Origin of the sequence: Spectribacter hydrogenoxidans, from assembly GCF_031846275.1 — a bacterium.
Lineage (GTDB): Bacteria > Pseudomonadota > Gammaproteobacteria > Nevskiales > Salinisphaeraceae > Spectribacter > Spectribacter hydrogenoxidans.
The window spans coordinates 1-112,737 of the sequence record NZ_JAVRIB010000001.1; the positions used below are offsets into that span (position 1 = coordinate 1).

The 112,737-nt window shown below is 65.9% G+C and carries 114 protein-coding genes and 3 pseudogenes (1 of these 117 only partly in view); 36 read left to right on the forward strand and 81 right to left on the reverse strand.

Features of this window, described 5'->3' with window-relative positions:
* A pseudogene (locus RM532_RS00005) lies at positions 1–695 on the forward strand (ATP-binding protein); the annotation flags it as partial.
* Complete coding sequence (locus RM532_RS00010; RefSeq protein WP_311651027.1) at positions 685–1,542, forward strand: HNH endonuclease; 858 nt, start codon at positions 685–687, stop codon at positions 1,540–1,542. The pseudogene RM532_RS00005 and the gene RM532_RS00010, both read left to right, overlap by 11 nt.
* Positions 1,543–1,898: 356 nt before the next feature.
* On the opposite strand, the gene dcm is transcribed toward RM532_RS00010, so the two are convergent.
* The gene (gene dcm, locus RM532_RS00015) at positions 1,899–3,146 is read right to left on the reverse strand and encodes a DNA (cytosine-5-)-methyltransferase (protein ID WP_311651028.1); all 1,248 of its coding nucleotides are present in this window, start codon (positions 3,144–3,146) and stop codon (positions 1,899–1,901) included.
* A gap of 130 nt (positions 3,147–3,276) precedes the next feature.
* Here dcm and RM532_RS00020 point away from each other — a divergent pair, with 130 nt between their 5' ends.
* Complete coding sequence (locus tag RM532_RS00020; RefSeq protein ID WP_311651029.1) at positions 3,277–4,491, forward strand: type II restriction endonuclease; 1,215 nt, start codon at positions 3,277–3,279, stop codon at positions 4,489–4,491.
* Positions 4,488–4,937 carry a very short patch repair endonuclease gene (locus RM532_RS00025; RefSeq protein WP_311651030.1) on the forward strand — a complete coding sequence of 150 codons (450 nt, stop codon included), beginning with the start codon at positions 4,488–4,490 and terminating at the stop codon, positions 4,935–4,937. Before RM532_RS00020 ends, RM532_RS00025 begins: the two co-directional genes overlap by 4 nt.
* A 216-nt stretch (positions 4,938–5,153) precedes the next feature.
* Here RM532_RS00025 and RM532_RS00030 read toward each other — a convergent pair whose 3' ends face one another.
* The 3 genes from RM532_RS00030 to RM532_RS00040 all read right to left on the reverse strand — a co-directional run bounded on the left by RM532_RS00030 (position 5,154) and on the right by RM532_RS00040 (position 6,335).
* Positions 5,154–5,543, reverse strand: coding sequence for a type II toxin-antitoxin system VapC family toxin (locus tag RM532_RS00030; protein ID WP_311651031.1), 390 nt, complete (start codon positions 5,541–5,543; stop codon positions 5,154–5,156).
* Entirely contained in the window at positions 5,540–5,803 is a 264-nt protein-coding gene (locus RM532_RS00035) for a hypothetical protein (RefSeq protein WP_311651032.1), read from the reverse strand. The genes RM532_RS00030 and RM532_RS00035 overlap by 4 nt, the downstream gene beginning before the upstream one ends.
* Positions 5,804–5,903: 100 nt before the next feature.
* Positions 5,904–6,335, reverse strand: a complete 432-nt coding sequence (locus tag RM532_RS00040; RefSeq protein ID WP_311651033.1) for a CBS domain-containing protein — start codon at positions 6,333–6,335, stop codon at positions 5,904–5,906.
* Between the two features lie 65 nt (positions 6,336–6,400).
* On the opposite strand from RM532_RS00040, the gene RM532_RS00045 reads away from it, so the two are divergent.
* Together RM532_RS00045 and RM532_RS00050 are read left to right on the forward strand one after the other, a co-directional pair.
* Positions 6,401–7,828 (forward strand): OmpA family protein, encoded by a 1,428-nt coding sequence (locus RM532_RS00045; RefSeq protein WP_311651034.1) that lies wholly within the window; start codon positions 6,401–6,403, stop codon positions 7,826–7,828.
* A gap of 350 nt (positions 7,829–8,178) precedes the next feature.
* Entirely contained in the window at positions 8,179–8,463 is a 285-nt protein-coding gene (locus tag RM532_RS00050) for an RNA recognition motif domain-containing protein (RefSeq protein WP_311651035.1), read from the forward strand.
* Between the two features lie 151 nt (positions 8,464–8,614).
* On the opposite strand, the gene RM532_RS00055 is transcribed toward RM532_RS00050, so the two are convergent.
* Positions 8,615–9,721: a histone deacetylase family protein gene (locus RM532_RS00055; protein ID WP_311651036.1), complete on the reverse strand. Its 1,107-nt coding sequence runs from the start codon at positions 9,719–9,721 to the stop codon at positions 8,615–8,617.
* 344 nt (positions 9,722–10,065) lie between these two features.
* Between RM532_RS00055 and folD the strand changes: the two genes are divergently transcribed.
* Together folD and RM532_RS00065 are read left to right on the forward strand one after the other, a co-directional pair.
* Complete coding sequence (gene folD / locus RM532_RS00060; protein WP_311651037.1) at positions 10,066–10,977, forward strand: bifunctional methylenetetrahydrofolate dehydrogenase/methenyltetrahydrofolate cyclohydrolase FolD; 912 nt, start codon at positions 10,066–10,068, stop codon at positions 10,975–10,977.
* A 115-nt stretch (positions 10,978–11,092) separates the two neighbouring features.
* A complete protein-coding gene (locus tag RM532_RS00065; protein ID WP_311651038.1) occupies positions 11,093–12,796 on the forward strand; it encodes a formate--tetrahydrofolate ligase in 1,704 nt (567 codons plus the stop codon).
* A gap of 12 nt (positions 12,797–12,808) precedes the next feature.
* On the opposite strand, the gene RM532_RS00070 is transcribed toward RM532_RS00065, so the two are convergent.
* Positions 12,809–13,639, reverse strand: a complete 831-nt coding sequence (locus RM532_RS00070) for an alpha/beta fold hydrolase (protein ID WP_311651040.1) — start codon at positions 13,637–13,639, stop codon at positions 12,809–12,811.
* A gap of 782 nt (positions 13,640–14,421) precedes the next feature.
* On the opposite strand from RM532_RS00070, the gene katG reads away from it, so the two are divergent.
* The 3 genes from katG to RM532_RS00085 all read left to right on the forward strand — a co-directional run bounded on the left by katG (position 14,422) and on the right by RM532_RS00085 (position 18,380).
* Positions 14,422–16,641 carry a catalase/peroxidase HPI gene (gene katG / locus RM532_RS00075; RefSeq protein WP_311651041.1) on the forward strand — a complete coding sequence of 740 codons (2,220 nt, stop codon included), beginning with the start codon at positions 14,422–14,424 and terminating at the stop codon, positions 16,639–16,641.
* Positions 16,642–16,809: 168 nt separating this feature from the next.
* A complete protein-coding gene (locus tag RM532_RS00080) occupies positions 16,810–17,223 on the forward strand; it encodes a cupin domain-containing protein (RefSeq protein WP_311651042.1) in 414 nt (137 codons plus the stop codon).
* A 170-nt stretch (positions 17,224–17,393) separates the two neighbouring features.
* A complete protein-coding gene (locus RM532_RS00085; protein ID WP_311651043.1) occupies positions 17,394–18,380 on the forward strand; it encodes a cyclase family protein in 987 nt (328 codons plus the stop codon).
* Between the two features lie 27 nt (positions 18,381–18,407).
* On the opposite strand, the gene RM532_RS00090 is transcribed toward RM532_RS00085, so the two are convergent.
* The 3 genes from RM532_RS00090 to RM532_RS00100 all read right to left on the reverse strand — a co-directional run bounded on the left by RM532_RS00090 (position 18,408) and on the right by RM532_RS00100 (position 20,752).
* Positions 18,408–19,301, reverse strand: a complete 894-nt coding sequence (locus RM532_RS00090) for a DMT family transporter (RefSeq protein WP_311651044.1) — start codon at positions 19,299–19,301, stop codon at positions 18,408–18,410.
* Positions 19,302–19,412: 111 nt separating this feature from the next.
* Positions 19,413–20,291 carry a glutathione-dependent disulfide-bond oxidoreductase gene (gene yghU / locus RM532_RS00095; protein ID WP_311651045.1) on the reverse strand — a complete coding sequence of 293 codons (879 nt, stop codon included), beginning with the start codon at positions 20,289–20,291 and terminating at the stop codon, positions 19,413–19,415.
* Positions 20,292–20,506: 215 nt separating this feature from the next.
* Positions 20,507–20,752 (reverse strand): plastocyanin/azurin family copper-binding protein, encoded by a 246-nt coding sequence (locus RM532_RS00100; protein WP_311651046.1) that lies wholly within the window; start codon positions 20,750–20,752, stop codon positions 20,507–20,509.
* A 104-nt stretch (positions 20,753–20,856) separates the two neighbouring features.
* Here RM532_RS00100 and RM532_RS00105 point away from each other — a divergent pair, with 104 nt between their 5' ends.
* Together RM532_RS00105 and RM532_RS00110 are read left to right on the forward strand one after the other, a co-directional pair.
* Complete coding sequence (locus tag RM532_RS00105) at positions 20,857–21,786, forward strand: alpha/beta fold hydrolase (RefSeq protein ID WP_311651047.1); 930 nt, start codon at positions 20,857–20,859, stop codon at positions 21,784–21,786.
* A 184-nt stretch (positions 21,787–21,970) separates the two neighbouring features.
* Positions 21,971–22,354: pseudogene (locus tag RM532_RS00110) on the forward strand (LexA family protein); the annotation flags it as partial.
* A 38-nt stretch (positions 22,355–22,392) separates the two neighbouring features.
* On the opposite strand, the gene RM532_RS00115 reads toward RM532_RS00110, so the two are convergent.
* The 57 genes from RM532_RS00115 to RM532_RS00395 form a co-directional block, all read right to left on the reverse strand.
* Positions 22,393–24,504, reverse strand: a complete 2,112-nt coding sequence (locus RM532_RS00115; protein WP_311651049.1) for an EAL domain-containing protein — start codon at positions 24,502–24,504, stop codon at positions 22,393–22,395.
* A 144-nt stretch (positions 24,505–24,648) separates the two neighbouring features.
* Positions 24,649–25,812 (reverse strand): methyl-accepting chemotaxis protein, encoded by a 1,164-nt coding sequence (locus RM532_RS00120; RefSeq protein ID WP_311651050.1) that lies wholly within the window; start codon positions 25,810–25,812, stop codon positions 24,649–24,651.
* Between the two features lie 26 nt (positions 25,813–25,838).
* Positions 25,839–26,921, reverse strand: coding sequence for a protein-glutamate methylesterase/protein-glutamine glutaminase (locus RM532_RS00125; protein WP_311651051.1), 1,083 nt, complete (start codon positions 26,919–26,921; stop codon positions 25,839–25,841).
* Between the two features lie 15 nt (positions 26,922–26,936).
* Complete coding sequence (gene cheD, locus RM532_RS00130; protein WP_311651052.1) at positions 26,937–27,551, reverse strand: chemoreceptor glutamine deamidase CheD; 615 nt, start codon at positions 27,549–27,551, stop codon at positions 26,937–26,939.
* Positions 27,548–28,408: a CheR family methyltransferase gene (locus RM532_RS00135; protein WP_311651053.1), complete on the reverse strand. Its 861-nt coding sequence runs from the start codon at positions 28,406–28,408 to the stop codon at positions 27,548–27,550. The genes cheD and RM532_RS00135 overlap by 4 nt, the downstream gene beginning before the upstream one ends.
* Positions 28,409–28,531: 123 nt before the next feature.
* On the reverse strand, positions 28,532–31,453 hold the full coding sequence (locus RM532_RS00140) for a methyl-accepting chemotaxis protein (protein WP_311651055.1): 2,922 nt from the start codon (positions 31,451–31,453) through the stop codon (positions 28,532–28,534).
* Between the two features lie 29 nt (positions 31,454–31,482).
* Positions 31,483–31,974 carry a chemotaxis protein CheW gene (locus RM532_RS00145; RefSeq protein ID WP_311651056.1) on the reverse strand — a complete coding sequence of 164 codons (492 nt, stop codon included), beginning with the start codon at positions 31,972–31,974 and terminating at the stop codon, positions 31,483–31,485.
* Positions 31,975–31,986: 12 nt separating this feature from the next.
* A complete protein-coding gene (locus tag RM532_RS00150; protein ID WP_311651057.1) occupies positions 31,987–33,939 on the reverse strand; it encodes a chemotaxis protein CheA in 1,953 nt (650 codons plus the stop codon).
* Between the two features lie 10 nt (positions 33,940–33,949).
* The gene (locus RM532_RS00155; protein WP_311651058.1) at positions 33,950–34,312 is read right to left on the reverse strand and encodes a response regulator; all 363 of its coding nucleotides are present in this window, start codon (positions 34,310–34,312) and stop codon (positions 33,950–33,952) included.
* Positions 34,313–34,328: 16 nt separating this feature from the next.
* Positions 34,329–34,634, reverse strand: coding sequence for an STAS domain-containing protein (locus RM532_RS00160; protein ID WP_311651059.1), 306 nt, complete (start codon positions 34,632–34,634; stop codon positions 34,329–34,331).
* A gap of 121 nt (positions 34,635–34,755) precedes the next feature.
* Complete coding sequence (locus RM532_RS00165; protein ID WP_311651060.1) at positions 34,756–35,271, reverse strand: chemotaxis protein CheW; 516 nt, start codon at positions 35,269–35,271, stop codon at positions 34,756–34,758.
* The gene (locus RM532_RS00170) at positions 35,268–36,047 is read right to left on the reverse strand and encodes a ParA family protein (RefSeq protein ID WP_311651061.1); all 780 of its coding nucleotides are present in this window, start codon (positions 36,045–36,047) and stop codon (positions 35,268–35,270) included. Before RM532_RS00170 ends, RM532_RS00165 begins: the two co-directional genes overlap by 4 nt.
* A 6-nt stretch (positions 36,048–36,053) precedes the next feature.
* On the reverse strand, positions 36,054–36,968 hold the full coding sequence (motD, locus tag RM532_RS00175) for a flagellar motor protein MotD (protein WP_311651062.1): 915 nt from the start codon (positions 36,966–36,968) through the stop codon (positions 36,054–36,056).
* Entirely contained in the window at positions 36,965–37,708 is a 744-nt protein-coding gene (locus tag RM532_RS00180) for a flagellar motor protein (protein ID WP_349255238.1), read from the reverse strand. The genes motD and RM532_RS00180 overlap by 4 nt, the downstream gene beginning before the upstream one ends.
* A gap of 2 nt (positions 37,709–37,710) precedes the next feature.
* Complete coding sequence (locus tag RM532_RS00185; RefSeq protein WP_311651064.1) at positions 37,711–39,624, reverse strand: chemotaxis protein CheA; 1,914 nt, start codon at positions 39,622–39,624, stop codon at positions 37,711–37,713.
* A complete protein-coding gene (locus tag RM532_RS00190) occupies positions 39,625–40,269 on the reverse strand; it encodes a protein phosphatase CheZ (protein ID WP_311651065.1) in 645 nt (214 codons plus the stop codon).
* Complete coding sequence (gene cheY / locus RM532_RS00195; RefSeq protein ID WP_311651066.1) at positions 40,266–40,658, reverse strand: chemotaxis response regulator CheY; 393 nt, start codon at positions 40,656–40,658, stop codon at positions 40,266–40,268. The genes RM532_RS00190 and cheY overlap by 4 nt, the downstream gene beginning before the upstream one ends.
* Positions 40,655–41,410 carry an RNA polymerase sigma factor FliA gene (locus RM532_RS00200; protein WP_311651067.1) on the reverse strand — a complete coding sequence of 252 codons (756 nt, stop codon included), beginning with the start codon at positions 41,408–41,410 and terminating at the stop codon, positions 40,655–40,657. Before RM532_RS00200 ends, cheY begins: the two co-directional genes overlap by 4 nt.
* A complete protein-coding gene (locus RM532_RS00205; protein WP_311651068.1) occupies positions 41,407–42,303 on the reverse strand; it encodes a MinD/ParA family protein in 897 nt (298 codons plus the stop codon). The genes RM532_RS00200 and RM532_RS00205 overlap by 4 nt, the downstream gene beginning before the upstream one ends.
* Entirely contained in the window at positions 42,290–43,531 is a 1,242-nt protein-coding gene (gene flhF, locus RM532_RS00210) for a flagellar biosynthesis GTPase FlhF (protein ID WP_311651069.1), read from the reverse strand. The genes RM532_RS00205 and flhF overlap by 14 nt, the downstream gene beginning before the upstream one ends.
* 31 nt (positions 43,532–43,562) lie before the next feature.
* The gene (flhA, locus tag RM532_RS00215) at positions 43,563–45,647 is read right to left on the reverse strand and encodes a flagellar biosynthesis protein FlhA (protein ID WP_311651070.1); all 2,085 of its coding nucleotides are present in this window, start codon (positions 45,645–45,647) and stop codon (positions 43,563–43,565) included.
* 3 nt (positions 45,648–45,650) lie between these two features.
* Positions 45,651–46,790 (reverse strand): flagellar biosynthesis protein FlhB, encoded by a 1,140-nt coding sequence (gene flhB, locus RM532_RS00220; protein ID WP_311651071.1) that lies wholly within the window; start codon positions 46,788–46,790, stop codon positions 45,651–45,653.
* Between the two features lie 4 nt (positions 46,791–46,794).
* Positions 46,795–47,568 (reverse strand): flagellar biosynthetic protein FliR, encoded by a 774-nt coding sequence (gene fliR / locus RM532_RS00225; RefSeq protein ID WP_311651072.1) that lies wholly within the window; start codon positions 47,566–47,568, stop codon positions 46,795–46,797.
* A complete protein-coding gene (gene fliQ / locus RM532_RS00230) occupies positions 47,565–47,834 on the reverse strand; it encodes a flagellar biosynthesis protein FliQ (RefSeq protein ID WP_311651073.1) in 270 nt (89 codons plus the stop codon). Before fliQ ends, fliR begins: the two co-directional genes overlap by 4 nt.
* A complete protein-coding gene (gene fliP, locus RM532_RS00235; protein WP_311651388.1) occupies positions 47,831–48,568 on the reverse strand; it encodes a flagellar type III secretion system pore protein FliP in 738 nt (245 codons plus the stop codon). Before fliP ends, fliQ begins: the two co-directional genes overlap by 4 nt.
* 5 nt (positions 48,569–48,573) lie before the next feature.
* Positions 48,574–48,936 carry a flagellar biosynthetic protein FliO gene (gene fliO, locus RM532_RS00240; protein ID WP_311651074.1) on the reverse strand — a complete coding sequence of 121 codons (363 nt, stop codon included), beginning with the start codon at positions 48,934–48,936 and terminating at the stop codon, positions 48,574–48,576.
* Between the two features lie 2 nt (positions 48,937–48,938).
* Entirely contained in the window at positions 48,939–49,319 is a 381-nt protein-coding gene (gene fliN, locus RM532_RS00245) for a flagellar motor switch protein FliN (protein WP_349255231.1), read from the reverse strand.
* A 13-nt stretch (positions 49,320–49,332) separates the two neighbouring features.
* The gene (gene fliM, locus RM532_RS00250; protein WP_311651076.1) at positions 49,333–50,337 is read right to left on the reverse strand and encodes a flagellar motor switch protein FliM; all 1,005 of its coding nucleotides are present in this window, start codon (positions 50,335–50,337) and stop codon (positions 49,333–49,335) included.
* Entirely contained in the window at positions 50,337–50,834 is a 498-nt protein-coding gene (locus tag RM532_RS00255) for a flagellar basal body-associated FliL family protein (protein ID WP_311651077.1), read from the reverse strand. Before RM532_RS00255 ends, fliM begins: the two co-directional genes overlap by 1 nt.
* A 159-nt stretch (positions 50,835–50,993) precedes the next feature.
* Positions 50,994–51,755 (reverse strand): flagellar hook-length control protein FliK, encoded by a 762-nt coding sequence (locus RM532_RS00260; protein WP_311651078.1) that lies wholly within the window; start codon positions 51,753–51,755, stop codon positions 50,994–50,996.
* 371 nt (positions 51,756–52,126) lie between these two features.
* A complete protein-coding gene (gene fliJ, locus RM532_RS00265) occupies positions 52,127–52,579 on the reverse strand; it encodes a flagellar export protein FliJ (protein ID WP_311651079.1) in 453 nt (150 codons plus the stop codon).
* Entirely contained in the window at positions 52,566–53,945 is a 1,380-nt protein-coding gene (locus tag RM532_RS00270; protein WP_311651080.1) for a FliI/YscN family ATPase, read from the reverse strand. The genes fliJ and RM532_RS00270 overlap by 14 nt, the downstream gene beginning before the upstream one ends.
* A gap of 14 nt (positions 53,946–53,959) precedes the next feature.
* Complete coding sequence (locus tag RM532_RS00275; RefSeq protein WP_311651081.1) at positions 53,960–54,529, reverse strand: FliH/SctL family protein; 570 nt, start codon at positions 54,527–54,529, stop codon at positions 53,960–53,962.
* Positions 54,522–55,532, reverse strand: coding sequence for a flagellar motor switch protein FliG (gene fliG, locus RM532_RS00280; protein WP_311651082.1), 1,011 nt, complete (start codon positions 55,530–55,532; stop codon positions 54,522–54,524). The genes RM532_RS00275 and fliG overlap by 8 nt, the downstream gene beginning before the upstream one ends.
* Complete coding sequence (gene fliF, locus RM532_RS00285; RefSeq protein WP_311651083.1) at positions 55,525–57,123, reverse strand: flagellar basal-body MS-ring/collar protein FliF; 1,599 nt, start codon at positions 57,121–57,123, stop codon at positions 55,525–55,527. The genes fliG and fliF overlap by 8 nt, the downstream gene beginning before the upstream one ends.
* 7 nt (positions 57,124–57,130) lie before the next feature.
* Positions 57,131–57,454 carry a flagellar hook-basal body complex protein FliE gene (gene fliE, locus RM532_RS00290; protein WP_311651084.1) on the reverse strand — a complete coding sequence of 108 codons (324 nt, stop codon included), beginning with the start codon at positions 57,452–57,454 and terminating at the stop codon, positions 57,131–57,133.
* Positions 57,455–57,562: 108 nt separating this feature from the next.
* Positions 57,563–58,921 (reverse strand): sigma-54 dependent transcriptional regulator, encoded by a 1,359-nt coding sequence (locus RM532_RS00295; RefSeq protein ID WP_311651085.1) that lies wholly within the window; start codon positions 58,919–58,921, stop codon positions 57,563–57,565.
* Between the two features lie 48 nt (positions 58,922–58,969).
* Positions 58,970–60,286: an RNA polymerase factor sigma-54 gene (rpoN, locus tag RM532_RS00300; RefSeq protein ID WP_311651086.1), complete on the reverse strand. Its 1,317-nt coding sequence runs from the start codon at positions 60,284–60,286 to the stop codon at positions 58,970–58,972.
* Between the two features lie 143 nt (positions 60,287–60,429).
* A complete protein-coding gene (locus tag RM532_RS00305) occupies positions 60,430–61,068 on the reverse strand; it encodes a LuxR C-terminal-related transcriptional regulator (protein WP_311651087.1) in 639 nt (212 codons plus the stop codon).
* Positions 61,069–61,122: 54 nt separating this feature from the next.
* Positions 61,123–61,668, reverse strand: coding sequence for a PilZ domain-containing protein (locus tag RM532_RS00310; RefSeq protein WP_311651088.1), 546 nt, complete (start codon positions 61,666–61,668; stop codon positions 61,123–61,125).
* Positions 61,665–61,985, reverse strand: a complete 321-nt coding sequence (locus RM532_RS00315; protein WP_311651089.1) for a hypothetical protein — start codon at positions 61,983–61,985, stop codon at positions 61,665–61,667. Before RM532_RS00315 ends, RM532_RS00310 begins: the two co-directional genes overlap by 4 nt.
* Positions 61,982–62,377: a flagellar export chaperone FliS gene (gene fliS / locus RM532_RS00320; RefSeq protein ID WP_311651090.1), complete on the reverse strand. Its 396-nt coding sequence runs from the start codon at positions 62,375–62,377 to the stop codon at positions 61,982–61,984. The genes RM532_RS00315 and fliS overlap by 4 nt, the downstream gene beginning before the upstream one ends.
* Positions 62,378–62,440: 63 nt before the next feature.
* A complete protein-coding gene (fliD, locus tag RM532_RS00325; protein ID WP_311651091.1) occupies positions 62,441–63,817 on the reverse strand; it encodes a flagellar filament capping protein FliD in 1,377 nt (458 codons plus the stop codon).
* A 34-nt stretch (positions 63,818–63,851) separates the two neighbouring features.
* Positions 63,852–64,193: a flagellar protein FlaG gene (locus RM532_RS00330; protein WP_311651092.1), complete on the reverse strand. Its 342-nt coding sequence runs from the start codon at positions 64,191–64,193 to the stop codon at positions 63,852–63,854.
* Between the two features lie 87 nt (positions 64,194–64,280).
* Positions 64,281–65,414, reverse strand: coding sequence for a flagellin (locus RM532_RS00335; protein ID WP_311651093.1), 1,134 nt, complete (start codon positions 65,412–65,414; stop codon positions 64,281–64,283).
* 151 nt (positions 65,415–65,565) lie between these two features.
* Complete coding sequence (flgL, locus tag RM532_RS00340; protein WP_311651094.1) at positions 65,566–66,750, reverse strand: flagellar hook-associated protein FlgL; 1,185 nt, start codon at positions 66,748–66,750, stop codon at positions 65,566–65,568.
* A 3-nt stretch (positions 66,751–66,753) separates the two neighbouring features.
* Positions 66,754–68,631, reverse strand: a complete 1,878-nt coding sequence (flgK, locus tag RM532_RS00345; protein ID WP_311651095.1) for a flagellar hook-associated protein FlgK — start codon at positions 68,629–68,631, stop codon at positions 66,754–66,756.
* A gap of 15 nt (positions 68,632–68,646) precedes the next feature.
* Positions 68,647–69,519: a flagellar assembly peptidoglycan hydrolase FlgJ gene (flgJ, locus tag RM532_RS00350; protein ID WP_311651096.1), complete on the reverse strand. Its 873-nt coding sequence runs from the start codon at positions 69,517–69,519 to the stop codon at positions 68,647–68,649.
* 2 nt (positions 69,520–69,521) lie between these two features.
* Positions 69,522–70,637, reverse strand: a complete 1,116-nt coding sequence (locus RM532_RS00355) for a flagellar basal body P-ring protein FlgI (RefSeq protein ID WP_311651097.1) — start codon at positions 70,635–70,637, stop codon at positions 69,522–69,524.
* Positions 70,638–70,649: 12 nt separating this feature from the next.
* Positions 70,650–71,324 (reverse strand): flagellar basal body L-ring protein FlgH, encoded by a 675-nt coding sequence (gene flgH / locus RM532_RS00360; protein WP_311651098.1) that lies wholly within the window; start codon positions 71,322–71,324, stop codon positions 70,650–70,652.
* Positions 71,321–72,106, reverse strand: coding sequence for a flagellar basal-body rod protein FlgG (flgG, locus tag RM532_RS00365; RefSeq protein ID WP_311651099.1), 786 nt, complete (start codon positions 72,104–72,106; stop codon positions 71,321–71,323). Before flgG ends, flgH begins: the two co-directional genes overlap by 4 nt.
* A 23-nt stretch (positions 72,107–72,129) precedes the next feature.
* Positions 72,130–72,870 carry a flagellar basal body rod protein FlgF gene (locus RM532_RS00370; protein WP_311651100.1) on the reverse strand — a complete coding sequence of 247 codons (741 nt, stop codon included), beginning with the start codon at positions 72,868–72,870 and terminating at the stop codon, positions 72,130–72,132.
* Positions 72,870–74,084: a flagellar hook protein FlgE gene (gene flgE, locus RM532_RS00375; RefSeq protein WP_311651101.1), complete on the reverse strand. Its 1,215-nt coding sequence runs from the start codon at positions 74,082–74,084 to the stop codon at positions 72,870–72,872. Before flgE ends, RM532_RS00370 begins: the two co-directional genes overlap by 1 nt.
* A gap of 19 nt (positions 74,085–74,103) precedes the next feature.
* Positions 74,104–74,757 (reverse strand): flagellar hook assembly protein FlgD, encoded by a 654-nt coding sequence (locus RM532_RS00380; protein WP_311651103.1) that lies wholly within the window; start codon positions 74,755–74,757, stop codon positions 74,104–74,106.
* A gap of 13 nt (positions 74,758–74,770) precedes the next feature.
* Positions 74,771–75,175, reverse strand: a complete 405-nt coding sequence (gene flgC, locus RM532_RS00385) for a flagellar basal body rod protein FlgC (RefSeq protein ID WP_311651104.1) — start codon at positions 75,173–75,175, stop codon at positions 74,771–74,773.
* A 2-nt stretch (positions 75,176–75,177) separates the two neighbouring features.
* Complete coding sequence (flgB, locus tag RM532_RS00390) at positions 75,178–75,582, reverse strand: flagellar basal body rod protein FlgB (protein WP_311651106.1); 405 nt, start codon at positions 75,580–75,582, stop codon at positions 75,178–75,180.
* Positions 75,583–75,735: 153 nt separating this feature from the next.
* Positions 75,736–76,674, reverse strand: coding sequence for a chemotaxis protein (locus RM532_RS00395; RefSeq protein WP_311651108.1), 939 nt, complete (start codon positions 76,672–76,674; stop codon positions 75,736–75,738).
* 82 nt (positions 76,675–76,756) lie between these two features.
* On the opposite strand from RM532_RS00395, the gene flgA reads away from it, so the two are divergent.
* The 3 genes from flgA to RM532_RS00410 are packed head-to-tail and all read left to right on the forward strand — an operon-like array spanning position 76,757 to position 78,293.
* Positions 76,757–77,440: a flagellar basal body P-ring formation chaperone FlgA gene (gene flgA / locus RM532_RS00400; protein WP_311651109.1), complete on the forward strand. Its 684-nt coding sequence runs from the start codon at positions 76,757–76,759 to the stop codon at positions 77,438–77,440.
* A 41-nt stretch (positions 77,441–77,481) separates the two neighbouring features.
* Positions 77,482–77,844, forward strand: a complete 363-nt coding sequence (gene flgM, locus RM532_RS00405) for a flagellar biosynthesis anti-sigma factor FlgM (RefSeq protein ID WP_311651110.1) — start codon at positions 77,482–77,484, stop codon at positions 77,842–77,844.
* Positions 77,841–78,293 (forward strand): hypothetical protein, encoded by a 453-nt coding sequence (locus tag RM532_RS00410; RefSeq protein ID WP_311651111.1) that lies wholly within the window; start codon positions 77,841–77,843, stop codon positions 78,291–78,293. The genes flgM and RM532_RS00410 overlap by 4 nt, the downstream gene beginning before the upstream one ends.
* Positions 78,294–78,300: 7 nt before the next feature.
* Here the strand turns inward: RM532_RS00410 and RM532_RS00415 are convergent, their stop codons facing one another.
* The 3 genes from RM532_RS00415 to RM532_RS00425 form a co-directional block, all read right to left on the reverse strand.
* Positions 78,301–78,732: a DUF4345 domain-containing protein gene (locus tag RM532_RS00415; protein WP_311651112.1), complete on the reverse strand. Its 432-nt coding sequence runs from the start codon at positions 78,730–78,732 to the stop codon at positions 78,301–78,303.
* Positions 78,733–78,845: 113 nt separating this feature from the next.
* Positions 78,846–79,640, reverse strand: coding sequence for an ABC transporter permease (locus RM532_RS00420; RefSeq protein WP_311651113.1), 795 nt, complete (start codon positions 79,638–79,640; stop codon positions 78,846–78,848).
* Positions 79,637–80,590 carry an ATP-binding cassette domain-containing protein gene (locus RM532_RS00425; RefSeq protein ID WP_311651114.1) on the reverse strand — a complete coding sequence of 318 codons (954 nt, stop codon included), beginning with the start codon at positions 80,588–80,590 and terminating at the stop codon, positions 79,637–79,639. The genes RM532_RS00420 and RM532_RS00425 overlap by 4 nt, the downstream gene beginning before the upstream one ends.
* A gap of 174 nt (positions 80,591–80,764) precedes the next feature.
* On the opposite strand from RM532_RS00425, the gene RM532_RS00430 reads away from it, so the two are divergent.
* From RM532_RS00430 to RM532_RS00445, 4 genes are all read left to right on the forward strand, one after another.
* Entirely contained in the window at positions 80,765–81,592 is an 828-nt protein-coding gene (locus RM532_RS00430) for an OmpW/AlkL family protein (RefSeq protein ID WP_311651115.1), read from the forward strand.
* Positions 81,593–81,731: 139 nt separating this feature from the next.
* The gene (locus RM532_RS00435; RefSeq protein WP_311651116.1) at positions 81,732–82,214 is read left to right on the forward strand and encodes a cupin domain-containing protein; all 483 of its coding nucleotides are present in this window, start codon (positions 81,732–81,734) and stop codon (positions 82,212–82,214) included.
* A gap of 97 nt (positions 82,215–82,311) precedes the next feature.
* Entirely contained in the window at positions 82,312–83,937 is a 1,626-nt protein-coding gene (locus RM532_RS00440; RefSeq protein WP_311651117.1) for a flavin-containing monooxygenase, read from the forward strand.
* Positions 83,938–84,038: 101 nt separating this feature from the next.
* Positions 84,039–85,586 (forward strand): fatty acyl-CoA synthetase, encoded by a 1,548-nt coding sequence (locus tag RM532_RS00445; RefSeq protein ID WP_311651118.1) that lies wholly within the window; start codon positions 84,039–84,041, stop codon positions 85,584–85,586.
* A gap of 21 nt (positions 85,587–85,607) precedes the next feature.
* On the opposite strand, the gene RM532_RS00450 is transcribed toward RM532_RS00445, so the two are convergent.
* From RM532_RS00450 to RM532_RS00470, 5 genes are all read right to left on the reverse strand, one after another.
* Positions 85,608–86,495 carry an AraC family transcriptional regulator gene (locus RM532_RS00450; protein ID WP_311651119.1) on the reverse strand — a complete coding sequence of 296 codons (888 nt, stop codon included), beginning with the start codon at positions 86,493–86,495 and terminating at the stop codon, positions 85,608–85,610.
* Between the two features lie 105 nt (positions 86,496–86,600).
* The gene (locus RM532_RS00455; RefSeq protein WP_311651120.1) at positions 86,601–86,897 is read right to left on the reverse strand and encodes a response regulator transcription factor; all 297 of its coding nucleotides are present in this window, start codon (positions 86,895–86,897) and stop codon (positions 86,601–86,603) included.
* Positions 86,898–87,128: 231 nt separating this feature from the next.
* Complete coding sequence (locus RM532_RS00460) at positions 87,129–87,695, reverse strand: DUF2452 domain-containing protein (RefSeq protein ID WP_311651121.1); 567 nt, start codon at positions 87,693–87,695, stop codon at positions 87,129–87,131.
* Between the two features lie 116 nt (positions 87,696–87,811).
* Positions 87,812–88,210 carry a hypothetical protein gene (locus tag RM532_RS00465; RefSeq protein WP_311651122.1) on the reverse strand — a complete coding sequence of 133 codons (399 nt, stop codon included), beginning with the start codon at positions 88,208–88,210 and terminating at the stop codon, positions 87,812–87,814.
* Complete coding sequence (locus tag RM532_RS00470; protein WP_311651123.1) at positions 88,210–88,572, reverse strand: hypothetical protein; 363 nt, start codon at positions 88,570–88,572, stop codon at positions 88,210–88,212. Before RM532_RS00470 ends, RM532_RS00465 begins: the two co-directional genes overlap by 1 nt.
* Before the next feature lie 157 nt (positions 88,573–88,729).
* On the opposite strand from RM532_RS00470, the gene RM532_RS00475 reads away from it, so the two are divergent.
* On the forward strand, positions 88,730–89,398 hold the full coding sequence (locus tag RM532_RS00475; protein WP_311651124.1) for a hypothetical protein: 669 nt from the start codon (positions 88,730–88,732) through the stop codon (positions 89,396–89,398).
* Between the two features lie 78 nt (positions 89,399–89,476).
* On the opposite strand, the gene RM532_RS00480 is transcribed toward RM532_RS00475, so the two are convergent.
* Positions 89,477–91,117 (reverse strand): flavin-containing monooxygenase, encoded by a 1,641-nt coding sequence (locus tag RM532_RS00480; protein ID WP_311651125.1) that lies wholly within the window; start codon positions 91,115–91,117, stop codon positions 89,477–89,479.
* Positions 91,118–91,397: 280 nt separating this feature from the next.
* On the opposite strand from RM532_RS00480, the gene RM532_RS00485 reads away from it, so the two are divergent.
* From RM532_RS00485 to RM532_RS00500, 4 genes are all read left to right on the forward strand, one after another.
* Positions 91,398–92,156, forward strand: coding sequence for a hypothetical protein (locus tag RM532_RS00485; RefSeq protein ID WP_311651126.1), 759 nt, complete (start codon positions 91,398–91,400; stop codon positions 92,154–92,156).
* Between the two features lie 127 nt (positions 92,157–92,283).
* Positions 92,284–92,553: a DksA/TraR family C4-type zinc finger protein gene (locus RM532_RS00490; protein ID WP_311651127.1), complete on the forward strand. Its 270-nt coding sequence runs from the start codon at positions 92,284–92,286 to the stop codon at positions 92,551–92,553.
* A gap of 98 nt (positions 92,554–92,651) precedes the next feature.
* Positions 92,652–95,723: a penicillin acylase family protein gene (locus RM532_RS00495; RefSeq protein WP_311651128.1), complete on the forward strand. Its 3,072-nt coding sequence runs from the start codon at positions 92,652–92,654 to the stop codon at positions 95,721–95,723.
* Positions 95,724–95,773: 50 nt separating this feature from the next.
* The gene (locus RM532_RS00500) at positions 95,774–96,760 is read left to right on the forward strand and encodes a hypothetical protein (protein WP_311651129.1); all 987 of its coding nucleotides are present in this window, start codon (positions 95,774–95,776) and stop codon (positions 96,758–96,760) included.
* Between the two features lie 25 nt (positions 96,761–96,785).
* Here the strand turns inward: RM532_RS00500 and RM532_RS00505 are convergent, their stop codons facing one another.
* Positions 96,786–97,694: an alpha/beta hydrolase gene (locus RM532_RS00505; RefSeq protein WP_311651131.1), complete on the reverse strand. Its 909-nt coding sequence runs from the start codon at positions 97,692–97,694 to the stop codon at positions 96,786–96,788.
* A gap of 103 nt (positions 97,695–97,797) precedes the next feature.
* Between RM532_RS00505 and RM532_RS15895 the strand changes: the two are divergent.
* The 9 genes and pseudogenes from RM532_RS15895 (at position 97,798) to RM532_RS00555 (ending at position 108,662) form a co-directional block, all read left to right on the forward strand.
* Positions 97,798–99,049, forward strand: a pseudogene (locus RM532_RS15895) (putative DNA modification/repair radical SAM protein).
* A 55-nt stretch (positions 99,050–99,104) separates the two neighbouring features.
* Entirely contained in the window at positions 99,105–100,517 is a 1,413-nt protein-coding gene (locus tag RM532_RS00520) for a UdgX family uracil-DNA binding protein (RefSeq protein WP_423246873.1), read from the forward strand.
* A gap of 64 nt (positions 100,518–100,581) precedes the next feature.
* Positions 100,582–101,064 carry a MarR family winged helix-turn-helix transcriptional regulator gene (locus tag RM532_RS00525; protein WP_311651136.1) on the forward strand — a complete coding sequence of 161 codons (483 nt, stop codon included), beginning with the start codon at positions 100,582–100,584 and terminating at the stop codon, positions 101,062–101,064.
* A gap of 48 nt (positions 101,065–101,112) precedes the next feature.
* The gene (locus tag RM532_RS00530) at positions 101,113–102,225 is read left to right on the forward strand and encodes a 2'-deoxycytidine 5'-triphosphate deaminase (RefSeq protein WP_311651137.1); all 1,113 of its coding nucleotides are present in this window, start codon (positions 101,113–101,115) and stop codon (positions 102,223–102,225) included.
* 294 nt (positions 102,226–102,519) lie between these two features.
* Entirely contained in the window at positions 102,520–104,757 is a 2,238-nt protein-coding gene (locus tag RM532_RS00535; protein WP_311651138.1) for a hypothetical protein, read from the forward strand.
* A gap of 122 nt (positions 104,758–104,879) precedes the next feature.
* Positions 104,880–105,353, forward strand: a complete 474-nt coding sequence (locus tag RM532_RS00540) for a hypothetical protein (protein WP_311651139.1) — start codon at positions 104,880–104,882, stop codon at positions 105,351–105,353.
* A gap of 86 nt (positions 105,354–105,439) precedes the next feature.
* A complete protein-coding gene (phaZ, locus tag RM532_RS00545; protein WP_311651140.1) occupies positions 105,440–106,681 on the forward strand; it encodes a polyhydroxyalkanoate depolymerase in 1,242 nt (413 codons plus the stop codon).
* 135 nt (positions 106,682–106,816) lie between these two features.
* Positions 106,817–107,605, forward strand: coding sequence for a glucose 1-dehydrogenase (locus RM532_RS00550; protein ID WP_311651141.1), 789 nt, complete (start codon positions 106,817–106,819; stop codon positions 107,603–107,605).
* A gap of 49 nt (positions 107,606–107,654) precedes the next feature.
* The gene (locus tag RM532_RS00555) at positions 107,655–108,662 is read left to right on the forward strand and encodes a zinc-dependent alcohol dehydrogenase family protein (RefSeq protein WP_311651142.1); all 1,008 of its coding nucleotides are present in this window, start codon (positions 107,655–107,657) and stop codon (positions 108,660–108,662) included.
* Between the two features lie 39 nt (positions 108,663–108,701).
* On the opposite strand, the gene RM532_RS00560 is transcribed toward RM532_RS00555, so the two are convergent.
* The 4 genes from RM532_RS00560 to RM532_RS00575 all read right to left on the reverse strand — a co-directional run bounded on the left by RM532_RS00560 (position 108,702) and on the right by RM532_RS00575 (position 110,812).
* Complete coding sequence (locus RM532_RS00560) at positions 108,702–109,331, reverse strand: rhomboid family intramembrane serine protease (protein WP_311651143.1); 630 nt, start codon at positions 109,329–109,331, stop codon at positions 108,702–108,704.
* A 7-nt stretch (positions 109,332–109,338) separates the two neighbouring features.
* Positions 109,339–109,959: a flavin reductase family protein gene (locus RM532_RS00565; RefSeq protein WP_311651144.1), complete on the reverse strand. Its 621-nt coding sequence runs from the start codon at positions 109,957–109,959 to the stop codon at positions 109,339–109,341.
* 85 nt (positions 109,960–110,044) lie between these two features.
* Positions 110,045–110,305 (reverse strand): hypothetical protein, encoded by a 261-nt coding sequence (locus RM532_RS00570; protein ID WP_311651145.1) that lies wholly within the window; start codon positions 110,303–110,305, stop codon positions 110,045–110,047.
* 24 nt (positions 110,306–110,329) lie between these two features.
* The gene (locus RM532_RS00575) at positions 110,330–110,812 is read right to left on the reverse strand and encodes a YajQ family cyclic di-GMP-binding protein (protein ID WP_311651146.1); all 483 of its coding nucleotides are present in this window, start codon (positions 110,810–110,812) and stop codon (positions 110,330–110,332) included.
* A gap of 69 nt (positions 110,813–110,881) precedes the next feature.
* Between RM532_RS00575 and RM532_RS00580 the strand changes: the two genes are divergently transcribed.
* A complete protein-coding gene (locus RM532_RS00580; RefSeq protein WP_311651147.1) occupies positions 110,882–111,553 on the forward strand; it encodes a thiol:disulfide interchange protein DsbA/DsbL in 672 nt (223 codons plus the stop codon).
* Here RM532_RS00580 and RM532_RS00585 read toward each other — a convergent pair.
* A complete protein-coding gene (locus RM532_RS00585) occupies positions 111,548–111,850 on the reverse strand; it encodes a DUF3301 domain-containing protein (RefSeq protein ID WP_311651148.1) in 303 nt (100 codons plus the stop codon). The two genes, RM532_RS00580 and RM532_RS00585, sit on opposite strands and share 6 nt — an antisense overlap.
* A 121-nt stretch (positions 111,851–111,971) precedes the next feature.
* On the opposite strand from RM532_RS00585, the gene pbpG reads away from it, so the two are divergent.
* Positions 111,972–112,737: the 5' portion of a D-alanyl-D-alanine endopeptidase gene (pbpG, locus tag RM532_RS00590; RefSeq protein WP_311651149.1), read on the forward strand. The gene runs 188 nt beyond the window's last position; only the first 766 of its 954 coding nucleotides appear in the window; the start codon lies at positions 111,972–111,974; its stop codon lies beyond the right edge, outside the window.

Here is a 112,737-nt window from a genome sequence, read left to right on the forward strand (position 1 = left end):
TTTACATCTATCGAGAGCAACGACTGATCCACGAGGCTGACTGGCTTGGCATGTTTCAGAAAGAGCCACACAGTACGCTCCTGCGGGTGGAATTCTCATTTGATCACAACTTAGATGACGCATTCCACCTCGACATCAAAAAATCTCAGATAATACTGAACGATGAGCTATGGATGTGGTTAAGGGATCAATTTCTGACGGCGCCGCGCCGGGAGGCTAATCGGAGGTATCGACAAGGCCAAAACAAAGATATTTCCAACAAGGCCAAGAACGCACACGATGCGTCTAATAACTCGATCCGTAATAAGGAAGCGGAATTAGGCGGAGCCGAAGTCAACGTCAGTGATCCAGATACTGGAGAAGTAACTGTAAAAAACGAACACGGCACTTTTAAGATGAAGCTCAAAGTAGGCTCTGCCGTGAAGCCTGGAGAGGTATTTGTTCAGCCGACCAACGACGTCGAGGACGGGCTCCTTTTCGAACCCGCGCTTATTGAGCAGCACAAGGCCGTGCGCATTAATACGCAGCACCCTTATTACCACAAAGTTTACGCACCAAATCTCAGTCGCAGTGTCACGGTTCAAGGTATGGATTCTCTGCTCTGGGCACTATGCTATGAAGTGACGCGCATCCTTCGCAAGCTTGTCGAGAGCTTGCCGGAACCGGATACGGGTGAGGACCCCGATGTGGCTTGAACCGCAAAAATTGCAGACGTTCATCACTAGAGAAACCGGTCTCGCCTTCAAGGCCACAACGGGCATTGATGGAGATGGTCAACGCTGGTACGCGCTCCATCCGGTGGGGCCGCATTTAGACCAGTCCTTTGCGATCCGCACTACGGTGGGCTGGCGGCGGTTCCACATTTCCTTTGAACCAGGCAAGTTCGCGGGTGATCTACTTTCCGCGATGGGGCGCGCAGACGAAACCGGACGCGCAGCCTTCCAGGCTGTTTTATCCGACTGCCGCGAGAGAGGTGCGCAGATCGAGACTAGCGTCAACGGGTACACCAAAACCTTTGACGGATCGAGTTTATGGAACGAGCGGTGGACCCGCTTCCATCTCAAAATCAACAAAGGACAAATTGAGCTGGGTGCAGAAGATGGGGAACCAGATGACGCAATCATCCGGAATTGGACGGGGCGCTTCGCAGCAGCGATCGTGGCAATTCTTCCGCTCGAAGAGGAGGTCAATGCCTTGATTCCAAGCGCCGAGAGTTATCCGGAAGGCGCGCTCACGTACGTCCAAGCCAATCGTTACGAGCGTGACCGCCGCAATCGAGCTGCGGCAATCTCTATCCATGGCACCTCATGTGCCGCGTGCGGCATGGATTTTGGGCAAACCTATGGGCCAATAGCCGTTGGTCACATTGAAGTACATCACACAACCCCCGTATCTGAACTCGGGCCCGGCTACGTTATAAATCCGGCGCGCGATCTAATACCCCTTTGCGCGAACTGTCATACTGTGGCGCACAAACGCAATCCGCCTTTTACGGCCGATGAAATTGCGGATTTCATGGAAATATACAAGCCCCAAACATAACTGGCCTGCACCCGCATCGTAGGGGTATTTGGTCGCACCATGACGCACGCTTAAATGGCAATTAACGCTGGGGGCGTATTGGGTGTACAAAAGGAAAAAACCTTCGCCGACATCTTTCACCTCGTGCTGCAGCCTATCGCCGCTTACATCTTGGCTACGGGCTCACTTGATGACCTCTGGGGGAGGTACAGTTCTGACCATTAGCGGCATGAGCGACGACCATATCGCGTCCAGCCCATCTCCGGCCTCAAGCGGACTTATGGATTGTTCTGCGGCTTCGCTGCAGTGTTAGTGTGTCAGACAAATACCTGCCCCATGATCAACCATGTTGGCCTGCGAGCGGATAAATCCCGCATTCACCTCATGGGCAAAATCATTTGCCCAGCGCGCTCGCTAACGAAATAATTCATAACTCGGGCGACTTCACTGACTACCGGCACAGCAACCGAATTTCCGAACTGCTTGTACGCCTGAGTATCCGACACCGGAATCCTAAACGAATCGGGAAAACCCATGAGGCGAGCACATTCTCGCGGGGTCAACCGCCTCGGATTACAGCCCTGGCCCTGGTCCACGAGAATTTCCGACCCGTCCTTGTAGTAACGAGCGGACAATGTGCGCGCAGTATCATCGGGACTGACCAGACCGAATCCGAATCCGTTACCTCTGGCGCGGTGCCCCTCGGCGTAGGATTGGAGGTAGGCCCACAGCTTGTCCGACAGCGTGTACTTCGGATTGACGCGCCCGTCGATAACGTAACCGGCCTCCACATCGTGCTCGCCCGCGTCGGAACAGTCCGGACGATGCAGTACGGTTGCGAGAGTTGTGGTTCCCTTTTCCGGATAGGACAGGAGATCCCATGACCACGGCACTGGGTCCCGGAATCCCACGATAATGACCCGCTCCCGGTGTTGCGGGAGATAGTGTTTCGCGTCAATGACCTTCCAGTAGATCTCGTAACCGAGCTCCTCCCGGAGGATCGTCGTGATCACCTTGAATGTGTTGCCCTTGTCATGTGACAGAAGGTTCTTGACGTTCTCCAGGAGAATGGCTTTCGGCCTCTTGGCCTTGATGATGCGTGCGACGTCGAAGAACAGCGTACCCTGGGCTTCGCAGAGAAAACCGTGCTTGCGCCCGAGCGAGTTTTTCTTGGAAACACCGGCAATCGAGAAGGGCTGACAGGGAAATCCGGCCAGCAGTACATCATGATCCGGGACCTCGCTCTCGTCGACATCCTTGATGTTGCCGTTGATCATGTGCCCATCAGCATGATTCTCGACGTAGGTCCGCTGGCAGAACCGATCCCATTCGCTTGTGAATACGCACCTGCCGCCCTGCGACTCGAATCCGAGCCGGATGCCGCCGATACCGGCAAACAGATCGACAAACGAGAATTTCGCCGCCTCCGGCACTGGTGACGACTCGGTCAGGAAGAGTGGCAGCTGCTTGAGGCGATCCAGCGCGTATTCCGGCGGCCTCGATTCGCCGATTTCCCACCGCCTCACCTGGCGGGGGCTGCACCGCATGTGCTCGGCGATCTCGTTCTGGGTCAGCTGGCGCCTTGCACGCGTTAGATAATCGGAAAAGGGCTCGGGACTCTCCATGATGACACCAGACGCGGGGACTAAATGCGGACATTATGGCCTTCGCTACGCCCAGCTGCAATAGTCGATGTTGTCGTATGCGCAATCACCGGTAGAGTGCTGTTGAAGACACACGCGCAGAAAGCATCCCATGCACAAGCTCGACCAGTCCTTCCTCGGTGTGATGGCCAAGCAACTGAGCGCCGTTGAGGCCAACCGGGCCTCCTCCAACCAGCATGAGTTCAATGGCACAACCCTGATGAAGCGGCACCTCGGGCTCGCTCGCCGCGAACTAGATGCCAGATTCATCTACATCGGCCGAAAGGAAGACGAGCAGTTGACCGTGGACGCGCAGGTAACGTGGTACGACGCGCGGGAAAACGACCCGAATAGAACGGAACATCGGCTCTACTTCCACGACAACCCGATCATGGATCAGGCAGGCGAGGGCGACGTGCTGATCATGGCGCTGCGACACGACGCATCTCTCGTTCTGCTGATCGTCGATCGCCAGAGCGAGCAGATGTCCGACGTGCTCTGGCTGTTCGGCATACCCGGGCACGACCTGCAGGGCAGTCTCGGTGATATATACCCTGAAGATGTGGATCAGGCATCCGAAGCCCTGTTCAATCACATCGCGGAGGAACTGGGCCTCGGCTTCGCACCGGCCGCCGGCGATCAGTGGCTTGATCTCCTTCTGGACCGGTTCGGACCTCACTTTCCCACGACACGCGAGCTTTCAGCCCTTGCGCTGGAAACTCTGCAAGGCGATATCGACGCGGTAACCGATCCGGACAGCGCCATCATCGCTCTGATCGATCGAGAAGAAGCCCTGTTCAGACAGCTGGAAAGACATATCGTCATCAGACATCTGGCCGAGCATGCAGCTGAATGGCAGGAGGATGTCGACGCCTTCGTGAGCTATTCACTCGGCATCCACAACCGACGGAAGTCGCGGGCAGGCCATGCACTTGAAAACCATATCGAATGGCTACTTCTTGAAAACACGATCCGGTTTGACCGCGGCGCAACCACGGAAGGACGCTCGAAGCCCGATTTCCTGTTTCCCGGCGAGAGCGAGTATCACGACCCCCATTTCGAGCCCGCCCGACTGTCGATGCTGGGCGTAAAGACCACCTGCAAGGATCGATGGCGGCAGGTACTGAATGAAGCAGCCCGCATTCCGGACAAGCATCTCCTGACTCTACAGCCCGGCATCTCCTCGCATCAGACAGACGAGATGCGGGACGCTCGCCTTTCGCTCGTGGTGCCGCAATCACTACATGCGAACTATGAAACCAGCCGGAGCGACTGGCTTCTCAGTGTCGATCAGTTCATCCATGTCGTGCGGGACCGGGAACCTTGACTGACGTTGTAGACCGCGCAACCCGATCCCGGATGATGTCGGGCATACGGGGCAGCAACACCAGACCTGAAATCCGGGTAAGACGATATCTGCATCGCTCAGGGCTCCGATTCCGGTTACACCGAGCCGGTCTTCCCGGCCGTCCCGACATCGTACTGCCACGATTCAGGGCAGCCCTGTTCGTTCACGGCTGCTTCTGGCACCGACACGATGGGTGCCGATATACCACCTCGCCGAAGACACGCCCGGCATTCTGGGAATCCAAGTTCAGACAGAACGTCGAACGGGACCGGAAAAACGTCAACGACCTTCTGGAGCTTGGATGGCGTGTGCTCGTCATATGGGAATGCGGGATACGGAACCATCCTGATCGGATGATGGAAATAGCTGACTGGATCAGAGGGCCAGAATCCTTCTCCGAATGGCCCGAAAAAAACCCACCATGAAAGCTGGCCTGACCCGGCCCCACCGGGAAGTAACCAGCGACAGTCAGCTAAAGAGCTAAGGGGGTCCGGGCCATTGAGCTCCTGAGCCCTTTAGCTCGATGCGTTCCCCGCGCATCGGGCCCCAGTTCCTGTCTTTCGCCTCGCTGAATCCTCGCACTCGGCCCGACATGCTAAGCGATATATTCAGCTTCATTGGGCTACTGCCAGTAGCGGTATTCACCACTGTCTGGTTGATACCCCCGTGACGACCTGAAAATGCCGATTCCGGGTCCAGAGTACGGCACTGTATTCCCGCGCATGGGCGGCAATCCAGGCGTCATTGCTTGGAATCTCATTGCCGCCGGCGCGCAGTTCGCTACTGATCAGGCCGTAATGGATTGATGTGTCGCGACTAATGGTCAGAAAGTCGACGTAACTCTCTGCAAGAAACTCGTCGAGTTGATGGCGATTCTGCTGGCAGCGAGTGCCGTGGCGAAAGCCGTACTCCAGCTCGCCGACCACGATCGAGGACATGAGTATATGGCTGGCCCTGCCAAGATTTTCGAGCAGAGGCTCGTCACCCCGGGCTGCGGCCGTGTAGGCATTCGTATCCGGAAGCGCGATCAATCGGGTCGCTCCATGTCCTCGAGGCGAGCCCGGTCGATGGCCTGATCGATACGCTCGGCTTCCGCGGCCGGCATGCGTCCGGCAAAGCGCTTGAGCCGGTCACCGATTGGTTGACCCGCTTCGGATGCGGCCTCAAGCCCCGCGCCGCGCCGCATCAGCTTCAGCGCGGCCTTGTTGAGCGAGAGGTGATCACGCGCCGCGAGTTCGCGCAGGCGCTTTTCCAGTTCCGGGTCGAAACCGCGTAGCGTGAGTTGCGTCATGACTGCCTGAAATCCGTGCCCGGAATGGTGTGACTCACCATGACTCATATAGGCATGTCATACAACGCTCGGGGCGTGTTCAGACAACGGAAACCGTACTTCAGCCGCTGATGTAGGTCTCAAGCTGCTTGATGACGTATTCCTGATCCGCAATCACCGACTTGACCAGGTCGCCAATGGACACCAGGCCGATCAACCTGTCGCCGTCCATCACCGGGAAGTGCCGGACGCGCTTGTCAGTGGCCAGGGCCATGCAGTCTTCGACGGTCTGGTCCGGTCCGACAATCAGCACGCGGGTGGTCATGACTTCGCGTACCGGGGTATCCCGGGAGGATCGGCCCTGCAGGATCAGCTTGCGGGCGTAGTCGCGCTCGCTAAGCAGGCCGACGATCCGCTCGTCGTCGATCACCACGAGCGCGCCGATGCCCTTGTCCGCCATGAGTTGCAGGGCGTCGTAGACCGAGGCGTCCGGCGCAATGGTCCAGACCTGGTCGCCCTTTTCCTTCAGCAGTTGCCGCACTTTCGTTTTCATGAGGTGCGCCCCGCTTCAGTCGTGTTGTGGGACCAGTCAATCTAGCAAAGCCGGAACGCCGGTGCTTGTTGGCGATCGCAGCCGCTGTTCTGACGTTCGTCGCCGACCGGGCATCGCTTTCCCGCGAGTCCCTGCCCGTGCTTGAATGCGGTGGTTCATTTCATACCGGCAAGCGTGCCCCCGTAGCCATGCCCGACAGGATGAATACCGCACCGGCTCACCGCGGGTTGCCGACGCGCTGGCTAGTCGGGCTGATGCTCGCCGGGCTTGCGCTGCCGGCATTTGCGGAAGGCGCCGATTACCCCGACGGGCATGGCGGCGAGGTGCACTTCCCGATGGGGGCGGTGTCGTTCGCCGATCAGGTCGAGTCGTTTGCCGCCGGGGACCCGGCCGCGGACGACGATCAGTATGCCGAGGCCGACCGGGTGCTGGGCATCCCGGGCTATGCCGAGGACGAGCATGATTTCGTCACCCTGGGTTGTGGCGGCGAGCTGGTGCTGCGCTTTACCGATAATGAGCTGATCGATGTGCCCGGCCCGGACCTGTATGTGTTCGAGATCGGGCCGGACACCGAGCCCACCGCGCTGGCGGTGTCCGAAGACGGGCAGGACTGGACGCGTGTGGGCACGATTGCCGGGGGCAAGGCGGAGATCGATCTGGCGCCCTACGTGGCGGCCGACGACACATTCCGCCTAGTGAAACTGGTGGACCTGAAACGCGCCTGCCGCAGCGGCACGCCGGGGGCCGATGTGGATGCGGTGGGGGCCATTGGTTCGGCCTCGACCATCGCGCTGGACAGTTCGGTGCTGTTCGATTCCGGGGCACACCAGCTCAAGCCGGGTGCCTACGCGGCCCTGGACGAGGTGCTGGCCCGCATCAACGACCCGGCGGCCAGCCAGGTGAACGTGGCGGGGCATACGGACAGCGTCGGTGATGAGCAGGACAACCTGCAGCTTTCCCGCCAGCGGGCCGAAGCGGTGGCGGGTTATCTGCGCGACAACGGCGGCTTTGCCGGGGAGGCCGTGACCACCACCGCCCACGGCGAAACCCAACCGGTGGCCGGCAACGATTCGGCCGAGGGCCGGGCCCGGAACCGTCGCGTCGAGTTGACCGTGCGCACCACGCCGGCCGCCGACGACGAAACGTCAGACATCGACATCCTCGGCGTCTGGGGCGGCGTTGGCGGGCGCAGTGCCGATCGTATCGTGGAGCTGCGGCGCGAGGCCGGCGAGGTCCGGGGCGACTACGACTTCGACGGCAGCCGGATCCGCGGCGAGTTCGTCGACGAGACCACCTTCGAGGGCTTCTGGATCAAGACAAAGTCCGGCCAGCGCTGCGACAGCAAAAAAGACGGCAGCCCCTTCTGGGGGCATCTGCGGCTGACGTTCGATTCCCCCGCCCGCGACCGTTTCGATGGCGAGTGGCGTTACTGCGGTAGCAGCGACGAGGACTGGAGCCCCAAGGGCTGGCAAGGCATCGAGCGGATGCTCTAGCCACCCTGCCGATTAGGGTGGTAATCACGCCTCGGTCGGGCCATGCCGGGCCGCACGAAAAAACCTACTATTCGCGCCAATAGCTGCTAAGCTCCGCCATCCTGTCTTTGCTTTGCCTGCACGGCCGTCCGGCGGCGGGCCATCCCACAAGCAATCACTGAGTGTTCGCCCCCAGGGCGAGGCGTGCCTGTGTGTCGTGTTCCCGCGTTGTGTCGCGGGCACCCGGCGGGCGAGGTCGCCGCCTGGGGTCGGTCATCGTCGCGGCGTCCGACGGCGGCCGGCGTTACCGATCACCGACGCGAATTTATCAGCCGATCCCACCGGGGACGGCGTTTCACATTGGAATGACTATGTCTCAGAACAAACTGTATGTTGGCAACTTCCCGTACGACGTGACCGAATCGCAGCTTCGCGATCTGTTCGAGCCGTACGGCGAAATCGAAGAGCTGGCGCTGATCATGGATCGCGACACCGGCCGTGCCAAGGGTTTCGGTTTCATTACCTTCGCCCAGCAGCAGGCTGCCGAAAAGGCCCTGGAGCTGGACGGCAACGACCTCGGCGGCCGTCCGCTGAAGGTGAACATCGCCACCGAAAAGGGTCGCGATGATCGCCGTGGTGGCCGCAGCCGCTGGTAAGCGACTGACCGGTTCGCCGGACTTCGCTTCGCTCGGGTGGATGGGGCCGGTTTCGGCCCCGTCCATCCCGGGCTTGATTGCGGTTCTCCGACTTCGATGGCCGGATTGAACCGAGATTGCCGCGGCCGCTTTGCGGCCTCGCAATGAGCTGCTAGTCAGGCGCGGCGAAGGCGTCGCGGTGGAATGCCTCGATCTCCTCGACCGCGTCCATCCCCGGTTCACGCGGGTTTGCCGGCTCCCCGCCGGCCATGACTTCCAGCACCCGGCGCGTGCAGCGGGCCAGGGTTTCCGGGTTGTAGCCCCCTTCCAGCATCATGGCCAGACGGCCCTGGCAGTGTTCGTCCGCCAGCCGCTGGACGATGCCGGCCAGCGCGCTGTAACCGTCAAATGAAAGATTCAGGCACAGCTCCGTGCGGTGGGCGTCCATGCCGGCGGATACCAGGATAAGTTCCGGCTGAAACCAGGCCGCGGCGGGCACGAGGATGTGCTCGAACGCATGGATCATGGCCAGGTCGCCGGCTTCCTCCGGCAGCGGGACATTGATGGTGGTGCCTTCGCCCAGGCCCTCGCCGACCTCTTCCATGGCGCCGGTGCCGGGATAGAACGGCGCCGCCCGATGGGTATCGAAGAACAGCACGCTGGGGTCGGCGGCGAAGATGTCCTGGGTGCCGTTGCCGTGATGGGCATCCCAGTCGATGATCAGGACGCGCTCCACGCCCCATTTGGCCTGGGCATGGGCGGCGGCCACCGCCACATTGTTGAACAGGCAGAAGCCGCGGGCCCGCACCGCGTTGGCGTGATGGCCGGGCGGGCGGCACAGGGCGAAGGCCGAATGGGCCTTGCCGTTGAACACGGCATCCACGGCGGCGACGGCCGAGCCGGCCGCCACCTCGGCCGCCTCCACACTGCCGGCGGATACCGCGGTGGTATCCACATCCAGCCAGGCCTGCTTGCCGCGCAGCTCGTACAACCCTTCGATGTACGACAGCGTGTGCACCCGGGCAAGCTGGTCCAGCTTGGCGACCCGGCCTTTCGTCAGCCGCACGCCCGGTACCGGCTCGGCCCGCAGCAGATCCGCAATCGCCGTGATGCGGCCGGGGTGTTCCGGGTAGCTCCACTTGGCTTCCAGGCCCAGGCCCTCCAGCACCCCGCGCACGCGGCTGTCGAGGCGGCCGGGGAGGAATGGCTCCCGCGCTTCCGGGCGATGCGCCAGCACCCGTTCGTCGTAAATTACCCGTACGTTGCGATCACCCAGCACGCGGTCGATCCCGTCAGATTACTGCCCCGCGATGATGCGTCATCGTCGGGCAACATGCGATAGCTGCGCGCTGCCCTTGAGCCCGACGTTGCACGTCGGGAAGATTGCCGGATGCTCTTGGCCGATTCACGCCAGACTCGGATGACGGCAGCCGTATGGCGCTTAGCAATCCCTCCGCGGCGAATAACCGCGAAACCATTCCCGCACAAGGCGAGGATTCGGAATTACCGGCATTAATCGGTATCCTTGCTCGCCTTTCGCGCGGCTCGCAATGGTCGGGCTATGCGAGGCGAGCCCTTGCCGCCCGGTCGATGCCACGCGACACACTTGAACCACGAGGCGCCATGACTACCACGACCGAAACCGCCGCCACCCGCATCGACGGCAAGGTGATTGGCGGTGAAATCCGCGAACGCATCGCCCGCGAAGTCGCCGCCCTGCAGGCCGACCACGGCGTGACCCCGGGACTGGCCGTGGTGCTGGTCGGTGGCGACGAGGCCAGCCAGGTCTACGTCAGCCACAAGCGCAAGGCCTCGCTGGCCGCGGGCATGGAATCCTTCGAGCATTATCTGGACGAGGACACCTCGGCGGACGAGTTGCTCGCCCTGATCGACAAGCTCAACCGGGACCCGGCCGTCAACGGCATTCTGGTGCAGCTGCCCCTGCCGGCTCAGATTTCCGAGGACGCCGTGCTGGCCGCCATCGACCCGGACAAGGACGTGGACGGCTTTCACGAGGTCAATACCGGTCGGCTGTGGAACGGCGGCAGCCCGCCCGTGCCCTGCACCGCGCTGGGCTGCGTGCTGTTGCTGCAGCACACGCTCGGCAATGATCTGGCCGGGCGGCACGCGGTGATCGTGGGCCGCTCCAACATCGTCGGCAAGCCGCTGGCCAACCTGCTGCTGCGGGAAAACTGCACCGTGACCGTGGCCCATTCGAAGACCCGCGACCTGCCCGGTCTGTGCCGCCAGGCCGACATTCTGGTGGCGGCCGTGGGCCGGCCGAAATTCGTGCAGGGCGACTGGATCAAGCCGGGGGCCACCGTCATCGACGTGGGCATCAACCGGCTCGAGGCCAACGCGGACGGCAAGCGCCGCCTGGTGGGGGACGTGGATTTCACCGCGGCGGCCGAGGTCGCGGGGGCCATCACCCCGGTGCCGGGTGGCGTCGGCCCCATGACCATCGCCTGCCTGCTGCACAACACGGTGCGGGCCACCTGTCAGCAGAAGGGCCTGCCACTACCGGCCGGCGACTGAACCAAAGTTGCCGACCCGGGAGCGGGGATTTCCAATCGAACGGGGTCACGCCAACGCGTGACGCGGGATGCGCCGGGCCCGCCCGGCGCCTTGACCGGACGAGGAGACACCGACGGTGAGCAAGAGCAAGGACGAGACATTCACGCGGCCGCCGAACGGCGATGCCGCCATTGCCCGGGCCGCCACCCTCAAGCCGATTGCCGAAATCGGCGAAAAGCTGGGTGTGCCGTGGTCGGCGATGGCCCCCTACGGCCATACCAAGGCCAAGATCGACCTGGACTACATCGCCTCGCTGGCGGACCGGCCCGACGGCAAGCTGATCCTGGTCACCGGCCTGACCCCGACCCCGCCGGGCGAGGGCAAGACCACCACCACGGTGGGTCTGACCGATGCCCTGTCCGCGGCTGGCGAAAGCGTGGCGGCCTGTCTGCGCGAGCCCAGCCTCGGCCCCTGCTTCGGCATGAAGGGCGGCGCCGCCGGCGGCGGATACGCCCAGGTCGTGCCGATGGACGATCTCAACCTGCACTTCACCGGCGACATGCACGCCATCGGCATGGCCCACAACCTGCTTGCGGCCATGATCGACAACCACATCAACTGGCGTAATGAACTCAACCTCGATCCGAGGCGGGTGAGCTGGCGCCGGGTGATGGACATGAACGAGCGCGCGCTGCGCGAAATCGTCATCGGCCTGGGTACCGGCAACGGCATGCCGCGCGAGGACGGGTTCGACATCACCGTGGCCTCGGAGATCATGGCCATTCTCTGCCTCGCCACCGACATGACCGATCTGCAGGCGCGGCTGGCGCGCATCGTGGTGGCCGAAACCCGCGACCGTCAGCCGGTCACCGCCGCCGACCTCGAAGCCGATGGCGCCATGGCGGTGCTGCTCAAGGATGCAATCAAGCCGAATCTGGTGCAGACGCTGGAGAACACGCCGGTGTTCGTGCACGGCGGCCCGTTCGCCAACATCGCGCACGGCTGCAACTCCGCCATCGCCACCCGGGCGGCCCTGAAGCTGGCCGATTACGTGGTCACCGAGGCCGGCTTCGGCGCCGACCTGGGCGCCGAGAAGTTCTTCGACATCAAGTGCCGCATGACCGGCCTGAAACCGGCCGCCGCGGTGATCGTGGCAACCGCCCGGGCGCTGAAGGTGCACGGCGGCAACGCGGTACAGCATCTCGAGGAAGAGGACGTGGAAGCCGTGCGCAAGGGCTGCGACAACCTCCGCCGGCACGTCCGCAACATCCGCTCCTATGGCGTTCCGGCGGTGGTGGCCATCAACCGCTTCCCGTCGGACACCGACGCGGAACTGGAAGCCATCGCCGACGAAATGCGCACGGAAGGGGTGGAAACCTCGCTGTGCACCCACTTCGCCGACGGCGGCGCCGGGGCGGCCGATCTGGCCCGCACGGTCACCGATGTGGTCGCCCGCGGCGAGGCGGACTTCAAGCCGCTATACCCGGATGACATGGAGCTGCTGGACAAGATCCGCACCGTGGCACAGAAGATCTACGGCGCCGAGGACATCAGCGCCGGGCACGCCATTCGCGCCCGGCTGAAGAACCTGGAAAAGGCCGGCTACGGCCATTTTCCCGTGTGCATCGCCAAGACCCAGTACAGCTTCACCACCGATCCCAACCTGCGTGGCGCACCCAGCGGCCACATCATCCCGGTGCGCGAGGTGCGGCTGTCCGCCGGCGCCGGCTTCATCGTGGTGATCTGCGGCGAGATCATGACCATGCCCGGTCTGCCGCGGCGCCCGGCCGCCGCCGACATCCGGATGCATGCGGATGGGTATATCGACGGGTTGTTCTAAGCGGCCGCCGGATCAGCCGTTGAGGAAACGACGCAACCGGGCACCCAGCCAGTTGGGGTGCTCCAGCGGTATCCAGTGACCGCCGTCGATGGTCTCGCATTGCCACTCGGCGTCGACATACTGCCGGGAATCGCGCATCTGTGCGGCCACCAGATAGGGGTCGCCCTTGCTCCAGATCCCCAGCGTCGGCGCTGTTACCGTCGGCTGGCGGCGAAACAGGATGGTGCCCATGCTGGCGCGGTAGATACGCAGCCCCGCCGTCAGGCGGCCGGGGGTCGACATCCGGGCCACCACCTCGTCCGGGTCCGGGTGCGAGCCGGACAGCATTCGCGCCAGGCCCAGCGGCCCGCGGCTGCCGAGCACATATTCGGTCAATCCCCCCATCAGGAAGAAGCCGATGTACCAGGCAGCGAGCTTCTGCGCGATACCGGCACGGGCGTAGGCGGTGGGATGGCCTACCGACAATACCGCCAGGCGATGCACGCGCGACGGATAAAGGCCGGCGATCAGCCAGGCCGCCCAGCCACCCCAGTCGTGACCGACAACATGGACCCTCTCGATACCCAGGTGATCGAGCAGCGCGACATGGTCGCCCGCAATCGCCACGATGTTGTAGTCACCCAGCTTCGGCGCCATGTCCGAGTCACCACAGCCCACAGTGTCGGGCGCAATACAGCGAAACCCGTCGGCGTGCAGGGTGTTGATCTGGGCGGTCCACATGGCACCCGAATCCGGGAAGCCGTGCAGCAGAAGCACCGCCGGACGCTGGTCGTCACCGGGCGCGGAATCCCGATAGGACAGGGTCAGCTCGCGATGGGTGAAACTGGCGAGTGACACGGTCATGAATGGACTCCGGGGCGCGAAAACGGCAATGGGTGCCACCGAATATACAGGCGACCGGATGTGCACCCAGCCGATAAGCGGGCGCAGCGTGGGTTTGTGGGCATTTGCGGGGGTACCTTGCCCGGCTTGGTCGATAGCTCTCCGGGCTGCCGGCAAGCGCTAACGGGAGGGAAGAAGCGACCCCACCCGGCTATGGCTGCTCTTGATTCCCGTCGGGACGAGCCGAGCACTGCAGGGCGGCGAGGTTCCCGGCCCGAAGGGGCACGCACAGGACGTGCGCACGGTTTTCGTCGGTACATGGAAGTACCGTCGAAAAACCCCCTCGCCGACCGAAGCGCACAGGGCATCCTGCCTCGAACCCCGTTCGAGGCAGGACTCGCCCGCCGGAAGCGTTCCTTTGGTGACTTTCTTGTCGCACAAGAAAGTTACCCGGCCCGCTTCAGCGGGGCGAAATCTTCTTCGTCGCCATCCTGAAAACACTGGAACGCGGGCTACGCTTGGCTTGTGCCGGTATGCCCAGTTGAAGAGGCGCCATGAATGGCGCCCCACGGACGGCGCAAACAGGCCCGATCAATTCCGCTGAACCCGCGCCGTGTAACGCCTGTCTCAGAACTGTCAACGAATACCGCGAGCCTGCAGTATTGGCGCAATTCGCACCCGCACGATTAATTCGCAAAAACTATCAATCTCTCAGAAAGAATTTATTTGTCATATAGATGCCGGGGCACTACCTTGTGCCCCGAGGCGGAGACCAAAGCCTAGATACGACAGGAGGAAACGTTATGGCGGATGGTGATAACACAGGCAGGTGCCCGGTCATGCACGGCAGCCGCACCCAGCTGCATGGTGGCGGCGGTGGCCCCAGGGACTGGTGGCCCAACCAGTTGAATCTGGGCATCCTGCATCAGCACACCCCGAAGTCGAACCCGCTCGGCGAGGATTTCGACTACGCGGAAGAATTCAGCAAGCTCGATCTGGCGGCGGTCAAGCAGGATCTGACCGCGCTGATGACCGATTCCAAGGAATGGTGGCCAGCCGACTACGGCCATTACGGCCCCTTCATGATCCGCATGGCCTGGCACGCGGCGGGCACCTACCGCACGGCCGACGGCCGCGGCGGTGCTGCTACCGGCAACCAGCGCTTCTCCCCGATCAACAGCTGGCCCGACAACGGCAACCTGGACAAGGCGCGCCGCCTGCTGTGGCCGATCAAGCAGAAGTACGGCAACAAGCTGTCCTGGGCCGATCTGTTCATCCTCACCGGCAATGTCGCGCTGGAGTCCATGGGCTTCAAGACCTTCGGCTTTGCCGGCGGGCGCGAGGACATCTACGCGCCGGAAGAGGACATCTACTGGGGTGCCGAGACCGAATGGCTGGCCACCAGTGACAAGCCCAACAGCCGTTATTCGGGCGAGCGCGAGCTGGAGAGCCCGCTGGCCGCGGTGCAGATGGGCCTGATCTACGTCAACCCGGAAGGCCCGGACGGCGAGCCGGACCCGCTGAAGTCGGCCCAAGACATCCGCGAGACCTTCGCCCGCATGGCCATGAACGACTACGAAACCGTCGCCCTGACCGCCGGCGGCCACACCTTCGGCAAGGTCCACGGCGCCGGCGATGCCGACAACGTGGGCGTGGAGCCGGAAGCCGCGCCAATGGAAGCCATGGGCTTCGGCTGGGCCAACAGCCACGGCAAGGGCAAGGGTCGCGACACCATCACCAGCGGCCTGGAAGGCCCCTGGACGCCCAACCCCACCAAGTGGGACATGGGTTACCTGGATGTGCTGTTCGGCTACGAATGGGAACTGACCAAGAGCCCGGCCGGCGCCAATCAGTGGCAGCCCAGGAACCTCAAGGACGAGGATCACGCGCCGGACGTGGAAGACCCCTCGCAGAAGGTCAACCTGATCATGACCACGGCGGACATGGCGATGCGCTATGACCCGGAATACAGCAAGATCGCCAAGCATTTCCACGAGAACCCGGACGAATTCGCCGATGCCTTCGCCCGTGCCTGGTTCAAGCTGACCCATCGTGACATGGGGCCGAAGGTGCGCTACCTCGGACCGGAAGTGCCGGCCGAGGACCTGATCTGGCAGGACCCGGTCCCGCCGGTGGACCACGTGCTGATCGACGAGCTCGACGCCGAACAGCTCAAGCAGCAAATTCTGGCCACCGGGCTGAGCGTGTCCGAGCTGGTGTTCACCGCCTGGGCCTCGGCCTCCACCTACCGCGGTTCGGACATGCGTGGCGGTGCCAATGGCGCCCGCATCCGTCTGGCGCCGATGAAGGACTGGGAAGCCAACCAGCCGCGCCAGCTGGCCAAGGTTCTCGACCAGCTGGAAGGCGTGCAGAAGGCCTTCAACGATGCCCAGTACGGCAACAAGAAGGTCTCCCTGGCCGATCTGATCGTGCTCGGCGGCGCCGCGGCCATCGAGAAGGCGGCGCTGGATGCCGGCAACCCGGTACACGTGCCGTTTGCCCCGGGCCGCACCGACGCCACCGACGAGCAGACCGACGTCGAGTCCTTCGAACCGCTGGAGCCGGAAGCCGACGGCTTCCGCAACTACCGGCGCACGAAGTTCACGGTTGCCGACGAGGAAATGCTCGTCGACCGTGCCCAGCTGCTGGGCCTGACAGCGCCGGAAATGACGGTGCTGGTGGGCGGCATGCGCGCGCTGAATGCCAATCACGAAGGCAGCCAGCACGGCGTGCTCACCGATCGGCCCGGGCAGCTGACCAACGACTTCTTCGTCAACCTGACCGACATGGCCACCGAATGGAAGGTCAGCGCCGACGACGAGGACGTGTTCGAGGGCCTGGACCGCGACACCGGCAAGAAGAAGTGGACCGGCACCCGCGTGGACCTGGTGTTCGGCTCCAACTCGCAGTTGCGGGCGCTGTCGGAGGTCTATGCCCAGGCCGATGCGAAGCAGAAGTTCGCACAGGACTTCGTCGCCGCCTGGAACAAGGTGATGAACGCGGACCGCTTCGACCTGGCCTGATTGCGGTGACACCGGTGCCGGGGGCACAGCCCGGCACCGGTACTAGGCCCGATCCGAAAGATGCGGCGCGTCGGGCAACCGGCGCGCCGTTTTTTGTCCCATCTGGCTGGCTTGTCAGCCCAGCCGGAACCGTCGGACAATCAGGGCCCGCGGTCTTGGCTGCGTTTCATGGGCGACTCGACCGTCATGGAATTCGATATCGAAACCCTGGTGTCAGGCAGCGTCACCCACGGTGCCATGGCGAGTTTCCGTGAACGCACGCCGGCCGGTGCCGGCCCGCCGCTGCATCGGCACCGCGATCAGATCGAGGTATTCCACGTCATTCGCGGCCGGTATCGATTCCTGCTGGAGGGCGACAGCATCGACGCAGGACCCGGGGACTGCATCACCGTGCCAGCCGGCGCAACCCACGCATTCCGCAATCTTCTTGACGAGACCTCCGAACTGCACTTTTCGCTACTGCCCGCCGGCGAGAGCGAGGCCTTCTTCCAGCGCCTGGTTGCCGGCGACTTCGATCCCGATGATATCGAGGCGTTTTTCAGCCGCCATGGGATCGACCTGCTGGGCCCGCCGATGGGTTGATGCGTGAGGCTGCGGCGGGCGGTGCGGCCCTGCGACTCAAGTCGCCGACCGCATGCACCAACCGGCCACCACCGCCCGACTAAGTTGAGGCGCCGGACACGTCCCACCACACCTGTCCCGCGAGCCTCGAACCAGTAAACTGGCAGGTATAACAAGGAGGAGAATCGGCTATGCGTTTGAAAACCGCCATGTGGCACGTCGCCCTGCTCGCCGGGCTGGCAATCGGCACCGCGACAGCGGCCGACAACGACAATGAGAAGTTGCCGGCACAGGCGCCGGATGCCCCCGAGTGGTGCCAGTCCGACTGGGGCCCCGCCGACGAGATAGGCGCCGCCAATCTGCTCACCGAGGAACGGGCCCTGGCCGCCGCCGAGCTGGTGACGCGCGGCAAGGTCTACGGGCTGGGCGGGGAAACCAGTGCCGACACCCCGGCCTATGGATCACGCTCCTGGTCGATGGTGATCACCCAGCCCGGCCAGGCCGGGGGCGCGAGCATCGGCCCCAGCGACACGGTATTCAACGACGACATCCACATGGGCTACGTGGGCACCGGCTCGCAGATCGACGGGCTCGGCCACATCGGCATCGACAACGTCTACTACAACTGTCACCACGCCAGCGATTTCGTGCAGGCCGACGGGCTGACCGCACTGGGCATCCACCAGTTGCCCAACTTTGTCACCCGCGGGGTGGTGCTGGACATGACCGAGTACTACGACGAGACCATCGTCCCGGAAGGCACCGCCTTCAACCGCGAGGAAATCGAAGCCCAGGCCGAGGCTCAGGGGGTGGAAATCCGCGAGGGCGATGTGGTGTTGTTCCACACCGGCTGGCTGGAGCTGGTGGGCGAGGACGACGAACGCTACATCACCGCCGAACCCGGTCTGGGGCTGGAGGGCGCCCGCTATCTGGCCGAGCGCAACGTGGTGGCAGTGGGCGCCGACACCTGGGGCCTGGAGGTGATCCCGTTCGAGGAGGGCGTCGGTGTGTTCGAGGTGCACCAGGAACTGCTGGCCCGCAACGGCATCTACATTCTGGAGAACATGGACAGCGCCGAACTGGTGGCGGACGGCGTGTCCGAGTTCATGTTCGTGCTGGGCGCGCCGCGCTTCACCGGCGGGGTGCAGGCGATCGTGAATCCCACCGCGATTCGCTGAGGCCGACGGTGCCGGCCGCCGGGGCGCTCAGGGAGCCGCGCCCCGGCTGCGTTCGGCCAGGGCGATCCCGCCCAGCACCAGCGCGAGTGCCGCGGCATGGAAGCCGTGGAAGGTCTCGCCCAGCAACAGCACGGAAAAACCGGTACCGAACAACGGCACCAGGTTGATGAACAGGCCGGCGCGGTTGGCCCCGATCATTTCCGTGCCACGGATGAAGGCTGCCTGGGCCAGCACTCCCGGCAGCAGGGCGGCGAATACCACCACCAGCCAGCCGCGCTGATCCGGCCAGGCCGCGGGATCGGCGGCGACCTGCCAGACCGCGATCGGCAGGGTGACCAGCCACGCGGCGGCGGCAATCACCACGATGAAGCTCAGCCAGTGCATGGCGGGCCGACGCCGCAACGCCACGGCGTAGGCGCTGTAGCAGACGATGGCCACCAGCATCAGCGCATCACCCCGGTTGAGGGACAATGCCAGCAGCCGGGCCGGCTCGCCGGCCGACACCACCACCGCCACACCGGCCACCGTCATCACGAAGCCTGCCAGCTGCCCGGCGCGCGGCCGCTGGCGCAGGAACAGAAAACTCAGCGCCAGGATCACGCCTGGCATGCCGGCCTGCTCGATCACCACATTGACCGCGCTGGTGTGGTTCAGGGCGCTGTACAGGGCCAGGTTGAAACCGGCAAAGCCGACCGCGCCATAGGCCGCCAGCAGCGGCAGGTGCCGCCGAATGACCGGCCAGTCGTGCCGCAGATGCGGCCAGGCGAAGGGCAGCGCCGCCAGACTGGCGACTCCCCAGCGCAGATGCGTGAGCACCAGCGGATCGACATGCCCCACCGCAAACTTGCCGGCCACCGCATTGGCGCCCCAGGTCATGGCGGTGCCAATCAGCAGGACATAGGCGAACCAGGCGTGGGGCATCGAACGGCAGCGGGTTGGACGGATTGCCGGATTACGACAACCGGACAGAGCGAAAGGCCTGATCCGGGCGACGGGCGGCGGCCCGACGCCGCGGCCCGCCGCCTATGGGGATCAGGCGCTGGCGGCGTCCAGCTTGTCCTTGGTGCGGTGTTCGAAGTCGCTGGCGTCGTGGCGTTCCGGCAGCTGCTCGGCCGGCTCCCCCCACACGCGGTTGACCATGCGGCCACGCTGCACCGCCGGCCGGGCTTCGATCTCGTCGGCCCAGCGCTGCACGTTCCGGTACTCCTGCACCTGCAGGAATTCCGCGGCATCGTAGAGGTGCCCCTTGGCGAGCACGCCGTACCAGGGCCAGTTGGCCATGTCGGCAATGCTGTACGACTCGCCCGCTAGGAAGGCGTGCTCCGCCAGGTGCCGGTCGAGCACGTCCAGCTGACGCTTCACTTCCATGGTGAAGCGGTTGATCGGGTATTCCATGGGCTCCGGCGCATAAGCATAGAAATGGCCGAAGCCGCCGCCCAGGAATGGCGCGCTGCCCATCTGCCAGAACAGCCAGTTCAATGCCTCGGTGCGCGCGCCCGGCTCGGTCGGCAGGAACGCACCGAACTTCTCGGCCAGATACAGCAGGATGGCACCGGACTCGAATACCCGTGTGGGGGTGTCGGTGCTGTGATCCATCAGCGCCGGGATCTTGGAATTGGGATTGACCTCGACGAAGCCGCTGGAGAACTGCTCGCCCTCGAAGATGTTGACCAGCCAGGCATCGTATTCGGCCCCGGCATGGCCCCGCGCCAGCAGTTCCTCGAGCATGACCGTGACCTTGACCCCGTTGGGTGTGGCCACGGAGTACAACTGCAACGGGTGCTTGCCCACCGACAGTGTCTGGTCATGGGTGGCCCCGGCGACGGGCCGGTTGATATTCGCGAACTTGCCGCCGCTCTCGGCGTCCCAGGTCCAGACGGCCGGGGGTGTGTAGCCGGTGTTATCGGTCATCAGTGCCTCTTCGGTTGGCGGCAACGCAGAGCGCGGTGCCCGCGGGAATGGCGGCCGCAAGCGTAGCCCCAAGGGCCGGGACAAAACAACTTGCCAACAGCAGACGACCGGCCCCGCGCAATCCCGCTGGCAACGAAGGGAGCGACCCGGAAGCCGTCCCTGGGGAGCCGACCGGCCCCGGGGCCGCCAGACCGCAGCCTGGGCGCCGGACATCGTCATTCCACCTGCGACAGATACCCGTTCAGCCGGTCCTTGTTGGTGGCAGAACCGGCGGCCATTTCCTCGGCCCTGGTCTTCGCCGCGTCCAGATTTCCGGGCTCGCCAACCTGGATCGCCCCGACCATTGCCAGGGCCATGTGTGGCTGGCACTTGTAGATGTACCTGCCGGGCTTGTCCAGTGTGACCGTCACCTCTTCGTTGATTTCGCCCTGCCACTCGGAACCACCATCAGGTACCAGCACCGATTGAGCCACTCCTCTTAATCCAAAAACCCCAATACAAATCGGGGCGTGAATCAGCGCATCAGACAGTTGCGGCAGATGGCACACTGAGCGTTCAATCCGGCATGGCATCACCCATCGTGGCCAATCCCTCCGACCGCACCACGCTCACCTTGTTCGGATCGACATTCGAGACCCGACGCGTAACCACCGATGCCGGCGAGATTCATCTGACCCATGGCGGCAACGGTCCCCCACTGCTTCTGCTGCACGGCTACCCGCAGACCCACCTGATGTGGCACGCCGTGGCGCCCCGGCTCGCGCAGCACTTCCATGTGATCTGCCCGGATCTGCGCGGCTACGGTCAAAGCAGCAAACCACCCGGCGGTGACGGCTACGCCGCCTACGCCAAGCGCAACATGGCCCGGGACATGATCGCGGTCATGGATGCACTCGGTTATGCAGCATTCGATGTGGCCGGCCACGACCGCGGTGCCCGGGTGACCCACCGCCTGGCTCTGGATTTTCCGGATCGCGTGGGCCGCGCCTGCGTCATGGACATCGCTCCCACCCTGCACATGTTCCGGCACACCGACCAGCATTTCGCCACCGGCTATTACCACTGGTTCTTCCTGATCCAGCCGGACGGGCTGCCGGAAACGATGATCGGCGCCGACCCCGGCTACTACCTGCGCGAAAAGCTGCGTCGCTGGGCGGCCCCCGGCGCCCGTTTCGATGCAGCCGCAGTAGCCGAGTACGAGCGTTGCTTCGCCGACCCGGCGGCCATTCATGCCAGCTGCGAGGATTATCGGGCGGCGGCCGGCATCGACCTGGTCCATGACGAGGCCGACCGTGACCGGCGCATCACCTGCCCGTTGCTGGTGCTCTGGGGCAACCGCGGTTTCGTCCATCGCACCTACGACGTGCTGAGCGTATGGCGGGACTACGCCGAACAGCCGGAAGGCCGGGCACTGGCCTGCGGCCACTTCCTGCCCGAGGAGGCGCCGGACGAGGTTCATGACGCGCTGTTACGCTTTTTCGCGGGCGGGGCCTGATCGCCCGCGAGCCGGGCCGGAACCGGCTATCGGGCCAGGCAATCCGAAATCGGTACTTGCTCCGATCGTCAAAGTGTATTTATATACACTTCCTATTCAGCGATTGCCGGTGCCTCCCATGCCCGTTTCCGCCCAGACGCAACCCGCCGATGTTCTGTCCGCCCCGCCGGCAGGCTGGCTGACACTGCCCGTGATCGGTCGAGTGGCCGCCGGCGCCCCGATTGCGGCGATCGAGAACACCGAAAAGGTGATCCACGTGCCTGCCGCCCGCTTCAAGTACCGGCCGGATTATCTCCTGCGGGTGCGCGGCGACTCGATGACCGGCGCTGGCATTGCCGACCGCGACCTGATTGCGGTGCGCAAGCAGTCCAGCGCCCGTCCCGGCGACATCGTGGTGGCCCGCCACGGCGAGGACGTGACGGTGAAGGAACTGCGTATCGACAACGGCGAGGTGGTGCTGGTGCCCGCCAACGAGGCCTATGCCGATATCCGCATCCCCGCCGATCAGGTGATCATCGAAGGCGTCTACGTGGGGCGTGTGGCCGACTCGGAAACCGTCGCCGCATAGCCCGAGAACATCCCGGCGGCAGAGATTCCTCGGGCCCGTCAGGTCGTCGGTCGCGCCAGGGCGGCGGCGGCAGACTCACCGCGGTGGAAGTAGAAACCCTGGAAACAGCCCAGACCAAGTCTGGTCAGAACTTCCAGGCTGCCCGCGTCCTCGACACCTTCGGCCACCACCTCGATAGCCAGTCGCCGGCCCACATCGGCAATGGCCGCCACCAGCACTGCATCGATGGGATCCTCGCGCAGCTCGCGGGTAAACAGGCCGTCAATCTTGATGCCGTCGACGGGCAACCGCTTGAGCAGTTCGAAAGTGTTGTAACCGCTGCCGAAGTCATCTAGCCAGACCCGGTACCCGGCCGCCCTCAGCGCCGCGATCAGGGCTTCGTAATCCCGGCCGCGAAGCTCGTCGGTCTCGGTGATCTCGAAGCGCAGCGCCCCCACCGGCGGCCCGCGTTGGCGCAGGCAGTCCAGCAGGCGGGCGCCGAAGAGCGGATCGCTTACGCTGCCCGCACTGAGGTTGATCGACAGATACCGCTGCGCCGGCCACTGGCCGGCGGTGGTGCGTGAACCGACCAGGTCCAGCGAGGCGTTGATCACCCACTCGTCGATGGCCGGCATCAGCCCCAGATGCTTAGCGGCAGGCAGAAACTCGCCCGGCGGCAGCATGTCCGGCCCATCCCGTAGACGAAGCAGCGCCTCGTAACCCAGCGGCTGGCCGGCGGCATCGACGATCGCCTGCAGATGCAGTTCGAAGCCGTCCTGTTCAAGGGCACGGTGGATCCGCTGTGCGGCGTCACGCGCTGCCAGGTTGAAGCGGATGGCCGGATCGTCGTCGCTGTGGAAATGCACCCGGTGCCGCCCCGACTGCCGCGCAACGTCCAGCGCGGCATCCGCGCGGACCAGTAGTTCGGACGGTTCGCGATCGTCAGGCATAAGCCGCGCGATGCCCACGCTCAGGCTCACGGTGTAGGGCCGATCCTCGTGAATCAGGTGATAGCGGTCCACGGTATCAATGAGCTCGCTGGCCAGCGCGGCCACCGCGTCCCGATCATCGGCGGTCACCAGCGCGGCGAATTCGTCGCCGCTCAGTCGGGCCAGCCTTGCCCGGGGCGCGAGCGCCGCCTGCAGGAGAGCAGCCAGATCTTCCAGCACCCGGTCCCCGACCGGCGTACCACAGATGTCGTTGACGGTGCGGAAGTGGTCGAGATTCATGTGCAGCAGATAGCGGGGCGGCGAGGCAACCGCGCCCATGGCGCTGCGCAGATGTTTTTCCAGGGCGCTGCGATTGAGCAACCCGGTCAACGCATCGTGGCTGGCCAGATAGATCAGCTCCTCGGTGGCGTTGTGAAGCTCGCCGACATCCTGCAGCACCAGGACCGCGCCGCCGATTTCTGCCTCGGCCAGCCGGATCGGCGAAGCCATGGCGGTGACGATCGGCGGTGTCGGACTCCCGTTGTTCAGACGGGCGAACCGGGCCAGTCGAACCACATCTCCCCGCGCCAGTACGGCCACCACCGGGTCCGCCAGCGGTTGCCCGTCATCGATGCCCTCCAGCAAAACGATTCGCGCCACCGGCTCTCCGACGATCGCATCCAGGCCGACATCGAGCATGGTCAGCGCGGCGGCATTGGCATCGGCGATTCGCCCGTCGGCATCACAGCGGATGACCCCCTCACCCAGCGCCGAAAGCGTGGCCTGGGCCACCGTTTCGACCTTGGCCAGGTCCAGGGCCTGCTGCTTGCGTGCGGTAATGTCCTGAATCTGCGACAGGAAATGGATGGGTCGGCCGTCCACGCCCCTTAGCAGGGAAACGTCAAGCTGGGCCTCGACGACGGCCCCGGATCGGGTGATATAGCGTTTTTCGATCCGGTAGTCGTCGGCCCGACCCTCCAGCAGCGCCTCGACATGGGCCAGATCCTTGGCCAGATCGTCAGGATGCGTGATGGACTGGAAATCTCGCTCAAGCAGTGTCGGGCGATCGTATTCGAGCATCACGCAGAGTTCGCGATTGACCGCCAGCAGGCGGCCATCCGGCGCCACCAGCGCGAACCCGATGGGGGCATGGTCGAATGCCTGCTGGAATCGCCGTTCGCTTTCGCGCAGCGCCAGCTCGGCAAACATGGGAATCACCTTGCCGGGCGGCGTGTCAGTCATCGCCGGCCCCGACGGGTATCCCGCAGCCGCTGGTGTGCCGCGCAAAAAAGGAATCACGCTCCATGCCGTGCTTAACGGCAGAAGCGTGATTTCTTTAGTAACGGGAACGCCGGCCGGGCGGGGATGGCCCGGCGCCGGGCGCAATCAGAAGAGCTCGACGTTACCTGGCGAGACCGATACCTGGGAAACCGGATTGTGCGGCGGCTGACGCCATTCGTCGGCCTGACCGACAATGCGCTCACGGGTAGCCAGGCGCTTTACCTCGGCGTCACGGCCCGGCCTAGTCTCACCCAGCGAGCGTAGTTCGCCCGCGTTATCGCCCAGCTGGCGGACCCGCTCCAGATGGCGTCTGGCCGCCCCCAGCGCCTGGGTCGCGATGTCCTCGAACTGCAGCGACCGCACTGCCACCTGCGCGGCCTGGTCGATGCGCTGGCTGCTCGCCGACACCTCACCCAGCGCCTGTGACAGGGTCTTGTTCAACCCCTCGATGTCACGGACCAGTCCGTCGGCCCGGCTCTGGGCCTGCTTGCTGGCTTCCTGGTTGCGGGACGCCATGTCACCCACGGTATCGCTGACGTTGGCGATGGCCTCGCGGGAACTGGTCACCAGCTTGCGAATCTGTTCATTGAACACCGCCGAGCGCTCGGAGAGACTGCGCACTTCCTCGGCCACCACCGCAAAGCCGCGGCCGGCCTCGCCGGCGCGAGCGGCCTCGATGGCGGCGTTCAGCGCCAGCAGGTTGGTCTGGTCGGCAATCGACTTGACGTCCTCCAGCAGCGCGAAGATGCCGTCCAGATGCTGGGCCATGGCGTCAATGCGGGTAACCGTATCGGAACTGCGCTGGCTGCCGTCGGCGAGCACTCCCACCATGTGGGTCATCAGATCACCCACGGAGCTGGCAAAGCCGCTGACGTTGGCCGAGCCGTTGTCGCCGGTCTGGACGATGCCGCGCACCTGGCCGCCCTGTTCGCGGACCAGTCCGTTGATGTCGTTGAAGCTGCTCGTGAGCTTGGCCACCGCGTCGTTGATGAGCGTGGCCACCCGTGCCACCTCGGCCTCGGCCAGGGACAGTTCCGAGCGGCCGGTTTCGGCCAGTTCGTCGAGCAGCGCAGCCTCGTCGGCGGTGGCCTCCGACGGGTGCATCAGACCCCGCTCCCGAATCCACACATAGTAACCCCAGCTGGCGAGCATGGCCGCCAGGACAGTCCAGCGTAGTGCCGCCGGCACTGTCTGGGTGACGGTTATCACGTGCGCCAGAGTGGCAAGTGCCGGTATGCCGACGCCAGTGACCAGATGCTTGTAACGCATTGCCTTCTCCAATGGACCCGTCTTTCTTAACGGACCGACAGATTGTTTGTTTTAACGCCGGTCACGGACCGCACCGGCTTGTCACCACCCACCAGCGCGGCCGGTACCTCGGCCAGCGGCAGCACCTTGTCTGCCGCGCCCAGGCGTACCGCCGAGCCGGGCATGCCCCAGACCACACTGGATGCCTCGTCCTGCGCCACGGTGGTTGCCCCGGCCTCGCGCATCGCCAGCAGGCCACGCGCACCGTCCTCACCCATGCCGGTGAGGATGGCAGCGATGGCATTCCGGCCACAGGCCACGGCCACCGAATCGAACAGCACGTCCACGCTCGGCTTGTGCCGATTGACCGGCGGTCCGTCGTCCAGGCGGGTCAGGAAATGCGCCCCACTGCACACCACCTGCAGATGCCGGTCTCCCGGCGCGACGTAGGCATGGCCGGCCATCAGCCGCTCGTTGCCACGGGATTCGCAAACCACCAATGCCGAGTGCTGGTCCAGACGCTCCGCGAACGAGGCACTGAACGCCGCCGGAATATGCTGGGCGATGACCACCGGGGGGCAGTCCGGCGGCAGTACCTGAAGCACGGCGCGGATGGCTTCGGTCCCCCCGGTGGAGGCGCCGATGGCAATCACCTGATCGGTGGTGCGCAGGCTGGTCATGCGAATCACCGGCCCGGCGTTGGCGGGCCCCCCGGCGCGGGCGGATACCCGCGCCACGGCGGCCTGACGTACCTTCGCGACCAGATCCTCGGCGTATTCCTGCAGTCCCTCGGTCAGGCCCAGGCGCGGCTTGGTGACGAAATCCACCGCCCCCAGTTCCAGCGCCTTGAGGGTGACCTCGGCCCCGCGCTCGGTCAGCGAGGACACCATGACCACCGGCATCGGCCGCAGCCGCATCAGGTTGGCGAGGAAGGTCAGCCCGTCCATGCGCGGCATTTCCACATCCAGCGTGAGAACGTCCGGCGCCAAAGTCTTGATCTTTTCCCGGGCCAGATAGGGATCGGCGGCCGTGCCCACCACCTCGATGGCCGGGTCCGCCGTAAGCAGTTCGGTAAGCACCTGTCGCACCAGGGCCGAATCGTCGACGATCAGCACACGTATCTTTTGCATGTCGATACCCGGGGCCTAGAACAGAGCAACGTCGCCGGCCACCGGTTCGGTGGACAGGCGGGCGCGGTAGGTTTTTTCCTGTACCGCTACCGAGCCGGCTTCGACCGCCGCCAGGTGCCGGACGCGCACCCGTCCCTGGGCGGCGTAAAGCAGCACCTTGCGTGGCTGCAACCCCTCGAGGTCCGCGGCCAGCACCGGAATCTTCTCGGCGGCCAGATAGGCCCGCACGAATTCGGCATTGCGTTCGCCCACTCGACTGCCGGCCAGACTGGCCAGCACCGCCGCGCCGCCGAATACCTTGGCGGTCAGGCGGGCGCGCTCGGCGCCGGCCTTGAGCATGTCGTTGATCAGCAGTTCCATGGCATGCGAGCCGTAGCGCCCCGATGCACTCACCGACCCGACACTGCGATCCTCCGGCAGCATGAAATGATTCATGCCACCAATGCGGGCCTGCGGGTCATACAGGCAGACCGCCACGCACGATCCCAGCACCGTCATCAGAACGATGTCCTCGGCGGTGGCAAAAAACGCGCCAGGCAGAATCTTCGCCACCGTGGCGCCCAGGCGGTTGTCGTGAAACCGCATCGGCATGCGGGTCTCGACCGGCACGGTTGCTGCCGCCCCGCTCATGCCGCCTGCACCCCGCTGATCCCGGCACGCCGGTAGATGGTGCGCCCGCAGGGCGTGAACAGCGACGGCACATTGAGATAGCTCTCCGAGTGACCGGCAACCAGATACCCCTCGGGCGCCAACCGCTGGTGCATGCGCTCGAGAATCCGGCGCTGGGTGGGCTTGTCGAAGTAGATCATCACGTTGCGGCAGAAGATCACGTCGAAGGTCCCGTCCAGCCGCCATTCCGGCGCCACCAGGTTGAGCGGCTGGAAACGGATCGTGCTCGCCATCTCCGGGCGCACCCGCACCTTGCCGGCGTTGGGTCCGGTGCCCCGCTGGAAGAAGCGCTTGCGCCGGTCGGCGGACAAGTCGTCGATGCGATCCACGTCGTAGACCCCGGCGCGGGCGCGTGCCAGCACCGCGGTGTCCACATCCGTGGCCACCTGCTCCAGCGTACCGACGCGCCGACCCAGTGTTTCCGCCGCCACCATGGCGATAGAAAAGGGCTCCTCCCCGGTGGAGGCCGCGGCACACCACACACGAGTCTTGCCACCCGCTAGCCGGGCGGCCAGGAATTCGGCCAGCCAGGTGAAGTGATGCGGCTCGCGGAAGAAGGCGGTCAGGTTGGTGGTCAGCGCATTGGTGAACGCCTCCCACTCCGGATCCGAGTGCCGGCTAAGCCGCTGGATATAGGTGTCGAACTCGGACAGTCCCAGGGCCCGCAGCCGGCGGCAAAGCCGGCTGTAGACCATGTCCTTCTTGCCCGGCGACAGCGCGATGCCGGCCCGGTCGTGGATGAGCTGGCAGACCTGACGGAAATGCCCGTCATCGAAGGCAAACTCGCGCTCGCCGCTGCCGCGGCTGGCTGCCGTCATGAGGGCGTGTCCGGCCCGAGCACGGCACCGGCAAAGCCGGTGCCCTGGCGGGCCAGCATCACTGCCCAGCTGCGCCAGGCCGGCACGGACACGACGCGCGGAAGGGCGGCCCCTCCCGCGAGATCAGAACTCGACCCAGTGATCACTATCGTGCCCCTGGCTGACGGCATGCCCGTTCGCGGTTTGGCCGCTGCCTTTGCGCGCAACCTCGGCGCGCGCGGGGGCCGACGGCCCACGCCGCTGGGTCGAAGCAGCCTTGCCGTTTCCAGCCTTGCGCGTCGCGTCGGCAGCCAGGGCCGGGGCCACGCGAATGGCACCGGTCTGATCGTCGAGCCGGAACACCCGCACCGACTCCACCAGCCCGGCCGCCTGCTCCTCCAGCGAGCGGGCCGATGCCGAGGCTTCCTCTACCAGGGCGGCGTTCTGCTGGGTAACCTCGTCCATCTGGGTGACGGTCTGGTTCACCTGTTCGATACCGGAACTCTGTTCGCGCGAAGCGGCGCTGATCTCGGCCATGATGTCGGTCACCCGCTTCACCGAATCGACGATCTCGGCCATCGTCTGGCCCGCCTGGCTGACCAGATCGGAGCCGTTCTCGACCTTCTCGACCGAATTGCCGATCAGGGTCTTGATTTCCTTGGCGGCCGCGGAGGAGCGTTGCGCCAGACTGCGCACCTCGCCGGCGACCACCGCGAAGCCGCGGCCCTGCTCGCCGGCCCGGGCGGCTTCCACCGCCGCGTTGAGCGCCAGGATGTTGGTCTGGAAGGCGATACCGTCGATCACGCCGATGATGTCGACGATCTTCTTCGAGCTTTCGTTGATGGCATCCATCGTGGTGACCACCTGGCCGACCACGTCGCCGCCACGCTTGGCCACGTCGCTGGCGCCAATGGCCAGCTGGTTGGCCTGGCTGGCGTTGTCGGCGTTCTGCTTCACGGTCGAGGTGAACTCCTCCATGCTGGAGGCGGTCTCCTCGAGGCTGGCGGCCTGCTGCTCGGTGCGCGACGACAGATCCGCGTTGCCGGCGGCAATCTCGCGGGCGGCCGTGTCGATGGTCTCGGCCGCCAGCTTGATGCCGGACACGATGGTCTTGAGCTGATCCACCGTGGCGTTGGCATCGGTCTTGAGTTGGCCGAACGTGCCCTTGTAGTCGGCCTCGATCGACTCGGTGAGGTCCCCCTTGGCCAGCGCGGCCAGCACCCGGGCGATGTCGTTGAGACCGGCTTCGCTGGTGCTAAGCAGATCGTTGATACCCCGGGCCAGCCGCTCGAAGAAGCCGTCCTTGTCGTCCAGCGCGATGCGGCGACTGAATTCGCCGTTGACCGCCGCCTCGACAATCTCGTTGACCTCGGACTCCACCGCCACTTCCGCGGTGCGATCCTGCCACTCCACCACCGTGCCCAGACGGGTACCGCCCTCGTCGATGATCGGGTTGACGGTCAGGTTGAAGGTGCGGCCGCCCACGCCGATCTCGGCCCGATGGGTGCCGGAGAGATTTTCCAGCATCCGCCGCTGGTGGTCCGGATTCTTGTGGAAAATGTCGATGGTGGATCCCATGACCTTGTCCATCGCGAACTGCGGCAGATCCTTGCGGATATCGCTCTCGGCCACGGTGAGCATGGCCATCAGGGAGTTGTTGCCGTAGATGATCCGCCGGTCGTTGTCGGCAATCATCACGTTGGTGGTGACGTTGTCCAGGGCGTTGCGAATACGGACATTTTCGGCCGCAATCTTCTGCTCGGCGTCGCGCCTTGCCGCAATGTCATCAAGCATCGCGTTGACGCCCTCGCACAGCTCGGCAATCAGCTCACTCTTGCCGTCCACCGGGATGCGCTTGGACAGGTCTCCGGCGCGGGCGGCAGTGACCACCGCGCCGGTCTCGGCGACCGCCTGCTCGGTGGTCCGACGGGCGAGCACCTGGTCGGTGACGTCGGTGGCGTACTTGACCACCTTGAACGGCTTGCCGTCGGCATCGAGGATCGGGTTGTAGCTGGCCTGAATCCAGATCTCGCGACCACCCTTGGTCAACCGTTTGTACTGGCCCGCGTCATACTCGCCACGGCCGAGCTTGTCCCAGAATTGACGATACTCGGCCGATTCACGTGTTGCCGGCTCCACGAAGATGCGATGGTGCTGACCCCGAACCTCGTCCAGCGTGTAGCCTACGGCGTTGAGGAAGTTGTCATTGGCAGTCCGGATAGTGCCGTCCAGATCGAACTCGATCACCGCCTGCGACTTGCCAATGGCGGCCAGCTGACCTCGGAAGTCCGCGTTCTGCTGAACCTGTTCGGTCACGTCAGTGGCGTACTTCACCACCTTGAAGGGCTTGCCGGTGGTGTCGAAGATGGGGTTGTAGGTCGCCTGGATCCAGATTTCCCGGCCGTCCCGGGCCAGCCGCTTGTACTGGCCCGCGTCGTACTCGCCGCGACCGAGCTTTTCCCAGAAGCGGCGGTACTCGGCCGATTCACGCTCCACCGGATCGACAAAGATACGGTGGTGCTGACCCTGGACCTGTTCGAGCGTATAGCCCAGTGCGCCCAGGAAGTTGTCGTTGGCCGTCCGGATGGTGCCGTCGAGATCGAATTCGATCACCGCCTGGGCCTTGGAGATGGCAGCCAGCTGACCCTGGTAATCCGCCGCCTGCATCACCTGATCGGTGACATCGGTGATGTATTGCACCACCTTGTAGGGCCGGCCGTCGGGCGCCAGCAGCGGGTTGTAGATCGCCTGGCCCCAGAACCGGCTGCCGTCGGCACGCCGGTAGGCGAAGCGGCCAGAGACGAACTCGCCCTGCTGCAGGCGTGTCCAGATCTCGGCATTGTCGTTGTCGGCCAGGAGATGGTCATGGGATTTGCCCGCCAGCGCCGCCGAGTCGAAGCCGGTCAGGCCACTGAAATTGGCGTTGACGTCGCGGATGGTGCCGTCGAGATCATAGGTAACGGCGCCACGCGAGCGATTCACCGCGTTGGTTAGGGCTTCCAGATCCGCCAACCGCGCCTGCATCGCGCGACGGGCGGACCCATTCGAAAAACTGAATCCGAACATGGTTTGGGTTCCTCCGGTGTGGGTCGCGATCAGGCAGCGGCCGCGGCGACCAGCGCCATCTCTTCGCTGAGCATGAGTCGCTCGATGTCGACAAGAATGAGCATTCGTTCCTCGACCACGCCGAGGCCAGTGATGTAGTCGGCGTCGAAACTGCCGCCGAACTCGGGCGCGGGGCGAATCTGGTCGGTGACCAGGTCAATGACGTCGGACACGCCGTCCACGATCATCCCGACCGTGCGCTCGGCCAGGTTCAGAATGATCATCACCGTGAACTCGTCATAGGCCACGGTTTCCAGGTTGAACTTCACTCGCATGTCCACCACCGGCACGATGGTGCCGCGCAGATTGATCACGCCCTTGATGAAGCGCGGCGCTTCGGGAATCCGGGTAACGGTGTCGTAACCGCGGATCTCCTGGACTTTCAGAATGTCCACGCCATACTCCTCGTCGCCGAGGGTGAAGGTCAGATATTCATTGGCCGGCTGATTGCCGGTGCGCTGGGTGTCGGGTGATTCGGACATGGCGTCCTCCGCTCAGGCGGCGGCCGGCCGGCGCGTCGCGCCGATCAGCTCGCCGATATCCAGGATGAGAGCGACGCGGCCGTCGCCCAGGATGGTGGCGCCGGCCACGCCGGCCACATGGCGGTAATTGGCTTCCAGGCTCTTGATGACCACCTGCTGCTGGCCCAGCAGGTCGTCCACCTGCAGGGCCAGGCGCTGGCCACCGGATTCCACCACCACGATGACCGCACCGTTGTCACCGGCGGCCCGCTCCACGCCGAAGAACGCCGCGGCCGACACCAGCGGCAGGAATTCCTCGCGGAACCGGACCACCTTGCTGCTGCCCGCCAGGCGGCGCACGTCGGCCCCTCCGGGCTGGAGCGATTCGACCACGCTGTGCAGCGGGATGATGTAGTTTTCCGCCCCGACCGCGACGGTCATGCCGTCGAGAATTGCCAGCGTCAGCGGCAGACGGATGGTGATATCGGTGCCGCGCCCCGTCTCCGAGGCGACTTCCACCTGGCCGCCAAGGTTGGTGATATTGCGCTTGACCACGTCCATCCCCACCCCGCGCCCGGACACATCGGTGACCGCCGCCGCGGTGGAGAAGCCGGGGGCAAAGATGAGCTGCCAGACCTCAATGTTGCTCATCGATTCCTGGCAGGGGATGCCACGCTCTGCGGCCTTGGCCAGCAGCCGGTCGCGATCCAGCCCGCGGCCGTCGTCGGAAACCCGGATCACGATGTGGCCGCCTTCATGGCTGGCCTCCAGCGTGACCGTGCCGGTCTCCGGCTTGCCGGCGGCACGCCGTTGCTCGGGGGTCTCGAGCCCGTGATCCAGGCTGTTTCGCACAATATGATTGAGCGGATCGGTGATGCGTTCGATCACCCCGCGGTCGAGTTCCGTGCTTTCCCCCAGCGTTTCCAGTTGAACCCGCTTGCCCAGCCGTCCGGCGAGGTCGCGCACCACCCGTGGGAAACGATTGAACACGAACGCCATGGGCACCATGCGAGTGGCCATGACCGCTTCCTGCAGCCGGCGGGTGTGCAGCTCCAGCTGCGACAGGCCCGACAACAGCATCTCGTTGTGTACGGGGTCGAGGTCCTGGGCCTGCTGTTGCAGCATGGCCTGGTTGATGACCAGCTCGCCGACCAGGTTGATCAGGGCATCGATCTTGTCCACCGACACCCGCAGTGAACTCTCGCCACCGGCGGCAGACTGTCGTCGGGCTGGCGGTTCGTCGCCGTCCGCCGTTGCAGCGCTCGGTCCCGGCGACGGGGCAGGCAGCGGTTCGATCTCCAGATCGCACTCGTCCTCGACCCAGGCGAATATTTCCTCGACCTGCGCCCGACTGGCATTGGTGGTCAGGGTCAACGTCCAGCCGAGGTAACAGGCCTCGGGATCGAGCGTGTCGAGGGGCGGCAGACGGGCCGGATCCGCTTCGACCTGCAGCGCCCCCAGGCCGGACAATTCGCGCAGCAGGCGCAACGGTTCGTTGCCGGATGCGAACAACGCTTCATGCGGCTGAAAACGTATCCGCCAGGTGATCTCGGTCGTCGGGGCCAATGACGCGGTCGCGTCGTCGCACACAATCGATGTCTGCGGTTGGTAGGCGGCCAGCGCCTGTTGGGTCGCGGTGATCGCATCGATTTCGACGTCGTCACCGGACTGGGCGGCATCCAGCAGCATGCCCATGACATCCGCCGCCCGAAGCAGGATGTCGATCAGATCACGGTCGGGCGTCAGCCGGCCTTCCCGCAACTGGTCGAGGGTGGACTCCACGCCGTGGGTGAAATCGGCAATTGCGGTGAACCCGAAGGTTCCCGCGCCGCCCTTGATCGAATGCGCGGCGCGGAATATCCGGTTGAGCGCGTCAGGGTCGGCGGCGCCCCGATCCAGGGCCAGCAGCCCGGCTTCCAGGATCTGGAGCCCCTCGCGGCTTTCCTCGAAGAAGGTTTCGTGGAAACGCTGAATGTCGATGCCCACGGCGACCGCCCTACCCGAGTACGCGGTTGACGGTGGCGACCAGCGTGTCTGGATCGAACGGCTTGGTCAGCCATCCGGTCGCGCCTGCCGCCTTGCCTTCCTGCTTCTTGTCAGCACCACTCTCGGTAGTGAGGATGAGCATGGGCGTGAACTTGTAGGCGGGCAGGTCGCGCAACGACCGGACCAGGGAAATCCCGTCCATGCGCGGCATGTTCACGTCCGCCAGCACCAGGTTGAATTCGCGCGTCCGGGCGGTTTCCAGTGCCGCCTGGCCATCCTCGGCTTCGGTGACATCGAACCCGGCCCCGGCCAGTGTGAAGCGGACCATCTCCCGCATCGAAGCGGAATCGTCCACGGCAAGAATGCTTGTCATGATCGGTTGTTCTCCGTTAACCCGTCGGGTCGGACAGACCCAGCGTTTCGGCAAGCCCGGCCAGCCGGGCTGCCTCGATGAGCGCAGCGCTCGGTGCCTGCCATGCCACCGCGCCGCCGGTCGCGGCCCGGTCGCGGCAGAAAGCCACGAGCAGCTGCAACCCGCCCGCGTCCGCCCGCGTCACCTCGGCGCCATCCAGGGTCACGGGGCCCACCACGGACAGCGAATGCAGCAACTGATCGCGCAGCCCCCCCGCCGTGCGAACGGACAGATCGGGCCCCAGCGAAAGCGGTTCTGCGTGTTGTGCGGATGTGGTCATCATTCACCCTCTTGCAACTGCCGTGCCTCGGCGCCGACTTCCGGCAAACTTCTGTTTATACGAATATTTTCTAGATGCATCGGTGTCGATCCCGTATCCGGGACGGCGAATCGTTGCCGGGGCGTCAAACTTCCGCCGCACCGGGGCGGTGCCGGAATTCCGCCGCCAGCGCCTCGCGGTCGAGCACCATGAGAATGTGGCCGTCGATATCGCAGACACCGGAAACAGGCACCTTGCCGGGGCCCATGCCGGCGGCCGGCGGTGGCTGGATGCCATTCCGGTCAAGCAGGCGCACACCGGCCACCCGATCCACGCGCAGCGCCACCGCCGTATCGTCGAGATCGAAAACCACCAGCCGGGTGGCCTCGGTATCCGGCTGTCGCGCCAGCCCGAGCAGCGGAGCCAGATCCACGACCGGTACGATGTGGCCGCGCACGTTGATCACGCCGATCACCGCTGGCGGCGTGCCCGGTACGGGGGTGACCGCCAGCATGCGCATGACCTCCTGCACCTCCAGCACCGCAATCAGGTACTGCTCATCGCCCATGGCGAACTGGATCCATCGGTCCCTGACCGGCACGGCCGTAGTCACTGCCAGCGACGAATCAGCCCGCGTATCCGCTTCGAGGGTCGCGCTCATGCCGCCACCTGCGACTGGCGCCCGGCAACCCGCAGCGCCAGCTGCATCCAGGCCTGTTGATACGAAGCCGCCGCCCGGCAGCTGCGGCAGAACATGCCGATTGGCTGACCGGCCTCGGCGGCCTCGCGAACCTTCGTATCCATGGGTATCACCGTGTCCAGCAGCGCACTCGGATGCGCCTGCGCCAGGGCATCAAGCCCCGCCTTGCCGGCGCGCGTACGCGGGTCGAAGAAAGTGGGCAGGATGGAGAACGCCAGCGGCTGCGGGCGGCTGCGATTGACCATGGCCACCGTGCGGACCATGGCTTCCACCCCATGGCGTGCCAGCGGATCGGTCTGCGTGGGAATGAGCAGATGGTCGGCCGCCGCCAGTGCGTTGATCATGAGCACGCCCAGCGCCGGCGGCACATCCAGCACGGTCCAGGCATAGTCCGCGGCAACACTGTCGAGTGCCTGCATCAACCGCAATCCCATACCCGCGGCACGCCCCTGTTCGCGTTCAAGCGACGCCAGCGCGGTGCCGGCGGGGACCAGATCCACACCCTCGCAAACAGCGGTCCGGATCTGGCTGGTCAGGTCTGCCTGGCCCGACAGTACCGGGTAAACACCCCGATCGGCACCGACCGGGGCAAGGCCGAAGTAGTGGGTCAGGGAACCCTGCGGGTCGAGATCGACGACCAGCACCCGCCCGTCACCGCGGGCGAGCCCTGCGAACGCGGCGGCGGTGCTGGTCTTGCCCACCCCGCCTTTCTGGTTGGCCACGGCGAGAATACGCATGGGCCGTTATCCCGCCGCGGGCCCGGGGCGGCCGGCCAGGCCACCGGGCAGACCCTGGATGTCCGGCAGCGTCCGGACCAGCACCACCACCCGCCGATTGGCGTTCCGCCCCTCGGCGGTGGTGTTGTCGGCCACCGGGCGATACTCGCCGTAGCCGTGCACGCTCATCAGTGCCGGCGCCAGACCCTGGGCCGCGAACAGCTCCACCACGCTGGCAGCTCGAGCTGCCGACAGCACCCAGTTGGAGGCATAGCGGGGCGTGCGGATCGGCACGTTGTCGGTGTGGCCCTCGATACGCAGCGGGTTCGGCAACCCCGACAGCGCCGCCGCCAGATTCGCCAGCACCGGTCGGGCCCGATCCTCGACCTCGGCCGAGCCGCTGACGAACAGGATGTCGGTGTTGATCTCCACTTCCACCCCGGCAGGCAGCTCCCGCACCGTGACCATGTCCGCAGCGATCAAGGGGGCCAGGGCCTCACGGATCCGCTCCGCCACGGCCTGGATCTGCGCCTGGGCGGCCGCCGTCCCGGACCCATCTGCCGACACCACGGCCGGCACGCCGGCCCGTAGCGGGATCGGCGGCGGAAAGATCGCGTCGTGGCGAAGGGCTCGGGCGGAGCCGCCGATGGACTGCTCGATCGTTTGTGGCTTGATGACGTTGACTTTCTGATCGCTGTCGTCGCCGCGCTGTCGAGCCTTGCCGAGCTGGATGGGATGGATGGTGCGTGCCGGACTGTTGAACGCCTTCATCATGGCGTCGGAAAGCACCCGGTACTTGCCTTCGTTGATCGAGGAGATGGAGTACATCACCACGAAGAACGCCAGCAGCAGCGTGATCAGGTCACCATAGGGAATGGCCCAGGCCTCGTGGTTGACGTGATCTTCCTGGTGCCCGCGTCGCCGGCGGCTGCCCCCACTCATATCTCGAGGAAGCCCTGAAGGCGCGATTCGATGTTGCGCGGATTCTCACCCAGGGCGATCGCCACCAGACCCTCGATGAGCATTTCGCGATGGCGGGACTGCGCGTTGACCGTGCCCTTCAGCTTGGCCGCGATCGGCAGAAAGATCAGGTTGGCCGAGCCGATGCCGTAGATAGTGGCCACGAAGGCGGTGGCGATGCCGTGGCCAAGCTTGTCCGGGTCGGACAGGTTCTGCATCACTGCCATGAGCCCCAGAACCGCCCCGAGAATGCCCAGCGTGGGGGCGTAAATGCCCAGCCCCTCGTACACCTTGGCGGCCTGCTGTTCGGTGTGTTCGCGGGTATTCAGCTCCACCTCCAGCACGCTGCGGATGGTGGCCGGCTCGGCCCCGTCGACCAGCATCTGGAGACCCTTGCGCACGAACGGATCGGACTGCGACTCCACCTCGGCTTCCAGCCCAAGAAGACCGCTCTTGCGGGCGATATTGGACCACTCGACGATCCGGCCCATGGTTTCGACCGGCGCCAGGGCGGGCGGGGAGAATACCCAGCGCAAGATGACCACCGCGCGGCGGAAGGTCGGAAACGGCGTCTGAATGAATACCGCCGCAAACGTCCCCACGAAAACGATCACGAACGCGGCGCTGCTCCACAACGCGCCCAGCCCACTGCCCTTGAGAATACTGCCGCCCAGAACCGCAACAACGGCCATCACCAGGCCGGCGAAACTCATCTTGTCCAGACTCACGCCACCGTCCCCGACCGCTCGGTCCCTGTCCTCTCGACTGTCCTGCTTGACGGCATGCGGGCCAGAACCTTGAGCAACCCGTTGACTTCCAGAATCAGTGCGATCGCGCCGTCGCCGGTCACCGCCGCGCCGGACAGTCCGCCGATATCCTCCAGCAGCGCACCCAGCGGCTTGATGACGACTTCCTCGCGGCCCTGGACGGCATCCACGATCAGGCCGCGACGCTCCCCACCGGCCCCGACGATGACCACGTGGCGAGTTGCCTCGTGGGGGCGACAGCCAAGCCAGTCCGCCAGATCATGGATCGGTAGTTCGGCGTCGGGGAGCATGAGCACGCGACGGTTTTCCGCCACGCGCACGCGGGCCGGGTCCAGCGCAATGACATCCCCCACGGTGGCCAGGGGAAAGCCGATGATCCGGGGCCCCACCGAAGCCATGAGCGTGGGCAGGATCGCCAGCGTCAGTGGCACGCGGATCTCCATGGTGGTGCCCCGGCCCGGCTCGGAAACGATCTCGACCTGGCCGGCCAGCGACTCGATCGCCGACTTGACCACGTCCATGCCCACGCCGCGGCCCGACACGTCGGACACCGCATCACGGGTGGAAAAACCCGGCATGAAGATGATGCGCAGGCATTCCGCGATGTCCATGCGGGCTGCCGTCTCACGATCGATGACCTGACGCTCCACCGCCTTGGCGCGCAGCACGTTGGCATCGATGCCCGCACCGTCGTCGGCGATGCTCACCAGGATGTGGTCCCCGGCCTGCACCGCGCTGATGGTCAGCCGGCCGGCCCGCGGCTTGCCCATCCGCTGACGGGTCGTCGGGTCCTCGATACCGTGATCGACGGCGTTGCGCACCAGATGCACCAGCGGGTCGGCCAGTGACTCCACCAGGTTCTTGTCCAGCTCGGTGTCCTCGCCGACCAGCTCGACCTCCACTTCCTTGCCCAGCTTGCGGGCCAGATCACGGACGATCTTGGGGAAGCGGGCGAAAACACGACCAACCGGCTGCATGCGGATCTGCATCACCGACAACTGCAGACTCGACGTCACCCCATCCAGCGCCGAGATCGCCTTGTCCAATTCGGAGGATGCGGCGTCGGTACGCCTGGCCTTGAGCCGGTTGCGTGCCAGGACCAGTTCGCCGACGAGGTTCATCACCCGATCCAGGCGTCGGGTCTCGACCCGCACACTGGTCTCGGCCGCCTTGAGCGGTGACTGCACCCGGGCCGGCGATGGCGCCGCCGCACCGGCGGAGGATTCAACCGCCGGGGGATCGGGGGGCGCGACGACCGCCTCAGGAGCCGGTGGCGCTCCCCCGTGCAACTGGTCGAGCAGGGCCTCGAATTCATCCTCGGTAATGGTGTCCTCGCCGGCTGCAGGTGATTCGGCCGCCGGCGGCGACATGCCCGCCAGCCAATCGGATACGGCGACCTCGGTGGGATCGACCGCCGAATCGGTGACGTGTTCTCCGTCAGCCGAAGACGGGGCAGCTACCGGTGCCGGGGCCGAAACCGGCTCCGGGGTGTGCCGGGCGCCAGGGGGTTTCAGGGCCGCCAGCAGGGCCGGATCAGCCAGTGGCGGCGACTCACCGGCCTGCACCGCATCGAGTTGCGACTGCAGGGTTTCCAGTGCTGCGGACAGGGCGTCAACCATTTCCGCGGTCACCGCATAGCTGCCGCTGCGCAGACCGTTGCAAAGCTCTTCCGCGCGGTGGCAGACGTCCACCACGGCGTCCAGCGCCATGAAGCCCGCCCCGCCCTTGACGGTATGAAATGCACGGAATACCGCGTTCAGGCGGGCCGGATCGGCATCGTGTTCCAGCCCGAGAACATCGGCCTCCAGACCATCAAGAAGCTCGCCGGCCTCGGCCAGGAAATCCGCCAGCAGTTCCGGATCGGCAGCCATCTAGAGACCCAGATCTTCCAGCAGCTTGTCCGCGTCGCCCTGGCTGGCACCGACGTCGATGCCCGCCAGCCGCGGGCCGTGGCCGCGGGTGACGCTGTCGACCACGGGTGCACCCACGACTCGTGCGGCGTCGATACCCGCGTGAGCCAGCAGCGCCGCAAGTGCGTTTTCCACTTCCCGCAGCAGACCGATCACCTTCTTGATGGTCTGCCCGCACAGGTCCTGATAGGCCTGAGCCTCGGCGATACCGTTGAGATGGCCACGCAGCCGCGCCGTGGCGGTACGCACGAGATCGGCGTTGGGCTGGATGGCCTCGATCAGCCGCAACTCGGCCTTGCCGGCCTCGGTCAGATCGAGCGTGCGCATGGCGGCGTCCTCGCTCATATGGATCACCGCCTCCAGCCGGCTGCACATATCCGGCAGATCCCGGTCCGCCGCCTTGGCCAGCGGGGCATCCAGCGCCAGCCGGCTGAGGCCCTCATGTAGCCCCCGGGTGATCTGGGCCACATCCACCAGCAGGCTCTTCTCCGCCGCGGGCTTTAGCGCCAGCAGCGCCGCCCGGATGTCGTCGTCGCTGCCGGCCTCGATCGCTGCCAGCAGATCACGAGCCCCGGTTGCCAGGGCCTCGCGGCCCGGCTGGCTCATGCCGCCGCTCCGATACGCTCGAAGATGCGGTCGATCTTCTCCTTGAGCGTGGCCGCCGTGAACGGCTTGATGATGTAGCCGTTCACGCCGGCCTGGGCGGCGGCCACGATCTGGCCCTTGCTCGCCTCGGCCGTCACCATCAGAACCGGCAGTCTGGCTGTGGCTGCCTCTCCACGAATGGTCTGCAACAGCTCCAGCCCGCTCATCTGCGGCATGTTCCAGTCCGTGACCAGGAATTCGTACTGGCCGGTGCGCAGCATCGGCAGGGCCTCCTGGCCGTCCTCGGCCTCGTTGATGTTGTGGTACCCCAGATCGCCCAGCAGGTTCTTGACGATGCGGCGCATGGTGGGAAAGTCGTCGACCACCAGGATCTTCATGGATTTGTTCATGTCATCACCTCATTGACACGGCGCGCCGGGCCCTCGGATACCTCGGCGATATGGCTGCGCAGACGCAGCAGCGCCTGACCCAGCAGTTGGGATACCCGCGAGTAGCTCACCCCGATGACCTCGCCGATTTCGGTCTGGTTGAGCTCTTCGTCGTAGTACAGGGAAATGATCAGCTGCTCGCGTTCGGGCAGCGCCGCAATGGCCTGCGCGATGTGCTCGCGCATGTCCCGATCAGCCATCTGATCAAGCGGGTCGGCATCCTCGGCGGCAAACTCCAGTGGCTGACCGTCGTCGTGATCGGTAGCGCCCAGTGTCAGGACGTTGGCGCTGGCCGCTTCCGCGGTCATGCGCGCGTATTCCAGGGCGTCGATGCCGAGCTCGGCGGCCACTTCGCTGTCGCGCGCGGCCCGTCCTTCCCGCTGTTCGATCTGGCGCATGGCGCGCGCGGCCTCCCGCATGCCCTTGCGTACCCGCCGCGGGGTCCAGTCGTTGCGGCGCATCTCGTCCACGATGGCGCCGCGGATGCGAATGCCGGCATAGGTCTCGAAGCAGGCGCCATGGCCTGCCTCGAAGCTGCGGGCGGCCTCCAGCAGGCCGAGCATGCCGATCTGGATCAGGTCATCCAGCTCGACGCATGCCGGCAGACGGGCGCGCATGTGCAGGGCGATTCGACGCACCAGGTCGCGGTGACGGGTGACCAGATCGCCGGCTTCGGCCTGGCTACAGGCCCGATATTCACTGACCGCGCTCATGCGCCCACCAGGGCCGGCGCCGCCGGGCTGCGTCCGAGCAGGCGCTCCACGAAGAACTCCACGTTTCCGCGCGGGCCACCCGGGGGCTGCCAACCGCTGACCTGTTCGCCGATCTTGTCGAAGGCGAGGCTGCTCGGCGCACCCGGGTAGGCCTCGACCACCGCCCGCTGCTGGCGCACCGCGCGGCGCACGGCTTCGTCGTGAGGCACGGTGCCGAGAAAGTGCAGGGTGACGTCCAGGAAACGGTCCGCCACACGGCACAGATGATCGAACACCTGGCGTCCGTCCGCCGCGCTTCTCACCGCATTGGCGACTACCTGGATACGGCCGATGCCGTAGTCGCGCGACAGCACCTTGATCAGCGCGTAGGCATCGGTGATCGAGGCCGGTTCGTTGCAGGCCACCACCACGACTTCCTGGGCAGCCTGAGCCAGGGTAACCACCGAGCCGGAAATGCCGGCGGCGGTATCCACCACCAGCGTATCCAGATCGTCGCTGAACTCACTGAATGCCTGGACCAGACCGACCAGTTGGGCGCGGTCCAGCTCGGCCATGCGCTGCCGGCCGGACGCCGCGGGCACCACCTTCAGGCCCATCGGCCCCTCGAGCAGAATATCCGCCAGGCCAACCCGGCCCTCCATCAGGTGGGCGAGGTTGTAGGTCGGCTGCAGACCCAGCAGCACATCGATGTTCGCCAGGCCCAGATCCGCATCCATGAGCATGACCCGCTGACCCTGTCGGATCAGGGCCAGGGCGAGATTGAGCGAGACGGTGGACTTGCCCACCCCGCCCTTGCCGCTGGCCACGGCAATGACCCGGACGGGCCGGTGGGGATGGAGACGGATCAGCCCGGCCGCCTGGCCGGCCACGGTATTGGAATCAGGCGCACGCATGCACGATTTCCTCGGTGACGAAACTCTGGGGTTCCGGGCATTCGCGGGCCGCGCGCAGCGCGCGCAGGATGAGATGATCGGGACGCTCCCGATGCAGGTCCTGAGGCACCTGCTGGCCGTCGGTGACATAGGCCACCGGCAACTGGCTGCGAACGACGGCGGACAGGGCGCCGCCAATGCGGGTGGCCTCGTCCATCTTGGTCAGCACGCAGCCGGACAGCGGCGTGGCACGGAATCGCTCGATTACCTGTTGCAGGTCGCGCCCGTGGGCATTGGCCGCCATCACCAGATAGGTGCGCAATCGATCACGGGCGCCTTCCAGCATCCCCAGCTGGGCGGCGAGGCGCGTATCGCGCGGACTCATGCCGGCGGTGTCCACCAGCACCAGGGTCCGTTCCGCCAGCCGCGACATCACGGCGGCCAGATCGGCCTTGTCGTCGGCGGCAAACACCGGAATGCCCAGCATCTGGCCATAGCTGAACAGCTGCTGCCGCCCGCCGACGCGCATGCTGTCGGTGGTCACCAGCGCCACATCCCGCAGGCCGTGTCGCTGGGTATAGCGCGCTGCGAGCTTGGCAATCGTGGTGGTCTTGCCCACCCCGGTCGGGCCCACCAGGGCGATCACGCCACCATCCTGCAACGGATCCCGGCGCGGCACTGGGATGCGCTGACGCAACAGGCTCAGTGCCTTGACCGGGCGGCGACCGTCACCGGGTTCCGGCAGGGCCTCGGCGATTTCCCGGGCCAGCGTCGAATCCACGCCGATACCAGCCAGTTCACGAACGGCTTCGGCCCGGTGCGGTTGACGCTGACACCAGTCGCGGGAAATCAGCGAACCAACCTGGCGCTCGAGCAGACTGCGGACATTGTCGAGATCACGTCGCACCTCGGCCAGATGCGGATCCTGGGCCCAGACGATGCGTTGTGCCGACGGATTTCCGTCGGTCGGCGCCGGCGCCTTGTCAGCCCGGTTGCCGGCATCGGCAGGCGGCGCCTCGCGCCGAGGTGCGGCCGATCGCGACGCAGCTGTGGGCGCGCCGTCACTGGCGGGCCGGTTCTGCTGCAGCGCCTGGTGCACCAGGGATTCGTCGTAATCCACCGCCGCCACGACCTCCACGTGATCGTCGACCCGGCGGCTGGAGAGGATGACCGCATCCGGCCCCTGTTCTTCCCGGACCCGGCGGATCGCCGCCCGCATGTCCGTTTCCACGAAACGTTTGATTTTCATCAACTTCTCCTCGACGACCCTCGCCCCGGCCCTAGCCGGTGACGGAGTCGGTCATGCGAATCTGCCGATCCGGCGGAATCTCGTTGTAGGCCAGCACATGCAGCCCCTTGACGCTGTTGCGGATGAAGCGGGCGAGCATGCCGCGCAAGCCGGCCGGTACCAGCAGTACCGCCGGCCTGCCGGCGGTTTCCTGGCGCTGGGTGAACTGCTTGAGCGCGTCGTGCATGCGTTCCGCGAGTCCCGGTTCGATGGCGTGCTGACTGTCCTGGAGTGACTGGTGCAACATGCGTTCCAGGGGCTCGGCCAGGGTCGCCACCGGCAATTCGGCTTCCATGCCGTTGATTTCCTGGACAATCTGCCGGCCAAGCGCGACGCGGACTGCCGCCGTGAGGGTGACGGGATCCTGACTGGCGCCACCCTGGGCTGCCAGCGCTTCGGCGATGCCGCGCATGTTGCGTACGGATACGCCCTCTTCCAGCAGACTGCCGAGCACCTTGACCACCACCGACAGCGGCAGGAGTTTGGGCACGAGGTCCTCGACCAGCCTGGGCGCGGCACGCGCGAGGTTGTCGAGCAGATGCTGCACTTCGTCATGGCCGAGCAGTTCGGCGGCATGGGTGCGCAGTGCCTGACTGAGATGGGTGGCAATCACCGTGGTCGGGTCCACCACGGTCCAGCCGTTCTCCTGTGCGCTGTCGCGCTGACCGGGCTCGATCCAGTAGGCGGGCAGACCAAAGGCCGGGTCCCGGGTCTCGATACCCTCAACCGGCCCGAATACCTGGCCCGGGTTGAGAGCCATCTCGCGGTCGACGCGGACCTCGCCAGCGGCCACCGGCACCCCGTGGATGGCGATGCGGTACCCCTCGGGCGGCAACGACAGGTCGTCGCGGATGTGGACCGGGTGCATCAGGAATCCGAGTTCCCGGGTGAGCTTCTTGCGCACGCCCTTGACCCGACCCATCAACTCACCACCCTGCCGGCTGTCGGCCAGCGGGATCAGCTTGTAGCCGACCTCCAGGCCGATGACATCGTCCGCCGCCACGTCGTCCCAGCCCAGTTCGCGCGGTGTCTGCGGACCGCTGTCGACCGGCTCGTTCTGGCGCAGGGTTTCGGCCTGCCGGCGGCGGTGGAGCAGATAGGCCGCGCCACCGGCTGCCGCAGCCAGCGTGAGAAACGCCAGATTGGGCATGCCGGGGATCAGCCCCAGCACCAGCAGTACGCCCGCCGTCACCAATAGCGTCCGCGGGGAACTGAAAAGCTGGCCCACCATCTGGGCACTCATGTCCTGAGGCTGGGACATGCGAGTGACCAGAATCGCAACCGAAGTGGACAGCAGCAGCGCCGGGACCTGGGCCACCAGCCCATCGCCGATGGTCAGCAGCGTATAGACCTGCAGAGCCTCGCCGGCCGGCAAACCGCGTTGCAGCATGCCGATGGCCAGACCACCGAAAATGTTGATGAACAGGATCAGCAGGCCGGCAATGGCATCGCCGCGCACGAACTTGCTGGCGCCATCCATGGAGCCGTAGAAATCGGCTTCCTGGCGGACTTCTTCGCGACGCGCGGCAGCCTCCTCGCGAGTGAGTGAACCGGCGTTGAGATCGGCGTCGATGGCCATCTGCTTGCCCGGCAGGGCATCCAGCGTGAAGCGGGCGCTGACTTCCGAGATGCGCTCGGCGCCCTTGGTCACCACCACGAAGTTGATCAGCGTGATGATGGCGAACACCACCAGACCCACGGCGTAATCACCGCCGATCACGAACTCGCCGAAGGCCTGGATGACCTGGCCGGCGGCATCCGGGCCGGTGTGACCCTCTAGCAGTACCACGCGGGTTGAGGCCACGTTCAGGGCCAGCCGCAACAACGTGACCATCAGCAGGACCGTGGGGAAGGCGGTGAAATCCAGCGGTCGCATGACATAGATCACTGCCAGCAGAATGGCGATGGCCAGCGCGATGTTGAAACTGAAGAAGGCGTCCAGCGCAATCGGCGGCAGCGGAACCACCATCATCGACAGCATCACCAGCAGCATGACCGGCACGCCCAGGCCGCGCGTGAGCCAACCCCGCAGGGCGAAAATGCGGGTCAATGGCGAAGAGGCGACGGCGTCGGCCATGGATTACTCCGGTGAGGGTGCGCCCGCCGGCGCATCAGGCAGATCGAATCGGGGCAGATCGGGTCCCGGCGTACCCGGCCGATGTGCCCGCAACTGGAAGACATAGGTCAGCAACTGTGCGACCGCGGTGTAGAGCGTCACCGGCACGTCCTGGCCCACGTCCGCCGAGGCATACAGGGCGCGGGCCAGCGGCGGTGCGGACACCATCGGCACCCGATGCTGGATCGCACGCTCGCGAATGCGGGCAGCCAGATGGTCGGCCCCGGTGGCAACCACCCGGGGAGCACTCATGGTGTCGGGGTCATACTTCAGCGCCACCGCGAAGTGGGTCGGGTTGGTCACCACCACATCCGCCGTGGGCACGTCCTCGAGCATGCGACGCCCGGCCGCCGCCTGCTGCAGCTGGCGCTGCCGTGACTTGACCTCCGGCTTGCCCTCGGTGTCCTTGAGTTCGTCACGGACCTCCTGCCGGGTCATGCGCAATTCCTTGGTGTGCTGATGGATCTGCACCGGCACATCCACCAGCGCAATCAGCGCCAGCCCGCCCAGCAGCCACAATCCGAGATAAAGGCATAGCTGCAGGCCGCGCACGATGCCGCTGGCAGCGGGGGCCACGGACAGCTGCAGGAGTTCGTCGCCGTAGACGGCGACATAGAGCACGGTGATCCCGCCGAGCACCGCGAACTTCAAAAACGCCTTGCCGAGTTCGGTCAGGCTGCGGGCGGAAAACATGCGCTTGATCCCCTGCAGGGGGTCGAGGCGACTGCCCTTGGGCGCGGTGGCCTTCCAGCTGAAGTTCCACCCGCCCAGCAGTAGCGGCGCGGCAATTGCCGCCACCCCGGTCATCACCAGCAGCGGCACCATCAGCCAGAGCCCCTGGGCCAGTCCGGCCGCGAGTCCCTCGGTCAGGGCATGACTGTCGAGTGCATCCGCACGATCCAGACGCAGGCCACCGGTCAGCAGGGCCAGGGCCTGATGCCCCGCCCAGCCGCTGAATCCCCCCATGCCGAGCATGCCGGCCGCCACCAGCGCCAGCGCGCCCAACTCGCGGGAGCGGGCAATCTGGCCTTCCTTGCGAGCGTCGCGGCGCCGCTTCGGCGTCGGCGCCTCGGTGCGTTCGGCGGCAGGTTTTTGTTGTGCCATCGGATCAGACGCCGATGAACGCAGCGATGAAGGCCCAGGCCTGCTCGAGACGACGCTCGAACACCACCGCCATCGCATCCAGCGTCATCGGCAGCACGGCCAGCGCGAACAGCAGGGCAGCAGGCAGGCCGATGGCAAACAGATTCAGACTCGGCGCCGAACGGCTGATGATGCCGAAGGACAGGTTGACCACCAGGATCGCCAGCGTCGCCGGCAGGGCAATCTGCATGGCCCCGGCAAACAGGTGCACGCCGTAGTCGGCCACCGCCCGGGCCACATCCGGGGTGAAGCCGATGGCGCCGACCGGCAGGGTATGAAAACTGGTGGCAACAAAGCTGATCAGCGCCAGGTGGCCGCCCAGGGCGAGAAACAGCAGCGTGGTCAGGATCACGAAATACTGGCTGACCACGGGAGTCTGCACGCCGCGCAGCGGATCCGCCAGCGTGGCAAATCCCAGGCCCGCGCCCATGGCAATGACCATGCCGCCCAGAACGATGCCCTCGAATACCAGCTGCAGGACAAACCCCATGGTCAGCCCGATGAGCATCTGTTGCAGTACCGCCGTCCACCAGGCGACCGAAAAGGTGGCCAGAACCGGTGGCGGCGGCAGTATCGCCATCAGCGCGATGGTCACCGCCACGGCCAGGGTCAGACGGGCACGCGCCGCGATCATCCGCGAACCGAACACCGGCGCGGCGATGGTCATGGCCCCAACCCGAAGAAAGGGCCAGAAGAACGCGTTGACCCAGGCGGCAAGCTGCTCGACGGTGAAGCTCACCCCAGCCGCTCCGGGATCATGAGAATCAGCTCACGGGTGTAGTCGACCAGCACCCGCAGCATCCACGGCCCGGTGGCCACCAGCACCGCCGCCATCGCAAGCAGCTTGGGGATGAACGACAGCGTCATCTCGTTGATCTGGGTAGCGGCCTGGAACACACCGATGATCAGGCCCACCACCAGGGCGGTAATCAGCAGCGGCGCGCCGATCAGCAGCGCCAGGGTCAGCGCGCCACGGCCGAACTCGATCACCTCATCCGGACTCATTGATAGAAGGTCCCGGCGAGGCTGCCCATTACCAGCGCCCAGCCGTCCACCAGCACGAACAGCATGATCTTGAACGGCAGGGATATGAGCATCGGCGAGAGCATCATCATGCCCATGGACATGAGCACGCTGGCCACCACCAGATCGATGACCACGAACGGGATGAACAGCATGAAACCGATCTGGAAGGCAGTGGTCAGCTCACTGGTGACAAATGCCGCCAGCAGCACCGGAAACGGCACGTCCTCGCGGCTGGCATAGCCCTCCGGCTGGCCGGCCAGGTCCGCAAAGGTGTTGAGGCTGGAGGTTCGGGTCTGATCGAGCATGAAGGCCCGCAGCGGCGTCACGCCCACCGATACCGCTTCCTCGGCGGGGAGGCTGCCATCCAGATACGGGGTGACCGCATCGTCGTAGATGGTCTGCAGCACCGGCGCCATGACGAACAGCGTCAGGAACAGGGCCAGGCCGACCAGAATCTGATTGGAGGGGGTCTGGCCGGTGCCCAGGGCGTGCCGCAGCAGACCCAGCACGATGACGATGCGGGTAAACGAGGTCATGGTCAGCAGAATTGCCGGCAACAGCGTGATCGCCGTCATCGCCAGCAGCACCTGCAGTGACAGGGAGTAGGTCTGCCCACCCTCGCCGTTGCCGGTAACCGTCACCGCCGGCAGCGCCTGGGCCGAGACCAGCGTCGGCAGTACCAGCAACGCCAGACCCAGCAGTCCGGGCAGCATCCGCCTCACAGGTTCTGACTCCGGCCGCGCAGCCGCGCCAGCAGATCGCCGAAGCTGGCCGCTTCCGGCACTGCCGCGGCGGGTGGTGCATCCAGTTCGGCCAGAGTGCGGACGCTGCCGGCAGCCACCCCCAGCAACAGGGTTCGCCCACCCGCTTCGACCACCACCACCCGCTCCTTGGCACCAACGGCCGCCGCGGCGTGGATCCGGATGCCGCCACTGCGCGCACCGATGCCGCCATGTACCCGGCGTAACAACCACAGCACCGTCAGCATTGCCGCCAGGACCAGCAACAGCGAGAGCAGGACCTGCCCCCAGCCAACCAGGGGCATGGCGACACTGCCGGCCGCCTCGGTTGCAGCTTCCATGATCAGCGCAGGTTGCGGATGCGTTCGGCAGGGCTGACCACATCGATCAGACGCACGCCGAACTTGTCATTTACCACCACCACTTCACCGTGGGCCACGAGAGTGCCGTTGACGTAGACGTCCAGCGGCTCACCGGCGGCGCGGTCGAGTTCCACGACCGACCCCTGGTTGAGTTGCAACAGGCTGCGGATCGGCAGCCGGGTACGACCCACCTCCATCGACAGCGTGATCGAGACGTCGAGGATGACGTCGAGATTCACATCGCCGTTCTCGGCAGCGGACGAGTTGGGGTGGCCATCCTGCTCGTGCAGTTCATCGAAATCGGCCCTGGCCACATCGCTGCGGGCCTTGCCGTTGGGCTGGTCGGTGACGGTGTTGTCCATGGAATTCATCGCTCTAGTGAGTGGTGCGTTGTGCCGGCGGATCACGCCGGATCACGCCTTTGATTTGCAGGGCGTTGTTGCCGCGGGAGTTACCGAACTGGCAGCGGAAGGTCGGAATGCCCTCTACCTGCAGCGCCACTTCGGGCGGGAGATCGATGGGCAGAATGTCGCCGGCCTTGAGGCGCACCAGCTCACCCAGCTTCATGCGCTTTTGCAGCAGAACGCTGGATACATCCACTTCCGCATCCTTGATCTGCTCGCGCAGCGCGGCCGCCCAGCCCTCGTCGCGCTCCTTGCGATCACTCTGGATGCCGGCATCGAGCAGTTCCCGAATGGGTTCCAGCATCGCGTAGGGCAGCGTCACGTGGACCTGGCCGCCGCCACCCTCCAGTTCGACATGGAAGCGACTGACCACGACTACCTCGGACGGGCTGACGATGGTGGCCAGATGGGGGTTCATTTCCGACTGGACATGCTCGAACTCGATATCCATAACCGGTGCCCAGGCCTCGATCAGGTCCGTGAAGGCCTTGTCGAGCAGCAGCCGCACGACCCGCATCTCGGTGGGCGTGAATTCGCGGCCTTCGATCTTGGTCTGGTACCGCCCGTCACCGCCGAAGAAGTTGTCGACCAGCGTGAACACCAGCCTGGGCTCGAACACGATCAGCGCAGTGCCGCGCAGGGGCCTTACGCGAACCATGTTGAGGTTGCTGGGCACGTAGAGGGTCTGCAGATATTCCGCATATTTCTGGTTTTCGACGCCCACCACGTTGAGTTCGGGCGAACGCCGAAGCATGTTGAACAGGGAGATGCGGAACGCCCGGGCAAAACGCTCGTTGATCATTTCCAGCGTGGGCAATCGGCCACGCACGATGCGATCCTGGGTGGCAAGGTCGAATTGCTGCACCTCGCCCGGCCGGGACGGCACCGGATCGGTGTCGACCGCACCGCTGTCCACGCCATGGAGCAGCGCGTCGATCTCGTCCTGGCTGAGAATTTCCTCGTCGCTAGAAGCCATTACTGCATCACCATGCTGGTGAAGTAGAGTGCTTCGACCGCGCCGGTTTCGCCGGCGTCAGCCAGTACCTTGCGAACCTCGTCGAGGGCAGCTGCCTGAAGCGCTTCCTTGTCGGCGCGGGTCGCCAGCTCCTCGAAGCGCCGGCTTCCCAGCAGCAGCAGGAGCCGATTGCGAATCACCGGGAGATGGGTTTCCAGAGCCGTCACCATCTCCTCGTGGCGCGTCATCACCTCGACATCGGTCTGCAGAAACCGCATGGCCTGGTCGTCGGCGAGATTGACCACGAACGCATCACCCAGTGACACGTAGTAGGGATTGGCGAGCGAGGGCGATGCCTCGGCCGTCTCGGCAGCGGCCTGATTGGCCAGCGCAAACCACCAGAAGGCGGCACCGGCCGCCGCCAGAGCCAGCAACGTGGCAAGACCGCTCAGAATCAGAATCAGACCGCCCTGCTGGCGAGATCGCGGGCGGAACGAGGGACGAACATGTCGGGACATCGGGCCAGGCAGTGAAGAAGTGTGGGATGACAAGGAGCAACCCCTGTGCCAGGCCTTGTGGGGGAATTTTCTTTTTGGAATTAAATGGTTACCCGGGAGAGAATTTCGAACGCCAATTACCCGTCCCGGTGGTCGGCAGCCGCCGCCAAAAAACCGGCGTCAGGCGTAGAGGTCGATCAGGCCGTGCGCCGTCGTCGTATCCGCATCAGCGGCGAAATCGCCCGAGCTCGGCGTCAATGCCGGATCGGAAACGGGGGTGCCATCGTGCCGCGGCGCTGCCGGTTCACCCGGTTGCCGCCGCGCCCCGTGTCCCTGATCACCGACCGCGGTCTCGCCCAGCTGCAGGCCCTGATCCGCCAGCATCTCCCGCAACCGCGGCAGGGCCGACTCGATCGCTTCGCGGGCCGCGGGGTTCGCCGACTGGAATTGCAGATTGACTTGGTCCCCATCCAGCTGCAGCTGGATCCGCAGCCGACCAAGGTCGGCGGGCTCCAGCATCAGTTCGATCTGCTGGTCACCCCGTTGGACCGCGACGAAGACCTGATCGGACAGGGCTTGCGGACTCGGCGGCGTTCCGCCCAGGGACGCCGACGATGCCGCGGCGGGCGCCGGAACCGATAGAGAGGTACTCGACAGGGAACCAACCATCAGGCCGGGCGTGTCAGCCGGCGATACGACAACGGCCTGACCGGGAAGATCACCGGCCGGCCGCCGGAGCAGAAGATCGGCGAATGCGGCCGGGGCAGGATTGCGAGCGGCCTGCGCCGGCGTGCCGAGCGCCGGATTCGCGAAAGAATCCAGCGCAGGTGCCGCGCGGAAGGCAACCTCGTTGCCGACCGGACGCTGCCGGGAGTCGGCCTGCCCGCGCCCTGATCCGGTCGGAGCCGTGGCATCGGTGGTCGTCGATGCCAGAGGCGGCATCGACGTCTCAGCAGCCCCGGTCCAACGCGCGGTTATACCGGGTTCCGATGACGGCATCGTGGACAGTGGCGATGCCTGGATTGACGCTTGATCATCCATGGGGGGACCGGTTACGCCGGAAACAGTTGGCAGGGCCACTGATGCGTCACCCTGTACAACGGCAAACTCGTCGGCGCCAGCGCCGCTAGCATCCGGGATCGGCTGAGCCGGGGTGCCCAGTTGTCGTAATGTCCCAGCGTCCGCGGGACCGGCTAACGCCGCAAACAGCGCACCGAACAGCCCACCGCCCGTATCGGACACCCGCGTGTCATCCCCGGGCGACGTCGTCCGGGTGCCTTGGGCGCCTGTCGGGAGTGACGGGTGGATCATGCTCAACCGCCGACCAGCGCGGGTTGCCCGAAGCGCTGCACGGCCTGATCGTCGGCCATCTTCTGCTCGAGACCCAGCCGGCGAATGCGGGCGGTGTCATGGGCCCTGTTTAGCAGCGTTTCCACCCGGCGGGCATCCTGGCGCTGCCCTTGCCAGCACCCATGGGCTTCGGACTCCCGGGCCCTGGCGGCATCCACGACCTGCATCTGCATCTCGACGGCCTGTTGCAGCCGCGCCATGAATGCACGCTGATTGGCCAGCAGCACGGGAGAGGCAGCACGGCCTTCGGCCGCGGCGCTGGCCCGATATTCATCGAGATACTGCTCCAGTTCCTGCAGCCGGCCGGCCTGTCGCGCGGCCTCGCCGCGACTGTGTCCCAGCTCCGTCACGGCCTGCCGGACACGCTCGCCGGCCAGTCGACCCAGTGTGGCGAGCTGTTGTTCACGTTGCTGCATGATGATCATCCCCTTCCTTGGTAATGAATGGCGTATCGGCCGACGGGCCGAATAACCCCCGCAGGTCGATCACGCTCTGGCGCATGTCCGCGGCTTCCTGCCGCGTTTGGGTGAGATAGGTCTCCAGCGCCGGCCAGGCGCGGATGGCGGCGTCGATCTCGGGATCGCTGCCGGCCTTGTAGGCACCCAGCTGGATGAGATCCCGGTTGGACTGATAGCGGCTGTAGAGCCGCCGGAAACTGGCGGCTGCCTGCTGCTGCTCGGGACGGGTAATATCGCTCGCCAGGCGGCTGACCGAAGCCTCGATATCAATGGCGGGGAAACGACCGCCTTCGGCGACGCGCCGCGACAGCATGATATGGCCATCCAGAATCGCCCGGGCGGTATCCGCGACGGGGTCATGCGGATCATCACCTTCGGTCAGGACGGTGTATATCCCGGTGATCGAGCCACCGCCGGGACCGGTTCCGGCCCGCTCGACCAGCATCGGCAAGCGTGCAAATACCGAGGGTGGATATCCCCGCGTGGTCGGCGGTTCACCCACCGCCAGTCCGATCTCCCGCTGCGCCTGGGCAAAGCGGGTCAAGGAATCCATCAGTAGCAGTACCTGCCGGCCCGTGCTGCGAAAGTACTCCGCGATGGCGGTAGCCAGCCACGCCCCGCGCAACCGCATCAGCGGCGTGCGGTCAGCGGGGGTGGCCACTACCACCGAACGCTGCATGTGATGGGCGCCCAGCACGCTGTGGACGAAATCGCCCACTTCACGGCCGCGCTCGCCGATCAGCCCGACTACGATCACGTCGGCCTCGGTCTGCCGCGTCATCATGCCCAGCAGTGTGCTTTTGCCAACCCCACTGCCGGCGAACAGACCCACGCGCTGCCCCCGGCCCAGTGTCAGCAGGCCGTTGATGGCGCGCACACCGACATCCAGCGGTTGCCGGATCGGCGGTCGCATCAACGGGTTGATGGGTTCGCCCATCAGCGGGACACGGTGTTCGGTCACGGGCATGGGTCGGCTGTCCAGGGGACGGCCCTCGCCATCGATCACCCGCCCCAGAAGGCCTTCGCCCACCGGCACCAGCGCGCCGCGCGGCATGGGCAACACCCGGGCATTCGGCACGACACCGCGCAATTCGCCCGTGGGCATGAGATAGGTACGATCGCCGGCGAAGCCGACCACTTCCGCCTCCACGCCCTCACCATCGCCCATGTGGATGCGGCACCGCCCGCCGATCTGCAAACGGCAACCGGTGGCCTCCAGTGTGAGGCCGACGACCCGCTGCAGCAGCCCTTCGGCGGTAAAGCCGGCCGACAGCGGCAGCTGCCCCCGGGCAGCCAGCCGGCCGGCCAGAGTGGTACCCGTCATGGAAACGGGCCCGGTCATGCCCCGGCCAGGAGTTGTTCGCGGATGCGGTCCAGCCGGGTCTTCAGGCTGCCGTCCACGACCGTGCTGTCGGTTTCCAGGCGATTCTCGCCCGGGCCCAGCGCCGAATCCGTCATCAGGCGCACGGGCGGCATCGCGGGATCGGCGTCCAGCGCCGTCCGGATGCCGTCAAAATCCGTGGCATTCACGTAGAGACGCACCTCGCGCTCGCCGTGACCCAGCGTGTCGAGCGCCAGCCGGGCCAGTCGGATCGGGGTGTCGGCATCGGTGGCAAGGGCATGACCGAACAGCGCGCCGCCGATCTCGCCGGCCAGCCAGACCAGCGCGGCCTCGACATCGGCATCCAGATCGGCCAGCGGTCGCTGCAGCCGCGTGAGTGCGGTCCGCAAGCGCGCCGCCTCCGCGGCCATCGCGGCGCGGCCGGCTTCACGGCCCTGGTCGAGGCCGGCCTGATAGCCCTCATCGCGGGCAGCATCGGCAATGGCATCGAGTTCCGCAGCACTGCGCGGCCGGCGGTTGCGATCTGCCAGCAGTGGCATATCCCAGCGAACGGCGGCGTCAGACATAGGTTTCGCCTCCACCGCCCAGCATGATTTCACCGTCGTCGGCCAGGCGGCGGGCGACGTTGAGAATCTCCTTCTGCGCACCCTCTACATCCGCCAGGCGCACCGGCCCCTTGGTTTCCATGTCCTCGCGCAGGATTTCGGCCGCACGCTGGGACATGTTGTTCATCAACTTCTCCGATACCGCCGGCTCGGCCCCCTTCAGGGCCAGCGCCAGCGTGTCACCACCGATCTCGCGCAGGAGCCGCTGAATGCCCCGGTCGTCGATTTCCACCAGGTTGTCGAACACGAACATCAGTTCCTGGATGGACTCACCCAGACGCTGGTCGAGTTCGGCAATACGGGCCATTAACCCCTGTTCCTCCGTCGAGTCGAGCAGATTCATGATGCTGGCGGCGACCTTGACACCCCCGACGCTCGAGGACTTGATGTTGTCGTGGCCGGCAAACTGCCGTTCCATCAGCTCGTCGAGTTCGCGCAGCGCATTGGGCTGGATGCCGTCCAGGGTTGCCACCCGCATCACGATCTCGGCACGCGAGCGCTCTGGCAGCAGGCTGAGGATGCTTGCCGCCTGATCGCTGTCCAGATAGCTGAGCACGATGGCAATGATCTGCGGATGCTCGTTGCGGATCAGTTCAGCGACCTGCCGCGTATCCATCCACTTGAGCGCATCCAGCCCCTTGCTGTTGCGTCCCAGCAGGATGCGGTCGATCAGGCTGCCGGCCTTGTCCTCGCCAAGCGCGTTGACCAGAACCGTGCGCACGTAGTCCTCGGCGCCCACACCCAGCGAGGTCTGTTCGTTGAGGGTGGCGCAGAACTCGCCAAGCACGCCGGCAGCACGTTCGCGGCTGACGTTGGAAAGCGTGGCCATGGCCGTTCCGACTTTCTGTACGTCCTTGGCACCCATGTGCTTGAGGACCTCGGCGGCCTCCGCCTCGCCCAGCGACATCAGTAGAATCGCCGCCCGCTCGGGCCCGGGGATTCTGGTTGCGGCGACTTCAGCCATCCTGTTTCACCCACGTTTGAACCACTTGCGCCACTCGCTTGGCGTCATTGCTCACGGCCTGTCTGGCCAGCATGAGCTGCTGCTCGTAAGGCCCGTCGGACACCGCCGCGGCAGCGGCCGCGCGCGGGCCCGACAGTGTCAGCCGGTCGTTGCCGAGTTCGTCTTCGACCGGCGTCACGTTGCGCATGGCATTGAAATTCGGCTGGGAAAGAATCTGCCGCAGCACCGGCCGTAACACCGCGAACAGCAGGATCAGCACCAGCAACCCGCCCATGATCTGCCGCCCCCAGTCACGCAGCGCCGGGCTCTGCCAGATGGGTGCGGCGGGCACATCGGAGATCTCCGGCGACACGAACGCCGCGTTCATCACGCTCACGGTATCGCCCCGCTCGGCGTTGAAGCCGACCGCGTCACGCACCAGGCTCTCCAGGCGCGTGATCTCGGCGTCGGTCAGCGGTACCGATTCGGTGACGCCCTGTGCATTGGTCCGCGGCACGTTGTCCACCAGCACCGCCACGGACAAGCGCTGTATATCACCGCTGGCATTCCGGGTATGGCTGATCGTGCGATCCAGCTCGAAGTTACGGGTGCTCTCGCGGCGGACGCTCTGCGTGCCGGCAGCCTCGCGACCTTCGGCGCCGGACTCCGGCGGCTGGTTGCTGGTCGCCCCCGGGATGCCGCCGGCAATACCGTTGGTACCGCCGTTATCACTGTTTTCGAGAATCTGCTCGCTGCGGATGGCCTCGGGCTTCGGCTCGAAGTTCTCGCTGGTACGCTCGGTCACCGAGAAATCCATGTCCACCGCCACCTCGGCGCGCACCCGACCCGCCCCGGTCACCGGGGTGAGCAGGGACTCGACCCGGTCGGCATAGCTGTCTTCCACCCGGCGCAGGTAATCGAACTGGGTGGCGGACATGGCAACGCGACTGTCGCGCTTGCCGCCATTGAGCAGGCGGCCCCGTTGATCCACTACGGTGACGTCGTCGGCGGCCATATCGGTTACGCCCGAGGCCACCAGATTGGCGATGGCTGCGATCTGGTTGTCGGTAAGACTGCGGCCCGGGTGAAGATCCAGGAACACGGAGGCGCTGGCCGCCTCGCGCTCGCGGGCGAAAGCAGTGCGCTTGGGCGTCGCCAGATGGATGCGTGCGCTGTTGACCGGCTGCATCGCACTGATCGTGCGAACCAGCTCTGTCTCCAGGGCATGCTGATAACGGGCGTTCTCCATGAACTGGCTGACACCGAAGCCCTGGCTCTCGGCCATCATTTCAAAGCCGCTGCCACTGCCGCTGGGCAATCCCTGCTCGGCGAGCTTGAGTCGGGCGGTGTGCAGCTCACCGGCCGGAACCGAGACAGTCCCGGCGGCGCTCAGGCGATGACTGATGCCGGCGGTATCCAGGCTCTGGGTGACGGCCGCAACGTCCTCGCTGCCCAGACCCCCGTAAAGAGTCACGAAAGCCGGCTTCTGTGCCCAGAAGAATATGAACAGCCCCACCGCGACCGCCGCAGCCAGCCCGGCCAGCAGCAGGGTTTGACGTACAGCGGGTTGAGCCGCGACATCCTGCAGGGTGTAATGCTTGAGGTCAGCCATGGCCACGCTATACCGGCATGTTCATGATGTCCTGGTACGCACTGACCAGGCGGTTGCGAACTTCGGTAGCGGCGCGAAACGCCACCTGGGATTTGCCGCTGGCCAGCATGACTTCGGACAGCGACACCGAGTCGTCCCCCATTTCAAACGCCGTCTTCAGCGTCGAGGACTCTGACTGCGTTCGGTTGACCTCGGCGAGGGCATTGCGAAGTACGTCGCCGAAGCCCGTATGTGCCGCGCCGGCAACGCCGGCGCCGGTTTCGGGACCGCCCGCGGCAGCACGCAGATTCCGCATCTGCGTGAGCACGCTATCAACATCGATTCGGGTCATCTCAAGGCTCTCGATCCGTTCCCCGGAGACTTGTTGCAAGCCCCGTGCCGCAGACTAGGTTGATTAGAATCAATTAGTTATATAAACGTCTCGGCTGGTGCGCCGGAATTACGTCGCGCCCGATGACTGCAGATCGTACTTGCGGACCTTTTCCGCCAGCGTGGTGCGCCGCAGGTGCAGCAGATCCGCGGCATGGGCGATCACGCCGTTGGTCTTGTCGAGCGCTGCCTGGATCAGCGATACCTCCACGCTGGCCATGTGCGCTTTCAGGTCGATGCCCTCCGGCGGCAGGGTGGCGGGCGCCTTCGGCGTTGTACCCGGCTCGGTGCGGCGCTGATAACGCGGCGGCAACCGGTCCTCGTCGACGTGTTCGTCGGGATACAGCACCGCAAGCCGTTCCAGCAGGTTCGACAGCTCCCGGATGTTGCCCGGCCATGCCCCCGTGCCCAGTGCTGCCAGCGCCGCCGGTGTCAGGGTGACCGAGGCCCGGCCATTGGCGCGGTGGCACCGGTTGATCTCGTCAATCAGGATGCCCAGATCCGCAAGCCGTTCGCGCAGCGGTGGCAGTTCGATGGGGAATACGTCCAGGCGGTAGTAAAGGTCCTCGCGGAAACTGCCCTGCTTGATCATGGCTTCCAGATCGCGATGCGTGGCGGCAATCAGCCGGACATCACAACTGCGTGGCTCGTTGCCACCCACACGCTCGTAGCTACGTTCCTGCAGCACCCGCAACACCTTCACCTGCATGGGCAGGCTCATGTCACCGATCTCGTCGAGGAACAGCGTGCCGCCTTCGGCCATTTCGAAGCGGCCCTCGCGACGGCTGATGGCACCCGAGAAGGCCCCTTTTTCGTGGCCGAACAGTTCCGATTCCAGCAACTCGGACGGAATCGCCGCACAGTTGACGGCCACGAACGGACGTTCGCGCCGCGGGGATTGCTCGTGCACGGCATGGGCCACCAGCTCCTTGCCGGTGCCCGATTCACCGCGAATCAGAACCGTGGCGTTGTGGCCGGCAACCTGGCTGACCAGTTCACGAACCCGGCGCATGGTCGGAACGTCCCCGGTGATGCCGCTGGGAACCCGATCGCGTTGGGCCTCGCGCCGCCGCCGGGCATCCACCCGGCACAGGATGTCGGCCAGTTCCTGATAACGGATAGGCGTGCCGATACGCCAGCATGCCTCGGGCTCCAGATCGAGATCGGCCCCCGTCTGTTCCGGCAGGAACAGCACCGGGGGATGCCGGGGGTCAGCCCGCAGCCATCCGGCCACGGTCGGCATCAAACGATCGTCGCCGGCACGACCCAGCACCACCGCAACCCAGTCGCGCGGTCGCGCCGCGCCTGACGGCAAATCGGCCAGCGTGTTGATGCGGACGGGTTGATAGTCGATGAATTCGAAGGCGCTCGCCAGGCTGGCGGCACGATCGGCATCGGCGTCGATGATCAGAATACGGGCGTGACTCATAAAGGATTCGGCCTGGTTATGTAATTTTTCTAGAGCAGAACGGCTGGCCTAACAGGCGGCAATGCGCTCGGCGGCAGGCGGTATGCCCAGCAGTCCGCGATACTTGGCGATGGTTCGCCGGGCCACCTTGATACCGCGCCGTGCCAGCGCGGCCGCGACATCGCCGTCGCACAGCGGGCGGGCTCGATCCTCGCCATCAATCATGTCCTGCACCATCGCCTTCACACCGTTGCCGCAGACGCCCTCACAGGCCTGACCGCCCACCTGGGCGGAAAAGAAGTACCGCAGGTCGAAGGTGCCGTGCGGGGTCTCGACGGTCTTGTTGCGGACCACCCGAGAGATCGACGACTCATGCATATCGATGGCCTCGGCGATCTCGCGCAGGGTCATGGGACGCAGTGCGGTTTCACCGCGATCCAGGAAATCCCGCTGGCGCGCGAAGATGGCCTCGGCCGTGCGCAACAGGGTGTCGCGTCGCATGGCCACGCTGCGCAGCAGCCAGCGGGCTTCCCGCAACTGGTCACGCATCGCGCTGGCGCCACGACTCTCGCCGCAGCCCTGCAGCCAGCCTTCGTAGGCGGCGTTGACCCGCAGTTGCGTGCGATCACTTTCCAGCAGCCGGACATGCCAGTCGTTGCCATCGCCTTCGACGCGCAGTTCCGGCACACGCAGTTCCGCGATGCTCGTTTCCGCTCCCGGCTTGGGGTCCAGACTGCGAACCAGAGCGAGCGCCGTGGCGATCTCGTCGGCCGTCACGCCGACCACTCGCGCCAGATCGGCATTGGTGGAAGTCGGGATCGTGGCCAGGTGATCGGCGACCAGAACAAGCGCAACAACCCGCCCCGGCTCATTTTGCGGAAGCGATTCCAGCTGGCAGGTCAGACATTCGGCGAGGGTGCGGGCCCCGATACCTGCCGGCTCCAGCCGCTGGACACGTGTGAGCACCGCTTCCAGCTCGGCCACGGACCAGCTCGGGTCATCGGCGGCGATATCCGCTAGGTCGGCCGCGAGATAACCGGCATCGTCAACCCGGTCGAGAATCGCTACGGCCATCGCCAGCTCACCGGGTGCGGGGAAGGCACCGGGCAGCTGGTCCATGAGCCGGGCCATCGGCATGACAGGCCTGTCCTCGATATCCGGTGCTTCACCATGCCCGGACTGGGGCCGCTCCCAGTTGTCATCGTCACCCGTCGCGGAGGCATCGTCCTCGGCGGTGTCCGCCTCGAGCATGACGTTGGTGTCCAGCGCCGCACGCAGCTGCTGCTCCAGTTCCAGACCCGACCACATCAGCATCTGGATGGACTGCACCAGTCTCGGGGTCATGGTGAGCTGCTGGCTCAGGCGAACTGCCATGGTCTGACGCATTGTCGTCTCCTGTTATCCCGCCGTGACGGGCGCCGCGACGGTTTTTTGGTCCCAACAGGGATATCGACGCCCGACCGGCAGGGACGTATCAGGAGAGTTCCGCGTTCTGTCAGGTTTTTCCTGACATCCGCGACGGATCGCCGTCAGCGGTCAGCGTCGAAATGGCGGATGGCGAACTGCAGGAGTTGGTGGCCACGACGAAATCCCAGCGCCCGCATCACCCGGGCGCGATGGGTCTCCACCGTCTTGACGCTGATACCCAGGTCCGCCGCGATCTCCTTGTTGGTGAGACCACGGCCCAGGCAACGCAGAATCTGGCGCTGGCGATTGGTGAAACGGGGTTCGCGGGGTTCCGTGCCGCCGTTGCGGCGGGTGAACTTGGAGACCATGCGGCCGGAAATATCCGGACTGACATACAGCTGACCGCGAGCCAGGGTATCCAGGGCGAGGCCGAGCTCTTCGGGCGCGGAGGCGCGCCCGAGGACACCGGCCACTCCGCGTTCGAACAACTGCCGCACTTCGGCACCGGGCCGGGCACCGCGCGCCACCAGCAGCGCGATGCCCGGATGATCACAACGCAACCGCTCGATCAGGTGCACCCCGGCATCAGCCGCAATACCGGTATTGAGCAACAGGATATCCGGGGCCTGGACCTCGGCCAGAGCGAGGGCTTCATCGACGGTTTCCGCCTCACCAACCACCACCACGGCCGGCAATGGTTCCAGCAGACAGCGCAGTCCGGCGCGGACCAGGCGCTCGTCGTCGATCAGACCAACCCGCATGTCCCCTCGGCCATTCCCGTTTGCCTTGTCCGTCAAATCACAATCCCGTTGCGGTTAATCAACCGGCGGCGCGGACCGCTCGCGGGCCACCGCACGACGATGCTGCCGAAAAATCCAGCGCTCCCAGGCCGCCAGCAGATCTCCCGTCCACTCGAACCGGGCATGCACTCGGAACTGGTCTGCCTCATCCTCGCATTCTTCGATACGGGCCGGCGCGCGGAGATCGTAGGCCAGATCGGGATGCAGGCGGATGATGATATCCAGGAGCTCACTCACGGCGGGCGGCGACGGTGTCGACCAGCTCGCCCCCGAACGGGTTAGCGTGAGCGGCACCCGGGGCGGCGGCGGCGAGCGATCGCTGATCAGCACACTGACCATTTCCATCAGCAGATCCAGCTTGTGGCTAAGCCGGTGGGTGACAGGATTACCGTCGTCACCGGCATCCTCCTGCGATGCCTCCAGGCTCGCCACCACTTCCAGCAAGCGCAGGTTGCGTCGATAGCAGGAGTCCGTCTGCATCGTGTCCGTGACCCCGGCGCGCGGCACCCACTGCATGGGCAACGCCATGGTGCACACCGGCCCTTCGGCAGCAGCGCTCATGAGCGGGCAGTGTCCGCTTCGACATCCCGATAACCACGTGCCGCACCGCGACTTCGCTGATGCTGACGGAGTTCCGCAGCCACCGCGTCGCGGCGGGCCAACAGGTCCGGCAGACCGGCGGCGTCATCTGCGCGAATCCTGCTTGCCAGCTTGATCGCGTCCGTCCGGGACACCGGACTGCCGGGCCGGAACATGGCATGCAGCGCGTGATCGCGAGCCGTCAGACAAGCCAGCGCCTGCTCATGATTGCCCGCAATCAGTGCCGCCTGCATGTCGCCATGGGCCCGGTTCGCTTCGACCAGCACTGCCGCGCTCATGAATCGGCCGGCACCGGCATGTCCTGCCAGGCCACGCGGATCTCGGCGAGAAGATCACCCACTTCTCCGAGTCCGGTCAGATCCGAGCGACTGCCGGCCAGCAGCACCCGCCGCGACAGATAGTCGTAGAGCGCCTCCAGCTGCCGGGCAATGTCGCCGCCGGACTCGAAGTCCAGGCTGGCCCGCAGCTCGCCGAGAATAGCCAGCACCCGGCTCAGCGCGGCACCGCGGCCGGCGATGTCGCCGCGCTCGATGCAGCCGCGGGCCTCGGCCAGCTTCTGGGCTGCTCCATTCAGCAGCAGGCCGATCAGCTTGCGGGGGCTGGCCTGCTCCACGCGGGCGTCCACGGCGACGGATTGATATTGACGGGCGGCGCCGGCAAAAGCATTCATGAGTGGTCTCCTTGGGTAACGGAATTATCGGCCGACCGGCGGGGGACAAGAGAGTCTTAGGCTCTAGCCGTCGCCCCGATTGACGCCGGGCAGTCCAGCCAGTTGCTGGGTAAGGAAGTTGCCGGTGGACTGCATCTGCGCCACCAGGCTGTCGAGGGCGGTGAACTGCGCCGTAAGGCGGGCGTTCAGACTCTGCATGCGGCGGTCCAGATCGCGCGAGCGATCCGCAATATCCTCGAGGCGCCCACTCAGCCCCTCGTTGCGGCCTTCGATCAGGCCGTCACTGCCGAGATAACTCTGCAGACCGGCGCTCATGGCGCCGGCCATGCCGGCGCTGCCTGTCAGGGCGGCACGCACGGCATCGGGATCGCTGTTCAGAGCACTGCCCAGTGCCGCCTTGTCGAGGCTCAGCGTGCCGTTCAGCGCGGTGGTGATGCCCAGATCCGCCAGGGTGCCAATGCCATCGACCCGGGTATCGCCGAGGATGCGGCGCATGCTCTGCGCGGCACCACGCAGCATGGCATCACCTACCAGCGCACCGCTACGATCACCACTGGGGTCCGCCCGTGTCACGGTGCTAATGGCCGCATTGAAGGTGTTGTAGCGGTTGACCAGCGCCGCCACGGCGTCGATCACAGCCTCGTCGTCAGCACGCACGGCAACGTCGATCAACTCGCCGGGCGCTGCCTTCGACAGCGACAGGGTCACCCCGTCGAGCGCGCCATCGATGTTGTTGTCACTGGCGGTATGGAGAATCCCGTCGACGCGTACCTGAGCGTCCGCAGCGGCACTTATCTCGCTCATGTCGCTGCCAGCACCGGGCGGGTAGGTCAGTGCGGCAAGTCCACCGTCACCGCCACTGGCAGTGACCGTCATCGTGTTACCGGTGCCGGCTGCCGCGGCGGTAAGCACGAGGTGCGCGCCATCGTCACCCTGGATCACCGAGGCGCGTACACCCGGATTGTCGGCCGCGTTGTTGATCGCATCCCTGATGCCGGCAAGGCTGGCATTGGTTTCATCGATGGCGACGGTGAAGTCCGTGGTGCCGGAGGCGATGGTCAATGAACCGGTGCCTACGAAAGCGCCGCCATCGGCGAAGCCGCCCGAGGCGAGTTTCTGAGTCGATGCCAGCGCCAGCACCTCGACCTGGTAACGGCCCGGGGCGGCGCCGTCGGCCGCCGAAACCGACAGGATTTCGTCATTGGCGGAAGTCGCCAGCCGGGCGCCAAAGGCGTCGCCGTCAACCAGACCGGCCAGCGCGTCATCCAGCCCCGACGCCACCGCCTTGAACGTGCCCAGCGCCGAAATCTGGGCGTCGATATCGGACTTTTGACGGGTGAGCCGCTGCTCCACCGGGGAGCGCTCGGCGGCGACCAGCTGCTGCACGATGCCGTTGATGTCCAGCCCGGATCCGATGCCCATCGAACTGATTCCCGCCATGCCGAATTCTCCTTGCGATTAGGTCTGTTTACGTTCAGGCCATCGCGTCCAGCAGACGGGCATCCCCCGCCGCCAGACGACGAGCCACGCTCAGTACTTCTTCCGGCGGCAGCTGCCGCAGGACGTCACCCGTTTGTTCATCGATCACCGACACGATCACCCGATTGAGGGTGTCATCCATCTGGAAGCGCAGCGCGGTATCCCGGCCGACCAGATCGGCGTTGATCATGGCCACGGCAGATCCCAGTGCCAGTTCGGACTCGGCCGGCCCGGCGCCAGCCTTGGGCGCTGCCAGCGGGCCGTTCTGTAGCGGGCGCGGGTCGCGCCATGGCCGATGCCAGTCGGTTGCGGCCAGCGGTTCGATCGAATCAGTCATGCGTCGTTACCTCAACGTGAACGGCCAAAGCCCCGGGGCACCAGACTTGTCGCCTGCCGCCCCGGGGCTGTCACCTCGACCCCCGCCTTACTGAAGCAGCGAGAGCACGTTCTGCGGTGCCGAGTTGGCCTGGGCCAGCATCGCGGTACCTGCCTGCTGCAGGATTTGTGCCCGGGTCAGGGCGGCCGTCTCCTTGGCGAAGTCCGCGTCCTGAATACGGCTGCGGGCCGCCGAGAGATTCTCCGAAGAGGTCTGCAGGTTGGAGACCACCGACTCGAAGCGGTTCTGGATGGCGCCCAGCGAAGCGCGGGCCGAGTTCACGGCCTGCAGGGCCGCGTCCATCGACTGCATGGCGGTGTCGGCACCACCGACGCTGGAGATATCCAGGCTCGCGAAGCCGGTCGAGGTTGCGGCAGTCGCCGTGGCCGCGGTCAGACCGGTGGTGGCCGCCGTGGAGGTGGCACCGGCATGGTTGATGACGATGTCATCGGCCGACACCAGGGTCACCGTAGTGGCGGTGTCATTGACCGCGTAGACGCCGGTCTGGTCGGACACCGAGTTGACGGCATCGCGGATGGAGCCGGCCCGCTCGGTGGCGCTGGAATCGGCGGCAATACCACCGACGCTGACGCCATTGATTTCCAGATCACCGGCGGTAATGGCACTGAAATCCGTGGCGGCGGCGCCGGTGACTTCGGCGCGGTCGTAGCTACCCAGCGCGGTGGCGTTGGCGTTGACGACCGAACTGATCGAAATGGTCTCGCCGGAATTGGCGCCGACCTGGAACTCCTGGTTGGCGAAGGAGCCGTCCAGCAGCTTGACGCCGTTGAAACTGGTCTGGGAAGCAACGCGGTTGATTTCGGCAACCAGCTGCTGGGCTTCCGTATTGAGGGCCTCCCGGTCGCTGGCGCTGTTGGTGGCGTTGCGGGACTGCACCGCCAGCTCGCGGACGCGCTGCAGGTTGTTGGAAATTTCCACCAGGGCGCCCTCGGCGGTCTGCGCCAGGGAAATGCCGTCGTTGGCGTTACGCGCGGCCTGGTCCAGGCCCCGGATCTGGGTGGTGAAACGCTCCGAAATCGCCAGACCGGCGGCGTCGTCCTTGGCGCTGTTGATGCGCAGACCCGACGACAACCGCTCGAGCGACGTGGCCAGATCCGAACCGGTGCTCGACAGGTTCCGCTGGGCGTTGAGCGACATCAGATTGGTGTTGATGACTTGCATGACAGGTTCTCCGTTGAATGCGTCTGACGTCGGCTAGTAGTGTCCCGGCGTCCTCGTTCAGGCGGCGGCTGGTACTTCGGTTGAGGTACTCAGGTCGCCTTGCGAATGGCATAACGGACGGTGCCGCCCCGCTTTTAGCGATTTCTTGAAATTATCGAAGGAAATTGAACAGAGAGAGCCCCTGCACCCGGACAAACGCATTCTGCGCGGCCTGCAGCGCCGTGCTCTGGATACTCAGGCGGGTGGCGGCTTCGGCGATGTCTACGTCACGCAGGTCTGACAGAGACGCCTCGAGTTCGAGCGCCATGCCCTCGCGTGCCGCGTCACTGCGATCCAGCGCCTGCAGGCGGACCCCGACGCCGGTACGCAGGTTTTGTATGTGATTCAGCGCGCCATCAAGGTCGGAAAGCGACCCGACCATAGCCGTACGGCGCGCCGCATCGGGCGTGCCGGTGGACAGGGCCTCCGCCAGATCACCGGCCATCGAGAACAGACTCGCGGATCGGCTGGCGGTGAGATTGAACGCATCACCGTCATCGGGGCTGCCATTGAACGTCAGGCTGAGCCCACGGAAGGAAATGGGTTGATCTGCGGTATAGGAGCCGGAAGCGATCGTCGCACCGGCACTGTCGGTGACGGTGTAACCGCCGTCGCTAAAGCCGATGGTGTAGTCACCGCCATCGTAGGCTGCCGCATCCGCCACCTGGGCGTTGCGCAGATAGCCACCACCAGTATTGGCGGTCTGCACGGCCACGCTGAATGTGCCGTTGCCGGCGGGCACGCGCAGGAAGACGTCACTGCCGGTATCGCCGTCGGCAACGGTACGGGCGGCATCGATCGGCACCTGTCGGGCCAGATCATCTCCGAAGTAGGTCACGCCGCCGCCGGGCGTCTTCGCGAACGGCGCGGCCGCATCCGCGCTGCCGGCAAACAGATAGCGGCCGCGCCCGTCGGCACTGTTGGCCAGACCCAGCAACTGATCCTGCAGCGAGCGAACTTCCGCCGCCACCGCCGCGCGATCGTCGTCAGCCAGCGTATCGTTGCTGCCACGCACAGCCAGTTCGCGCAGCCGCTGCAGCACGTCGGCGACATCGTTTAGCGCCGACTCCTCCATCTGCAGGCGCTGCCGGGCCAGGTTCGCGTTCTCCGCAAACTGGGCCATCCCGGCCAGCGTGGTGTCCAGGCGGGTCGCCCCGGCCACCGCCGCCGGGTCATCGGCCGCGCTGAGATGACGCTGGCCGGAGCCCACCTGCAATTGCGTGCGGGCCGTCTCGGTCTGCAGCCTCAGCATCTGGTTCAGGGCCTGCTGAAACTGGCCCATGGTGGATACACGCATGCGTTATCTCCCCACCGCGGCCAGCAGTGTCTGAAAGGTCTCGTCGGCCACGGCAATAATGCGGGCGGCGGCCTGATAGGCCTGCTGAAAACGCAGCAGATCCGCGGCCTCCTCATCCAGGTTCACGCCCGAGACGGCTTCCCGCTCGGCCACGTTCTGCTGGTTGACGGCCGCAGCCGCCTCGGTTTGACGACCGAGCTGGCGGGCCCGATTGCCGGCCGCACCGATCATCTCGGCATTCTCCGCGGACAGGGTCCGGGTGCCGCCCGCCAGCAACGGCGCGTTGCCCACGGCGGCCAGCGCCAGCGCATTGCGGTTGTCGCCGCTGTTGGCCCCGGTCGGACCCACGTTGAACACGTCACCGGCTTCGGGCGCGCCACCGAACATCACCCGCCAGCCGTTGGCCGTGATGCCGGTGGCTGCGTCATACGTGAAGGGCCCGGCGCCACCCACGGTGTACTCGGTGTCGCTGGTGAAGCTGATGGTGGTCGGGGTATCCAGCGCCGCATCCGCCGCGTCCAGCACGCTGACGCTCCCGGTGGCACTGCCGGGATTCCCCGTGTCAGCGGCCACGCGCAGGCGACCGGCGGCGGCGATGCCGGTGGTATCGGTCAGCGCCACGCCCATGTCGGCGGCCGCATCCTGGGTCGAACGGATCAGGAATCGGTCGCCCGCCGCCGGACTGCCGGAAATCGTCAGACTCAGGCCGTCCGCAACCAGTGGATCGCCGGGTGTGCCGGTGCCGGCAACCGCGACGCCGGCCCCGGTGACCGCATCCGCAAGCTGCCAGGCGCTGCCATCGAAGGACAGGACATAGCCACGGCCGGTCAGATCACCCACGTCGGCGTAGCCTACGGCCACATCGGCGCTGCCACCGTTGTCGGCGTGGCCGCGCACGTCCACGACCGGCACGGTGAAGATGTTGCCCCCGGGCTGGCCGGCCGCATCCACCCCACCGGCGTTGGCCGCATTGATCGAGAGGGAAATCGCCGCCGCCAGCCGGCCTAGGCGGCCCGCCTCGGCATCGAGCGTGGTGCGACTACCTAACAGCCCGGCAACCCGTCCACCACTGATCTGATCGCCCACGGGCAGCGCCTGACCACCGGCATCGAAAACGAGCCGTGAACGCTCTGCCTGGTAGGGGTCGGCCTGCAACGCCAGCCGGTTGGCCTCTGCCCCCAGTACCAACGGCTGGCCACCGGCGATGAACACGTTACGACTGCCGTCGTCGGCATCCACGGTCCGCACGTCGACCAGACCGGCCAGTTCATTGATCAGACGGTCGCGCTGATCGAGCAGATCATTGGGCGGCTGCCCACCGCTGCTGCCGCGGGCACGCACGATGCTGTCGTTGATATCGGCGATATCGCGGGCGAGCTGATTGATGTCGGCAACCGCCTGGGCGAGCCCCGCTTCCACCTCCTCGCCAAGCCGGGCCAGTTCCCCCCCGGCCCGGTTGAAGCCGGCAGCCAGCGACTCGGCGTACCCCAGAACCTCGCTGCGTACCGCGCCGGACGCGGGATCGCTGGCCAGCTGCGACAAGCTGTTGAAGAAGGCATCCAGGTCGCTGGCCAACCCGATCCCGCTGTCCGAATACAGTTGATCGATGCGCCGCGCGCTGGTTTCCAGCGTTTCCAGCCGCCCCAGAGTGGCGGCGTCGAAGGTCAGACGCTGATTGATCGCTTCGCTGAGCAGCCGCTCCACACCGGTGGAGCGGACCCCGCTACCGATCCCGGTACCCGCGGGCACCTGGGAGACGAAGCCGGTCTGCTGACGAGTGTAGCCGGGCGTCGTCGCATTGCTGATGTTGTGGCCGGTCGTGTCCAGCGCCCGCTTGTAGGCATTGAGCGCGGATGTACCGATACCGAGAAGGTCAGGCATGAATGTTCATCCTTGTCATAACGCAGCGGCACCATCGCCAGCACGCGCCATCGCCTGCTGGAACCGGTCGCTGTGCAGAATCCGCCGCACCTTGTCGGCATAGGCCGGATCCGTGGCATATCCGGCAGACTGGAGGCGCGACAGAAAGACGTCGGCATCGCCGCCATGGTCAAGTGCCGCGCCATAGCGCGGGTTTTGATTGAGAAACTCGACATAGTCGGCAAAACTCTCGCCGGCATCGTCATAGGCGCGGAACGCGGCCTCGATGGTGACCATACGTCCGTCCCGGAATTCGCGGGTCACGTGCGCACGACTGCCGCCCTGCCAGGCAGTATCCGCCTTGATCCCGAACAGGTTGTGACCACCGGTGGGCGCATTCCCCCATCCGCTTTCCAGGGCCGCCTGGGCAAGCAGGATGTCGGGAGACAATCCCAGTTCGGCCGCGGCGCGGCGGGCGTGCGGCAGCATTTGGGAAACAAAGGCTTCCGGCCCGTCGGCGAACGCGTCATCGGCCGGCCGGACCGACATGGCCCCGCCAATTGCGGCGGTGCCGTCGAAACGGGGCAGCGCCCCGCTCGGCCCGCGCGGGGACTCGGGGGGCAACGGATGATCGCCACCCAGCTGGCGCAGCATCATGTCGGCAATACCCAGCCCCTGGGCGCCGCCGACCTCGGCGGCGAACGTCTGGTCCAGCATGTCGCGATAGACGCCACCGCTATCGCCCATCAGGTCGTTGCCGAATTCCGTGGCCCGCATGCTCTTGAGCATCATCTGCATGAACAGACTCTCGAACTCGCGCGCCGCTTTCGCCAAAGCCTCACGCTGGGCTGCCGCACCCGAATCCGGACGCGGCGCCGCCGCAAGCGCATTCAGGCCATGGGTAGCCATGGTCAGATCACGACCAGCTCGGCCCGGAGCGCGCCGACCTGCTTCAGGGCTTCGAGGATCGCGATCAGATCACTGGGGGCGGCGCCTACGCGGTTGACCGCGCGCACGATGTCCTCAAGCGTGGCGCCGGGCTCGAACAGAAACATGTTGGAGCCTTCCTGGGCAATCTCGATACGGGAATCGGGTACGACGACGGTCTGGCCATCCGAAAACGGCGCCGGCTGGCTGACACCGAAATCTTCCTGGATGGTGACCGACAGCGAGCCGTGCGTGACTGCCGCCGGCGACACCTGCACATGCTGTCCGATCACGATAGTGCCGGTACGGGCGTTGACCACCACACGCGCCGCGCGCTCACCCGGATCGATGCGCATGTTCTCCAGCTCTGCCATGAATGCCACCCGCCGACCGGGCTCGCCGGGCGCGCGCACCGCCACGGTCACGGCGTCGAGTGCCCGCGCAACATCGGCACCCAGCGCTGCATTGATGGACTGGACCAGCCGGTTGGCGGTGGTGAAATCCGCGGTGTGCAGGTCCAGGCGGATATCCCCGCCCTCGCTCACGGTGTTCGGCAGGGCCCGCTCCACCGTGGCACCCCCGGGAATCCGGCCGGCGCTCGGGATGTTCACCGACACGCTGCTGCCGTCGTTGCCGCTGGCGCCCACGCCGCCAACTACCATGTTGCCCTGGGCCATGGCGTAGACCTGCCCATCGGCGCCGCGCAGCGGGGTCATCAGCAGGCTCCCGCCCCGCAGGCTGTCGGCATTGCCGATGGAACTCACGGTGATATCGATCTTCTGACCCGGCTTGGCGAAGGGGGGCAGATCCGCGTGAATAGCCACGGCCGCGATGTTGCGCAGCTGCGGGTTCACGTTGGGGGGGATCACCACGCCCAGCTGGCTGAGCATCGCACGCAGGCTCTGCAGGGTGAACGGTGCCTGGGTGGTCTGATCACCGGTCCCGTCCAGCCCCACCACGAGGCCATAGCCGATCAACGGGTTGCTGCGAACACCCTCGACGCTGGCGAGATCCTTGATGCGTTCGGCACCCGTGGCCGGCTGGACAACCAGCGCCAGGAAGGCGGCACACAGAACCCGGACGGGAATACGTATCGTCATGCTGGCCATCCTCTAGAAGGGAAACCAGGGCGAATTGAAGACCCGCAGCAGCCAGCCCTGGCTGTTGCTGTCGGCGAGCGCACCCTTGCCGCTGTAACTGATCTGCGCCTGCGCCACGCGCGCCGAGGGCACGGTGTTGTCCGGCAGAACATCATCGGGCCGGATCACGCCGGCCAGCCGGATGTACTCGCGACCCTGATTGATCGTGAGCCATTTCTCGCCGGCGATGACCAGATTGCCGTTGCCCAGCACTTCGGTGACGGTCACGGTGATGCGGCCATCCAGCTGATTGCTCTGACTGCTGGCGCCGCTGCCGTCAAAGCTGCGGCTGCCGTCCACCGACGCGTTGAGCAGCGGGCGCCCGTCGTCCATCACCTCGCGCCCGAAAAGCGTGGGATTGGCCAGGCTGATGCCGCCTTCCTTCGAGGTGGTGGTGGCGGCAGCCTTCTGCGCGCTGGTCTTTTCGGCCAGCAACACGGTCACGGTATCCCCGACCTGGCGGGCCCGGCGATCCTGGAACAGCGACAGACCCTGACCTGCCTGGTAGATCGCGCCCGGCGTGCTGGCGGCCGCCGGCGGTGGCGCAATCACGCCCGGCGGTTTCTCCGGGGGCGCGGTGGCACAACCGGCCGACACCGCGACCAGACCGATCAGCGCGATCCCGCGCCAGTGAAGCCGGATGGTCACAGGTTGTTGCTCAGATAGGCGAGCATGTCGTCCACGGTGGAAATCGCCCGGGAGTTCATTTCGTAGGCCCGCTGGGTCTCGATCATGTTGACCAGTTCCTCCACCACATTGACGTTGGAGGACTCCAGCGCGCCCTGGTTGAGCGAACCCAGGCCGTTGAGCCCCGGGGTGCCGGGCGTGGCGGGACCGCTGGCACCGGTCTCGATCAGCAGATTCTGCCCGCGCGCCTGCAACCCGGCCGGGTTGACGAAGTCCACCAGCTGCAGCGCGCCGATCTGCTGCGCTGCCGCCTGACCGGGCAGCTGTACGCTGACCGTGCCGTCCTGGCCGATGGAGATGCTTTGCGCGCCCTGCGGCACGGTGATACCCGGCTCCAGGGCCAGACCCGCGGCCGTGACCAGCTGCCCCTGGGAATCGACACGGAAGCTGCCGTCCCGGGTGAAGGCGGTGGTGCCGTCAGCCTGGAGCACCTGGAAGAAACCGCGCCCGTCGATCGCGACGTCGAGCGAATTCTCGGTCTGCACCACGTTGCCCTGGGCGTAGAGCTTTTCGGTGGCAAGCACCCGCACGCCGGTACCCAGCGACAGGCCGGTGGGGTCCTCGCTGTTCTGCGTGACCTGGGCACCCGCCTGGCGGATGTTCTGGTAGAGCAGATCCTCGAAGGCGGCGCGGCCTTTCTTGAACGCCGTGGTATTGACGTTGGCCAGGTTGTTGGAAATGACGGTCATGCGCGTCTGCTGCGCATCGAGGCCGGTCTTGGCGACCCAGAGGGATGAATCCATGGCTTGCGACTCCTTGCGAGGCGTCAGGTCTGGCGGAGCAGGCGCGCGCCGGCTTCCGCGTTGTTTTCCAGGGTGCGCATCATCCGCACCTGCATCTCGAACTTGCGCGACTGCTCGATCATGCTCACCAGGGCTTCGGTGGCATTCACGTTGCTCTGCTCCAACGCACCGGGGATCACGCTGTCGCCGGCCATGGGTAGGGCCGCCTCCCCTTCGCGCAGGCGGAACAGACCATCAGCACCGCGCATCAGGGTTTCCGGTCCGGCCTCGATCACCTGCAGCCTGGCCACCGCCGCCCGTGTATCCGGGCCGGCGCCAGTGGGTACGATCGACACGGTGCCGTCGTCACCGATGGCCAGGTCGTCGTGAGGCGGCACGGCAACCGGCCCGCCATCGCCTAGAACCGGGTGACCGGCGGCCGTGGCCAGTTGCCCGAGGGCATTGACCTGCAGATTTCCGGCCCGGGTATAACCGACAGTGCCGTCGTCCGCCTGTACCGCCAGCCAGCCGTCACCGCGCAGGGCAATATCCAGCGCCCGGCCCGTGTTCACGACACCGCCCGCCCGGGCGTCGAAGCCGCCGGCGCTGCCGACGGCATTCACCCGGGTGGCCCAGCCAGCGCCGGCGACAGGGGCACTGCCGGCCGCCGCCAGTTCCGCACGGAAGCCCGCGGTGGACACGTTGGCGAGATTGTTGGTGGTCACGCCCAGGGCCTGTCGCGTCTGGCTGGCCCCGGTCATGGCAATGAAGAGCGCGCGGTCCATCAGCGGAGGTTGATGATGGTCTGGGTAATGGTGTCGGCCGTGGAGATCATCTGCGAGTTCGCTTGGAAGTTGCGCTGGGCAGTAATCATCTCGACCAGTTGCTCGGTCAGGTCGACGTTGGAACCTTCCAGAGCACCCGACTGGATGAGGCCGAGATCGGAACTCCCCGCGCTGCCCCGCAGGGCCTCACCGGCGGCAAACGTCGAGCCCCAGGTGCTGTCACCCAGTTGTTCGAGACCCTGCGGATTGGCGAAGCGGGTCAGGGCAACCTGACCGAGTGCGTTGGACTGACCATTGGAATAACGCGCCTGGACAATACCTTCCTGGGTCACTTCAATGCCGGTGATACGGCCTGTCGCATAGCCGTCCTGGGTGAGACTGGCCACGCTGAAGGATTCGCCGTACTGCGTGGAGGCCCCCATTTCGAGGGTGATATCAAGCGGTGCCGCGCCATTGGCCAGGGTGTAGGTCGGAAGCACGATTTCACCGTTGGCCGGCGTGGTCAGTGCACCGCTGCTGTCATAGGTAATGGTGTTGGCGCCGCCGACCAGATTGCCGTCAATGGCGGTGTGCACGTCCCAGGTGTTGGGCGCTGCACCCTTGACGAAGTAGAGAGTGGCGGCATGGGCCGCACCGAGGGAGTCGTACACGGTCGCGGAAGTCGTGTGATTGAAAGTCTCCGGATCCGTTGCGTCAAACGCCAGTGCCGGAGCAGTTGCCGATGCCGGCAGATTGGCCTCCACGTCCAGACCGGTGGTCGCCGCCGGCGCGTTGTCGGCGGAGGACAGACGCAATGAGGTCAGCGAGCCGGTATCGAAACGTCCGCCAGCCAGCGCCGGGAAAACCTGCAGGGACTGCCCCAGGCTGTTCACCACCTCACCATCGCGGTTGACCTTGAACGCCCCGGCCCGGCTGTAGACCTGGCTGCCGTTATCGTCGAGCGTGAAGAAGCCGTCACCGCTGATCGCCAGATCCAGCGCGTTTTCGGTGAATTCGATGTTGCCCTGGCCGAACTGCTGCGCCACGTCGGATACCCGCACGCCGCTGCCGATCCGCGACGTCCCGAGACTCTGGGCACTGTTGGCAAAAACATCCGCGAACTCCGCGCGTGAAGCCTTGAAGCCGGTGGTGCCGACGTTGGCGATGTTGTTGGCGATGACGTTCAGATCGGACGATGCAGCATTGAGGCCGCTGAGGGCGATTCGGAAACTCATGACGTGCTCCTCGTGATTTCTAGAGAATGCGGCGTACGTCGCCTAGTGCGACGTTGCCGAGGGTGAGGGTATGAAGGTTCAGGTCGGGACCGGACAGGTCCACGCTGTCGACCCGGCCGACCGCGAGTACCGGCAGTGCGTGCTCGGATTCGCCGTCCCGGGCAGACGCCCGGACGCTGTAACTGCCGGCCGGCAATTCGGCACCGGCATTGTCGAGACCATCCCATTCGAACGAGACCAGACCCGCAGCACGGGTGCCCAGATCTAGGGTGCGCATGGTCTGGCCCGCGGCGTCGACGATATCGATGCGCACGGCGCCGGCCGCCGACAAGTCCAAGAAGCCGGCGGCACCGCCACCGTCATGGACAAGCGTATCGCTTGCCACCAGCACATCGCGGCCGATCAGATTGGCTGCCGTCAGCGCCTTGTCCACCGATAGCGATTCGGCCAGCCGGTCGAGACCCGTCTTGAGTTCGGACACGCCGGTGGCGGTGCTGAACTGAGCCAGCTGGGCGAGGAAATCGCCGTTTTCCATCGGTTTGAGCGGATCCTGATTCTTCATCTGGGCCAGCATCAGTTCGAGAAACTGATCCTGACCGATGTCCTTCTTGCTCCCGGCGGCACCGGTCGAGGCCGATCCGAGACCGAGAGACTGCAATGCGCTGACGTCCATGTCGGGATCCCTTCTACTTGCCGAGTTCGAGCGTGCGCAGCATCAGATCCTTGGTCGTGCTAAGCACTTCCACGCTGTTCTGATAGCTGCGAGAAGCCGAGATCATGTCCACCATCTGCTCGACCACGTCGACGTTGGGGGCATACACATAGCCTTCGGCATCCGCGGCCGGGTGGCCGGGCTGATACCGGCGCTGCGGCTCGGCGGTGCTTTCCACCACCCCCGCGATACTCACGCCGGCATTACCCGACGCATCGGGGCGAGACGCATGGAAAACCGGGTGCAGGGCACGATAGGTAGTGGCCGGATCGCCGGTTACCGCGTCGGCGTTGGCCATGTTGCTGGCAACGGTGTTGAGCCGCACCGACTGGGCGGCCATGGCCGAACCGGCAATATCGAAAATTCCGAAGCCGGCCATGATCACCGACCTCCGGTAATGGCCAGCATCAGCGACTGGATGCGCCCATTGGCGAAATCCAGGCTGGCGCGATAACGGGTCGCGGCTTCCGCAAAGCGGGCCTGCTCCTGGGAGGCGTCAACGGTATTGCCGTCGGCGCTGGGTTGCAGGGGCTGGCGATAGACAACACCCGCCGCCGCGGTCGCCGTGCCACTGAGGTGGCTGCCCGCGCTTCGGGCCATGGTCAGGCCGCCATTGGAGACGCCGGCCAGCACTTGGCGAAAATCGATATCCCGCGCCTTGTAATTGGGGGTGTCCGCATTGGCCAGATTCGCGGCCAGCACGGACAGCCGGTCACGGTTGACGCGCAACGCATCCGCATGGATGCCGTAGATGGCGTCGCTGGCAGATCCTATCGGTTGAGTCATCGCTCACAGGTCCCTGAATCGGTCACGGGAACCCTGGAGCAAGCCGCGTGCCACGGGGAGATACGCGGCATCGAAAACGGTCCGAAAAACCCGCAGGCAGGGCGGGGTGTCCCCGTGGCCAAGTCACCACCTGGAGCCCGGGGATTCTCGAAATTAAGCGATCTCGTTCAATGAGTTAAGTCGGTCCAGTATGCCCTGTGCGAGCTCATCGGAACTGAATTTCGGCACGAACTTGTCGGCTCCGACACGGGCCACCATCGCGTTGTTGAACACGCCGGACAGCGACGTATGCAGCAGAACGTAAAGGCCGGCAAAGCGCGGATCGCGACGGATTTCCGTCGTCAACGTATAGCCATCCATGTCGGGCATCTCCACGTCGGAGATCACCATCAACAGCTCGCTGTCGACCAACTGACCGCCGGCGACCATACTTTCCAGCATCTGCAGTGCCTCGCGGCCGCTGGTGACCAGAATCGCCTCCAGCCCCAGCTGCTGCAGGGTCCCGGCGATCTGCGTGCGCGCCACCCGCGAGTCGTCGGCGACGAGAACCCGTCGCGGTCCCCGCGTGGGCTTTTCCGCCGCCCGCGAAATCAGCTCGGCGGAGACCGTGGCCGGCGGCGACGAGAACTCCGCGAGCACCCGTTCGACGTCAATGATCTCGATGATGTCATCGCCAATGCGGGTCACCGCCGTCAGATAGCTGGCGGGATCATCCTCGCGCGGCGCCCGGACGTGGGCGACGTCCACGTTGACAATCCGCTCCACCCGCTCCACCTGAAATCCCTGCACGCAGCGATTGAACTCGGAGATCACCAGATGCCCGGCCGGGGCACGCGCGGGGGCCGGCAGTCCGATGGCGGCGGCGAGGTCCAGAACGCTCACCAGCCGACCGCGAGTGGAGGCCAGCCCACGAAATACAGCCGGCGCGCCGGGCATCCGCCGAATCGGCGGCATCGGCACGATTTCCTGCACCTTGAAGACATTGATACCGTAGAGCACCTCGGTGCCCAGCCGGAACAGCAGCAGTGCCAGCCGGTTGTAGCCCGCCAGCCGCGTGCGCTGATCGACCTGTGACAGCAGTTGTGAATCCATGGATGCCTCCTTGCGGCAGGTAACGGCCGCCCGGCAGCGGATTTGAGTCGCCCCGTGGCACGTCGATTGCTTTACATCAAGCATGACCATCCTTTTCCACATTCATGTCGGGCTGACCATCAGCCTTATGCTGCTGTCCGGCGCGTCGATGGCCGCACAATGGCACGACGTCGCCGACATCCGCGCGGCCGCCGAACAGGTCTTGGGCGGTAACGGTGTGCATGCCGAAGCCACCAGCCTGGATCAGCGTCTGCGGCTGGCGGTCTGTGCCGAACCACTGGTTGCCAACCCCGGCCGCGCGGCACCGGGGGCGACCCGGGTGACCGTGCGGGTGGCCTGCCCGGCGCCCAACTGGTCCCTTTATGTTCCGGTGCGCCTGTCGCGACAGCAGTCGGTGGTGGTGCTGACGCGGGCGGTGAATCGTGGTCACGTGATCACGGCCACGGATGTCGAAGTGATCACGCGGCCGGCCAGGTCCGGTTATCCGGTGTTGCGTGACGCCGCCCACGCGGTGGGCCAGCGACTTCGCCGCCCGGCGGCCGGCGGCACTGAACTGACGCCATCCTGGCTGGAAACGCCCGCCGTGATTCGACGCGGCCAGCGGGTGATTCTGGTCGCCCGATCCGGCGGACTGGAGATCAGGACCAACGGTGAAGCCATGAGTGACGGCGGTACCGGTCAGCAGATCCAGGTTCGCAATCTTTCCAGTGGCCGGGTGGTCAGCGCACGCGTACGTAACGGCGACATCGTGGATGTTGCGTTCTGAATCCAGGGCCGAGGATCTTTTTCCACCCGACCGCTAAAAATTTGACGCTGGCGACCGATACCCGTCACAAGCAAGCAGGCATGGAGACAACTTTGAGTCATCGAATCGACAATCCCGGACCCGCCCCCGGCGTCACCGGCAACCGCCTCCGGACCAGCCAGGCGTCGGCCGAGGCCAGCGGCAGCAACCGGCCGGACAGTGTGCCCGCGACCGATTCGGTCCGGCTCACGTGCGACGCACAGCAACTGCAGTCGCTGGCCGACAACCTGAAAACGGGAGACGACGTGGACACCGCCAAGGTCGCGCGGCTGCGCGAAGCCGTTCTCAGCGGCGACTATTCGATCAATCCTGCGCGGATTGCGGATCGTCTGCTCGCATTCGAGACCACCATCAACCGCGCATGAGCCATTCCAACCTCCATCGACGGCAACTGGCCGGGGTGCTGGCACTGACCCGCCACTGCCACCGGCAGCTGCGTGCCCAGCAACAGGCCCTGCAAATACCCGACTACAGTGGCTTGATGGAAAGCAGTCGGGAACTCGAGCGGATCAGCACTCGCCTGGGCCGCGAATACGAGACGTTTCTCGCCGGCACCGGTTACCGCGATCTGGCCGCCCTGACGGCAACCCCCGCGCCCGGCATCAGCCAGGCAGCCCTACACCGACTTCAACGCACGGCGACCCGCTGTGCGGAACTGAATCTGGCCAACGCGGCCCTGGTCAGCACACGCGCCGGCCGGTTATCACGCCTGACTCGCCAGTTGCACCAGGCCGACGGCGGCGGCCTGTATACCGGCGGCGGCCGCCCCGGCGCCGACGCCGTCATGGCCTGCCGCAGTCTGGGGCAGGCCTGAACGTCGATCAGGGCATAGCGGCACTACCCCGGGCACGGCGCAACTTCCGATGCCAGGCAATCAGGGCCGGCATCCCGACGATCTCGACGGCTATCGCCAGCACCACGAACCCGATGCTGAAAGCCGTGTCGGGGAAGCCCTGATCAACCAGCGCCAGAATCCGGCCGATGCCGCCGAGGAAAACCACCGCGAGCGCGCCGTCGAGCACCGGGCCGTATCGTTCCAGCCGGAACACGCACAGGCACAGCAGCAGACCCAGTCCCAGCCAGATGCTGGCGAGAAACCGGAACTGGCTGTTTAGCACGGCGTCATTCGCGGCCTCGGCCGACAGCTGCATGCCCAGCGCCGCCTGTCCCGGCACGCCCAGGAGCATGTCGGCGGTACCGGTGACAATCGCCAGCGCGGCAAACAGCAGCACGACGGTCTTGAATGCTTTCATCGGTGGAATCCCCTGCCCGGCATGACGGGCGGTGGTGTTTGTACGTTATCCCCGCTCATTCCCCTTGATCGTACTGTACCGCGTCATCACCGTCTGGCAACCGCCCCGGCCGCTCACCCACGGGTCAGCCGTCGACGCAGGGCCCACAGCGACAGCGGCGCGAACACCGCCGTAATCGCCAGCGACCAGGCGAGCACGCCCAGCGCCGGTGCCAGTACCTCGCCGCCCCCGAGCAGGCCGCGTACGGCGTCGGCCAGCAGGGACACCGGATTGAGATTGACCACCGTCTGCAACCAGACGGGCATGGTCTCGACCGGGACGAAGGCGTTGCTGACGAAGGTCACCGGAAACAGCGCGGTGAAGCCGAACAGTTGGACGTGTTCGGGATCGCGGGCGATTACCCCCACCAGCACCATCAGCCAGGACATGGCCAGGGCAAAGGTGAGCACCAGCACGATCATCCCGATCACCGCGACCGGTGAGGTGGTCACGCGAAACCCCAGCAGATACCCCACCGCCAGCAGCAGCAGGATGCACCAGCCCTGCTTGACCAGGTCGGCGATGATCCGCCCCGCCAGCGGGGTCCAGGGGGCGATGGGCAGGGCGCGCAGCCGGTCGAAGAACCCCTTGGTGAGATCGGTGTTGAGCCCGTGGCCGACATACACCGTGACGAACGTCATGTTCATCACGATCACCCCGGGCAGCATGTAGGCGAGATACTCGGCCGTGGTGCCGGCGATCGCGCCACCGAACACGAACAGGAACAGCAGCAGAAACAGTACCGGCTGGATGCTGAAATCCGCCAGTTCCCAGGGGTTGTGGCGAATCTGCAGGAGCGTACGCCAGGCCAGGGTGATGGTCTGCTGGGCAACCGCCGCCAGGCGAGAACGTGCGGGCGCCGCGCTCATGCCGATGCCTGGTCGAGGGGCGCCGCGTGGCGACCGGTCAGGGCCAGAAACACGTCATCCAGACTGGGCTGGCGCAGGGCCAGATCCGTGACCGGGATGGCCGCCGCGTCCAGCCGGCGAACCAGTTCCACCAGCACGCCGGGATCGGCAACCGGCGTGGTCAACCGGTCGCCGTCCCGCTGGGGCTCAACACCGACCAGGTCGGCCACGATGGGTCGCAGCCGATCGATGTCGGCGGGATCGCGCACCCGCACCACCAGGGCCCGGTCACCAACCCGGGCCTTGAGCGCTGCGGGCGTGCCGGTGGCGATCACCCGACCGGCGTCGATCACCACCAGGTCATCGGCCAGCTGGTCGGCCTCGTCGAGATACTGGGTGGTCAGCAACACGGTGGTGCCCTCGGCAACCAGCTGCCGGATCAGCGCCCAGAGTTGCAGGCGAGCACGGGGGTCCAGCCCGGTGGTGGGTTCGTCGAGAAACAGGATCGCCGGGCGTCCCACCAGACTGGCGGCCAGGTCCAGCCGCCGGCGCATGCCACCGGAATAGGTCTGGGCGGCACGATGGGCGGCCTCGGTCAGCGCGAACTGCCCCAGCAACTCGCCGGCGCGCTGGCGTGACGCCGCCCGCGACAGCCCCAGCAACCGGCCGATAAGCACCAGGTTCTCGCGGCCGGTGAGTTTGTCATCCACCGCCGCATACTGGCCGGTCAGACCGATCCGGCGGCGCACGGCCGCAGCCTGGCCGACCACGTCGAAACCGCCGACGCGGGCCTCGCCGGCATCCGGCGCCAGCAGCGTGGTGAGAATGCGCACCGCCGTGGTCTTGCCCGCCCCGTTGGGGCCGAGCACGCCCAGGACCGTGCCGGGCGGCGCCGTCAGGTCGACGCCGTCCAGCGCCCGGGTGGCACCGAAATTCTTGACCAGGCCGCGGGCCTGAATGGCGGGTGTCATGACTATTCAGTGAATCCGATCGCGCGAGTGGCGCGGGGGCGTCATCGTCCACCGAAGCGGGCATTCTGTCCACCGCAGACCACCCCGATCGGACCGCGGTTGTCGCCGTGGCTGCGGGCAGGCACCATCCGATGGCCAACCCAGCCTGGCTGCCGATGCCACCCGGGAGCTGTCTTGAAATCCTGTCTGACCGGCCTCGTCTGCCTGATCCTGTTGCTGCATGCCGAAACCGCGCCGGCCCAGAAGCAGGGCGATATCGTCGTGCTCACCGGTCTCGCCCACATCCGTCCGGACGAATCCAGCAGCACCGTGCGCACTCGCGTGCGGCCCGGGCTGGCCACCCTGCTGACCGGCGACAGCTTCAATTCTCCCGGCACCAGCTTGTCGGTGAGCAACTCCAGCACCCTCGCCATGGTGGTGAAGCTGTTCCTGACCGATCATCTGGCAATGGCGCTGGATGGCGGCATACCAGTGAAGTTCGACATCAGCGGCCAGGGCATGGTCGCCCCACCCGGGCTCACCGGCGAGCTGCTGAGCGTGAACTTGGGTGATCCTGACAGCAATCCGATCGGCGAAGCGCGGCAGTGGAGCCCGGTGTTCATGCTGCAGTACAATTTCGGGCAACCCGATGCCACCTTCCGTCCCTACATCGGGCTGGGTGCCACCTATACCTTCTTCACCGACGTGGGCCTCAGCGATGGCGTGCGCGCGGACATTCGCGACAACTTCGGCACGCCCCTGGCCCTGGCAGCCGGCAAGCCCGGGCCGACGTCAGTGTCGCCGGATGCCTCGTCGGATTTCGCCCCGGTCTACAGCCTGGGGATGAGCTACCAGCTGGACGGGCGCTGGAGCCTGTCGATGGCCGCAACGCATCTGGGCCTGGAATCCGATTCCACCATCCGCGTGAAGGCCAACGACGGTACGGAACTGGCCGAAAGCCGCAGCAGCCTGGACCTGGGTACCTTCGTGTTCAGCCTGCTGATCGGTTATAACTTCCAGTGAGCCGGCGGCCCTGCCAACCCATCCGGGTGGGGCCGCGATCCACCATTACCGTTAGTTTGAAAGCAATATCAGGTGTACGCGCGAATGTCAGCGCGACCCAAGGCCTTCATGGCCATAACCATCCGAGAGGAGACCTGCCATGGCAACCCCCGCCGCACAGAGCAATCAGACACTGCCGTTCGATGACCGCAACATCAACTGGCTGCAACTGGGCGAGATCGAACCGTTGCTCGAGGGTGTCGAAGCCTGGTTCTATGATGTCGATGAGAAGCAGGGCGCGGTGGACGCGCTGCTGCGCTTCCCGGCCCATGCCCGCATCGTGCTACACCGGCACCTGGCCCCCTACCGGACGCTGGTGCTGCAGGGCGAACTGCGGCTGTACGACCGCAACGACAAGCTCACCGAAATCCGTCCGGTCGGCAGCTACGTCTACAGCGACGGCAACGGCGACCCGCACAGTGAAGGCGGCGGCGATCAGGACGTGGTGGTGTTCTTCAGCAACCGCAACATCCGCGCCGACGGCGCGGTCTACGAATTGCTCGACGCCGACCTGAATCCCGTCAAACTGCTGGGCCTGAGTGATTTCAAGGCACTGCAGGGGATGCAGAATACTGGCGCCTAGCCGGGGCGGACCGACAATCACGCCTCGCGGCAACTAACCAAGGGCAATGCGGCATCGCGAAGAAGGGCCCGTGTCCAACGGCCCGATTGACAATCACATGCTTGACGCAGTCGTGGTAGGGGCCGGCTTCGCGGGCCTGTACATGGTGCACCTGCTGCGCAATCGCCTCGGCCTTTCGGTGCAGGGCATCGAGGCCGCCCAGGGCGTGGGCGGCACCTGGTACTGGAACCGCTACCCCGGGGCCCGCTGCGACATCGAGAGTCAGCTTTACTGCTATTCATTCTCGCCGGAACTCGAGCAGGAGTGGAACTGGTCCGAGCGCTTCCCGGCCCAGCCGGAAGTACTGGATTACCTCAACCACGTTGCCGAGCGCTTCGACCTCATGCGCAGTTTCACATTCGACACCCGCGTGGTCGGCGCCGACTTCGATGAAACCACCGATACCTGGCTGGTTTGCACCGATGGCGGCGCCCGGATCCGGGCGCGATTCTTCATTGCCGCCACCGGCAATCTGTCGGCGGGACGGATTCCGGATTTTCCCGGACGCGACGACTTCCGCGGCAATACCTATTTCACCGGCGACTGGCCGCACGAGACCGTCGACTTTTCCGGCCGGCGCGTGGCGCTGATCGGCACCGGCTCCACCGGCGTGCAGCTGGTACCCCATGTCGCACAACAGGCCGCCGCCCTGACCGTGTTCCAGCGAACCCCGGCCTATGCCTGCCCGCTTGGCAACCGTCCGCTCGATACCGAGGCCATGGCCCGCATCAAGGCCAACTACCCGGCCATCCGCCAGCGCGAATGGGACTTCCCGGGCGGCGTGATCTTCGACGACGTGCGGCCATCGGCACTGGCCGAGACCCCCGAGGCGCGCCAGCACTTCTATGAACAGAAGTGGCGGGCCGGCGGCATGAACCTGTGGCTGGGCAGCTACGAGGATATTCTCGTGGACGAGCGTGCCAACGAAACCGTGGCCGAATTCATCCGGGACAAGATCCGGACCCGGGTGGAAAATCCGGACACCGCCGAAAAGCTCACGCCCCGGGGCTACCCCTTCGGCGCCAAACGCCAGACCCTGGAGGATGGCTATTACGACGCGTTCAACCAGGACCATGTCGAGTTGGTGGATGTAAGAACCACGCCGATCGAGTGCATCACCCCCGACAGCATCCGCACGGCGGATCGGGACTACCTGGTGGACGACATCATCTTCGCCACCGGCTTCGATGCCTTTACCGGCTCTCTCTACCGGATGAACATACGCGGCCGGGGCGGCCGCCTGCTGTCCGACCACTGGGCGGCCGGGCCGCGCCCCTATCTGGGCCTGAACACCAGCGGCTTCCCCAATCTGTTCTTCATCACCGGGCCGTTGAGCCCGTCGGTGCTCTTCAACATGCCGCGGGCGATCGAACAGCACTGCAACTGGGTGGCGGACTGTATCGCCCACCTGCTCGAGCACGACTACCGTGCGATCGAAGCCGAACCCGAAGCCGAACAGGGCTGGGTCGAGCATGTCCGGGAGGTCGCCGACGCGACCCTGCTACCGAAAGCGGACTCCTGGTACCTGGGCGCCAACGTGCCCGGCAAACCAAGGGTGTTCATGGTGTACCTCGGCGGCTGCGCCAACTACAAGAAGATCTGCGACGACGTGACCGCGGCCGGCTACCAGGGATTTGCCCTGACCCCAACCACCTCGCCGGATACAGCCCCTACGCCTGGTTGACGGGTTATCGACACCGGCGACTTGCTACGCTGGCAGCGAACGGCGGTGCAAGGCGCTGGAGGTTCTGCATGACAAATCGAACCGGCTGACAAGGAGAAGACATGAGCAACGAAGCGATGGCCGCCATGGTCACCGGCAACACCATCGGTGAAGCGCTGACCCGTAGCGTGCGCCGCAACCCCGAGGCGACCGCCCTGATCTTCGGTGATCGCCAGTGGACGTTCGCGGAACTGGATGCCGCAGTGAACCGCGTCGCCAATGGTCTGATCGCGGCCGGACTCCAACCGGGCGAACGGGTGGCGGCCTACGCCCATAATTCCGATTCCTACGCCCTGCTGTGGCTGGCCTGCTGCCGGGCGGGCCTGGTGCATGTCCCGGTCAACTATTCGATGACCACCTCGGAACTGGCCTACATCCTGGAGCAGTGCGGCGCCTCGGCGCTGTTCATCGATGACCAGGCGCACGCCGACGTGGACACCGCCCAGCAGGGCAGCCAGGTCCGGCTGCTCGGGCACATGACGGGGGGCGGCGAGCCGGACGTGCTGGCCTGGGCACAGGGCGGCGCCAGCGATGCCGCGCCGGGAGTGCCGGTGGCGGAAACCGAGCTGGCGCAGCTGCTTTACACCTCCGGCACCACCTCCGCGCCCAAGGGTGCGATGATGACCCACCGGGCGCTCATGGCCCACTACACCAGCACCATCATCGCCCTGTCGATCGATCCGAATGACCTGTTCCTCGGCGCGCTGCCGCTGTATCACTCGGCGCCGACGCACGTGTTCCTGATGCCGCAACTGCTCATCGGCGGCGCCACGGCGCTGATCGACGGCCCCAAACCCGGCCCGGTGTTCGACTACATCGAAAAACACCGCGCCGCTGCCTTCTTCGCCCCGCCCACTGCCTGGATCGCCCTGCTGCGCGATCCGGATTTCGACAATCGCGATCTGTCCGCCCTGAATAAGGCCTACTACGGCGCCGCGATCATGCCGGAGCCGGTACTGCACGAACTGCGCGAGCGACTACCCGGGCTGCAGGTCTACAACTGCTACGGGCAGAGCGAGATCGGACCGCTGGCCACCGTCCTGCAACCGGCGGAACACGATGATCGTCCCACCTCGGCCGGGCGACCGGTGTTCAACGTGGACGTGCGCATCGTCGACGAGGACATGAACGATGTGCCCGTGGGCGAACTGGGCGAGATCGTCTATCGCTCCCCCCAGCTGCTCCAGGCCTACTGGGACAAGCCCGACCAGACCGAGGAATCCTTCGCCGGCGGCTGGTTCCACTCCGGGGATGTGGGCCGTTTCGACGAAGGTGGCTACCTGTACGTGGTAGACCGCATCAAGGACATCATCAACACTGGCGGCGTCACGCTGTCCAGTCGCGACGTGGAAGACTGCCTCTACACCCATCCGGCGGTGGCCGAAGTGGCGGTGATCGGCCTGCCGGACGACAAGTGGATCGAGAAAGTGGCCGCGGTGGTCTGCCTGAAGGCGGGCGAAAGCGCCGATGCGGCCGCGCTGGAAGCCCACGCCCGCGAGCACCTGTCAGCCTACAAGGTGCCCAAGGTGTTTCATTTCGTGGACGACCTGCCCCGCAATACCGCAGGCAAGCTGCTCAAGCGCGAACTGCGCGACCGGTTCAGCGAGTAAGGCGCCGCGCCGGCGTCGGGATCAGTGCCGGGCGGCCCGGCACTGGCCCGGCGTGCGGTCGAACCGCCGCCGGAAACTGCGGGTCATGTGGCTCTGGTCGGAAAATCCGCAGCGCCCGGCGATGCACTTGAGCGGCAGGTCGCTTTCCTCCAGCAGCCGCCGGGCGGCATCGATGCGCTGGTCCAGCACGAAGGCATGGGGCGGGGCGCCGAACGCCGCGCGAAAACGCCGCGCGAAGGCGTAGACACTCAGCCCGGCCACCCCGGCCAGTTCCGCCAGCGCCATGTTGCGATGCAGGTTGGCGTGAATGTATTCCAGCAACGCCCGGCGCTGGCGCTGCGACAGCCCGCCGGCAACGCCATCCGGTTCGCGGAAGGACACATCCGCGTAATGGCGCAGGATGTGCACGCAGGCCTGGTTGAGCACGGCGTCGGCAAACAGGCGACCGCCCAGGCCGGGGCCGCGGGCCTCGTCGGCCAGTTGCTGCACCAGCCCGCACAGATAGCCGTCCTCGGCCTTGAGCAGATCGTGCAGTTGCACATCGCTGACATCGCGATCAAACACGTCCGCCGCCACCCGGGTGAGTTGATCCGGCGAGAGATAGAGGTGGGTGACCTCGACGTCCTGACTCCAGCGCCAGTGCGCCTGCATGCAATGGGTCAGCAGGGATATGTTGCCCGGGGCGACACACTCGTTTCGCCAGCGGCTGACGCACTGCCGCGCCATGGGCGACACGCCCCGGCCATAGGCCACGATCATGTAGTCCCGCATGCCGGGCACGAAGACATCCGACGGGGCGTAGTGCCAGCCGCGCAGGCGCATGCCGCCCCAGTCGAGGTCGTCAGTGTCAAAGGTCAGCCTGCCCGGCACCCAGGCCGGAAGCTGATCCGGTGTGATCGGCTCGGTCATGAAAGGTCCTGGAACCTGATCACGCCGAATATACGACGCCATCCGACCACATGCCAGGGCACGGCCGCATGAATCGCCGGTACGCTGATAGTCAGTCCACGGTTGTCAGGCCGAGGCGAACCGCAACTCCCGCGGCTGCACGTCGTCGCCATCCGGCTCGTCGGTGTCGACCAGCCCGATTCGCGTGCCCACCCAGACCGCCTCGGTGCGCTTGTGCACATCGAGCTTCAGGTAGATGTTCTTAAGATGGTATTTCACCGTATTGATGCTGATGAACTGCGCCTGCGCGATGCGCTGGTTCGACCAGCCGCGGGCAACCAGCTGGAGCACCCGCTTTTCCCGCCGGGTAAGCGGCTCCACCAGCAGCACGTCAGGATCCGCGGGACGATTGAGACACAGCATGAAAACGCACCTCCTCCGGGGCACGCCGGATTGCGGCGGAGCCGATGAGGCGCGTGCCGGATGCCCCGGCGGTAACACCCGCGTCGACGACCGCCTGCGCGGCGCACCGTCCGATATTGTTGGAATTCCGGTCAGTGCCGGCCCGAAGCCGGCTTACCGAGTGTGCCCCGATCCGCAGCCGGTGTATTGAACGCAACAACCGGCCTTGTTGAATGTTCTTGCCGCGCGCGGCTACTCGCCATCGTGCTTGAGACGGCCCTGCGCCTCGGCGTAGGACAGTTCCAGAATGCCGGACTGCTGCATCGAGCGACCCAGCGAGTGGGCCAGGGCGAATGCCGATGCCCGGCGATAGAAGCCCAGCCGCTTTTCATGCACCGGCAATACCTCGTCCATGCTGTCGGCACCGTCCAGTCGCTGCTCGAAAGCATCGCGCTTGCGCTGAAGCTCGTCCATGAAGGCCGGATCGTCGGCCATGTCGTCGGCCAGCGCCAGTGTCCAGGTCATGTCCGGCTGCAGTTCGCATTCGCCAATGAAACGACCGGCGATGTCCTCGCTCCACATCGAGGGCGGATTGATCGACAGCCGGTAAACGCCCACCTTGCAATACAGGTAGTAGGGCTTGCCCGGCACCGGCTGGAACCGGAACTCGCTTTCCAGCACGAACAGGGAAGTGAACAGCTCGGTCGAGACCTGTTCGACATGCTTGGCCGGCACCGCGGCCAGCCTCGCGCGCTGCTCGCTGAGGGTATTCAATACCAGCGAACCGCCCTTGCCCTGCGGATTCGGGTTCTTGCCCATGGATTGCTCTAGTGGTCGAATTTCCGCGGCAGATAACCGTTGCCGCCGACACCTCATGCATGAACGTGGGGCAGGCTCGTACGGATGCAAGCCCATCGGCGGATGATCGAGCCGATTCAATCGTCACGATCATCCCGCGCGGGCGACTTCAGCAATCCGGACATCAGTTTGCCGATGCCCCGATTGGTGCCGCGAATCTGCCGGTAGACCAGGCCGCTGGTGTGATCGTGCACCTCGCGGACCGGTCGGCTGCCCGACCCGCACAGGTCGAAGGAAAGATCGGCGATGGCCCGGTGGATACGCTCGACCGAGGCAGTCGCGAAATCCACCGTTTCCTCGACCAACTGACGGTTGGCTTCCAGATCATGACGCGCCTGCACTTCCCGCCGGGCGTCGGCCAGTCGGCTCTGCCACCAGGCCACCGCTTGCTCGCCGGCCAGTACCTGGTGATGGCAACGCCAAAGCAGGCTGGCCGCCAGCGCCTCGATCAGCAGTATCAGCAGGCACGTCACCATCAATCACTGCCCCGATGGATACCGATCCGGGCATCGATGCCGCGCTCCCGAAGCTGTTCGTCAAGCTCGCGACGCAGTTGTTCATACACCCGGCGCCGGACCAGTCCCGGCGCCACACCGCTGACCGGGCCGGCCATGCGGGAATGCACCGCCGCCACCGCCAGCGGATCGGCCACTTCCACAATCAGGCACATGCCCTCGCGACTTGCAATGGCCTGCCGCACCTCGGCATCGGCCGCCGAAACATCACGCCCCAGTGCATCAACACGGCCACGCAGCCCACACGCCTGACGCCAGATCAGTCCAGCAGCGACAAGCGCCAGCAGCGCGCCCGCCAACACGACCCACCAACCCGCATTCATGCACCTGCTCCCGACCAATCCGGTGGCTATCCTAACCTGCACCCCACGCCACTGACAGTCAGGGATGGCGGATGGCAACCGGTTTCGGCTAGCCTGAAATCCGACACCACACCTGCACACCACAATCGCCCGAGGGGCGTCTCCAGGGAGAATTTCGATGCCCAGCAAAAAGATTCTGGCCGGCTGCTGTCTGGCCCTGCTGCCGGCCTGGGTGCAGGCTCAGGATTCCAGCCTCGCCGCCGGCGTGACCGCCGGGACCATGGGCCTCGGCCTGACCGCAACCACCCGTGTGAGCGAGCACGTCAATATCCGCGCCATCGTGGCCGGCATTTCGGTCGACACCAGCGGCGAGACCGACGAGGTGGATTACGAGGCCGACGCCGACCTGCTGTTCGCCGGCGGCATGGTTGACCTGCACCCGGCCGGGGGCGTATTCCGGCTGAGCCTCGGGCTGTTCCACAACGGATCGGACATCCGGGCCAACGGGCGCTGCACCCGGACCGACTGCCAACTCGGCAGCGGCCTCGGGCTGATCGGTAACGGTGACCGTATCGAGGGGGATATCGACTTCAACAGCGCGGCGCCCTACCTGGGCCTCGGTTGGGGCAATTCAGTGGGCACCGCCGGACGGTGGCACTTCTCTTTCGATCTCGGCGCCATGTACATCGGAGAAGGCGAGGCATCACTGCGTTGTGCGCAGGCAAACACGATCAATCAGGCCGCCTGCACCGCCGGCATCCGGGAAGAGGAACGCCAGCTGCAGGAAGACCTGGCGGACTTCAAGATCTACCCGGTTGTCATGCTGGGTGCGGCCTTCCGTTTCTGACGCGGCACGACCACCGGCGCATGAAAAACGGGGCCGCAATGCGGCCCCGTTTTTCGTCACGGCAGATGTCGGGCGGGGTCAGCTGATGGCGAAACCCGGGTAGCCCTTTTCCTTCAGTTCGTCGCACATCTGGTGGTAGGCATTGGCGCCCCCGATGTACGACAACAGCCGCCGCGGCTTGCCGTCGATGTTGGCACCCATGTACCAGGAGTCGGTCTTGACCACGAGGGTCTGGTTGGCCACCTCGTCATGGTGCTCGACCCACTCGGCCTCCTTTTCCTCGGTCGGCTCGATCACGTGCCGCCCCTGGTCGCGCAGGTAGCCGATGGTGTCAGCCACCCAGCCGCCCTGCTGGATCAGGCAGGTGGCCATGTTGCAGAAGGCGGTGGAGGGCGCCAGCGGACCCGCCACCGTGAACAGGTTGGGGAAGCCATGCACCTGCAGACCGAGGGTGGAACGGATGTCCTTGTCCCACTTGTCCTTGAGTGACTGGTTGCCGCGGCCGCGGATATCGATGCGGGTCAGAGCGCCGGTGCCGGCGTCGAAGCCGGTGGCCATCACCAGAATGTCCAGCTCGTACTCGGCACCGCTTTCCAGCCTGACGCCCGTTTCCGTGATCTCGGCGATCGCATCTTCCTTGACGTCCACGAGATGCACGTTGTCGCGGTTATAGGCCTCGTAGTAGCCGGTTTCCAACGGTACACGGCGGGTGCCGAAACCGTGACACTTGGGCACCAGCTTTTCAGCCGTTTCCGGATCGTCGACTCGCTCCCGGATGCGCTCGCGCGCGAACTCGGAAATGTACTCGTTGATTTCTTCGTCGGTGAATACCTCCGCAAAGCCCAGCCAGAAGTGCAGGCTCCCGTCGTTCCAAAGGTCCCAGAGCCGCTGCTCGCGTTCCTCGGGAGTCATATCGTTAAACGGGGTTTCGCTCAAGTCGTAATCGAAGCCAGCGAAAGTGTTGAAAACCGTCTTCTCGATTTCCGGGTACTCCTCGCGCAGCGCGTCGCGATCCGCGTCGTCGTACTGCGGATTGCGCATCGGGATGGTGTAGTTGGGCGTGCGCTGGAACACGAACATCTCGCCCACTTCCCGGGCGATGGTCTGGATCACCTGGATGCCGGTGGCACCGGTACCGACCACGCCGACGCGCTTGCCGGCCATCTCGACCTTCTCGTGCGGCCAGCGGGCCGTATGGCAGATCTGGCCGCGGAACTTCTCGTGCCCGGGGAACGGAATCTGCGGCGCCGACAGCATGCCCGTGCAGCTGATGAAGAAGCGCGTTTTCAGCGTGTCACCCTTGTCGGTGGTTATCGTCCACAGCTGATTGGCCTCATCGTAACTCGCCGACTCCACCCGGGTGTTGAAACGGAATTCCTTGCGCAGGTCGAACTTCTCGGTGACGTAGTTCAGATAGCGCTCGGTCTCGGGCTGGGCGGGAAAGCGCTCGCTCCAGTCCCACTCGTCCAGCAACTCCTGAGAGAACCAGTACTGGTAGATGTGCGACTGTGAATCCACCCGCGCGCCGGGGTAGCGATTCCAGTACCAGGTGCCGCCGACATCGCTGCCGGCCTCGAACCCGATCACGGATACACCCATCTCGCGCAGTCGATAGACTTCGTGAAGCCCGGCGATGCCGGCGCCCACCACAACCGCCTCGTAATCAAGGGCGGCGCCGTTGGTGGTGCCCTCCTTAACGCTCTGCACTGCTTCGCCCATAACACTCTCCTCCACAATCTCTGGAACGTCATTCGCCCGGTCACCGGGCCTTTATTTGGTAACTTGGCTGACGTTAGCACGACACGGCAACACCACGGTCACCCCTTTGGGTAGGCCGCAACCACGCCGTACGAGTCGCAGCATAACGCGTCCGCCACCGGCATTGATCCCCATCATCAGGTAATTCAGGTCGCGTTCAGGAAGGCGCTCTAGAATGCTGCACAGCAACAGGCCGCTTTGGCCGGGTTGCCGACCGTCACTTCAATCAGAGGAACGCACCATGCGCCATGCCAACCTTCATCTCGCGGCCGCCGCGGCCCTGCTCTGCGCGGGTACCGCACAGGCAGTGGACCTGGGCCTGAACACCAAGATCAACATCGGCGTGAATGCCGAGACCTCGCTGACCGAACAGTTCCGCGCGCTGGACGCCAACGATGACGGCGTGATCACCGAGAGCGAAGCGGAAGCCAATACCTCGCTTGCCTCCATGTTCGAGACCTATGACAAGGACAACAGCGGCACGCTGACCAGCGCCGAATACAAGGCCAGTCTCCGGGCCGAGGCCGATCAGAGCCTGACCGAAAAGGCCACGGCAGGCGCCAAGGCCGGTTACAACGAAACCAAGGAAGCGGCCGGCAAGGCGGCCGGCGCGGTCAAGTCCGGCGCCAAGGCCGGCTATGAAGCCAGCAAGGATGCGGCCGGCGCCGTCGCCGACAAGACCAAGGCCGGCATCAGCGCCACGGCCGACGCCGCCGCGGGGCTGGCCAACGATTCACGCAAGGCCGCCGCCGCCAGCGCCAACGTCGGCGTGGAACTGAGCAGCAAGCTCGCCGCCCAGTTCCGGAACCTGGATGGCAACGAGGACGGCGTACTGAGCCGGAGCGAGGCCAGTGCCGATGCCGACATCGAAAGCAACTTCGACATGGCTGATGACAACGATGATGGCCTGCTCAACAAGGCCGAGTTCAAGGTCGCCGCCAAGGCCCGGGCCGAGTCCGGCCTGCTTAACGGCGTGTTCGGCGGTCTGTTCGGCAGCTGATAGCCGACCCCCGTACAGTCCGACGACTGCATCGACGCCCCGCCCCCGTGCGGGGCGTTCTTGCATGCGGCCGGCGGGCGACCCATTCTTGCTATCTACAGCAGACCAGAAAGACGCGGAGTGCAACATGGCAACCGGCTGGGCAAAGGAAGGCGCGGTTCAGGAACAGATCGACGCCACCGTCGACGACGCGGTCGCGCAGGCCCGCCGCCGGCTGGGCGGCGCCGGCCAGTCGCTGACCCATTGCGAGGAATGCGGTGACGCCATTCCGGAGAAGCGGCGCGAGGCCGTGCCCGGCGTGCGGCTGTGCGTCACCTGCCAGAGCCAGGCCGATCAGGCCGAGGCAAACGCCGGCGGTTTCAACCGCCGCGGCAGCAAGGACAGCCAGTTGCGCTGACGCACCCGTCAATAGCGCTTGGGCGCCTGTCAAGGGCCGGTTACACTCCCTTTGAAATAAATCTGAAAAGCGATCTGATCGCTTTGGGAGAGGCCTGTATGCGTGCACTGTTCCCGAGTCTGCCGGCTGTGCTGCTGGCATTGAGCGCCTGCGGCGGCGGTTCGGGTGGCGGGGGGATCAACCTCGGCGGCGGCGACAATGGCGGGGACGACCCCGGCCCGGTCTCGCCGGGCGTGCCGCTGACCAACGCCCCGGCGGTCACCGCACCGTTTGCCGACAACGGCACCGTGCTCAACATCCTGCCGCCCGGCCAGGACGACACGGGCGGCCTGGCCAATGCCAGCGTGCCCGGTCCGCTGCCGGTCAGCGAACTTGGCCCGGTCGTCGAGGAGGTTTCCGAGCGGACCGGTCTGGTGCCGGCGCTGGCCGCCGAGACCCACTTCATGGATCAGCTGGGCGCCTACGACGCGCTGGCCCACAGCCCACCCGGGCTGACCAACGATGAGCTGGTACCAACCTATTTCAAGACCGCCGAGATGCGCGGCCCGGACGACTTTCCTGCGGGAAGCGGGCAGACCGTGACCGGCGCCGGTTACGAGGTCGCCATCAAGCGCGGCAACGACCGCGGCGTTCCCCACATCTTCGGTGACACCCGGGCGGACGCGCTGTTCGGCACCGGCTATGTTACCGCCGCCGACCGACTGTTCCTGCTGGACGTGCTGCGCCGCGCCGGCCGGGGCGAACTGTCGAAATTCCTGGGCCCGGCCGATTTCTCGTTCGATCGCGACATTGCCTTCGCCGCGCCCTATCGCGAGGCCGATCGCACCCGCCAGATCACCGAAACCGCCGAGAAGTTCGGGGCCGCCGGCGAGCAGGTGCTCGCCGATGTGCAGGCGTTTGTCGACGGGCTGAACACCTACGTCGCCGAGGTCCGTACCTCCGCCCAGCTGCAGGCGGCGGGCACTTCCAAGCTGCCGATCGAATACCTGGCCCTGGGCGTCGAGTTGCAGGACTTCACCCCCGAGGACGTCCACGCCATCGCCACGCTGATCCAGTCGATCTTCGCCGGCGGCGGCGGTGGTGAGGCGGACAACGTCCGCCTGCTGCACGCGCTGGCCGACCAGACCGCCGATGCCGCCACCGCCTGCCGCCTGTGGCGGGACATCCGCCATGCGCTGGACCCGGCGTCCTCGGTCACCACCACCAAATCCTTCCCCACCCAGTCGCCGGCCGACTACGACGACAACATCTGCCCGCTGCAGGGGGATTTCGCCGCCGCCTATCCGGGCAACGCATTCTTCGACGCCGGCAGCTACGAGCCGCACGACTTCTTCACCACCGAGCCCTGCGGGCTGCAGCAGCAGACCGCCTGCCCGGATCCGGTGGTGACCGGCAACCTGCCGCAGCTTCCCGGCACCGCGCCGGTGATCGATATCCTGGACGGACTGCTCGGGGGCCTGCTGGGCGGGCTCACCAGCAACCAGACCACCGTTCAGCCGCCGCTGCGCCGCCAGGCAACAGCGGCGGCCTCACCCGAACAGCTCGCCCGGGCACGGCAGCGCGTCGCCAGCCTCGCCCGGTCCCTGTCGGGTCTGGCCGACGGCCTGCCCCGGCAGATTTCCAACGCTCTGCTGGTCGGCGGCAGCCACACCGCCAGCGGCAACCCAATTGCCGTGTTCGGCCCGCAGACCAGTTACTTCACCCCGCAGCTGCTGGTGGAAATGGCCGTGCACGGCGGCGACATCCACACCCGCGGCATGACCTTCGCGGGCCTGCCCTACGTAGTAATCGGCCGCGGCGTGGATTTCGCCTGGAGCGCCACCTCGGGCAGTTCCGACCTCACCGACATACGGGCCGTGCGCCTGTGCGCGGCCGAGGCCGGGGAACCCCGCTCCGGCTATCGCGTGAATGGCCAGTGCAAGGCCTTCGACCATTTCACCGAATCGTGGCCGGCGCGCTGGAATCTGGCCGTACCCATGGACGACCCGGCCAGCGTGGGCCAGAACTTCGCGGTCACCCGCGACATCATCCGCACGGACGAATACGGGCCGGTATTCGCCTTCGCCACCGTCGACGGCCAGCCGGTGGCACTGACCCGCCAGCGCAGCACCTACCGGGCCGAGCTCGACACCGTGGTGCCCTTCTTCCTCGCTACCCGCAACGATGTATTCGATGCGGAGAGCTTCCTGCAGGTGTTCAACACCACCACCGGCAGCTTCAACTGGTTCTTCGCCGACCGCGACGACATTGCCTTCATCCACTCGGGCCTGTATCCGCGCCGGGCCGAGGGCGTGCATCCGGACCTGCCGGTCTGGGGTGACGGCACCCGCGACTGGCAGGGCTTTCTGAATCTGGCCGAACACCCGCAGGCGATCAATCCGTCGCGCGGTTATCTGGCCAGCTGGAACAACCGGCCGGCCCGCGACTGGTGGGCGGCCGACGCCAACGCCAGCTACGGCCCCAACCACCGCAACGACTCCCTGGACCGCCGGCTGACAGCCCTGGTCGACCAGGGCAATGTGACCCGCGCCAACGTGGTCGAGGCGATGGGCGATGCCGCTACCGTGGACCTGCGCGGGCAGGAAATGCTCCCGTCGGCCCTGGATGTGCTCGAGCAGGGCACGCTGACGAACGAGGAACAGGCCGCCGTGGACCTGATGCGCGACTGGGTCGCGGGCGGCGCCCTGCGCCGCGACCGCGACAACAACGGCGAGTACGACGACGACGCGGCTGTCGCCCTGATGGACGCCTGGTACAACCCCATGATCGAGCAGGTGCTGCCGCAGCTCACCGCGCTGGAAAACGTGAACGGCGGCAACCGCATGATCATGGGCCGCGACAACCCGCCGGGCCCGATGGGCTCGGCCTACCAGTCCGGCTATTTCCAGTACCTGGAGCGCGTGTTCGACATGGCGCTCAACACCGACCCGCGGCCCTACCGCGAACTCGAGTGCGGCGGGCCCGACGGCAACTGCCGGGCGGCGCTGCGCACCAGCCTGGCCACGGCGCTGGACAGCCTCGGCGGCATCGCCAACCGGGCGAACTGGGACGCCGACGAGGCAGGCGATCGCATCGTCCACCGTCCGCTGGGCCTGTCGGCGGTACCGGCCATCGACTGGCAGAACCGGCCGACCTTCCAGCAGGTGGTGGAATTCGAACGGCGGCGGTAGCCCCGCTGCTCTCGCTTACAATGTCACGTGTATTGCCAATGGAGCCCCGCTTGAAATCCGCCCTTGCCGTTTCCGCCCTCTGCCTGGCCGGCACCGCGCTGGCCGACGACGCCGTGATCGACCGTGAACTGCACGTGGTGATCGACGTGTCGGCCTCGCAATCCTGGGAAAGCCATACCGAGGAATACGGCCATCAGCACTGGGAAGCCGACACCACCCAGCGCTACGAGCTGCGCACCACGCTGCGGTCGGATACCGGGCTGCACACGCGCAATATCCTGAATCCGGACCAGCAGAAGCGGCTGCGGGCCAAGACCATCCATCTCGCGCGGCAGGCACGGCGCCGCATCGAGGCCGCCGGCAACGAGTTCACCATTCCCCGCACGCCCGAGGAAAAGGCCGACCTCAACCGCCAGCTGCAGGAGGAACAGGCAGCCTGCGGCGCCGACATGGCCTGCCGCGATGCGGTAATACAGCGTTACGTGGCGATCTTCGCCGTACTCGACAATCCGGAAGTGCTGGACCCTGCGACCGACGAGGGCACGCCGCGCTACCGCTATTTCGAACCCTATTCAGGCTGCGACTCGCAGTGGCAGGTCGAGATGCAGATGACCATGACCGGCACCCGCTACAGTGAGGGGCAGGACGAGGTGGTGCCGTTCACCGAAAAACGCACCGCCGACCAGGGCAATATCGCCCAGGACGTGCCGCTGTGCCAGCGGTTTCTGGCGGTGATGGACACCGACGCCGAGGCCGAGTCGTTCTATCTGGAGAACGTCTACGTGCCCTCGGCTGAAGGCGAAACCGTGATCACCGAGGGCGGCTACACCCGTCGCAAGACGGAAAGCCAGCCCATGGTCCCCGGCGTGCTGGGCTGGGCCACCCAGCAGCTGCGCCATGCCGAACCCAGCGGCGAAATCAGCGCGGAAATTCCGCTGAAGTTCGCACTCAACAATATTTCCGAGGATTCGGGGTCGTCGAAGGGCACCGCCGACGTTACCCTGCGCTGGTCATTCGCGCCGGTCGACGAGGACTGATACCGGTCCGGACCGGTTACCCGCTTCAAGCCGCCAGCGTGGTCCGCCAGAACGCCAGCTGATCGGCCACGGCCCGCTCGAAATCGGCACCGACATAGATGTCGAAGTGGCCGATGTCGTACTCGTGCGTCGTGACCGGCCCGCCCAGCCGGGCGGCGGTCCGGCGCGCCGCCTCGGCCGGGGCGACGCTGTCGCGGGTACATATCTGGATCAGCGCCGGACATCGCACCCGGCGCGCCCGGGCCACCGGCCGATAGGCCGCCAGCGTCAGCGCCATGCGCGCGGTCATCTCGTTGCGCCAGTTGTCGGGAGTGATGGCGCTGTAGCCTGACAGTGCATCATGGCTGCTCATCGCGGCGAACTCCCCCGGCGGGGCGATCACCGGCACCATGACCGGCGAACGGCCGGCCAGCCCGCGCAGTTGATCGACCAGCCCGTTGCCCGCCAGCCGCGCCACGTGCCCGATTCCCGCATACCGGGCCATCGCCAGGGTGGCGGCCAGCCCGTCCATCATCGGCCCCTGGGCGGCGATCGCCGCAATCCCGGCGTCCTCCGCGGCCAGGCTGATCACATGCCCACCGGAGAACGAGCTTCCCCACAGGGCCACACGCTCGCCATCCACCCCGGCCAGCGAACGCGCAAAGGCGATGGCCGCGCGCCAGTCGTCGAGCTGACGGCCGACCTGTAGCAGCTGCCGCGGCTCGCCGTCGCTGGCGCCGAAATGCCGGTAGTCGAACAACAGCACGTTGAAGCCGGCGGCGGCAAAGCGTTCGGCATAGGGCGTCAGACCGGCATCGCGGGTGCCCGCCAGGCCGTGCGCCATCACGATCACCGGCGCGCGGGCGGCCGCCGCGGGTCGGTAATGCCAGGCCCGACAGGTCACGCCGTGGCTGGTAAAGGCAACGTCGTCGCGGTCGAAGGCTGTCTCGGTCATGGGCAATGCCTGGTCATGGGCGGGAATTTCGCGATGCATCCTAACCGAGCCGGCCATGCGCATACCGGTTGCCCGCGACATATAGGTATACGAACATACAGTCATGAAGCTTCTGCAAAAACTCGAAATCCTGGCGGATGCCGCCAAGTACGACGCTTCCTGCGCATCCAGCGGGACCACCACCCGCCACTCCGCCCACGGGCGCGGCGTGGGATCGTCGGAAGGCTCGGGCATCTGCCACGCCTACGCCCCGGACGGCCGTTGCATCTCGCTGCTGAAAATCTTGCTGACCAACTTCTGCGTCTACGAATGCCATTACTGCATCAATCGCAATTCCTCGAACGTGCAGCGCGCGCGTTTCACGGTGGCAGAAGTGGTAGGTCTGACGCTGGACTTCTACAAGCGCAACTATATCGAGGGGCTGTTCCTGAGCTCCGGGGTGATCCGCACCCCCGACTACACCATGGCGCAGCTGGTCGAGGTGGCCCGCTGCCTGCGCGAGGATCATGACTTCCGCGGCTACATCCACCTCAAGACCATTCCCGACGCCGATGGCGACCTGCTGGCCGACGCCGGGCGCTTCGCCGACCGACTGAGCATCAACGTCGAGTTGCCCACGCAGCAGGCGCTGGCCGATCTGGCGCCGGAAAAGGACCACCGCACCATCAAGCTGTCGATGGCCCGCATTCGCGAGCGGCGCGAGGCCGACGCCGAGGCCCGGCGCACCGCGGCCCGCGCCAGCAACCGCCCACGCGGGGCCCGCCGGCCAGTCCACCCAGATGATCGTGGGCGCCGACCCCTCCACCGACGCCGACGTCCTGGCCACCACCGATCAGCTTTACCGCTCCTACCGCCTGAAACGGGTGTATTTCTCGGCCTTCAGTCCGATTCCCGACGCCTCGGCCCGGCTGCCCGCGCGGCGTACCTCGCTGGTGCGCGAGCACCGCCTGTATCAGTCCGACTGGCTAATCCGCTTCTATGGGTATCGCCACGACGAGATCACCGCCGGCACCGACGATACCCCCGGCAACGGCATGCTCGACCTGGACATCGACCCCAAGCTGGCCTGGGCGCTGCGCAATCGCGCCGAGTTCCCGGTCAGCCTGGACCGGGATGATCGCGAGCGACTTCTGCGGGTGCCCGGCCTGGGCGTGCGATCGGTCAACCGGATCCTGCAGCTGCGCCGCTGGCAGCCGGTGCGGCTGGAGGATCTGGTGGCGATGAAGGCGAATGTGCGCAAGGCTATGCCCTTCATTGTCTGCGCCAACCATCATCCCGGCCTCGGTGACATCACCAGCCGGCAGCTGCGCGCCCGTTTCGCCCCGCCGGCCGAACAGCTGACCCTGGACGTCTGAACCGGTGGACCAGCCGTCGTTGTTCGACCACACGCCGCCGGCCGCGGATCAGCGGCTGGTGACATTCCATCCCGATCTTGCCGGCTGGCAGGCCGCCGCCCGGCAACAGCTGGCCGCCGGGTGGCCGCCGGAATCGTTGTGGTGGACGCCCCAGCCGACGGCGCCAGCGTCCGCCGATACGGATCAGACGACACCGGTGCCCCGCCGCTTCATGGAACTGGCCCGCCCGGCCAGCTGCCATCGAGCATCGGACCGCTGGGCACTGCTTTACGCCGTGCTGTGGCGCCTCACCCACGGCGAGCGCCATCTGCTGCAGCTGGCCGGCGACCCGCAGACCGCCCGATTGCACACCTACGCGAAGGCGGTGCGCCGCGACGTGCACAAGATGAAGGCCTTCGTGCGCTTTCGCGAAGTCGCCGAGCCCGGGCACGACGAACCCCGCTACGTGGCCTGGTTCGAGCCGGATCACCACATCGTGGCCTACGCCAGCGGCTTCTTCCGCCGCCGGTTCGCCAACATGCGCGGGTCGATCCTGACCCCCGACCGCTGCGCCCACTGGGACGGCCACGGCGAGGTCTGGTTCACCCCCGGCACCATCCGATCCGCCGCTCCCGACGCGGACGAGATGGAAACCGCCTGGCAGACCTATTACCGGCACATCTTCAATCCGGCGCGGGTGAAGCTGGCAGCGATGCGGGCGGAGATGCCGCAGAAATACTGGAAAAACCTGCCCGAGGCCCGGCTGATTCCCGAACTGGTCCGACAGGCCGATCGCCAGGTGGCGACCATGACCGGTGCGCCCCGCGCCGAGCAGGCGCCGCGCTGCGGACCGCGACCGCCGACACCGGATGCCGCGCGGCACCGGGCAATCGAGGCCGCCCCGGCCGATTCGCTGGCCCGGCTGTCGCTGCAGGCCGCGGGCTGCCGCGATTGTGCGCTCGCGGGCCCGGCCACCCGGACCGTGTTCGGTGAAGGCCCGTCCGACGCCCGCCTGATGATCGTGGGGGAACAGCCCGGCGACCGCGAGGACCTCGCCGGCCGTCCGTTCGTCGGGCCCGCGGGACAACTGCTGGACCGGGTACTGGCCGAGGCCGGCATCGACCGCAGCGGCACGTACGTCACCAACGCGGTCAAACATTTCAAGTATCGCCCGGTCGGCAAGACCCGTCTGCACGCGCGACCGGACGCCGCCGAAATTCGCGCCTGCTGGCCGTGGCTGGACGCCGAGATCCGGCTGGTCGACCCGGAATTCATCGTCTGCCTGGGTGCCACCGCTACGGGCGCCCTGCTCGGCGGGAAAGCCGGCGTTCACCAGAACCGCGGGCGGTGGCTTACCCGCGCCGGGCGGCAGGTGCTGGTCACGGTGCATCCGGCCTGGCTGCTGCGCCTGCCGGACAGCCACGCCGCCAGGGAGCGAGCCGCGTTCGCGGCGGATCTGTCCCGGGTGGCCAACGCGCTGGCAGCCTGACCACCGTGGCCGCATACCCGCCCGGGGATTCAACCCGCGCCGGATTCGCGGTAGATTCACGGGTATGAAACAAGACACCGCCTCCGATGGCCGGTTTCCCAACCTCGCCATCGACGAACAGCTCTGCTTCGCCCTGTGCCGGGCTGCCCGGGCGATAACCCGGGCGTATGCCCAGCGCCTGGCACCGCTCGGCCTGACCTATCCGCAGTATCTGGTGATGCTTGCGCTCTGGGAGGAACAGCCGATGGCCGCGGGCAAGATCGCCGAGCGCATCTGCCTGGATCCGTCGAGCCTGACGCCGCTGCTAAAGCGCCTGGAGAGCAATGGTTTGGTCACCCGACACCGCCCGGCCGACAACCAGCGCAAGCTGCTGGTGGGCCTCACCCAGGCCGGCCGCGACCTGCAGGCCCGGACCGCCGACGTGCAGCATTCGGTGGCCGCGGTCACCGGCCTCGACGTTGGCGAACTCGCGGCGATGCGCGACGACCTGCACGCGCTGGCCGATCAACTGCTCGACGCCGACCGCCAGGATTCGGCCGCCGCCTGATCGGCGCCGGGCATGCAGTCGGCCCGCGGCGCTGGTATAAGACCGCCCATGCAAGAGCCTGCCCGACCCGCCGCCGACACCCTGGACGCCACCACCGGCATCCTGCCGTCCCAGCATCTTGCTCAGTTGCTGGCGCTGGGCGAAATCCGCACCGGCCAGTCACTCGACGAGGACCAGATACAGCCCGCCAGCCTCGATCTGCGGCTGGGGCCGGTTGCCTATCGGGTGCGCGCCAGCTTCCTGCCGGGCGCGGATTTCAAAGTGGCCGACAAGCTGGATCACTTCGCCATGCACCGCATGGATATCAGCGCGGGCGCAGTACTGGAGCGGGGCTGCGTCTATATCGTGCCGCTGCAGGAAGCGCTGGCGCTGGCGCCGGAGCGCAGCGCGATTGGCAACCCCAAGAGCTCCACCGGCCGGCTGGATGTGTTCACCCGGCTGATCACCGACCACGGCGCCGAATTCGACCGCGTGCGCCCCAGCTATACCGGCCCGCTGTACGCCGAGATCGCGCCGCGTACGTTCAGCGTGCTGGTACGGGAAGGCTCACGGCTGTCACAGCTACGCATCCGCCACGGCGGGACCTCCGGCGACGATGGCCAGCTCAGCCGGCTGACCGGCGAGGCCCACCCCGCCAGCCGCATCCAGCCGGTCAGCGTCGATGTGCGGGGCGAGGAACCCGAGGGCCTGATCGGCTACCGCGCCAAGGCCCACGCTGGGCTGATCGACATCGACCGGCGCAACCATTACGCCATCCGCGACTTCTGGGAGCCGGTACATGCCCGTCACGACCAGGGGCTGGTGCTTGACCCCGGCGAGTTCTACATCCTGGCCTCGAAGGAAGCGGTCGACATCCCGCCCGACCAGGCCGCGGAAATGGTGGCCTACGACACCCTCGTCGGCGAATTCCGCGTCCACTACGCCGGCTTCTTCGACCCCGGCTTCGGCCACGCCGAGGCCGGCGGCAGCGGCGCGCGGGCGGTGCTGGAGGTGCGCTCCTACGAAGTGCCGTTCGTGCTGGAACACGGCCAGACCGTGGGCAGGCTGATCTACGAGCCGCTCACCGAACGCCCGGACCAGCTCTACGGCGTCGGCCGGCTGCAGTCCTCCTATCAACGGCAGGGGCTGTCACTGAGCAAGCACTTTCTCAAGCCGAACTAAGCAGGCTAGGATGCCCCCGGGGTCAGCGAATCCTGGGGATGGGAGGACAACAACGAGAGGCGTCGCCACAGACGACGGTCAATAACAAAGATAGCGGGCTGCGGCCCGCTTATTTTTGGTTACCGCCCGCCATCGGCTGTCATCAGCCGTCAATCGCGCCCCGCCAGACTCACCCACACGATATTTCAAACCGCATCGGCCGTTCTTCGGATGGCGGCCACCGCGGCTCGGGTCGCTTCGGCATACGCCGGTACCGACCGCAACAACCATCCGCTAACGAGGGAGACAAGCCGAATGCATCATCGAATCCTGCACCGCCTGGCCATCGCGGCCGCGCCGGCCCTGTTCGCCGCCGGCACCGCCATGGCGCAGGGCGACGACCAGCCGGTCGTGGCCGCCGACATCGAACTGCCACCGGAACTGAACTGGCTCGCCGACCTGATCGAGGTCGCCAATCTGGACGAGGTGATGCCGGCGCTGCCCACGGATGCCGACTCCATCGAGGACCTGCCGGCGGAAACGCAGGCCGAACTGGATGCGCTGCAACTACGCCTGCAGAGCAACAGCCTCACCAATGGCGAGGTCGCCGAGCAGGTCACCGACCTGCTGCAGGCGGTCGACGTCCAGCAGCTTTACGACGAGCTGCCGCTGGATTCGCTGCCGGGCAGCCGCCCCCTGGTGGAACAGCTCGGCCTTGATGGCCTGATCGCGGACAGCCAGCAGGGCCTGAACACGCTGGGCTTTCTGGTCGACGTCATCACCTTCCGCTTCGAGACCGTCAGCGACGGCGTCACCCGTCAGCACTTCGGCCTGCTGAACACACCCATGCGCCTGAACGTCGACCGCAACTTCGGTGCCGACGTGGTCGCCACCTTCAGCCTGCGCCCGGACGGGGACGGCGGCCTGGGCCTGACGTTCGACGTCAAGCGCACGGAGAACCTGATCCGCGGCCTGTTCGGCGTGGTGCTGGGCAGCCGGCCGCAACCGCCGCTGCCGCTGGATATCCGTGCCGTGGTCGACATCCCGGTCGACGCGCTGGTCGGCGGCACCGAACCGCCGCTGCGGGTGAGCTTCGGCTTCGACAGCGACACCGGCATTCCCGAGCGCGCCACTCTCGACGCCGCGGTGCAGAACGCCACCAGCGGCGGCGCGCTCAATGCCCAGGCGAATCTGACCACCGACAGCCCCAACGATGATCTCGCCCTGGTGGGCTCGGTCAGCCGCGAGCAGGCGGAAACGCGGGAGTTCGTCGAACTGGTCCGCTTTGGCGTCGATCTGTCGCCGGTGCCGGCAAGCTTCGGGCTGGCCGCCGATCTGGCCGACGACCTGAACGTCAGCCTGACGTCGTCGACCCCCACGACCCCGACCGTCACCTTCGATGCCGCTGATCAGGCCAGCGGTGAAATCGTGGTGGATGCCCTGCCGACTTCGCTGGACCTGTTCCTGGGCGCCGATGACGGCAACCAGGTGGTGCAGTACAGCGCGGGTGGGCCGATCGGCGCCATTCTCGCCAGTCTGAACCTGGAGGATGGCCTCGACATCACCGCCTCCCTGCAGGACCTGCCCGACGCCGCCACCCTCGACTTCGGTGACGGTAGTGCCATCGACATCGACCTCGGCGGCGCCGAGATCGGGGAGATCGCCTTCACGCTGACCGACGGCCCCGAACCGCGCAACGTCGCCACCGGCAACAACGGCGCGGTGCTGGACACCACCGAGGGCCAGGTCGCCGGCGCCCGCTTCCAGGGATTCCGCGGCCTGACCTTCGCCACCGACCCGGCACTGGGCCTGACCGCCATGATCGACACCCCCACCCCGGTGGTATTCGACGTGGACATGGCCGATGGCGGCTACGCGGATGTCGAATTCAGCAACTTCCCGTCCGAGGTGTCGCTGTCGCTGGCCGACGCCGAGCTGCTGGACGTGTCGTATGCCGCCAATGAGCCCGTGGACAACCTCAGCGTGCTGACCAACCTCGGGCTCGACATGATCACCGCCGAGTTCGAGAACCTGCCGACGCTGCTCGAACTGTGCGTCGCGCAGGGCACCGCAAGCTGCACCGGCGCCACCGGTGGCAACGTGGTCGACGCCAGCCTCGAGGCCGACGGCGAACTCACCATCCGCGACGCCTTCTTCTGCCTGGCGGGTGACTGCGCCAACCCGAGCGAGTTCGTGCAGCTGTCGCCCCTGACCTTCACCCGGCTGGCGCTGTCCGGCAACACCGAGGAATCCTGCATCGACGTCATTTTCATTGGCGAGCAGTGCCTGGGCAACGGCTCGGCCGGCCAGTTCTTCATCGACACCGGCAACGCCCCGGTGACCGGAGACATCGACGCCGATCTCGGCGATACCGAGGTATATATCGATGGGCAGTTCCGGGCGCAGAACCGGCGACTGGACTACAGCGTGCTCGAGGGCGACTTCGACCGCAGCGGCAGCATGATCTGCAACCCGCTGAATGTCGACGTGATCACCGGCGGTACCAATATCGGCGACTTCATCGACCCCGCCGATCTGCTCTGCAGCAACTGACGTGGTCACCGGCCGCACCGGGGGCGGGTAGCCGCCCGTCCCCGGTGTGTCACCGGGTTTCACCCCGGACCGGTCCGCCGGTTATGCTCGGCGGCATCGCCTGACCTGTCACGGGACTTTCAATGACGCGGATTACCCATGCCGGCCTTGCAGCGCTGGCACTGATGCTGGCCACCGCCGGCCATGCGCAGACCGAAGCCGGCAAGACCGATAACACCCTCGGCGCCGAAATGCTGGCCGAATGCGCCCAGCGCGTGCAGAACCTGCGCGAGGAGTCCGCGCGGCTCAACCGGGCGGCCGACGAGTTCGAGCAACGCCGTCAGGCGCTGGCCGAGCAACATGAGTCGGTCGACGGCGGCGACGGGGTGGAAGCCTCGGGGCGCCTGCTGGAATACAACAAGCAGGCCGAGGCCTTCAACGACGATATTGCCGATTTCCGCGACGAGGTGATTGCGGTCAACGACACCAAGCAGTGGTACCACGATAACTGCGCGAACCGTGCCTACCGGCGCAGCGATCTCGAAGCGCTGCCGGCCGATCAGGCGGCCGCCATGCGGGCCGGGCTGGCGGACGTGGAAGTGCCCTATATCGAATGAGCCAGCCGGGGGTAATCTGGCCTTTTACGGTGCCGATCTGCTAGTTTCACGGTCGATTTTGCCCCGCCACAAGGGAAAACATGCCCATGCGCTACGCTCTTTTCGATCTGCAACGCGAGTGCCTGAAGCCCGCCACGGCCGTGCTGTCGATGGCGGAACGCGCCGCCCGCTCGCGGGCCTATCCGCTGGCCCGGACGCCGGTCGGCCGGCTGCAGGCGGCGACGTTCGAGTCGACCCGGCGCCTGTTGCAGAGCTATCCCAAGCAGCCGTGGGCCTATGACGATGTCGAGGTGGACGGCGAGCGCCACACCGTTCGCGAGACCGTGGTCGCGCGCAAACCCTTCGCCAATCTGCTGCGCTTCCGGCGCGACGGTCTGCCCGACGATGCGCCCAAGGTGCTGTTCGTGGCGGCGGTCTCCGGCCACCACGCCACGCTGTCGCGGGAAACCTACGAAGCCTTCCTGCCGGATCACGACGTCTACGTCACCGACTGGCTGGATGCCAAGCACGTGCCCGCCAGCGAGGGCCGGTTCGGGCTGGAGGAATACACCGATTACCTGATCGAGTTTCTCGAGGGCCTGGGCCCCGAGACGCACCTGTTCGCCATCTGCCAGGCCGCGGTGCCGGCGATGGTGGCCACCGCCGCCATGTGCCGCGACCGCAATCCCTGCCGGCCGCGCAGCCTGCTGATGATGGCCGGGCCGATCGACATCCGCGTGAATCCCAACGACATGCTCAAGAAGTGCGAGCAGGTCAACATGCCGCTGCTCAAGGCTTCGCTGATTCACCGCGTGCCGGCGCGCTTTGCCGGCGCCGGCCGGCGGGTGTATCCCGGGGCCCTGCAGCTAACCGGCTTCATGTCGATGAATCCGAAACTGCATCTGACCAAGCACTGGGAATTCTTCCGCAACTTGGCCTCCGGCAACGAGGCGGCGGCGGCCAAGCACCGCGAGTTCTACGACGAGTACTTCTCGCTGCTGGACACCACCGAGGAGTTCTACATCGAAACGCTCGAGCGGGTGTTTATCGATCAGCACCTGCCCAAGGGCTGCATGCAGTATCGCGGCCGCACGGTCACCGGCGAGTCGATCCGCGACGTGCCGATCATGACCATGGAGGGCGCGCTCGACGACATGGTCGCGATCGGCCAGTGCAGCGCCGCGCTCGACCTGTGCCCGAATCTGCCGGATGCGGACAAACACGCCTACGTGCAGCAGGGCGTGGGCCACTACGGCATCTTCAAGGGCCAGCTCTACCGCGAGGAAACGGCGCCCGAGGCCAAGGCCTTCATCGAGCGCCACAAGACGCCGCGCAAGAAAACCAACTGACGCCTGAATGCCGGCCGCCGGCCTACCCGTTCGCAGGGGGCCGGCGGCGGGCAGCAGCGGCTAAGGTCGGGAACGCCCCGCGAGAGGGCGCACGAAGACCATACAGATGACGCGAATCATCGGAGGAGAGAACCCATGGGTCGACTGGACGGCAAGGTCGCGCTGATTACCGGCGGGGCACGAGGGCTGGGCGCGGAAGGCGCGCAGGCCATGGCGCGGGAAGGGGCGAAGGTCCTGATTACCGACATTCTGGACGCCGTCGGCGAGCAGACCGCCCAGGGCATCCGCGATGCCGGCGGTCAGGCCAGCTATGTCCACCAGGACACCACCGAAGAGTCGCACTGGCCGGCGGCGATCCGTGCCGCGGTGGATACGTTCGGCGGTCTCGACATTCTGGTGAACAACGCCGGCATCGAAATCGTCAAGACGCTGGCCGACACCACCATGGAAGACCTGCAGCGCATCTCGGCGATCAACGAGCACGGCGTCTACATGGGCATCAAGTACGCCGTGGACCCGATGACCGAGCGCGGTGGCGGCTCCATCATCAACCTGTCCTCGGTGGCCGGCATGCAGGGCTTTCTGGGCCTGACCGCCTACTGCATGAGCAAGGGCGCCGTGCGCCTGCTGACCAAGGCCGCGGCGGTGGAACTGGCCCGCATGGGCACCAAGATCCGCGTCAACTCGGTGCACCCGGGCGTGATCCAGACCACCATGGGCCAGCGCCTGTTCGAGCGCTACGTCGACTACGGCCTGGCCGAGGACTACGCCGATGCCGAGGCCAAGTTCACGGAGCGCCACTCCATCGGCCGCCTCGGCCGCCCCGAGGACGTGGCCAATCTGTTCGTGTTCCTGGCCTCGGACGAATCCTCGTTCATCACCGGCGAGGAACACGTGATCGACGGCGGTCTGATCTCCGACTGATTCCCCGGCACCCGCGCCGACTTCATTTCTCGACGTAAGCGAAAACCCCATGAAAGCAGTACGCCTGAGCAACCCGGCCAGCCTCGACAATCTGGCGGTGGTGGACATCGACAAGCCCAGCCCGCAGGCCGGCCAGATCCTGGTCAAGGCCCGCGCCAGTTCGCTGAACTTCCACGACTATCTGGTGGTCACCGGCGGCCTGCCGGTGGACGACGGCCGCATTCCGATGTCCGACGTCGCCGGCGAAGTGGTGGAAGTGGGCGCTGGCGTGCGGGAATTCACCGTCGGCGACACCGTGATCGGCACCTTCTTCCCCACCTGGCTGTCCGGCGAACCGACTCTGGCCCAGACCTGGGGCTGCATCCCCGGCGATTCCATGGACGGCTATGCCGCGGAATTCGTGTGCGGGGCGGAAACCTCGTTCACCCACGCCCCGGCCGGCTACACGATGGAAGAGGCCGCGACCCTGCCCTGCGCCGCAGTCACCGCCTGGCGGGCCCTGTTCGCCGAGGGCGAGCTGCGCCCCGGCGAAACAGTGCTGGTCCAGGGCACGGGCGGCGTATCCATCTTTGCCCTGCAACTGGCCAAGGCGGCCGGCGCCACGGTCATCGCCACCTCGTCGTCCGACGAGAAGCTGGACCGGGTGAAGGCGATGGGAGCCGACCATCTGATCAACTACAAGACCACGCCGGAATGGGGCAAGGCCGCGGCCGCCCTGTGCCCGCGCGGCGGCGTGGATCACATCATCGAGGTGGGCGGCCCGGGCACCATGACCCAGTCGATTGCCGCGGCACGCGTGGGCGGCCACATCTCGCTGATCGGCGTGCTCACCGGCATGGCCGGCGAAATTCCCACCGCCGCGATGATGATGCACCAGCTCAAGGTGAAGGGCATTACCGTGGGCACCCGCGAGCACCAGCAACAACTGGTCCGCGCGCTGGACAACACCGGCATCAAGCCGGTAATCGACAGCAGCTTCGGCCTGGACGAGATCGCCGACGCCTTCCGGCATCAGGCATCGCAGAAGCACTTCGGCAAGATCTGCCTGAGTTACTAGCGCTCGCGTGTCGCCCCGGGACCCGCCGGGTCCCGGGGTTCAGCTACCCAGCGGCGAGGCGATCGTGCGCAGGAAGTGGCCGGCCAGTCCCGGCTCCATCACCAGCGCGAACAGCACCCCGTAACCCCCGCCCCAGAGATGGGCGCTGTGGTTGATGCCGTCCGCACCCCGCCGGGACGCATACACGCTGTAACCCACGTACAGCGCGGCGAACACGATCGCCGGCAGCGGCACGAAGAACACGAATAGCAGCGACCAGGGCGCCAGCAGGATGTAAGCGAACAACACCGCCGATACCGCCCCTGAGGCCCCCAGGCTGCGATAGTTCGGATCCCGGGCGTGCCGTAACCAGCTGGGCAGCATCGCCACCACGATGGCCGACACATAAAACAGCGCGTACCCCGGCGCCCCGATGTAGCGGGTGAAGAACGGCTCCATCGCCCGGCCGAAGAAGTACAGCGTCACCATGTTGAACAGCAGATGCGCGCCATCGGCGTGCACGAACCCGTGGGTGACGAAGCGGTGCCACTGACCGCGCCCGATCGCCGGCGGCCAGAACAGCATGTCGCCGAGCAGCTTGCGGTTGCTGAACGCCGGAATCGACACCGCACAGGTCACCGCAATCAGCAGCAGCGTGACCAGCGGCTCCTGGCTCGGCCCTACCGGCATGGCCGGCTCATTCGGGTCGCGCCATGCGGAACAGGTTCTCGGCGTCGATGCCGAAATAGTCTGCGGGCCCGCCGGCGCGCAGGATGGGCCGCGCCGCCGCAGTGTCGTAGATGCCATCGACGATCAGCATGCGGTCGATGTGCACCCCCACGACCTCGCCGAACACCATCCAGGTATCCACCGCCGCACCGTCCGACCCCTGCAATTGCAGCACCTGCGTGCGCCGGCACTCGAAGGCCACGGGCGCCTCCGCCACCCGGGGCGCCGACACCACCCGCGACGGCACCGCAGTGAGCCCGGCCAACTCGAACTCGTCCACGCTGGCATCCACCCCGGCGGCGCTGGCATTCATCGCCTCGGCCAGCTCGCGGGTGGCCAGATGCCACACAAAATCACCGGTCGCTTCAATGTTGTTGAGACTGTCCTTGCGACCGACACTGGCGAACCCGATGATCGGCGGCGTGTAGTTGAAGGCGTTGAAGAAACTGTAGGGCGCCAGATTGCGCGTTCCGTCAGCCGCCAGGCTCGACACCCAGCCGATTGGCCGCGGCGCGATGATGGCATTGAACGGGTTGTGGGCCAGGCCGTGGCCGGCGGCGGGCTCGTAGAAGTACCAGTTTTCGCTCATCGCCTGAGTTGAGGGGCTTTTGCGAAGCAGGCGCAGCCTGCGTAGCAAAAGTCCCTATCCAACGATTTGTTGGGCCGCAAATGACTCATGCTGTAGCTGCGACCACCATAACCAGAACTCCTAGCATGGCTACAAAAACACCGACAGTTACAAACCCCCGCACATAGGGAACGGCAGAGATTGAAATGTAGCTCTCGATATCGTGATACAGCATGCTGCCCCTCCAGAATACCTTTGAAGATGTAACGCCTTCTTTCCTGTACACAAAAGAAATGACGGTACCGATCGCGGCGATTATTAGACCCGCCGCGAACAGCAAAACTGCCATCGATTCAAGTTCATTCATGGACAGCCTTTTGCGACCCAACGTTCAGTCACGGAAATTATCGAACTGCAACGGCAGTTCCTGCTCGGATTTCTTCAGCATGGCCATGGCCGCCTGCAGGTCGTCGCGCTTCTTGCCGGTGACGCGAATCTTGTCTTCCTGGATCTGGGCGCTGACCTTGAGCTTGGACTTCTTCAGTTCGGCGATGATGCGCTTGGCCGCCGCCTGCTCGATGCCCTGCTTGAAGGTCACCGTGCGGCGCACGCCGGCGAGGTTGGACTGCGTGTCGCCCAGTTCCAGGCTGCGCAGGTCGATGCCCCGGGCGGGCAGGCGCTGACGCAGGATGTCGTGCATCTGATCCAGCTGGAACTCGCTGGGGGCATGCTCGGTCAGGACCTGCTTGTCCCAGTCGAAACCGGCATCCACGCCCTTGAAGTCGAACCGGTTGCCCAGTTCGCGGTTGGCCTGATCCACGGCGTTGGTGAGTTCGTGGACATCCACTTCGGAGACGATATCGAAAGAGGGCATGGCACTCGGCATGGCGAACGGGATGGGCCATTATAGAGGCCTGCCCCTCCCGTTGCCGACGCCGCATTCATGGCTCGATTCCCCCGCCGGCCGGCGCGTTCCGGCCACCTCGCGACAGTCCTGGCCACCGCCCTCGTCGTGCTCGGCCTGCCGTTGACCGGCCATGCTGAGCCGGCCGGTTTCCAGCCGGGCGTTCACTTCCGCGCGCTCGATCCCCCGGTGGCCACCCGCTCGGGAGACCACATCGAGGTGCTGGATTTCTTCGCCTATAGCTGTCGGCACTGCTATATCTTCGAGCCCATTCTCGCGCAATGGGCGCTGAGGCTGCCCGATGATGTGGTGCTCAGGCGCGTGCCTCTGACCACTGGACCCGGCGGCGACCTGCACGTCCGGCTGTTCTATACGGCCGAGGCGCTGGGCGTGATCGACCGCCTGCACACGAACATTTTCGAAGCGGTGCTGCGCCAGGGCCGGCCGCTGCAGACGCGGGCCGACATTCGCGCCTTTCTGGTCGAGCACGGCGTGGACGGCGATGACTTCGACCGGGTGTTCGACAGTCCGGCCATCGACAAGCGCATCAACGCCGCCTTCCTGATCAGCCAGGGCTACGGCGTGCGCACCACGCCCACGATGGGAGTGGACGGCCACTACTTCGCCGACCCGGTGCCGGCCCGGACCTACCAGCGTTTTCTGCAGGTGATCGATTTCCTGGTACAGCGGCGGCGCGACGCCGGCTCATAGCGGGTGCGGATCGAGGTCGACATCGGCCACGCGACGCCCGTGCAGCACCACCGACCCGGCATAGCGCCGTTCGCCGCGCACGTAGAACTCGAAGCCATAGGTCCGGCGCAGCGTGGCGCGGCCCCGCCGGTCGCGGCCCGGGCGCAGGGCGCGCAGATGAATTTCGTCGATATACATCACCTCGGCCTCGGCGCAGGCGCGGCGGGCGGCATCGCGCGCCCGTGCCCGCGCCCCCAGCGCGCTCCACCAGGCCAGCCCCAGCAGCGCGAACCCCAGCAGCCAGAGCAGGTTGTTCACGCGGAAGTTTCCGTAGCGTATTCCACCGGCCCAGTATGGCGGTCCGCGCGCCACCGGGGGTAGCCGCCGGCCGAATCCCCGGGCAGAATCCGGGTTGGCCCGGTCCCGTCACGTCCCCGCAATGTCCCTGAAGCCGCTCGGCGTCCTGCTGCTCATTCTTGTTGCATTCACGGCTCACGGCGAGGCCCTCACGCGCGATACCGACCGCCTGCACCTGGCCTCCGTGCACGCCGCCGTGGTGGACCTGGACGAAGGCGTGATGCTCTACGCCAAGCACGCCGACCGCCCGGTGCCCATCGCCTCGGTCACCAAGCTGATGACGGCGCTGGTGGTGCTGGAATCAGGCGCCGATCTGGACGAATCACTGACCGTGGTCGAGCGCGACCGCGAAGCCGCCAACAACGCCTACTCCCGCATCCGGCCGGGTTCCACCATGTCGCGCGGCGAGCTGCTGCGGCTGGCATTGATGAGCTCCGAGAACCGCGCTGCCTACAACCTGGCCCACTATCATCCCGGCGGATTCGACGCCTTCGTGGCGGCCATGAACCGCAAGGCCGAGGCGCTGGAGATGCACCGGTCGCGGTTCGTCGACCCCACCGGCCTGTCGCCCGGCAACCGTGCCACCGCCGCCGACCTGATCCGCCTGCTGACGGCGGCGCTCGCGCGCGACGAAATCCGCGACTACACCCAGACCGGCAGTTACACCGCCCGCTTCGGCAACCCGGCCTACACGCTGCCCTACGGCAACACCAATCCGCTGGTGCGCCGTGCGGACTGGGACGTACTGGTCAGCAAGACCGGGTACCTCGACGAGGCCGGCCGCTGCCTGGCCACGGTGGTGCGGGTGGATGGCCGCCGCTATGGCGTGGTGGTGCTCAATGCCTTCG

Coding starts and splice junctions, on each gene's coding strand:
- RM532_RS00330 (WP_311651092.1), bottom strand. CDS start 64,193: ATGACTGATTCGATCGAACCGCTGGCCGCAACCGACTGGCATCGGCCA.
- flhA (WP_311651070.1), bottom strand. CDS start 45,647: ATGGCCGACGCCGTCGCCTCTTCGCCATTGACCCGCATTTTCGCCCTG.
- RM532_RS00145 (WP_311651056.1), bottom strand. CDS start 31,974: ATGTCCGAATCACCCGACACCCAGCGCACCGGCAATCAGCCGGCCAAT.
- RM532_RS00035 (WP_311651032.1), bottom strand. CDS start 5,803: ATGACGCAACTCACGCTACGCGGTTTCGACCCGGAACTGGAAAAGCGC.
- flgA (WP_311651109.1), top strand. CDS start 76,757: ATGACCATCCTTTTCCACATTCATGTCGGGCTGACCATCAGCCTTATG.
- RM532_RS00565 (WP_311651144.1), bottom strand. CDS start 109,959: ATGAGCGAAAACTGGTACTTCTACGAGCCCGCCGCCGGCCACGGCCTG.
- fliN (WP_349255231.1), bottom strand. CDS start 49,319: ATGGACAACACCGTCACCGACCAGCCCAACGGCAAGGCCCGCAGCGAT.
- flgE (WP_311651101.1), bottom strand. CDS start 74,084: ATGAGTTTCCGAATCGCCCTCAGCGGCCTCAATGCTGCATCGTCCGAT.
- RM532_RS00170 (WP_311651061.1), bottom strand. CDS start 36,047: ATGCGTATTCTCGCCGTGGCCAACCAGAAAGGCGGGGTGGGCAAGACC.
- RM532_RS00190 (WP_311651065.1), bottom strand. CDS start 40,269: ATGAGCCAGCCGGGCCGCGAGGCCCTGGCAACCGGGGCTCGTGATCTG.
- flhB (WP_311651071.1), bottom strand. CDS start 46,790: ATGGCACAACAAAAACCTGCCGCCGAACGCACCGAGGCGCCGACGCCG.
- RM532_RS00490 (WP_311651127.1), top strand. CDS start 92,284: ATGGCAACCGGCTGGGCAAAGGAAGGCGCGGTTCAGGAACAGATCGAC.
- flgL (WP_311651094.1), bottom strand. CDS start 66,750: ATGCGTGTATCCACCATGGGCCAGTTTCAGCAGGCCCTGAACCAGATG.
- fliS (WP_311651090.1), bottom strand. CDS start 62,377: ATGAATGCTTTTGCCGGCGCCGCCCGTCAATATCAATCCGTCGCCGTG.
- RM532_RS00155 (WP_311651058.1), bottom strand. CDS start 34,312: ATGACAAGCATTCTTGCCGTGGACGATTCCGCTTCGATGCGGGAGATG.
- RM532_RS00125 (WP_311651051.1), bottom strand. CDS start 26,921: ATGCAAAAGATACGTGTGCTGATCGTCGACGATTCGGCCCTGGTGCGA.
- RM532_RS00255 (WP_311651077.1), bottom strand. CDS start 50,834: ATGTCCCGACATGTTCGTCCCTCGTTCCGCCCGCGATCTCGCCAGCAG.
- flgB (WP_311651106.1), bottom strand. CDS start 75,582: ATGACTCAACCGATAGGATCTGCCAGCGACGCCATCTACGGCATCCAT.
- fliG (WP_311651082.1), bottom strand. CDS start 55,532: ATGGCTGAAGTCGCCGCAACCAGAATCCCCGGGCCCGAGCGGGCGGCG.
- phaZ (WP_311651140.1), top strand. CDS start 105,440: ATGCGCTACGCTCTTTTCGATCTGCAACGCGAGTGCCTGAAGCCCGCC.
- flgJ (WP_311651096.1), bottom strand. CDS start 69,519: ATGGCTACCCATGGCCTGAATGCGCTTGCGGCGGCGCCGCGTCCGGAT.
- folD (WP_311651037.1), top strand. CDS start 10,066: ATGACTACCACGACCGAAACCGCCGCCACCCGCATCGACGGCAAGGTG.
- flgC (WP_311651104.1), bottom strand. CDS start 75,175: ATGGCCGGCTTCGGAATTTTCGATATTGCCGGTTCGGCCATGGCCGCC.
- RM532_RS00135 (WP_311651053.1), bottom strand. CDS start 28,408: ATGACGGCAGCCAGCCGCGGCAGCGGCGAGCGCGAGTTTGCCTTCGAT.
- fliD (WP_311651091.1), bottom strand. CDS start 63,817: ATGGCGGGAATCAGTTCGATGGGCATCGGATCCGGGCTGGACATCAAC.
- RM532_RS00200 (WP_311651067.1), bottom strand. CDS start 41,410: ATGAGCGCGGTCAGTGAATATCGGGCCTGTAGCCAGGCCGAAGCCGGC.
- RM532_RS00395 (WP_311651108.1), bottom strand. CDS start 76,674: ATGGATTCACAACTGCTGTCACAGGTCGATCAGCGCACGCGGCTGGCG.
- RM532_RS00305 (WP_311651087.1), bottom strand. CDS start 61,068: ATGCGGGTTGGTCTGATCGACGACGAGCGCCTGGTCCGCGCCGGACTG.
- RM532_RS00475 (WP_311651124.1), top strand. CDS start 88,730: ATGCCCAGCAAAAAGATTCTGGCCGGCTGCTGTCTGGCCCTGCTGCCG.
- RM532_RS00425 (WP_311651114.1), bottom strand. CDS start 80,590: ATGACACCCGCCATTCAGGCCCGCGGCCTGGTCAAGAATTTCGGTGCC.
- RM532_RS00160 (WP_311651059.1), bottom strand. CDS start 34,634: ATGATGACCACATCCGCACAACACGCAGAACCGCTTTCGCTGGGGCCC.
- RM532_RS00105 (WP_311651047.1), top strand. CDS start 20,857: ATGGCATCACCCATCGTGGCCAATCCCTCCGACCGCACCACGCTCACC.
- flgK (WP_311651095.1), bottom strand. CDS start 68,631: ATGCCTGACCTTCTCGGTATCGGTACATCCGCGCTCAATGCCTACAAG.
- RM532_RS00435 (WP_311651116.1), top strand. CDS start 81,732: ATGGCAACCCCCGCCGCACAGAGCAATCAGACACTGCCGTTCGATGAC.
- RM532_RS00355 (WP_311651097.1), bottom strand. CDS start 70,637: ATGACGATACGTATTCCCGTCCGGGTTCTGTGTGCCGCCTTCCTGGCG.
- RM532_RS00560 (WP_311651143.1), bottom strand. CDS start 109,331: ATGCCGGTAGGGCCGAGCCAGGAGCCGCTGGTCACGCTGCTGCTGATT.
- RM532_RS00575 (WP_311651146.1), bottom strand. CDS start 110,812: ATGCCCTCTTTCGATATCGTCTCCGAAGTGGATGTCCACGAACTCACC.
- RM532_RS00525 (WP_311651136.1), top strand. CDS start 100,582: ATGAAACAAGACACCGCCTCCGATGGCCGGTTTCCCAACCTCGCCATC.
- RM532_RS00415 (WP_311651112.1), bottom strand. CDS start 78,732: ATGAAAGCATTCAAGACCGTCGTGCTGCTGTTTGCCGCGCTGGCGATT.
- RM532_RS00115 (WP_311651049.1), bottom strand. CDS start 24,504: ATGACTGACACGCCGCCCGGCAAGGTGATTCCCATGTTTGCCGAGCTG.
- RM532_RS00555 (WP_311651142.1), top strand. CDS start 107,655: ATGAAAGCAGTACGCCTGAGCAACCCGGCCAGCCTCGACAATCTGGCG.
- dcm (WP_311651028.1), bottom strand. CDS start 3,146: ATGGAGAGTCCCGAGCCCTTTTCCGATTATCTAACGCGTGCAAGGCGC.
- RM532_RS00335 (WP_311651093.1), bottom strand. CDS start 65,414: ATGCAAGTCATCAACACCAATCTGATGTCGCTCAACGCCCAGCGGAAC.
- RM532_RS00465 (WP_311651122.1), bottom strand. CDS start 88,210: ATGGTGACGTGCCTGCTGATACTGCTGATCGAGGCGCTGGCGGCCAGC.
- fliP (WP_311651388.1), bottom strand. CDS start 48,568: ATGCTGCCCGGACTGCTGGGTCTGGCGTTGCTGGTACTGCCGACGCTG.
- RM532_RS00085 (WP_311651043.1), top strand. CDS start 17,394: ATGCGTTTGAAAACCGCCATGTGGCACGTCGCCCTGCTCGCCGGGCTG.
- RM532_RS00550 (WP_311651141.1), top strand. CDS start 106,817: ATGGGTCGACTGGACGGCAAGGTCGCGCTGATTACCGGCGGGGCACGA.
- RM532_RS00080 (WP_311651042.1), top strand. CDS start 16,810: ATGGGCGACTCGACCGTCATGGAATTCGATATCGAAACCCTGGTGTCA.
- RM532_RS00370 (WP_311651100.1), bottom strand. CDS start 72,870: ATGGACCGCGCGCTCTTCATTGCCATGACCGGGGCCAGCCAGACGCGA.
- RM532_RS00070 (WP_311651040.1), bottom strand. CDS start 13,639: ATGACCGTGTCACTCGCCAGTTTCACCCATCGCGAGCTGACCCTGTCC.
- fliO (WP_311651074.1), bottom strand. CDS start 48,936: ATGGAAGCTGCAACCGAGGCGGCCGGCAGTGTCGCCATGCCCCTGGTT.
- RM532_RS00040 (WP_311651033.1), bottom strand. CDS start 6,335: ATGAAAACGAAAGTGCGGCAACTGCTGAAGGAAAAGGGCGACCAGGTC.
- RM532_RS00470 (WP_311651123.1), bottom strand. CDS start 88,572: ATGAATGCGGGTTGGTGGGTCGTGTTGGCGGGCGCGCTGCTGGCGCTT.
- RM532_RS00270 (WP_311651080.1), bottom strand. CDS start 53,945: ATGACGGGTACCACTCTGGCCGGCCGGCTGGCTGCCCGGGGGCAGCTG.
- fliJ (WP_311651079.1), bottom strand. CDS start 52,579: ATGCAGCAACGTGAACAACAGCTCGCCACACTGGGTCGACTGGCCGGC.
- fliQ (WP_311651073.1), bottom strand. CDS start 47,834: ATGAGTCCGGATGAGGTGATCGAGTTCGGCCGTGGCGCGCTGACCCTG.
- RM532_RS00020 (WP_311651029.1), top strand. CDS start 3,277: ATGCACAAGCTCGACCAGTCCTTCCTCGGTGTGATGGCCAAGCAACTG.
- RM532_RS00410 (WP_311651111.1), top strand. CDS start 77,841: ATGAGCCATTCCAACCTCCATCGACGGCAACTGGCCGGGGTGCTGGCA.
- fliF (WP_311651083.1), bottom strand. CDS start 57,123: ATGGCTGACCTCAAGCATTACACCCTGCAGGATGTCGCGGCTCAACCC.
- flgG (WP_311651099.1), bottom strand. CDS start 72,106: ATGGATTCATCCCTCTGGGTCGCCAAGACCGGCCTCGATGCGCAGCAG.
- RM532_RS00420 (WP_311651113.1), bottom strand. CDS start 79,640: ATGAGCGCGGCGCCCGCACGTTCTCGCCTGGCGGCGGTTGCCCAGCAG.
- motD (WP_311651062.1), bottom strand. CDS start 36,968: ATGAGTGGGGGCAGCCGCCGGCGACGCGGGCACCAGGAAGATCACGTC.
- RM532_RS00440 (WP_311651117.1), top strand. CDS start 82,312: ATGCTTGACGCAGTCGTGGTAGGGGCCGGCTTCGCGGGCCTGTACATG.
- RM532_RS00530 (WP_311651137.1), top strand. CDS start 101,113: ATGCAAGAGCCTGCCCGACCCGCCGCCGACACCCTGGACGCCACCACC.
- RM532_RS00090 (WP_311651044.1), bottom strand. CDS start 19,301: ATGCCCCACGCCTGGTTCGCCTATGTCCTGCTGATTGGCACCGCCATG.
- RM532_RS00485 (WP_311651126.1), top strand. CDS start 91,398: ATGCGCCATGCCAACCTTCATCTCGCGGCCGCCGCGGCCCTGCTCTGC.
- RM532_RS00450 (WP_311651119.1), bottom strand. CDS start 86,495: ATGACCGAGCCGATCACACCGGATCAGCTTCCGGCCTGGGTGCCGGGC.
- RM532_RS00185 (WP_311651064.1), bottom strand. CDS start 39,624: ATGGCTGCCGATCCGGAACTGCTGGCGGATTTCCTGGCCGAGGCCGGC.
- RM532_RS00460 (WP_311651121.1), bottom strand. CDS start 87,695: ATGGGCAAGAACCCGAATCCGCAGGGCAAGGGCGGTTCGCTGGTATTG.
- RM532_RS00495 (WP_311651128.1), top strand. CDS start 92,652: ATGCGTGCACTGTTCCCGAGTCTGCCGGCTGTGCTGCTGGCATTGAGC.
- RM532_RS00140 (WP_311651055.1), bottom strand. CDS start 31,453: ATGTTCGGATTCAGTTTTTCGAATGGGTCCGCCCGTCGCGCGATGCAG.
- RM532_RS00535 (WP_311651138.1), top strand. CDS start 102,520: ATGCATCATCGAATCCTGCACCGCCTGGCCATCGCGGCCGCGCCGGCC.
- RM532_RS00260 (WP_311651078.1), bottom strand. CDS start 51,755: ATGCCGCCTCTGGCATCGACGACCACCGATGCCACGGCTCCGACCGGA.
- fliM (WP_311651076.1), bottom strand. CDS start 50,337: ATGGCTTCTAGCGACGAGGAAATTCTCAGCCAGGACGAGATCGACGCG.
- RM532_RS00580 (WP_311651147.1), top strand. CDS start 110,882: ATGGCTCGATTCCCCCGCCGGCCGGCGCGTTCCGGCCACCTCGCGACA.
- RM532_RS00205 (WP_311651068.1), bottom strand. CDS start 42,303: ATGCGTGCGCCTGATTCCAATACCGTGGCCGGCCAGGCGGCCGGGCTG.
- RM532_RS00445 (WP_311651118.1), top strand. CDS start 84,039: ATGAGCAACGAAGCGATGGCCGCCATGGTCACCGGCAACACCATCGGT.
- RM532_RS00275 (WP_311651081.1), bottom strand. CDS start 54,529: ATGTCTGACGCCGCCGTTCGCTGGGATATGCCACTGCTGGCAGATCGC.
- RM532_RS00310 (WP_311651088.1), bottom strand. CDS start 61,668: ATGAGCGCTGCTGCCGAAGGGCCGGTGTGCACCATGGCGTTGCCCATG.
- RM532_RS00165 (WP_311651060.1), bottom strand. CDS start 35,271: ATGAGCGCGACCCTCGAAGCGGATACGCGGGCTGATTCGTCGCTGGCA.
- RM532_RS00505 (WP_311651131.1), bottom strand. CDS start 97,694: ATGACCGAGACAGCCTTCGACCGCGACGACGTTGCCTTTACCAGCCAC.
- flhF (WP_311651069.1), bottom strand. CDS start 43,531: ATGAAAATCAAACGTTTCGTGGAAACGGACATGCGGGCGGCGATCCGC.
- rpoN (WP_311651086.1), bottom strand. CDS start 60,286: ATGCGTCAGACCATGGCAGTTCGCCTGAGCCAGCAGCTCACCATGACC.
- RM532_RS00570 (WP_311651145.1), bottom strand. CDS start 110,305: ATGAATGAACTTGAATCGATGGCAGTTTTGCTGTTCGCGGCGGGTCTA.
- RM532_RS00315 (WP_311651089.1), bottom strand. CDS start 61,985: ATGAGCGCGGCAGTGCTGGTCGAAGCGAACCGGGCCCATGGCGACATG.
- RM532_RS00120 (WP_311651050.1), bottom strand. CDS start 25,812: ATGCGTTACAAGCATCTGGTCACTGGCGTCGGCATACCGGCACTTGCC.
- fliE (WP_311651084.1), bottom strand. CDS start 57,454: ATGACCCGAATCGATGTTGATAGCGTGCTCACGCAGATGCGGAATCTG.
- cheD (WP_311651052.1), bottom strand. CDS start 27,551: ATGAGCGGGGCGGCAGCAACCGTGCCGGTCGAGACCCGCATGCCGATG.
- yghU (WP_311651045.1), bottom strand. CDS start 20,291: ATGACCGATAACACCGGCTACACACCCCCGGCCGTCTGGACCTGGGAC.
- RM532_RS00455 (WP_311651120.1), bottom strand. CDS start 86,897: ATGCTGTGTCTCAATCGTCCCGCGGATCCTGACGTGCTGCTGGTGGAG.
- RM532_RS00050 (WP_311651035.1), top strand. CDS start 8,179: ATGTCTCAGAACAAACTGTATGTTGGCAACTTCCCGTACGACGTGACC.
- RM532_RS00480 (WP_311651125.1), bottom strand. CDS start 91,117: ATGGGCGAAGCAGTGCAGAGCGTTAAGGAGGGCACCACCAACGGCGCC.
- RM532_RS00380 (WP_311651103.1), bottom strand. CDS start 74,757: ATGGACGTCAGCGCATTGCAGTCTCTCGGTCTCGGATCGGCCTCGACC.
- RM532_RS00010 (WP_311651027.1), top strand. CDS start 685: ATGTGGCTTGAACCGCAAAAATTGCAGACGTTCATCACTAGAGAAACC.
- RM532_RS00295 (WP_311651085.1), bottom strand. CDS start 58,921: ATGAGTCACGCCCGTATTCTGATCATCGACGCCGATGCCGATCGTGCC.
- RM532_RS00540 (WP_311651139.1), top strand. CDS start 104,880: ATGACGCGGATTACCCATGCCGGCCTTGCAGCGCTGGCACTGATGCTG.
- cheY (WP_311651066.1), bottom strand. CDS start 40,658: ATGAACAAATCCATGAAGATCCTGGTGGTCGACGACTTTCCCACCATG.
- katG (WP_311651041.1), top strand. CDS start 14,422: ATGGCGGATGGTGATAACACAGGCAGGTGCCCGGTCATGCACGGCAGC.